The organism is Mycobacterium sp. E1386, assembly GCF_001672745.1.
In the GTDB taxonomy this organism is placed as follows: domain Bacteria; phylum Actinomycetota; class Actinomycetes; order Mycobacteriales; family Mycobacteriaceae; genus Mycobacterium.
Genome location: NZ_LZKH01000070.1, coordinates 1 through 85,696, shown reverse-complemented (window position 1 = coordinate 85,696; position 85,696 = coordinate 1). Strand labels below are relative to the sequence as shown.

Annotated in this window: 86 protein-coding genes, 3 tRNA genes and 3 pseudogenes; 69 read left to right on the top strand and 23 right to left on the bottom strand. The window is 67.9% G+C overall.

Annotation, left to right across the window (positions count from 1 at the left end):
- Positions 1–57: 57 nt before the first annotated feature.
- Positions 58–171, top strand: a pseudogene (locus A5709_RS28745) (exodeoxyribonuclease V subunit gamma); the annotation flags it as partial.
- A gap of 93 nt (positions 172–264) precedes the next feature.
- Here A5709_RS28745 and A5709_RS27265 read toward each other — a convergent pair.
- A pseudogene (locus A5709_RS27265) lies at positions 265–696 on the bottom strand (exodeoxyribonuclease V subunit gamma); the annotation flags it as partial.
- Between the two features lie 157 nt (positions 697–853).
- Here A5709_RS27265 and A5709_RS07535 point away from each other — a divergent pair.
- Positions 854–1,687, top strand: coding sequence for a lysophospholipid acyltransferase family protein (locus A5709_RS07535; RefSeq protein ID WP_067951136.1), 834 nt, complete (start codon positions 854–856; stop codon positions 1,685–1,687).
- A complete protein-coding gene (locus A5709_RS07530; protein ID WP_067951135.1) occupies positions 1,687–2,121 on the top strand; it encodes an SRPBCC family protein in 435 nt (144 codons plus the stop codon). Before A5709_RS07535 ends, A5709_RS07530 begins: the two co-directional genes overlap by 1 nt.
- 10 nt (positions 2,122–2,131) lie before the next feature.
- Here the strand turns inward: A5709_RS07530 and A5709_RS07525 are convergent, their stop codons facing one another.
- Positions 2,132–2,998 (bottom strand): cyclopropane mycolic acid synthase family methyltransferase, encoded by an 867-nt coding sequence (locus tag A5709_RS07525; protein ID WP_067951133.1) that lies wholly within the window; start codon positions 2,996–2,998, stop codon positions 2,132–2,134.
- A 177-nt stretch (positions 2,999–3,175) separates the two neighbouring features.
- Between A5709_RS07525 and A5709_RS07520 the strand changes: the two genes are divergently transcribed.
- From A5709_RS07520 to A5709_RS07510, 4 genes and pseudogenes are all read left to right on the top strand, one after another.
- Entirely contained in the window at positions 3,176–3,691 is a 516-nt protein-coding gene (locus A5709_RS07520; protein WP_067951131.1) for a nitroreductase family protein, read from the top strand.
- Positions 3,692–3,714: 23 nt separating this feature from the next.
- Positions 3,715–3,843: pseudogene (locus A5709_RS28740) on the top strand (SAM-dependent methyltransferase); the annotation flags it as partial.
- A 107-nt stretch (positions 3,844–3,950) separates the two neighbouring features.
- Entirely contained in the window at positions 3,951–4,418 is a 468-nt protein-coding gene (gene cynS, locus A5709_RS07515) for a cyanase (protein WP_067951137.1), read from the top strand.
- A gap of 1 nt (position 4,419) precedes the next feature.
- Positions 4,420–5,415: a patatin-like phospholipase family protein gene (locus tag A5709_RS07510; RefSeq protein WP_067951130.1), complete on the top strand. Its 996-nt coding sequence runs from the start codon at positions 4,420–4,422 to the stop codon at positions 5,413–5,415.
- A gap of 105 nt (positions 5,416–5,520) precedes the next feature.
- Here the strand turns inward: A5709_RS07510 and A5709_RS07505 are convergent, their stop codons facing one another.
- From A5709_RS07505 to A5709_RS07485, 5 genes are all read right to left on the bottom strand, one after another.
- Positions 5,521–6,000 (bottom strand): hypothetical protein, encoded by a 480-nt coding sequence (locus tag A5709_RS07505; protein WP_067951128.1) that lies wholly within the window; start codon positions 5,998–6,000, stop codon positions 5,521–5,523.
- Positions 5,997–8,450 carry a molybdopterin oxidoreductase family protein gene (locus A5709_RS07500; RefSeq protein WP_068007960.1) on the bottom strand — a complete coding sequence of 818 codons (2,454 nt, stop codon included), beginning with the start codon at positions 8,448–8,450 and terminating at the stop codon, positions 5,997–5,999. The genes A5709_RS07505 and A5709_RS07500 overlap by 4 nt, the downstream gene beginning before the upstream one ends.
- Before the next feature lie 60 nt (positions 8,451–8,510).
- Positions 8,511–9,206, bottom strand: coding sequence for a crotonase/enoyl-CoA hydratase family protein (locus tag A5709_RS07495; protein WP_067951125.1), 696 nt, complete (start codon positions 9,204–9,206; stop codon positions 8,511–8,513).
- Positions 9,207–9,226: 20 nt separating this feature from the next.
- Complete coding sequence (locus A5709_RS07490) at positions 9,227–10,060, bottom strand: hypothetical protein (RefSeq protein WP_068007956.1); 834 nt, start codon at positions 10,058–10,060, stop codon at positions 9,227–9,229.
- A gap of 63 nt (positions 10,061–10,123) precedes the next feature.
- Positions 10,124–10,837, bottom strand: a complete 714-nt coding sequence (locus tag A5709_RS07485) for an MBL fold metallo-hydrolase (RefSeq protein ID WP_068007952.1) — start codon at positions 10,835–10,837, stop codon at positions 10,124–10,126.
- 110 nt (positions 10,838–10,947) lie between these two features.
- On the opposite strand from A5709_RS07485, the gene A5709_RS07480 reads away from it, so the two are divergent.
- From A5709_RS07480 to rplA, 12 genes are all read left to right on the top strand, one after another.
- Positions 10,948–11,157: a type II toxin-antitoxin system VapB family antitoxin gene (locus A5709_RS07480; RefSeq protein WP_067951121.1), complete on the top strand. Its 210-nt coding sequence runs from the start codon at positions 10,948–10,950 to the stop codon at positions 11,155–11,157.
- A 76-nt stretch (positions 11,158–11,233) separates the two neighbouring features.
- Positions 11,234–11,306, top strand: a tRNA-Thr gene (locus A5709_RS07475).
- A gap of 53 nt (positions 11,307–11,359) precedes the next feature.
- Positions 11,360–11,433, top strand: a tRNA-Met gene (locus A5709_RS07470).
- A gap of 42 nt (positions 11,434–11,475) precedes the next feature.
- On the top strand, positions 11,476–11,643 hold the full coding sequence (gene rpmG, locus A5709_RS07465; protein ID WP_007167776.1) for a 50S ribosomal protein L33: 168 nt from the start codon (positions 11,476–11,478) through the stop codon (positions 11,641–11,643).
- A 49-nt stretch (positions 11,644–11,692) separates the two neighbouring features.
- Positions 11,693–12,172, top strand: a complete 480-nt coding sequence (gene hadA, locus A5709_RS07460; protein WP_068119151.1) for a (3R)-hydroxyacyl-ACP dehydratase subunit HadA — start codon at positions 11,693–11,695, stop codon at positions 12,170–12,172.
- Positions 12,159–12,587 carry a (3R)-hydroxyacyl-ACP dehydratase subunit HadB gene (hadB, locus tag A5709_RS07455; RefSeq protein WP_067951118.1) on the top strand — a complete coding sequence of 143 codons (429 nt, stop codon included), beginning with the start codon at positions 12,159–12,161 and terminating at the stop codon, positions 12,585–12,587. Before hadA ends, hadB begins: the two co-directional genes overlap by 14 nt.
- 11 nt (positions 12,588–12,598) lie before the next feature.
- Positions 12,599–13,099, top strand: coding sequence for a (3R)-hydroxyacyl-ACP dehydratase subunit HadC (hadC, locus tag A5709_RS07450; protein WP_067951116.1), 501 nt, complete (start codon positions 12,599–12,601; stop codon positions 13,097–13,099).
- Between the two features lie 144 nt (positions 13,100–13,243).
- A tRNA-Trp gene (locus tag A5709_RS07445) sits at positions 13,244–13,316 on the top strand.
- A 93-nt stretch (positions 13,317–13,409) separates the two neighbouring features.
- Positions 13,410–13,865 carry a preprotein translocase subunit SecE gene (secE, locus tag A5709_RS07440; protein ID WP_067951114.1) on the top strand — a complete coding sequence of 152 codons (456 nt, stop codon included), beginning with the start codon at positions 13,410–13,412 and terminating at the stop codon, positions 13,863–13,865.
- 27 nt (positions 13,866–13,892) lie between these two features.
- Complete coding sequence (gene nusG / locus A5709_RS07435; protein ID WP_067951112.1) at positions 13,893–14,663, top strand: transcription termination/antitermination protein NusG; 771 nt, start codon at positions 13,893–13,895, stop codon at positions 14,661–14,663.
- 44 nt (positions 14,664–14,707) lie between these two features.
- Positions 14,708–15,136: a 50S ribosomal protein L11 gene (gene rplK / locus A5709_RS07430; protein WP_067951110.1), complete on the top strand. Its 429-nt coding sequence runs from the start codon at positions 14,708–14,710 to the stop codon at positions 15,134–15,136.
- A gap of 73 nt (positions 15,137–15,209) precedes the next feature.
- Positions 15,210–15,917, top strand: a complete 708-nt coding sequence (gene rplA / locus A5709_RS07425; protein ID WP_007167783.1) for a 50S ribosomal protein L1 — start codon at positions 15,210–15,212, stop codon at positions 15,915–15,917.
- A 15-nt stretch (positions 15,918–15,932) separates the two neighbouring features.
- Here the strand turns inward: rplA and A5709_RS07420 are convergent, their stop codons facing one another.
- The 8 genes from A5709_RS07420 to A5709_RS07385 form a co-directional block, all read right to left on the bottom strand.
- Entirely contained in the window at positions 15,933–17,150 is a 1,218-nt protein-coding gene (locus A5709_RS07420; RefSeq protein ID WP_067951108.1) for an RNA polymerase sigma factor, read from the bottom strand.
- 10 nt (positions 17,151–17,160) lie between these two features.
- On the bottom strand, positions 17,161–17,859 hold the full coding sequence (locus A5709_RS07415; protein WP_068119158.1) for a YciI family protein: 699 nt from the start codon (positions 17,857–17,859) through the stop codon (positions 17,161–17,163).
- A gap of 94 nt (positions 17,860–17,953) precedes the next feature.
- A complete protein-coding gene (gene mmaA4, locus A5709_RS07410) occupies positions 17,954–18,850 on the bottom strand; it encodes a hydroxymycolate synthase MmaA4 (protein ID WP_067946579.1) in 897 nt (298 codons plus the stop codon).
- A gap of 83 nt (positions 18,851–18,933) precedes the next feature.
- Entirely contained in the window at positions 18,934–19,815 is an 882-nt protein-coding gene (locus A5709_RS07405) for a cyclopropane mycolic acid synthase family methyltransferase (RefSeq protein ID WP_068119148.1), read from the bottom strand.
- A 145-nt stretch (positions 19,816–19,960) separates the two neighbouring features.
- Entirely contained in the window at positions 19,961–20,821 is an 861-nt protein-coding gene (locus A5709_RS07400) for a cyclopropane mycolic acid synthase family methyltransferase (protein WP_067946570.1), read from the bottom strand.
- 87 nt (positions 20,822–20,908) lie between these two features.
- Positions 20,909–21,826, bottom strand: coding sequence for an alpha/beta fold hydrolase (locus tag A5709_RS07395; RefSeq protein WP_067946572.1), 918 nt, complete (start codon positions 21,824–21,826; stop codon positions 20,909–20,911).
- A complete protein-coding gene (locus A5709_RS07390) occupies positions 21,826–23,169 on the bottom strand; it encodes an AarF/ABC1/UbiB kinase family protein (RefSeq protein ID WP_067946574.1) in 1,344 nt (447 codons plus the stop codon). Before A5709_RS07390 ends, A5709_RS07395 begins: the two co-directional genes overlap by 1 nt.
- A gap of 40 nt (positions 23,170–23,209) precedes the next feature.
- Entirely contained in the window at positions 23,210–23,803 is a 594-nt protein-coding gene (locus tag A5709_RS07385) for a DinB family protein (RefSeq protein ID WP_068011661.1), read from the bottom strand.
- 38 nt (positions 23,804–23,841) lie between these two features.
- On the opposite strand from A5709_RS07385, the gene A5709_RS07380 reads away from it, so the two are divergent.
- The 5 genes from A5709_RS07380 (at position 23,842) to rplL (ending at position 30,838) form a co-directional block, all read left to right on the top strand.
- Positions 23,842–28,011: an NEW3 domain-containing protein gene (locus A5709_RS07380; protein ID WP_068119144.1), complete on the top strand. Its 4,170-nt coding sequence runs from the start codon at positions 23,842–23,844 to the stop codon at positions 28,009–28,011.
- Positions 28,008–28,619 carry a malonyl CoA-ACP transacylase gene (locus tag A5709_RS07375; RefSeq protein WP_068119141.1) on the top strand — a complete coding sequence of 204 codons (612 nt, stop codon included), beginning with the start codon at positions 28,008–28,010 and terminating at the stop codon, positions 28,617–28,619. Before A5709_RS07380 ends, A5709_RS07375 begins: the two co-directional genes overlap by 4 nt.
- Complete coding sequence (locus A5709_RS07370; RefSeq protein WP_068119137.1) at positions 28,619–29,533, top strand: ROK family protein; 915 nt, start codon at positions 28,619–28,621, stop codon at positions 29,531–29,533. Before A5709_RS07375 ends, A5709_RS07370 begins: the two co-directional genes overlap by 1 nt.
- A 276-nt stretch (positions 29,534–29,809) precedes the next feature.
- Positions 29,810–30,412, top strand: coding sequence for a 50S ribosomal protein L10 (rplJ, locus tag A5709_RS07365; RefSeq protein WP_067944858.1), 603 nt, complete (start codon positions 29,810–29,812; stop codon positions 30,410–30,412).
- 33 nt (positions 30,413–30,445) lie between these two features.
- On the top strand, positions 30,446–30,838 hold the full coding sequence (rplL, locus tag A5709_RS07360; RefSeq protein ID WP_066951972.1) for a 50S ribosomal protein L7/L12: 393 nt from the start codon (positions 30,446–30,448) through the stop codon (positions 30,836–30,838).
- A 57-nt stretch (positions 30,839–30,895) separates the two neighbouring features.
- Here the strand turns inward: rplL and A5709_RS07355 are convergent, their stop codons facing one another.
- A complete protein-coding gene (locus A5709_RS07355; RefSeq protein WP_369806129.1) occupies positions 30,896–31,588 on the bottom strand; it encodes a TetR/AcrR family transcriptional regulator in 693 nt (230 codons plus the stop codon).
- 62 nt (positions 31,589–31,650) lie between these two features.
- On the opposite strand from A5709_RS07355, the gene A5709_RS07350 reads away from it, so the two are divergent.
- From A5709_RS07350 to A5709_RS07305, 10 genes are all read left to right on the top strand, one after another.
- On the top strand, positions 31,651–33,144 hold the full coding sequence (locus A5709_RS07350) for a carotenoid oxygenase family protein (RefSeq protein ID WP_068119133.1): 1,494 nt from the start codon (positions 31,651–31,653) through the stop codon (positions 33,142–33,144).
- A 169-nt stretch (positions 33,145–33,313) separates the two neighbouring features.
- Entirely contained in the window at positions 33,314–34,324 is a 1,011-nt protein-coding gene (locus A5709_RS07345) for an ABC transporter ATP-binding protein (RefSeq protein WP_066951969.1), read from the top strand.
- Positions 34,325–34,714: 390 nt separating this feature from the next.
- Positions 34,715–38,236 (top strand): DNA-directed RNA polymerase subunit beta, encoded by a 3,522-nt coding sequence (locus A5709_RS07340; protein WP_156673363.1) that lies wholly within the window; start codon positions 34,715–34,717, stop codon positions 38,234–38,236.
- A gap of 41 nt (positions 38,237–38,277) precedes the next feature.
- Positions 38,278–42,228: a DNA-directed RNA polymerase subunit beta' gene (locus A5709_RS07335; protein WP_068119131.1), complete on the top strand. Its 3,951-nt coding sequence runs from the start codon at positions 38,278–38,280 to the stop codon at positions 42,226–42,228.
- Between the two features lie 280 nt (positions 42,229–42,508).
- Complete coding sequence (locus A5709_RS07330; RefSeq protein ID WP_068011655.1) at positions 42,509–43,264, top strand: deoxyribonuclease IV; 756 nt, start codon at positions 42,509–42,511, stop codon at positions 43,262–43,264.
- Positions 43,265–43,274: 10 nt separating this feature from the next.
- Entirely contained in the window at positions 43,275–44,105 is an 831-nt protein-coding gene (locus A5709_RS07325; RefSeq protein ID WP_068011654.1) for a PHB depolymerase family esterase, read from the top strand.
- 51 nt (positions 44,106–44,156) lie between these two features.
- On the top strand, positions 44,157–45,785 hold the full coding sequence (locus A5709_RS07320; protein WP_068011653.1) for an acyl-CoA dehydrogenase family protein: 1,629 nt from the start codon (positions 44,157–44,159) through the stop codon (positions 45,783–45,785).
- Positions 45,782–46,720 carry a crotonase/enoyl-CoA hydratase family protein gene (locus tag A5709_RS07315; RefSeq protein WP_067944852.1) on the top strand — a complete coding sequence of 313 codons (939 nt, stop codon included), beginning with the start codon at positions 45,782–45,784 and terminating at the stop codon, positions 46,718–46,720. The genes A5709_RS07320 and A5709_RS07315 overlap by 4 nt, the downstream gene beginning before the upstream one ends.
- Positions 46,721–46,723: 3 nt before the next feature.
- Positions 46,724–47,443 (top strand): PaaX family transcriptional regulator C-terminal domain-containing protein, encoded by a 720-nt coding sequence (locus tag A5709_RS07310; protein ID WP_068119128.1) that lies wholly within the window; start codon positions 46,724–46,726, stop codon positions 47,441–47,443.
- Complete coding sequence (locus A5709_RS07305) at positions 47,440–48,207, top strand: crotonase/enoyl-CoA hydratase family protein (RefSeq protein ID WP_068119123.1); 768 nt, start codon at positions 47,440–47,442, stop codon at positions 48,205–48,207. Before A5709_RS07310 ends, A5709_RS07305 begins: the two co-directional genes overlap by 4 nt.
- 8 nt (positions 48,208–48,215) lie before the next feature.
- On the opposite strand, the gene A5709_RS07300 is transcribed toward A5709_RS07305, so the two are convergent.
- The 3 genes from A5709_RS07300 to A5709_RS07290 all read right to left on the bottom strand — a co-directional run bounded on the left by A5709_RS07300 (position 48,216) and on the right by A5709_RS07290 (position 50,040).
- Entirely contained in the window at positions 48,216–48,938 is a 723-nt protein-coding gene (locus A5709_RS07300) for a DUF732 domain-containing protein (protein WP_067944849.1), read from the bottom strand.
- A 184-nt stretch (positions 48,939–49,122) separates the two neighbouring features.
- Positions 49,123–49,611: a DUF3060 domain-containing protein gene (locus A5709_RS07295; RefSeq protein ID WP_067944848.1), complete on the bottom strand. Its 489-nt coding sequence runs from the start codon at positions 49,609–49,611 to the stop codon at positions 49,123–49,125.
- A 60-nt stretch (positions 49,612–49,671) separates the two neighbouring features.
- The gene (locus A5709_RS07290) at positions 49,672–50,040 is read right to left on the bottom strand and encodes a DUF3060 domain-containing protein (protein WP_067944847.1); all 369 of its coding nucleotides are present in this window, start codon (positions 50,038–50,040) and stop codon (positions 49,672–49,674) included.
- A 137-nt stretch (positions 50,041–50,177) separates the two neighbouring features.
- On the opposite strand from A5709_RS07290, the gene A5709_RS07285 reads away from it, so the two are divergent.
- The 9 genes from A5709_RS07285 to A5709_RS07245 all read left to right on the top strand — a co-directional run bounded on the left by A5709_RS07285 (position 50,178) and on the right by A5709_RS07245 (position 59,262).
- A complete protein-coding gene (locus A5709_RS07285; protein ID WP_067944846.1) occupies positions 50,178–50,810 on the top strand; it encodes a TetR/AcrR family transcriptional regulator in 633 nt (210 codons plus the stop codon).
- 245 nt (positions 50,811–51,055) lie between these two features.
- Positions 51,056–51,430, top strand: coding sequence for a 30S ribosomal protein S12 (gene rpsL / locus A5709_RS07280; RefSeq protein WP_007167812.1), 375 nt, complete (start codon positions 51,056–51,058; stop codon positions 51,428–51,430).
- Complete coding sequence (rpsG, locus tag A5709_RS07275) at positions 51,430–51,900, top strand: 30S ribosomal protein S7 (protein WP_007167813.1); 471 nt, start codon at positions 51,430–51,432, stop codon at positions 51,898–51,900. The genes rpsL and rpsG overlap by 1 nt, the downstream gene beginning before the upstream one ends.
- Positions 51,901–51,968: 68 nt before the next feature.
- Positions 51,969–54,074 carry an elongation factor G gene (gene fusA, locus A5709_RS07270; protein WP_082953480.1) on the top strand — a complete coding sequence of 702 codons (2,106 nt, stop codon included), beginning with the start codon at positions 51,969–51,971 and terminating at the stop codon, positions 54,072–54,074.
- Between the two features lie 109 nt (positions 54,075–54,183).
- Positions 54,184–55,374, top strand: a complete 1,191-nt coding sequence (gene tuf, locus A5709_RS07265) for an elongation factor Tu (RefSeq protein WP_066951944.1) — start codon at positions 54,184–54,186, stop codon at positions 55,372–55,374.
- 134 nt (positions 55,375–55,508) lie between these two features.
- Positions 55,509–56,264, top strand: coding sequence for a PE family protein (locus A5709_RS27260; RefSeq protein WP_082953479.1), 756 nt, complete (start codon positions 55,509–55,511; stop codon positions 56,262–56,264).
- A gap of 89 nt (positions 56,265–56,353) precedes the next feature.
- A complete protein-coding gene (locus A5709_RS07255; RefSeq protein WP_068119120.1) occupies positions 56,354–57,193 on the top strand; it encodes an SHOCT domain-containing protein in 840 nt (279 codons plus the stop codon).
- Positions 57,194–57,242: 49 nt separating this feature from the next.
- Entirely contained in the window at positions 57,243–58,061 is an 819-nt protein-coding gene (locus tag A5709_RS07250) for a mycofactocin-coupled SDR family oxidoreductase (RefSeq protein WP_082953478.1), read from the top strand.
- 25 nt (positions 58,062–58,086) lie between these two features.
- On the top strand, positions 58,087–59,262 hold the full coding sequence (locus A5709_RS07245; RefSeq protein WP_067944843.1) for an NAD(P)/FAD-dependent oxidoreductase: 1,176 nt from the start codon (positions 58,087–58,089) through the stop codon (positions 59,260–59,262).
- A gap of 51 nt (positions 59,263–59,313) precedes the next feature.
- Here the strand turns inward: A5709_RS07245 and A5709_RS07240 are convergent, their stop codons facing one another.
- Both A5709_RS07240 and mftR read right to left on the bottom strand, forming a co-directional pair.
- Positions 59,314–60,357 (bottom strand): DUF2332 domain-containing protein, encoded by a 1,044-nt coding sequence (locus tag A5709_RS07240; protein ID WP_068011650.1) that lies wholly within the window; start codon positions 60,355–60,357, stop codon positions 59,314–59,316.
- Positions 60,354–60,950 carry a mycofactocin system transcriptional regulator gene (gene mftR / locus A5709_RS07235; RefSeq protein ID WP_197501063.1) on the bottom strand — a complete coding sequence of 199 codons (597 nt, stop codon included), beginning with the start codon at positions 60,948–60,950 and terminating at the stop codon, positions 60,354–60,356. Before mftR ends, A5709_RS07240 begins: the two co-directional genes overlap by 4 nt.
- A gap of 99 nt (positions 60,951–61,049) precedes the next feature.
- On the opposite strand from mftR, the gene mftA reads away from it, so the two are divergent.
- The 7 genes from mftA to mftG all read left to right on the top strand — a co-directional run bounded on the left by mftA (position 61,050) and on the right by mftG (position 67,558).
- Positions 61,050–61,139: a mycofactocin precursor MftA gene (gene mftA / locus A5709_RS27940; protein WP_040621348.1), complete on the top strand. Its 90-nt coding sequence runs from the start codon at positions 61,050–61,052 to the stop codon at positions 61,137–61,139.
- A 5-nt stretch (positions 61,140–61,144) separates the two neighbouring features.
- Positions 61,145–61,417 carry a mycofactocin biosynthesis chaperone MftB gene (gene mftB, locus A5709_RS07225; RefSeq protein WP_231588695.1) on the top strand — a complete coding sequence of 91 codons (273 nt, stop codon included), beginning with the start codon at positions 61,145–61,147 and terminating at the stop codon, positions 61,415–61,417.
- A complete protein-coding gene (gene mftC, locus A5709_RS07220) occupies positions 61,414–62,589 on the top strand; it encodes a mycofactocin radical SAM maturase (RefSeq protein WP_067944839.1) in 1,176 nt (391 codons plus the stop codon). Before mftB ends, mftC begins: the two co-directional genes overlap by 4 nt.
- A 2-nt stretch (positions 62,590–62,591) precedes the next feature.
- The gene (gene mftD / locus A5709_RS07215; protein WP_068011649.1) at positions 62,592–63,782 is read left to right on the top strand and encodes a pre-mycofactocin synthase MftD; all 1,191 of its coding nucleotides are present in this window, start codon (positions 62,592–62,594) and stop codon (positions 63,780–63,782) included.
- Between the two features lie 164 nt (positions 63,783–63,946).
- Positions 63,947–64,690, top strand: a complete 744-nt coding sequence (mftE, locus tag A5709_RS07210; protein WP_068119118.1) for a mycofactocin biosynthesis peptidyl-dipeptidase MftE — start codon at positions 63,947–63,949, stop codon at positions 64,688–64,690.
- Positions 64,687–66,099, top strand: coding sequence for a mycofactocin biosynthesis glycosyltransferase MftF (gene mftF, locus A5709_RS07205; RefSeq protein WP_068119116.1), 1,413 nt, complete (start codon positions 64,687–64,689; stop codon positions 66,097–66,099). Before mftE ends, mftF begins: the two co-directional genes overlap by 4 nt.
- Positions 66,100–66,118: 19 nt before the next feature.
- The gene (mftG, locus tag A5709_RS07200; RefSeq protein ID WP_068119112.1) at positions 66,119–67,558 is read left to right on the top strand and encodes a mycofactocin system GMC family oxidoreductase MftG; all 1,440 of its coding nucleotides are present in this window, start codon (positions 66,119–66,121) and stop codon (positions 67,556–67,558) included.
- 428 nt (positions 67,559–67,986) lie between these two features.
- Here mftG and A5709_RS07195 read toward each other — a convergent pair whose 3' ends face one another.
- Complete coding sequence (locus A5709_RS07195; RefSeq protein ID WP_369827272.1) at positions 67,987–69,486, bottom strand: MFS transporter; 1,500 nt, start codon at positions 69,484–69,486, stop codon at positions 67,987–67,989.
- Positions 69,487–69,676: 190 nt separating this feature from the next.
- Here A5709_RS07195 and A5709_RS07190 point away from each other — a divergent pair, with 190 nt between their 5' ends.
- From A5709_RS07190 to A5709_RS07120, 15 genes are all read left to right on the top strand, one after another.
- Complete coding sequence (locus A5709_RS07190) at positions 69,677–70,330, top strand: TetR/AcrR family transcriptional regulator (protein ID WP_067948212.1); 654 nt, start codon at positions 69,677–69,679, stop codon at positions 70,328–70,330.
- A 385-nt stretch (positions 70,331–70,715) separates the two neighbouring features.
- On the top strand, positions 70,716–71,021 hold the full coding sequence (gene rpsJ / locus A5709_RS07185) for a 30S ribosomal protein S10 (RefSeq protein ID WP_003873519.1): 306 nt from the start codon (positions 70,716–70,718) through the stop codon (positions 71,019–71,021).
- Positions 71,022–71,034: 13 nt separating this feature from the next.
- Entirely contained in the window at positions 71,035–71,688 is a 654-nt protein-coding gene (rplC, locus tag A5709_RS07180; protein ID WP_067211851.1) for a 50S ribosomal protein L3, read from the top strand.
- On the top strand, positions 71,688–72,353 hold the full coding sequence (rplD, locus tag A5709_RS07175) for a 50S ribosomal protein L4 (RefSeq protein ID WP_067948210.1): 666 nt from the start codon (positions 71,688–71,690) through the stop codon (positions 72,351–72,353). The genes rplC and rplD overlap by 1 nt, the downstream gene beginning before the upstream one ends.
- Positions 72,354–72,656 (top strand): 50S ribosomal protein L23, encoded by a 303-nt coding sequence (rplW, locus tag A5709_RS07170; RefSeq protein ID WP_046183668.1) that lies wholly within the window; start codon positions 72,354–72,356, stop codon positions 72,654–72,656.
- Positions 72,657–72,685: 29 nt separating this feature from the next.
- Positions 72,686–73,528 (top strand): 50S ribosomal protein L2, encoded by an 843-nt coding sequence (gene rplB, locus A5709_RS07165; protein WP_067739765.1) that lies wholly within the window; start codon positions 72,686–72,688, stop codon positions 73,526–73,528.
- 21 nt (positions 73,529–73,549) lie between these two features.
- On the top strand, positions 73,550–73,831 hold the full coding sequence (rpsS, locus tag A5709_RS07160; RefSeq protein WP_006245110.1) for a 30S ribosomal protein S19: 282 nt from the start codon (positions 73,550–73,552) through the stop codon (positions 73,829–73,831).
- Entirely contained in the window at positions 73,828–74,376 is a 549-nt protein-coding gene (rplV, locus tag A5709_RS07155; RefSeq protein WP_067947194.1) for a 50S ribosomal protein L22, read from the top strand. Before rpsS ends, rplV begins: the two co-directional genes overlap by 4 nt.
- Positions 74,376–75,215, top strand: coding sequence for a 30S ribosomal protein S3 (gene rpsC, locus A5709_RS07150; protein WP_067947196.1), 840 nt, complete (start codon positions 74,376–74,378; stop codon positions 75,213–75,215). The genes rplV and rpsC overlap by 1 nt, the downstream gene beginning before the upstream one ends.
- 3 nt (positions 75,216–75,218) lie before the next feature.
- Positions 75,219–75,635 carry a 50S ribosomal protein L16 gene (gene rplP / locus A5709_RS07145; RefSeq protein ID WP_007167840.1) on the top strand — a complete coding sequence of 139 codons (417 nt, stop codon included), beginning with the start codon at positions 75,219–75,221 and terminating at the stop codon, positions 75,633–75,635.
- Positions 75,635–75,868: a 50S ribosomal protein L29 gene (gene rpmC / locus A5709_RS07140; protein ID WP_066951916.1), complete on the top strand. Its 234-nt coding sequence runs from the start codon at positions 75,635–75,637 to the stop codon at positions 75,866–75,868. The genes rplP and rpmC overlap by 1 nt, the downstream gene beginning before the upstream one ends.
- Complete coding sequence (rpsQ, locus tag A5709_RS07135; protein WP_067947198.1) at positions 75,868–76,212, top strand: 30S ribosomal protein S17; 345 nt, start codon at positions 75,868–75,870, stop codon at positions 76,210–76,212. Before rpmC ends, rpsQ begins: the two co-directional genes overlap by 1 nt.
- A 115-nt stretch (positions 76,213–76,327) precedes the next feature.
- Positions 76,328–78,688 carry an arylsulfatase gene (locus tag A5709_RS07130; protein WP_068119107.1) on the top strand — a complete coding sequence of 787 codons (2,361 nt, stop codon included), beginning with the start codon at positions 76,328–76,330 and terminating at the stop codon, positions 78,686–78,688.
- A 4-nt stretch (positions 78,689–78,692) separates the two neighbouring features.
- The gene (locus A5709_RS28735) at positions 78,693–79,337 is read left to right on the top strand and encodes a hypothetical protein (protein ID WP_231986934.1); all 645 of its coding nucleotides are present in this window, start codon (positions 78,693–78,695) and stop codon (positions 79,335–79,337) included.
- Between the two features lie 43 nt (positions 79,338–79,380).
- Positions 79,381–80,316 carry a DUF4436 domain-containing protein gene (locus A5709_RS07120; protein WP_067947202.1) on the top strand — a complete coding sequence of 312 codons (936 nt, stop codon included), beginning with the start codon at positions 79,381–79,383 and terminating at the stop codon, positions 80,314–80,316.
- 3 nt (positions 80,317–80,319) lie between these two features.
- Here A5709_RS07120 and pstS read toward each other — a convergent pair whose 3' ends face one another.
- Positions 80,320–81,450, bottom strand: coding sequence for a phosphate ABC transporter substrate-binding protein PstS (gene pstS, locus A5709_RS07115; protein ID WP_068011389.1), 1,131 nt, complete (start codon positions 81,448–81,450; stop codon positions 80,320–80,322).
- Between the two features lie 342 nt (positions 81,451–81,792).
- On the opposite strand from pstS, the gene A5709_RS07110 reads away from it, so the two are divergent.
- The 4 genes from A5709_RS07110 to A5709_RS07095 all read left to right on the top strand — a co-directional run.
- On the top strand, positions 81,793–82,749 hold the full coding sequence (locus tag A5709_RS07110) for a DUF4436 domain-containing protein (protein WP_068011390.1): 957 nt from the start codon (positions 81,793–81,795) through the stop codon (positions 82,747–82,749).
- A gap of 20 nt (positions 82,750–82,769) precedes the next feature.
- The gene (locus tag A5709_RS07105) at positions 82,770–83,684 is read left to right on the top strand and encodes a formylglycine-generating enzyme family protein (RefSeq protein ID WP_068011388.1); all 915 of its coding nucleotides are present in this window, start codon (positions 82,770–82,772) and stop codon (positions 83,682–83,684) included.
- Positions 83,685–83,900: 216 nt separating this feature from the next.
- On the top strand, positions 83,901–84,779 hold the full coding sequence (locus A5709_RS07100) for a DUF4436 domain-containing protein (protein WP_068011387.1): 879 nt from the start codon (positions 83,901–83,903) through the stop codon (positions 84,777–84,779).
- Between the two features lie 42 nt (positions 84,780–84,821).
- Positions 84,822–85,696, top strand: an 875-nt coding sequence (locus A5709_RS07095) for a DUF222 domain-containing protein (protein WP_156767991.1), incomplete at its 3' end; no start/stop codon positions are given.

Genomic DNA, 85,696 nt, shown 5'->3' with positions numbered 1-85,696 from the left:
GGCCACTTCGCGCCGACGGAGGCGGAGGCGGAGCTGCGCCGCGGCCGCCGCTATTCGGTGGCGCGCCGGCTGGCCGGCTTGTTCGCGTCGTATGCCAGGCAACGCCCGAGCCTGCTGACCGATTGGCTGGCGGGCGATCCGGGTGACCTCGACCCGGACCTGGCCTGGCAACCGGAGCTCTGGCGCGCGCTGGTGGCCGCCGTGCCCGCCGATCCCCCGCACATCCGGCACCAGCGGACCGTCGCCGGGCTGCGCGAAGGCCGGACCGGCCAGCCGGCGCGCCACCGAATAGCGGCGGCCGCGGCGCAGCTCCGCCTCCGCCTCCGTCGGCGCGAAGTGGCCCAAATGCGTTGCCAGGGTGCGGCACCACGGCTGATCCAGCGAGCGGTCGATCACCTGCAGCAGCGGCCAGGCCATCGCGTCCGGCGACCACGGATCCTGATCCGCCGTGCCGGTGAGTTCGGCGATCAGGGAGCCGGGGCTGCGGAATACCACCCCGGCGCACACCCCGTCACCGCCTGGGCCGGCACGACCGAGCACATGCGAGAGCCGCTGGCTGAGCCAGCGCTCCACGCCGCGGGCGGGCACCAGCACGAGTTCTTCGGCGAACGGGTCGGTCTGCGGGTTTGCCAGCAGGGCGCCGAGGCCGTCGGCAAGTAGATCGGTGCGTTCGGCACGGTGGAGATGAAGCGCCATTGCGGTGCAACGATAGACCCCGACACCGACACCGGGAGGCGGGACGGCCATCGAGGTCCCATACCTGCGCGATCACGGGGCGGAGGTGACCGACCGCCCGCCGCGATAGCGACGAAAGTCCCTGCACCGGCCGGCTCCGCTGTGCCAGGCTGAGACCATGGCCGGCGTCGCGGATGCCATCGGGTGGGCGAGTAGGCAGATTGGGGACCGGGTTCCCAAGGCGGACCTCGATCAGCGCGACCCGGACTTCATCCGGGACCAGCTGCCCGCCACCTGGCTGGTGGCGTCGCTGTATTTCCGGGCCGACGTCCGCAGGCTCGACCGCATCCCCGCGCACGGCCCGGTGCTGCTGGTCGGCAACCACAGCGGTGGCAACGTCCCGCCCGACACCTTCGTCTTCACCCTGGCGTTCTGCTCGTACTTCGGCGTGGAGCGCCCGTTTTATCAGCTCGCGCACAACCTGGTCACCCTCTACCCCCCGCTGCGCTGGCTGCGCAAGTTCGGCACCGTGGCGGCCAGTCCCGAAAACGCCCGTCTCGCTTTGGAATCCGGCGCGGCCGTGCTGGTGTATCCGGGCGGCGACTACGAGGTGTTCCGCCCGTCCTGGCAGCGGCACGTCGTCGACTTCGGCGGCCGCAAAGGCTTCGTGCGGCTGGCCCGAGAGACCGGCGTGCCGATCGTTCCGGTGGCCAGCGTCGGCGGCCAGGAGACCGCGTTCTTCCTCGGCCGCGCGCAGTGGCTGGCCAAACTTTTGCTGCTCGACAAGGTGGTCCGGCTCAAGAGCGTGCCGATCTCGCTGGCGCTGCCGTGGGGCCTCAACGTCAGCGACCTGCTCGGGCATATCCCGTTGCCCGCCAAGATCGTCATCGAGGTGCAGGAGCCGATCACGGTGCACGACGACGACCAGGCGGTCTACGACGCGGTGATCGCCAGCCTGCAGGCCGGTGTCGATCGGCTGGCCTCCGAACGCCGATTGCCGGTGATCGGCTGATGCGCGTCGAACGCCGGATCGTCGTCAATGCCGACCGCGACACCGTGTGGAAGGTGCTCAGCGACCCGGATCGCTACCCCTCGTTCCTGCCGCACCTGGAGCGCTGGGAGACCCTGACCGAGGGCCCGGCCCGGGTGGGCGCCCGCTACACCGTGCTGTGGAAGATCGGCTCGATCCCGGTGGGCGGCATCGCCGAAGTGGTGGAGTTCGACGCCGCGCGAGATCTGGCCTGGATCAACATCACCGGCGTCACACAGCGGGGCCGGTTCCGGTTGCGCGACGCGGGACCGGGCCGGACCCGCGTGACATTTCGGCTCGCCTACAGCTCGGAGGGCGGGCTGCTGGGCCTGATCGCCGATCGGGTCGCGGCGTTCTGGGTCGGTCGTTCCCTCGACGAGAGCCTGAAAAACCTTCGGCGCCTTGTCGAGTCGTGACCGAACGCGCCTACTTGGCCAATGTGAACTGGTTGATGTCGATGTAGCCGTCCCGGAAAGCCTTGGCGCAGCCGGTCAGATACCTCATGTATCGCTGATACACCTCTTCGGACTGGATCGCGATCGCCTCGCTCCGGTGTGCCTCGAGCGCCGCGGCCCACAAGTCGAGCGTCCGGGCGTAGTGCAGCTGCAGCGACTGCCTGCGTACCAGGTTGAAGCCCATCTTCGAGGCGTGGAACTCCACCATCTCGATCGGCGGCAACTGACCGCCCGGGAAGATCTCGGTGGCGATGAAGTTGTTGAAGCTGGTCTGCTCTTCGGTCATCGGCAGGCCGCGTTCGAGGATCTGCTCCGGGGTGAACATGGTGATCGTGTGCAGCAGCATCACCCCGTCGTCGGGCAGCACCCGGAAGGCCTTCTGGAAGAAATCGTCGTACCGGTCGTACCCGAAGTGCTCGAACGCGCCGATGGAGACGATCCGGTCGACCGGCTCGTCGAACTGTTCCCAGCCCTGCAGCAGGACCCGCCTGCTGTGCGTGGTGGTCATCGCGTCGAACATCTTCTGCACATGGGCGGCCTGGTGCTCGGACAAGGTCAGCCCGATGACGTCCACGTCGTACTTCTCGAGCGCGCGGCGCATCGTGCCGCCCCAGCCGCAGCCGACGTCCAGCAGCGTCATACCCGGCCGCAATCCCAGCTTGCCGAGCGCCAGGTCCATCTTGCGGAGCTGCGCCTCTTCGAGCGGGATGTCTCGCATGCGGTCGAAGTAGGCGCAGCTGTAGGTCATGGTGGGGTCGAGAAACAACCGGAAGAAGTCGTCGGACAGGTCATAGTGCGCCTGGACGTCCTCGAAGTGCGGCGTCAGGTTCTCTGTCATACCAGCTACGCGCCTTTCCTGAATCCGGGGCCATTCAGCTGTACACGAGTGGGCGGCTCAGCTGGTTCACCCTGGCTTCCCGTAACTGCCGGAATCAAACTTCGGCGCGCGTATGCGGGGAATTCGGATGAGGCTACCCCCGTTTACCCGGAGTCGGCTGGAAATGAGGAGGAACAAATGGAGGCTTGGGACGCGATTCGCGCCCGGCGCAACGTCCGGCAGTACAAACCGGACGCGATTTCCGAAGACGACCTCAATCGCATCGCCGAGGCGGGGTGGCGCGCGCCGTCGGCGAAGAACCGGCAGCCGTGGGACTTCGTGATCGTCACGGACCGGGCGGACCTGCAGGAATTGTCGACCGTGTGGCAGGGCGCGGGGCACATCGCGGGCGCCGCGGCCGCGATTGCCATCGTGGTGCCCGTCCCGCCCGACGAGCGCCGGGTGGTCACCGACAACTACGACGTCGGGCAGGCCACGATGGCGATGATGATCGCGGCCACGGACCTGGGAATCGGGACCGGGCATTCGTCGGTGGGAGACCAGGAGAAGGCGCGGGCCATCCTCGGTGTCCCCGACGACCGGCTGGTGGCCTTCCTGCTGGGTCTCGGGTATCCCGCCGACCGTCCGCTCGCCCCGATCCGCACACCGAATCGGCGGCCCTTCGACGAGGTCATCCACCACGGTCGTTGGTGAGTGAGCGGTCGTAGGCTCTTCCCCGTGCACATGCCGCGCACCTAAGGGACCTGGGGTGGCGAAACGTGCGGCGCCGCAACCTCGGATGGCGCATCAGCTACGGCGGTCCGTGGTTTTCCACCCGCCTGGTCACCGCGACGAAGCCGGGGTGAGGGCCGACGGCTCCTCGAGGTATGCCTCGTCCGCGAATTTGATATCGCATGCGCTATCAAATCGGGCAGAGCCTCATGGTTCCGACATGGCGCCGCCGGGGGCGGGCATGCTTGGGGCCATGAACCGACACGAGATCACCGAGCAGATCGTCCTGGCCCGCCTGAGGCTCGGCCTCACCTGGCAGCAGCTGGCCGAGGCCATCGACCGGCCGGTGGTATGGACCACCGCGGCGCTGCTAGGTCAACACGCCATTCCCGCTGAGCTGGCAAGGATTCTCGCCGAGAAGTTGAACCTGGACGAGTCGGTGGTGCCCGTGCTGGCGGCACCGCCCATGCGGGGCGGGCTGCCGAGCGCGGTCCCCACCGACCCAACGATCTATCGCTTCTACGAGGCCCTGCAAGTTTACGGCGGTGCCATCAAAGAGCTGATCCACGAACAGTTCGGCGATGGCATCATGAGCGCGATCAACTTCAGCGTCGACCTGCAGAAGAAGTCGCACCCGTCCGGCGACCGCGTCGTGGTGACCCTCGACGGCAAATTCCTTCCATACCAATGGGTTTCGTCGGACAGCTGACATGGTGGCCGAGACGAAACCGGTAGACCTCGTTCTCTCCGGCGGGGGCGTGAAGTTCATCGGCCTGGTCGGCGCGGTCGCCGCGCTCATGGATGCGGGCTACTCGGCCTATCGGGTGTCGGGTGTTTCGGCGGGATCGGTGGTCGCGGTCATCTCGGCCGCCGCATCCAACGGCAATCAACTGACCAGTGGTCAGATCAGGGAACTCGCGTTGTCGGTGCCGTTGCGCCGTTGGCGTGACGCGGGGCCGGTGCCCTTCGTCGGGTCCGCCTGGGGGCTGGCGCGAGACACGGCCATGTACCGCGGCGATTTCGCCCACGAGTGGATCCGCAGCGAGCTGAAGAACCTGGGGGTCGTCACGTTCGGTGATCTGGCCCTCGACGACCGCGATCTTCCTCCCGAACGGCGCTACAAGGTGGCGGTCACGGTCGCCGATGTCACCGCGGCGCAGCTGGTGCGGCTGCCCTGGGACTATCGGCGGCTTTACGGGCTCGATCCCGACGAGCAGCCCGTCGCCGACGCGGTCCGCGCCTCGATGGCGATCCCGTTCTTCTACCCGCCGGTCAGGCTGACCGACACCATGGGGCTCACGTCGAACCTGGTCGACGGCGGGGTGCTGTCGAATTTCCCGGTCGACTCGCTGGACCGCACCGACGGCAAACCGCCGCGCTGGCCGACGTTCGGGATCACGGTGATGCCCAAGCTCGCCGAGGGTGTGGACCAGGTGTTCCCCGCGTTGCGCCCGCTGCGCTTCCTCAAGCAGTCCGCCCTGCTGCAAAGCCTTTTCACCACCATGCTGGTCGGCCACGACCAGGCGCAGCTGAGCCTGCCGTGGGTCAAGTGCCGCACCATCGGGGTCGCGTCCACCGACGTGAGCGTTCTCGACTTCGGTATTTCCAGGGGGCGCCTGGAGGAGCTCTGCGACCGGGGCTATGCGGCCGCGCAGGATTTCCTGTCGACCTGGGACTGGCCGGCGTATCTGGACCGGTTCCGATGAATCGTCGTGGAAGTGAAGTGACGGCGCGACGCGCACGTGTCACACTGGCGGCGAGGAGGCGAAGGGAACGCGGTGGCGGCTAGCAGCGGCCACCGCGTTCGCCATTCAGTTCATCATCACCTGCGGTGACAGTTCCTTCAGCATCGCGTTGGCCCAGCGCATCTGGCGCAGCGTCTCGGGGTGGCAGCGCGACGCCAGGCTCAGCAGTTCGGAATCCTTGGCGGCCTGCGCACCCTGGGCCAACAGCTCCCAATCCAACGACACCCCCGCCGCCAGGCGGTGAATCCGCCGCAAATCGGCGAGCAACACCAGGCCGGGCTCCGGTCGGTGCCGCAAGATGCCGCTCATCCGGGACTGCACGGCTCCGGTGATCACGCGGGTGCGGGGGTCGGCCGACAGGTGCAGACCGTAGTGCCGGCCGTGCTCGGCCAACTCGTTCAGGTGCTGCCGCGACCAGCCGGCCAGGTCTTGCGCCAGGTGATTGATGTCCTGGTCGCTGCGGTGCCGGGCGGCCACCAGGTTGAGGTTGTGGGCCAGTTTGCGTTCGGAGCGGTGCAGCTCGCGGATCGCCAATTTGAGCTTCATCGCCGGGCCCCGGTCGCCAGGACCTCGGTCACTGCGGCGGCCGACCCGCCCGCCGTGGCGGGCACCGCCCCATTGACCGGCGCGGACGCCGCGGTGGTGGGCGCGTGCGCGGCGCCGTTTGTCTCGGGCCGGCCCACCCGGCTCTTCTCGATCCGGGCGGCCGCGGTCTTGTAGATCGGCTGTTTGGAAACAGGATCCCAATCGGTCAGGGTGAGTTCGTTGCCGGCCCGCTGATGGGCCCTGCTGCCGGCGTCCCAGTAGCCGTAATGGAAGGGCACGAACAGGACGCCGTCGCGGATGCCGCAGATGCGGGCAGCGCAGGTGACGCGGCCGCGCGGCGTGCTCACCTCGACGAGGTCGCCCTCGCCGATGCTCAGCCGCCGGGCGTCGGGTTCTGAGACCTCGACCCACACCTCAGGCGCGGCGTCCTGAAGTTGTTGGGCCCTAGCGGTTTTCGTGCGGGTGTGGAAATGGTAGACGGTGCGACCGGTGATCAACACGAACGGATATTCGGAGCTGGGCCGCTCGTGCGGGGGAAGGTATTCGGCCGCCTTGATGATGGCCTTGCCGAAGGGATTCATCGAGCGGTATTCATCTCGCTGCAACGGGGCGCCCGTGATCAGGTCTTTGCCGTAGGCCTCACAGTAATCCGGTGCCGCCCAGAATTTGGCGTCGGCGTAGAGTCGTTCGGTGCCGTCGGGATGCTCTGCGTTGCAAGGCCATTGGATGCCGCTGCCGCCGCGCAGCTTCTCATAGCTCAAGCCGGTGTAGTCGCACGGCCGGCCCGCGGTGCATTTTTTCCACGCCTCGAACGCCGACTCGGGATCGGTCCACGGCGGGAACGGTTGGCCGTCGGAGTCGCGGAAGTCCATCCGGCGCGCGTAGTCAAGGAAGATGTCGAGATCCGAACGCGCGGAACCCGGTGGCTCCACGGCCTTTTCGGACAGGTGCACGGTGCGGTCCGCGTTGGTGAAGGCGCCGGTTTTCTCCCCCCACGCCGCGGCCGGCAACACCACGTCGGCCAGTGCGGCGGTTTCGGTCATGAAGATGTCCTGGACGATGAGGAACAGCCGCTCCTGGGAGAGGATGTCACGGATGCGCGGCAACTCGGGCAGCGACACCGCGGGATTGGTGGCGGTGACCCACAACATCCGCAGGGTCCCCTCTTCGGCGAAGCGGAACATCTGCATGGCATGGGTGGGCGGGGCGTAGTGCGGAATCTGCAGGGGCTCCAGGTTCCACAACTTCGCCAGTTCCTTGATGTGCGAGTCGTTGGACCAGTTGCGGAAGCCGGCCAGGTCACCGTCCGCGCCGCACTCGCGGGTGTTCTCGGCGGTCGGTTGCCCGTTCATCTGCAGCACCCCGCAGCCCGGCTTGCCCAGCATGCCGCGCACCAGGTGAATGTTGTTGACCTGCACGGCCGCCGCGGTCGCCTGATGTGATTGATAGAACCCCTGCAGCACGGTGGACAGTAACCGCTCGGCGGTGCCAAGTAGTCGCGCCGCGCGCCGGATGTCCTCGGCCGCCACCCCGCAAATTTCGGCGACCCGTTCGGGCGGAAACTCCTCGACCCGGCCGCGCAGCTCGTCGAAACCGACTGTGTGCGTGTCGATGTAGTCCCGATCGATCCAGCCGTGACCGATGATCTCGTGCAGCAGGCCGTTCATCAACGCCACGTTAGTGCCGGGCAGCGGTGCGAGGTGAACGGTGGCGTGCCGGGCAACCGGTGTGAGCCGGGGGTCGACGCACACGATCGCCGGCGGCGAATCGCCGGCCAGCCGGTCCAGCATCCTGGCCCACAACACAGTTTGCGTCTCGGCGACGTTGTGGCCGAACAGCGCGATGACGTCGGCATGGTCGACGTCTGTGTAGGAACCCGGTTGTCCGTCGCAGCCGAACGATTCCTTGAGCGCCTCGGCCGCCGTCGCGGTGCACAGGCGGGTGTTGCCGTCGACGTGGTTGGTGCCGATCGCCCCGTGCGCGATGGCCCCCTGGGTGTAGTACGCCTCGAGGAACAACTGCCCGGAGGTGTAGAAGCCGATGGAACTGGGGCCGTAGTTGTCGAGGAGTTGCCTACTGCGAGCCACGATGTGGTCCATCGCGGTGTCCCAGTCGCACGGCCGCAGCTTGCCGCCGACCCGAATCATCGGACTGGTCAACCGGTCTCGCGAGTTATTGGCCTGCCAGCCGAACAGGTCTTTGGGGTCGAGCCGGCCGTGGTTGACGCGGTCGACGGCTCGGCCCCGCACCCCCACGATCCGCCCGTCCTTGACGGCGATGTCCAGGCCGTCTCCGTTGGAATGCAACACCGCCGCCGACTGCACCCAGCGGTCCACCGACTCGGGCGTGACGCCGTCGGCCAGGTAGGTGTCGACGCGCTCGGGCCACCGTGTGCCCGGTTCGTAGGGGGTCCGCGTCCCCCAGGGTTCCGCGATCCGGTCTACTGTCACGCCGGTGGGCGTACCCGGCCGCCGGTGTCCAAAACGTCGAGGCCAGGGGGGCGGGCCGCGTTAAAGCCCGAACTCGGCCTCGATGCCGTCGATCCCGGCGCGAATGGCCTTCAACGCGTCGGCGCGGGCGCGCAGCTTCGTTGCGGCGTGGGCGTGTTGGTGCAGACCGGCGAATTCGCGCGCGGCCTCCTCGGCCCGGCTCACCACCATCTCCGGCAGCACGATCTCGTCAACGAAGCCGGCGGCCAGCGCGGTCTCACCGAAGAACGTCTTGGCGAGCCCGACGGCTTGCTGGTAAGCCGACTGCGTCAGACGCAGCTTCATGATCTCCAGCGCCGCGTACGGGATGACCATGCCGATCGCCACCTCGTTGGCCTGAATGTTGTAGGCGTGCGCGGCCACCCGGTGATCGCCGGATGAGAGCAGAAAGGCCCCCATCGCGATGGCGTGCCCGGTGCAGGCCATCACGACCGGCTTGGGATGGGACAGCAGCCGATAGGACAGCTCGAAGCCGCCCCGCAGCATGTCGATCGCCGGCTGCGCCTCGCCCGAGGTCAGGATCTTCAGGTCGAACCCGCCGCTGAACACCCGCTCGTTGCCGGTGATCACCAACGCCCCGGCGTTGTCCGCGTCGGCCCGGTCGATCGCCTCGCCCAGCGCTTGCTGCATCGTCGGACCCAAGGCGTTGACCTTGCCGTCGTCCATCTTGATGACCGCGATGGAATCCTTGAGGCTGTAGTGGACCGGGCCGCTCATCGGTTGCTGGCTCCTTGCCGTCACGCGGGCTGACTGTGGTGTTTGCCCAGGTCGTCCTCGGCCTCGCCCCAGCGCAGGCTGACATCGGTGGGCTCGTCGAGCTGGCGGGAGCGCCATCTGTCCTGCGTTTCCCGCACCGCGCCGTTGATCCGTTCGATCTCGCTGCGGAACACCTCGGGACGGGTTTCCTTGCTCGCGTAGTGGAAGTAGGTCAGCAGCCCGCGCAGCAGCTCCAGCTTCTGCTTCTCGCGTTTCGCCAGGTCGTGGGTCGTCATCAACTCGATGCGCTGGACCGGCGGCAGGGAGTCCCAGTCCAGCACCACCTGGGTTTCCAGCGGAACGCGCTCGCGCTCCCAGAACCGGCGCCCATTCGGGCGCTTCGGCCGGTCGAAGTAGCTGATGGTGCCGGTGAAGCGGGACTCGATGCCGCTGCCGATTTCGGCGCGGTCGAGCGCCGAATCCCACACCATGCGCCATTCCTGACCGGGGGCCAGCACTGGCAACTCGCGGGGGAGTCGCAGTTCGGCGACGTCGGCGTAGCCGTCGGTGGCGTTCTCGTATTCGGCCACCGTCGGCGGATTCAGGAACGAGAACGTGATGTCGTACGCCGCGGTCTGACCGAAGTTCCTGACCACCAATTCGATGACGTGCCAGTCGGCCGGGTGCGGTTCCATGAACATGGCGACCTGCGGCCGGGTCTGTTCCGCGGCGAGTCGGCGGTTGCGGGTGATCTGCCGGTTGGTGAAGATCAGGGTGACAACGGCGAGCGCGATCGCCGCCCACGCCGCCCACGCGATCCAGGTGCTGGACCCAGTGTGCGTGATTCCGTTCCAGCTGTCCTGGATCCACCCCATGGAATCCACCCTCCGCTTATATCACAGGCCGGTTGCCGTCTCGTTCGGATCGAGCGAGCCCGCTCAGCCGCCCATCAGCATTCGCCACTGCGCCAGGTCCGCGGCGCGATAGACGTAGTTGGAACGTTTGACTTCCGACAACGATGCGCTCGGCTCCGCCGAATACCAGTGCCCGGGAAAGACCGTGGGGTCGCCGGGCAGGGTCGCGAGTTGCTGCAGGCTGCGGTACATCTCGTCGGAGTCGCCGCCGGGAAAGTCGGTCCGGCCGCAGCCCTCCAGGAACAACGTGTCACCGGCCACGAGGCGGCCATCGAGCAGGAAGCACTGGCTGCCCGGCGTGTGGCCGGGAGTGTGCAGCAATTCGATCTCGATGCCGCCGATGCTGACCTTGTCGTGATTCTCGTGGGCGGTGAGGTCGCCGAGGCTGACCCCGGTGACTCGCGAAACCCATTGCGCCTCATGGGTATTGACATGCACCGGCACGGCTTTCCGTTCCAGCAGCTCGGCCAGGCCCTGCAGGGTGAAGCCCATCATCGATCCGCCCACGTGGTCGGGATGATGATGGGTCACCAGCACTCCCGACAGGTGCATGCCGTCGACCTCGAGCGTGTCGAGCAGTTCGCCGGCCGCGTAGGCGGGGTCGACCACCACGCAATCGCCCGTTTCCCGGTCGCCGATCAGGTAGGCGAAGTTGCGCATTTGGGTCGCGAACATGTCGCCGGTGGCGAAATCGCGCCCCGAGAGCAGTTGGCGAAAGTACAGCCGGTCCGTTGACACGTGACCAGACTAGGACGTGCCCGCCAAGGGTCGGCAGCGCCGCCTCGAAGTCGGCAAAACACCGTCCGTGAGCAGCGATTGGGTGTCTGGGCAGTGGGTATTGTTGGCGCATGAGGAAGAAGGTCGAGATCGAGATCGACGTCGATCTGATTGACGAGGCGATTCGCCGCTTCCAACTCGCCGATGCCCGCGAGGCCGTCAACCTGGCGTTGCGCACCCTGCTCACCGGAGCCGAGGCCGGCCAATCGGACGAAGAGTACGACGAGTTCAGCGACCTCAGCGCGTGGCAGCCGCGCCGGAGCGGCGACGGCGGGGATTAACGCCCGTGGTTTGGTCCGGCTGCGAGCCAGGCTGTACCCTCTTTTAGGCCCACGGCACTGCCGATTCGGGTGAACGGCCCCCTTAGCTCAGTCGGTAGAGCGTTTCCATGGTAAGGAAAAGGTCAACGGTTCGATTCCGTTAGGGGGCTCGGCGGACGCCGAGCAGGCGCGGCGGCCACGACCCCAAAATGGGGTGGCCAGAGGCGATGTAGCTCAGTCGGTTAGAGCGAACGACTCATAATCGTTAGGTCGCCGGTTCGAGTCCGGCCATCGCTACAACACAACAATGCACTTTGAGAGATTTGAGAGAGAACCGTCATGGCTTCCAGTACCGACGTGCGGCCGAAGATCACCTTGGCCTGCGAGGTGTGCAAGCACCGCAACTACATCACCAAGAAGAACCGCCGGAACGACCCGGACCGCATGGAGCTGAAGAAGTTCTGCCCGAACTGCGGCAAGCACCAGGCGCACCGAGAGACACGCTAGCGGCGGCCCGCGAGTGATTACTCAGACTGACTAGGTAGATTTTAGAGCCGTGCCGTTAACCGAAGATATCGTCGGTATGCACTACCGCTATCCCGATCATTACGTCGTGGAGCGGGAGAAGATCCGCGAGCACGCGGTCGCCGTGCAGAATGACGACGCCGCATTTCTGGAGGAGAAGGCGGCGGCCGAGCTCGGCTACAAAGGGCTGCTGGCCCCGCTGACCTTCATCTGCGTGTTCGGCTATAAGGCGCAGACGGCGTTCTTCAAGTACGCCAACATCGCCGTCCACGACGCCCAGATCGTCCAGGTCGACCAGGTGCTGAAGTTCAACGCGCCCATCGTGGCCGGCGACAAGCTGTATTGCGACGTCCACGTGGATTCAATGCGCGTGTCGCACGGCACCCAGATCATCGTGACCAAGAACATCATCACCAACGAAGCCGGTGATGTTGTGCAGGAGACCTACACGACCCTGGCGGGTCGTGCCGGTGAGGATGGAGAAGAGGGATTTTCTGATGCCACTGCGTGAGTTCAGCTCGGTGAAGGTGGGTGACCTGCTCCCCGAGCGGACCTACCCGCTGACCCGTCAGGATCTGGTGAACTACGCGGGCGTCTCGGGCGACCTGAACCCGATCCACTGGGACGACGAGATGGCCAAGGTCGTCGGGCTGGACACCGCGATCGCGCACGGCATGCTGACCATGGGCATCGGTGGCGGCTACGTCACCGCGTGGATCGGTGACCCCGGTGCGGTCACCGAGTACAACGTGCGGTTCACCGCGGTGGTGCCGGTGCCCAACGACGGCAAGGGCGCCGAGTTGGTCTTCAACGGCCGGGTGAAGTCGGTGGACCCCGAGACCAAGTCCGTGACCATCGCGCTGACGGCTACCACCGGCGGCAAGAAGATCTTCGGTAGGGCCATCGCGTCCGCGACCCTCGCGTAGGCGGCCTGTTAATGGCGCTGAAAACCGATATCCGCGGAATGATCTGGCGGTACCCGGACTACTTCGTCGTGGGCCGTGAACAGCTCCGCCAGTTCGCCCTGGCCGTCAAGGACCGCCACCCCGCCCACTACCGGGAGGACGCGGCCGCCGCACTCGGCCACGACGCGATCCTCGCGCCGCTGACCTTCGCGACCATCTTCGCCAAGCTGGTCCAGCTGGATTTCTTCCGGCACGTCGACATCGGCATGGAAACCCTGGTGATCGTGCAGGTCGACCAGCGATTCGTGTTCGCCCAGCCGATCAAGGCCGGCGACAAGCTGTGGGCCCGGATGGACGTGATGTCCGTGGACGAACGGTTCGGCGCCGACATCGTCGTCACCAAGAACATCTGCACCAACGAAGATGGCGAGTTGGTCTTGGAGGCCTACACCACGTTGATGAGCCAGTACGCCGACCAGTCGGAGAACCTGCGCTGGGACCCGGAGTCCGGCCAGGTCGTCAGAACGGCGTAATTAGTATCTGACTCGCGCGTCGATGTACACTCGGACCTCGGGGTTTTCCCAGCATTAGCGCGCTTTCCGTGAGTCGAGCAATCGGAAGGCGCGCGTGTCATGTAAGCCCCGGTAGGTAAGCGCAGGTTGGCCTGCCAACCGCGAAGGGGCGTAGCTCAACTGGCAGAGCAGCGGTCTCCAAAACCGCAGGTTGCAGGTTCAAGTCCTGTCGCCCCTGCTGAACGAAAAGGCGTGCCATGGTGGACACTGGAATAGTGGCCGTCCACCACGGGACGGCCCGCGGGACACTAGCAAACTGAAGGAGCATGCGGTGAGCGACGAAGGCGACGCTGCCAACGACGCCGCAAGCGACGGCGCCGACAGGGAGGACGACCGCGCAAACGGCGGCCGGACCGCTGTGGTGACGCGGCCGCAGCGCCCCACCGGCAAACGATCCCGGCAGCGAGTGGCCGACGCCGGCGAGGACGTCGACGTAGAGTCGGCGGACGAGGCCGAGGTTGCCAAGGAGGACAAGGCCACCAAGGGCGCCAAGGCCAAGAAGGCCAAGAAACCGAAGAAGCCGGGGGACCGTTCGGCCAACCCGTTCGTCTTCGTCTTCAACTACCTCAAGCAGGTGGTTGCGGAGATGCGGAAGGTTATCTGGCCCAACCGCAAGCAGATGCTCACCTACACATCGGTGGTGCTGGCGTTCCTGGCTTTCATGGTGGCGCTGGTCGGGCTCGCGGATTTCGGCCTCACCAAGCTGGTGCTGCTGGTGTTCGGCTGAGCGAGAAGATAGAGAGGACTGAAAACCGTGACTACCTTCGACGGTGACACGTCCGCGGGTGAAGCGGTCGACGTAGAAGAGCGCGCCGAGGGCGCTGAGCAGGCCCTGGAAGCGGCCCCGGAAACGGACGCTGAAACCTCAGCGGCCGAGGCCCCCGAGGAGTCGGCCGAGGAGGTCGACCCGGCGGCCGCGCTCAAGGCGGAACTGCGCAGGAAGCCAGGCGACTGGTACGTCATCCACTCCTATGCGGGATACGAGAACAAGGTCAAAGCCAATCTCGAGACCCGTGTGCAGAACCTGGACGTCGGCGACTACATCTTCCAGGTCGAGGTGCCCACCGAAGAGGTCACCGAGATCAAGAACGGTCAGCGTAAACAGGTCAATCGCAAGGTGCTGCCCGGCTACATCCTGGTGCGCATGGACCTGACCGACGACTCGTGGGCCGCGGTGCGCAACACGCCGGGAGTCACCGGGTTCGTCGGGGCGACGTCGCGCCCGTCGGCCCTGACGCTCGACGACGTGGTCAAGTTCCTGCTGCCGCGCGGCGCGACCAAGAAGGCCGCCAAGGGCGCGGCCACCACCGCCGCGGCCGCCGAGGCGGGCGGGCTGGAGCGTCCGGCCATCGAGGTCGACTACGAGGTCGGCGAATCGGTGACGGTCATGGACGGGCCGTTCGCCACGCTGCCGGCGACCATCAGCGAGGTCAACGGCGAACAGCAGAAGCTCAAGGTGCTGGTGTCGATCTTCGGCCGCGAAACGCCGGTCGAATTGACGTTCAGCCAGGTCTCCAAGATTTAGCTCGGGCGGTTGCGCCCACCCCCAGGAAGGAACACCAACATCTCATGGCCCCGAAGAAGAAAGTCGTCGGGCTGATCAAGCTGCAGATCGTGGCGGGGCAGGCCAACCCTGCGCCGCCGGTCGGACCCGCGCTCGGCCAGCATGGCGTCAACATCATGGAGTTCTGCAAGGCCTACAACGCGGCCACGGAGAGCCAGCGCGGCCAGGTCATCCCGGTGGAGATCACGGTCTACGAGGACCGCAGCTTCACCTTCGCCCTGAAGACGCCGCCCGCCGCCAAGCTGCTGCTCAAGGCAGCCGGCGTGGGCAAGGGCTCGGCCGAGCCGCACAAGACCAAGGTCGCGAAGGTCACCTGGGACCAGGTTCGTGAGATCGCCGAGACGAAGAAGACCGATCTCAACGCCAACGACATCGACGCGGCCGCCAAGATCATCGCCGGCACCGCCCGGTCGATGGGGATCACCGTCGAATAGTTTCGAAACACCGTGGGAGGGCCAGCTCCGGCCCGCTGCTTAACCACGACCCAACACCCGATTGGATGAATCAATGAGCAAGAACAGCAAGGCATACCGCGCCGCCGCCGAGAAGGTGGACCGCAACAACCTGTACAGCCCGCTCGAGGCGGCCAAGCTCGCCAAAGAGACCGCGTCGGCCAAGCAGGACGCGACGGTCGAGGTGGCGATCCGGCTCGGCGTCGACCCGCGCAAGGCGGACCAGATGGTCCGCGGCACGGTCAACCTGCCGCACGGCACCGGTAAGACCGCCCGCGTCGCGGTGTTCGCGGTGGGCGACAAGGCCGAGCAGGCGCAGGCCGCCGGCGCCGACATCGTCGGCAGCGATGACCTGATCGAGAAGATCCAGGGCGGCTTCCTGGACTTCGACGCCGCGATCGCGACCCCCGACCAGATGGCCAAGGTCGGCCGCATCGCTCGCGTGCTGGGCCCCCGCGGCCTGATGCCGAACCCCAAGACGGGCACCGTCACCCCCGACGTCGCCAAGGCCGTGGCCGACATCAAGGGCGGCAAGATCAACTTCCGCATCGACAAGCAGGCCAACCTGCATTTCGTCATCGGCAAGGCGTCCTTCGACGAGAAGGCCCTCGCCGAGAACTACGGCGCGGCGCTCGACGAGGTGTTGCGGCTCAAGCCGTCCGCCTCGAAAGGCCGCTACCTGAAGAAGATCACGGTGTCGACGACCACGGGGCCGGGCATTCCGGTGGACCCGTCCGTCACCCGCAACTTCGCGGAGGCCTGAGTCGTAGCGGGCCGGCTACCCGCCGCACTCCGCGATGCGGCGGCGCAGGAACTCCCGGCCCGGCTCGGAACCGTTGACTCGCAACGCTTCTCGGTACCAGGGGAGCGCATCGGCCGGTCTGCCCGCACGCCTGAGCAGGTCGGCTCGCACCGTCGTGACCAGATTGGAGCGGCCGAGCCGGGGGTCGTGGGCCACCTCGTCCAGGGCCGCGAGGCCGGCGTCGGGTCCGTCGCGCAAGCCGACCGCCAGGGCGCGGTTGGCGCGCACGACCGGCGAATCGGTCAGCGCCAGCAGCCGGTCGTAGGCGGCGCAGATGGTGACCCAGTCGGTCTGGTCCCAGGACGGCGCCGTCGCGTGCAGCGCGGCGATCACCGCCTGTGGCAGATAGGGGCCCGGAGAACCCTCGGCACGGCGTAATCGGTCCAGCCCCCGGGCGATTCGGCCGCGGTCCCACCGGTGCCGGTCCTGCTCCTCGAGCGGCACCAGCATCCCGGCGTCGTCCACCCGGGTGGCTCGTCGCGAATCGTGCAGCAGCATCAGGGCCGCCAGCGCGTGGGCCTCGGGCTCGTGCGGCATCAGCGCGCACAGTTCACCGGCCAGCCGGATCCCCTCGTCGCACAGTTCGTCGCGGATCGCCGACGGGCCCGCCGTCGACCAATAGCCCTCGGTGAACACCGAGTAGACACAACCGAGCACGTGTGGTGTGCGTTCGGGCAGCAGCTCGGCGGGCGGCACCCGCAGCGGGATGTTGGCGTGGCGAATCTTGTTCTTGGCACGCGTGATTCGCTGACCGATCGCGGCGTCGGTCTGCAGCAGCGCGCGGGCGATCTCGGTGACGGTCAACCCCGACACCAGCCGAAGGGTGAGCGCCAGCTGCGATTGCCGGTCCAGGGCGGGGTGTGCGCAGGTGAACATCATCCGCAGCTCGTCGTCGCGAACGGGGGACGGGTCGGTGTGATCGGTGCGCGCCCGGATATCGTCGATCACGGCCGCCAATTCCTTTCCGGGACGAACGGATTCGCGGCGCAGGCGGTCGCGCGCCCGGTTGCGGGCGACGGTCACCAGCCATCCGCCGGGATTGTCCGGCGGGCCGTCGCGGTCCCAGCTGCGAAGCGCCTCGGCGCAGGCCTCCTGGACGGCGTCCTCCGCGACGGTGAGGTCGCCGGACCACCGCGCGAGCGCGGCGACGGCGGGCCCCCATTCCCGCCGGAAGACGCCGTCCAGGTCGGACATCACTGGTGCGTTACAGTCCCGAGACTCCGGCCAGTTGCCGCACCTGCACGGTCGAGGCGGGGATCATCGAGGCCAGCTTGACGGCCTCGTCGCGGTCCGCGGCGGCGAGCAGGTATACGCCCGTGGCGATTTCGGCGCCCTCCACGTATGGCCCATCGGTGATGAGGACCTCGCCGTCGCGCACCCGCACAGTGGTGGCGGTGGACCGGTCGTGCAACGCGGCGCCGCCAAGGATGTGATCACCCGCGGCCGCATGGAGCTCGGCGTGGCGTGCCGCGACGGCCTCCCACTCCGGGGTGCCCGGCGTATGGGCCGATGCCGGGGGTTCCAGCAGCAGCGCCAACCAGTCGTTTCCCGTGAGCTTGCGGGACGGTTCGATCGCGTGGACCACCGGCCAGACTTCCACCGCTCCGAACTGGGCGACCGGGACGTCGCGCGCCAGCGCCAGCGCCTCGTCCAGGTTCTCCGCTTCGAACACGTAGTAGCCGCAGGCCACTTCGGCGGACTCGGCGAACGGGCCGTCGGTGGTGACCGGCGCGTCCGGCCCGCCGGTGATGACCGCCGCGCTGGCAGCGGGCGCGAGCGCGTCACCGGCTTTGATCGCCGGGCCGGCTTTGGCGTGGAAGCTCTCCCAGGCGGCCATGCCGGCCGCCCACTCTTCAGGCGTGCGGTCTCGCTCCTTGGCGATCAGCAGGGCGAAATATTGCATGTTCGTCACCTCCGGTAGTGAGCGAAGCCTCCTGCTCCACTCTCTACCTATCCGACGAACGACGCAGCCCTAATCCGACACAGCCAGAGCCGGACTACGCAGCCGCCCCCGGCTTCAGGTACGTCACCAGGCTGACGTCGAGCGCCTCGTCGGTGAAGTAGTGCTCGCACCCGCGCAGGTACTTGATGTAGCGGTTGTAGACCTCTTCGGACGTGACCTCGATGGCCTTCTGCTTGTTGGACTCCAGCGTGTCGCCCCAGATGTGCAGCGTTTTGATGTAGTGCGGCCGCAGTGAAAGCGGTGCAGGCACAATGAAACCCGCCTTCTCGCCATGGTCGACCATCATCTGGGTGGACGGCAGCCGGCCACCCGGGAAGATCTCGGTGATGATGAACTTGATGAACCGGGCCGTCTCGAAGGTCAGCTTCTTGCCGCGGGCGGCCAGGTCGTACGGGTGGTAGCTGACGCTGCTCTGCACGGTCATCCTGCCGTCCTCGGGCATGATGTCGAAAGTCCGCTTGAAGAAGTCGTCGTAGTTCTCGTGCCCGAAGTGCTCGAAAGCCTCGATCGACACGATGCGGTCGACGGGCTCGTTGAAGTCCTCCCAGTTCTGCAGCCGCACCTCACGCGAGCGGTTGGTGTCGATGGAGGCCAGCACCTCCTCACATCGGGCGTGCTGGTTCTTGGACAGGGTCAGGCCGATGACGTTGACGTCGAACCGCTCGACCGCGCGCTTCATGGTGGTGCCCCAGCCGCAGCCGATGTCGAGCAGGGTCATCCCCGGCTTGAGGTCCAGCTGGTCCAGGTTCAGGTCGATCTTGGCGTACTGGGCCTCTTCCAGCGTCATGTCGTCACGCTCGAAGTAGGCGCAGCTATAGGTCCGGGTGGGGTCCTGGAACAGGGCGAAGAAGTCGTCGGAGACGTCGTAGTGCGCCTGAATGTCCTCGGGCGCCGTCCGGATCTTCGTCGGGCTAGCCGGTTGATCAGCCATTTTCGTCTGGTTCTCCTGGATGAAGTTCACTGCGGATTTCCCACGGCTTTGCCTCGGGGTGTGACGTGCAACGATACCCAACTCTACTTTTCCAGCGTGAATTGGTTGCAGTCGATGTACCCCGTGCGGAAAGCCCCGGCGCAGCCGGTCAAATACTTCAGGTAGCGCTCATACACCTCTTCGGACTGGATTTCGATGGCCTCGGCGCGGCGCGCCTGCAGGGCGCCGGCCCACAGGTCGAGGGTCCTGGCGAAGTCGGTCCGCAGCGACTGGACGTTCGTCACCCGGAAGCCGATCTTCGTCGAGTGCTCCCCGATGGTCTCGATCATCGGCAGCCGGCCGCCCGGAAATATCTCGGTCAGGATGAACTTGATGAACCGCGCGACTCCCATCGTCAGGGGCAGGCCGCGCTCGATGGCCTGCCTTCCGTGCAACCCCGTGATCGAGTGCAGCAGCATCACACCGTTGCGGGGCAGGGCGGTGTAGGCGAATTTGAAGAAGTCGTCGTAGCGGTGAAAACCGAAGTGCTCCAACGCCTCCACGATGACTATGCGATCCACGGGTTCGCTGAACTCGGCCCAGTCGCACAGCAGCGCCCGCCGCGACCGGCCGCTGTCGATCCCGTCGAGCACCTGCTGGCAATAGGCGTGCTGATTCCTGGACAGGGTCAGCCCGACGACGTTGACGTCGTAGCGCTCGACGGCGCGTTTCAACATCGAACCCCAACCGCAGCCCACGTCGAGCAGGGTCATCCCCGGCTCGAGCCCGAGCTTGTCCAGCGTGAGGTCGAGCTTGGCGAGCTGTGCCTCCTGCAGGGTCATGTTCTCGCGGGGGAAGTACGCGCAGCTGTAGGTGCGGGTGGGGTCCTGGAAGAGGGCGAAGAATTCGTTCGACAGGTCGTAGTGCGCCCGTACGTCGTCGAAATTGGAGCGCGTACGAACAGCGCTGGCCGGGTTGTCAGACATCTGTCCTCCCGAGAGGACGGCCACCAGGAGGCGGCCATCTCCGGGGGCACGCTACTCGCGCGGGATCGAAAACCGCGCATTTGCGCGCGCGTGCGCCGAAGTTTTTACCGGGCGCATTCTCAGGGCCGATGCCGGCCGACGGGCGCTACTTGGTCAGCGTGTACTGGGCCACGTTGGAGATGCCCTTGCGGAAGAGCTCCGCGCAGCCGGTGAGATAGCGCATGAAGCGGTTGTAGACCTCTTCGGACTGGACGGCGATGGCGCGTTCGCGATTCGCCTCGAGATTGGCCGCCCACGTGTCCAGTGTCCGCGCGTAATGCGGCCGCAGATATTGGACCTGCTCGACCGAGAAGCCGCTGGCTTGCGCATTGTCGACGATGTCGGGTTCGCCGCACATCTGCCCGCCGGGAAAGATTTCCTTCCCGAGGAAGTGGAAGAAACGCAGATCGGTCATGGTGATCGGGATGCCGCGCTCTTTCCATTGCGACTGCGGATACGTGAAAATGCTGTGCATCATCATCCGGCTGTCGTCGGGGAGGGTCTTGTAGGCCCAGTCCCAGAATGCGGGCCAGCGTTCCTTCTTGAACGCGTCGAAGGCCTCAAAGCTGATGATCCGATCGACCTGCTCGTCGAACTCTTCCCAACCCTGCAGCCGGGCCTCGGCCCGCCGCGTCGTCGGAATGGCGGCCAACCGTTCTTTGGTGCGCGCGTAGTGGTTGCGGCTCAGCGTGATGCCGATGACGTTCACGTCGTATTTCTCAACCGCGCGGACCACGGCCCCACCCCACCCGCACCCGACGTCGAGCACCGTCATGCCCGGCTCGAGCTTCAGCTTGTCCAGCCCCAGGTCGAGCTTGGCGAGCTGCGCCTCTTCCAGCGTCATGTCGTCGTTCTCGAAGTAGGCGCAGGTGTACACCATGTTGGGGTCGAGGAACAGCGCGAAGAAGTCGTCTGAGATGTCGTAGGTTGCCTGCGACTCTTCGTAATACGGCTTCAGCTTGGCCATTGGTGGACCCACCTCCTTGGACAACCGTACAACTCGGCGATACGGACCGGGATCGCAGGGGAAGCGTTTCTCTCGAGTGATTTCGGCTCAGTTCGCTCTGGCGAAGTTGCCCGCCAGCACGCCGATCACCTGATCCCACAACTGCTGTGGCAGATCATGGCCCATCCCGTCGAATAACACCAATCGGGCGCCGTCGATGGACCTGGCCACCGCGCGACCACCGAATGGCCGCATCAGCTTGTCCGCCCGGCCGTGAATCACCACGGTCGGGGCGGCGGTCCGGCGGTTGTAGCGCCTCAGGCTGCCGCTGCCCAGCACCGCGTCGAAATGCCTTGCGACGCCCCACGGGTAATAGCTGCGTTCGTAGCTTTCGATGGCCTCGGCCCGAAGTTGTTCCTCGGAAGCCAAAAAGCGCCTGCTGCCGATGATCTTGCTGACCCGGATGGCGTTGTCGACGATCACCTCGCGCGGCGAGCTCGGCGGCGGCCCCTTGATCAGCGCCAGCAGCTGGCGCGGACCGGGCGGCGGCAGGAAGGCCGAGTTATTGCTGGAGAAGATGACCCCGAGGGTTCTCGTCCGCTCATGGAATCGCGCCGCGAAAATCTGGGCGATCATGCCGCCCATCGACGCGCCCACGATGTGCGCGTGCTCGATGCCCAGATGATCCAGCACGGCCGCGGCGTCGTCGGCCATGTCCTCGAGCTTGTATGCCGCTTCGCTCGGCAGGCCCAGCCAGGAGCGCGCCAGTCGCGCCACCAGCGGCTGCCCCGAGCTGCGGTGCCGGGTTTTGCTCGACAGGCCGACGTCCCGGTTGTCGTACCGGATGACGCGCAGCCCGTGGCTGACCAGCCGCTCGCAGAAGTCGGTTCGCCACAGCAGCAGCTGGGCGCCCAGCCCCATGATCAGCAGCACGGGCGGGTCGTCGATGTCGCCCATGTCCTCGTAATAGAGCTTCAGGTCGCCGTTGGGATCAAAGACAGTGGCGTGCCCGGTGCGGATCTGCATCAGACTTCTTCGGACTGGTGCTCGCGGCTGACCTCGACCATGAAGTTGGCGAAGTAGCCGGTCAGCTGCGGGTCGGACATCATCTGCCACTTGGGGGCGAGCAATTTCATGTACCGCTCGACGTAGAGGAACTGCTTGCCGATCAACACCAGCTCGCGCGGCAGCTTGACGTCGTAGGCGTCGGCCAGCGCCGACAGCTGCCGCCCGATGTCGGCGTAGGACAGGTCGCCCAGCGTCTGCATGGTCAGCGGGGTGGCGAATTTCTCCAGGTCCTTGGCGGCCTGGGCCTCGGGCTTCATGGTCCCGACGGCGCCCATCAGCACGACGATCTTGCCCGCCGCGGCGTGGTCCTTCTTGACCAGCAGCGCGTACACCAGCTCGCGCAGCAGCCAGCGGGTGCGCGGGTCGATGCGGCCCATGATCCCGAAGTCGAAGAACACGATGCGGCCCGCCTCGTCGACGTAGAGATTGCCGGCGTGCAGGTCGCCGTGGAACAGCCCGTGCCGAAGGCCGCCCTCGAAAAGCGAGAACAGCAGCGCCTTCACCAGTTCGACCCCGTCGAAACCGGCCTTGCGGATGGCCGCGACGTCGTCGATGCGGATGCCGTGCACGCGCTCCATCGTCAGCACCCGCTCGGAGGTGAAGTCCCAGTGCACCTGCGGCACCCGGATGTTCTTGCCCAGCGGCGAGCCGTGCAGGTGCGAGACCCACGCGTCCATCGACTGCGCCTCGAGCCGGAAGTTCAGCTCCTCGGCCAGGTTGTCGGAGAAGTCGGCGACCACGTCCTGCGCCGAGAGCCTGCGGCCCAGCTTGGCCAGTTCGACGGCCTGGGCGAAGCGTTTGAGGATCTGCAGGTCGGCGGCCACCCGGCGCCGGATGCCCGGGCGCTGGATCTTGACGACCACGTCTTCGCCGGTGTGCAGGGTCGCGTAGTGCACCTGGGCGATCGACGCCGACGCGAACGGCGTCTCCTCCCACTTGGCGAACAGCTCGGCGGGGTCGCCCCCGAGTTCCTCGACGAAGAGCTTGTGCACCTCTTCGGTGTCGGCGGGCGGCACCCGGTCGAGCAGGCCGCGGAACTCGCGGGACAGCGATTCGCCGAACGCCCCGGGGCTGGACGCGATGATCTGGCCGAATTTCACGTACGTCGGGCCGAGGTCGGCGAAGGTCTGCGGGAGCTGCTTGATCACCTTCTGCTGCCACGGGCCTTTGCCGGGCAGCTTGGTGATGACGCGCGCGGCGGTGCGGGTGACCTGCCAACCGGTGACGGCGACCCGGGCCGCTTCCACCGGCAGCGGCACCCGGTCCAGCCTGGCCACGTCTCGATGTTTGGTAGAGCTCATCTAAAGCAGTCTGCCAAATCGGCGAAGCCAGTCCCAATTTCTAGCTCGGGCTCCAGGGTTGTACCCAGCCCTGGACCGCCCAGCCCTCGAGGCCCGCGATCAACTCGTACATGGTGGCGCCGTCGATGGTTTCGCGGATGATGTCCGCGTGCCCGGCGTGCCGGGCCAACTCGTTGATCACGTGCAGGATCACCCAGCGCACCGACCAGGCCTTCTGGTCCTTGGGAAACCACGGGATGTCCTGCGGAACCGGCACCGCCGCGTCGAGGTCCGCGGTCTCCGCCAGTCGCAGCGATGCCGCGTTCTGTTCCTCGAATGCCCGCAGCAGGCCGGCCAGCGTCTCGTCGGGCCGCATTACGTGCTGATCCGCGAAGTCCTTGGTGATCTGCTCGAACGGGCGAGTGTCTTTCGGCGGCGCGTCCGGCGCCGCGGCGACGCGCGCCATCCAGCTGCGCTGCATCCCGGTGGCGTGCTTGATCAGCCCGCCGATCGACAACGCGCTGACCGAGGGGGTGGACCGCGCCTGTTCGTCGGTCAGGCCGTAGGACACCGCGAAATACGCGCTTTGGTGGTAGGCCAGGTATTCGCACAGGGCGCTGCGTTCGTCGGCTACGGGCCGGGCAAGAGCGGGCATTACCGGATATTAGGTCTCCTCCGCCGTAAGGTGCGGGGATGCAGCTGGTTTCGGCCCACTCGGCCGAGCTGTTCGTCGGGCCGCCGGACGCGCCGTTGCAGCTGGCCCGCATCACCATTGCCGCGGTGCCCGCCCCGACGCCGGTCCGCGTCGAGGGGGACGGGTTGAGCGGGGAGGCGGTGGCCGGAGTCGGCGAGCAGGTCGTCGAGGTCCCGGTCAGGGTGGACCGCCCGGTCGTCGGACAGCGGCGCGCGGCGCGGGCGCTGGCCGCGGGTGCCGTCGAGCCATTCGAGTTCGTCGTGGCCGAGCCCGGCTGGACCATGTTCATGGTCAGCCACTTCCACTACGACCCGGTCTGGTGGAACACCCAGGGTGCATACACCAGCGAGTGGACCGAGGACCCGACGGGACGTGCCCGGCAGACGAACGGATTCGCACTCGTGCACGCGCACCTCGAAATGGCCCGCCGCGAGCCCGAGTACAAGTTCGTGCTGGCCGAGGTCGACTACCTCAAGCCGTATTGGGACACCCGCCCCGAGGACCGCGCCGACCTGCGCCGGTTCATCGCGCAGGGCCGCGTCGAGGTGATGGGCGGCACCTACAACGAACCCAACACCAACCTCACCAGCCCCGAGACGACCATTCGGAACCTGGTGCACGGCATGGGCTTTCAGCGCGAGGTGCTGGGCGCCGACCCGGCGACCGCGTGGCAGCTGGACGTGTTCGGCCACGACCCGCAATTCCCCGGGATGGCCGCGGACGCCGGGCTGACATCGAGCTCGTGGGCCCGGGGCCCGCACCACCAGTGGGGGCCCGCCCTCGGCGACGGGGACATCGAGCGGATGCAGTTCAGCAGCGAATTCGAGTGGATTTCACCGTCGGGCCGCGGCCTGCTCACCCATTACATGCCGGCGCATTATTCGGCGGGCTGGTGGATGGACTCGGCGACGTCGCTCGGCGAGGCCGAGGACGCCACCGTTGCCCTGTTCGATCAGCTCAAGAAGGTCGCGCTGACGCGCAACGTCCTGCTGCCCGTCGGCACCGACTACACGCCGCCGAACAAGTGGGTGACCGCCATCCACCGCGACTGGGCCGCGCGCTACACCTGGCCGCGCTTCGTGTGCGCGCTGCCGCGGGAGTTCTTCGCGGCCGTGCGCGCCGAACTGGCCGAGCGCGGCCGCGTGCCGTCGCCGCAGACCCGGGACATGAACCCGATCTACACCGGCAAGGACGTCTCCTTCATCGACACCAAGCAGGCCAACCGGGCCGCGGAGAACGCCGTCCTGGAGGCCGAGCGGTTCGCCGTCTTCGCCGGGCTGATGTCGGGCGCCGAGTACCCGCAGGCGGCGCTGGCCAAGGCGTGGGTGCAGCTCGCGTACGGGGCGCACCACGACGGCATCACCGGCTCGGAGTCCGACCAGGTCTACCTCGACCTGCTGACCGGCTGGCGCGACGCGTGGGAGCTTGGCCGCGCGACGCGCGACGCGTCGCTGGCGCTGCTTTCCCGCGCGGTCGACGCCGACGTGGTCGTGTGGAATCCGCTGGCACAGAAGCGGACCGACGTCGTCACCGCGCGGCTCGACACGCCAGTGGCCGGCGGGGCCCGGGTGCTGGACACCGACGGTGCCGAGTTGCCCGCACACGTCGAGCACGGCGGCCGGTCGGTGACCTGGCTGGCGCGGGGAGTGCCGTCGATGGGGTGGCGGGGCTACCGGCTGGTTCCCCATGACGGCCCGAGCGGCTGGGAACCCGTGGTCGGCGCGGCGATCGCGAACGAGCACTTCCGCCTGGAGGTCGACCCGGCGCGCGGCGGGGGAGTCGTGTCCCTGGTCGCGGACGGCCGCGAGCTGATCGCCGAGGGCCTGGTGGGCAACGAGCTCGCGGTCTACGAGGAGTACGCGGCGCATCCGACGCAGGCCGAGGGCCCGTGGCACCTGTTGCCCAGGGGGCCGGTGGTGTGCTCGTCGGAGTTACCGGCGCGGGCGCGGGCCTACCACGGCCCGCTGGGGCAGCGGATCGTCGTCACCGGGCGGATCGGAGCGGTGGCGCGCTACACGCAGACCCTGACGCTGTGGCGAGGCGTGTCGCGGGTGGACTGCCGCACCACCATCGACGAATTCACCGGGGCCGACCGCCTGGTGCGGCTGCGTTGGCCGTGCCCGGTGCCGGGCGCCATGCCGGTCAGCGAGGTCGGTGACGCCGTCGTGGGGCGGGGCTTCGCGTTGCTGCATGACGGGACCGAGTCGGTGGACACCGCGCGGCACCCGTGGACGCTGGACAACCCGGCCTACGGCTGGTTCGGCCTGTCCTCGGCGGCGCGGGTCCGGGTGGGCGCGCACAGCCGAGCCGTGCGCGCGATCTCGGTGGCCGAGGTGGTGTCGCCGGACGAGGCGGTGTCGGGTCCGCTCGCGCGCGAGCTGATCGTTGCGCTGGCCCGCGCCGGGGTGACGGCGACCTGCAGCGGCGCGGGCAAGCCGCGCTACGGCCACCTCGATGTCGATTCGAACCTGCCCGACGTGCGCGTCGCGCTGGGCGGACCGGCCCGCAACGCGTTCACCAAGGCGGTGCTGGCGCAAGCCGACCCGGTGTATGCCGAAGAGCTCGAGCGCCAGCTGGCGACGACGGGCCGGGCCAGGGTCTGGGTGCCCGCCGCGACGCCGCTGGCCGCGGTGTGGGTGCCCGGCGCGGACCTGCGTGCGCCGGTCGCGCTGCCGGTCCTGGTGCTCGCGGGCCGCGACGCGGAAAGCCTGGCCGCCGAGATCGCGTCGGTCGCCGACGACCTCGACGACGCCGAAATCGTGGTAAGCCAAAAGGCGCCGGCGAGAACCGGCGAATTCGAGGACCGCACCGTCGCCCTGCTCAACCGGGGCGTGCCCAGCTTCGCCGTCGACGCCGAGGGCACCCTGCACACCGCGTTGATGCGGTCCTGCACCGGTTGGCCGTCGGGCATCTGGATCGACGAGCCGCGCCGCACCGCCCCGGACGGCTCGAACTTCCAACTGCAGCACTGGACACACGTTTTCGACTACGCCCTGGTCTGCGGGGCGGGCGACTGGCGTCGCGCCGAGATCCCCACCCGCAGCGCGCAGTTCTCCCACCCGCTGCTGGCGTGCGCGCCCGGCCGGTCGGGAGGGGCGTTGCCCGCGGCGGGATCCCTGCTGAGCGTCGAGCCCGCCGGCCGGGTGCAACTGGCCGCGCTCAAGGCGGCCGGCAACCCGCTCACGGCGGGCAGCGCCCGGCCGGTCGACCCGAGCGCGGTCGCGCTGCGATTGGTGGAGACGACAGGGGCGCCCGCGAGCGTCGTGATCGGCTCCGACATCGGCGAGGTCGGCGACTTCCGCGACGCCGACCTCCTCGAAACGCCGCGCGCCGGCGGCCGCCCGCTCGAGTTGCACGGCTATCAGGTGGCCACCGTGCTGGCTCGGTTCCACGCGCCCCCCGCACCGACGGGGGCGCCCGCGCTGGCCCCGGACGCCGAAGCCGCCCAGCCGTTGTACGCGCGCTATTGGCTGCACAACCGGGGCCCCGCCCCGCTCGGCGGGCTGCCGGCCGTCGCTCATCTGCATCCCGCGCGGGGGGCCGCCGATCCCGGTGGCGAGGTCATGCTGCGCCTCACGGCGGCCAGCGACTGCAGCGACGCCACCCTGACCGGGACAGTCACCCTGGTGTGCCCGCGGGGCTGGTCGGCCAAGCCCGACGAGCTTCCCCTGACGCTGCGCAGCGGCGAATACCGCGAGACCGACGTGGCGGTGTCGGTGCCCGCCGGCGCCGAGCCGGGGCTGTACCCGGTCCGCGCACAGCTCCGCATCGGCGGGGAAGACGTCCCGCCCGCGTGGCGGCAGGCGGTCGAGGATGTCTGCCTGATCGAGGTCGGCCCGTGCGCCGAGGCGCAGCCGGTGTATCTGATCGACGGGCCGGCGGACGTCGAGTTGGCCGCCGGCGACAGGGCGGCGCTGACCGTCAGAGTCGGCACCCACGCCGGGGCGGACCTGGCCCTCGAGGCGTACCTGATCAGCCCGTGGGGCACATGGGAATGGCTGGGTCCCGCCGCGGCGGGTGCGGTGCTGCCCGCCCACGGCACCGTCGACGTGCGCTTCGACGTGAGGCCGCCGGCCGGGCTGGATCCCGGCCAATGGTGGGCCCTGGTTCGGATAGGCTGCGCCGGCCGGCTGGTCTACACCCCGGCGGTCAAGGTGACGGTGACATGAGCGTGGTCGCGACCGTCGCCGGTATTCCGGTCCTTGTCGACGAGGTCGACGGGGCCGAAGCGCGGTTGCGCGGCGGGCGGGCCGGGGCCGCGCTGCCGGCCGGCGGCACCGCCGAGGGGCGTCAACTGCGGCGCTGGCTGACCCAGTTGATCGTGACCGGGCGGGTCGTCGCCGCCGAGGCCGACGCGCGCGGCCTGAGCGGGGCGGGTGCGCCGAGCGAGGCCGAGCTGCTGCCCGACGCGACGGCCCGGCTGGAGCTGGGCAGCGTCGCCGCGGCGGCGCTGGCCGACCCGCGTGCGCGGGCGCTGTTCGCCGACGTCACCGCATCGGTGCGCGTCACCGGCGAGGAGGTGGCCGCCTACCACGCCCGCAACCCACTCCGGTTCGCCGAACCGCGCCGCGAGCGGCACGGCTGGCGGGTCCCGTCACCGGTCGGCCCGCCGCTCGACGACGTGCGGCCGGCGATCGCCGACCACCTGCGGGGCGCCGCGCGGCGGCGCGCCTTCCGGGTCTGGCTCGACGCGCGGCGTGCCGAGCTGGTGCGGCTCGCCCCCGGCTACGAGCATCCCGGCGACCCCCGCCAACCCGACAACGTCCACCGGCACTGATGGCGACGCTCACCCTCTGCCTGGACATCGGCGGCACCAAGATTGCCGCCGGCCTCGCCGATCCCGATGGCACGCTGGTGCACACCGTCATCCGGCCCACGCCGAGCGGCGGCGGAGCGGACGAGGTCTGGGCCGCCGTCGACGCGGCCATCGCCGACGCGCTGCTCGCGGCCGGCGGTGCGGTCGCCGCCGTGGGCATCGGTTCAGCCGGCCCCATCGACCTGCACCGCGGAACCGTCAGCCCCATCAACATCAAAGGCTGGCACGGCTTTCCGCTGCGGGACAAGGTGGCCGCCGCCGTGCCGGGGGTGCCGGTACGGCTCGGCGGCGACGGCTTGTGCATGGCGCTGGGTGAGCACTGGCGCGGCGCGGGCCGCGGCGCCGACTTCCTGCTGGGCATGGTGGTGTCCACCGGTGTGGGCGGCGGACTGGTGCTCGGCGGCGTCCCCTACACCGGGCGCACCGGCAACGCCGGCCACGTCGGGCACGTGGTGGTGGAGGACGACGGGCCGCCCTGCGTGTGCGGGGGCCGCGGCTGCGTCGAGACCATCGCGTCCGGACCGTCGATGGTGCGGTGGGCGCGGGCCAACGGGTGGGTCGCGCCGCCCCCCGCGGGCGCCCGGGATCTGGCCGCGGCGGCGGCGGCCGGCGAGCCCGTCGCCGACCGGGCGTTCCGCCGGGGAGCTACCGGGCTCGCAGCGATGATCGCCTCGGTCGGCGCGGTCTGCGACCTGGACCTCGTCGTCGTCGGGGGAGGCGTCGCGAACTCCGGCCGCCTGCTCTTCGACCCCTTGCGGGCAAAGCTGGCCGAGTACGCCAGGCTGGACTTCCTGGCCGGTCTGCGGGTGGTGCCCGCCGAACTCGGCGGCGAGGCCGGACTGGTCGGCGCCGCCCGGCTGGCGGCCCTCGGCTGACCGTCCCGGTCGCCTGGAGGCCGCCGTTTTGGCTGACGAGGGCGGGTCAGGCTATCCTGATGGCCGATCCACCGAAGACCGTCGGTCACCGAGAAATCGGTTGAAGGTCCGGGAGCATCCCGGCGGCCCACGCAGGAGGACGAGGCAACAACGCCGGCATGCGCCGGCGTCTTTCACGCCCCGGCCGCTTCCTGCGCCGGGGCGTACTTCATTCTCAGGCGTTTCTCCGGTGATCACAGACGACACGTCGCATCGCTTTCACATCAGGAGGTACGCATGGCCAGGGCTGACAAAGCCACCGCCGTTGCAGACATCGCCGAGCAGTTCAGGGAGGCGACCGCGACCCTGATCACCGAGTACCGCGGTTTGACCGTGGCCAACCTGGCCGACCTGCGCCGCTCGCTGAGCGGATCGGCCACCTACTCGGTGGCCAAGAACACGCTGATCAAGCGGGCGGCGTCGGAAGCCGGTGTCGAGGGTCTCGACGAACTGTTCGCCGGACCCACCGCCATCGCGTTCGTCACCGGGGAACCGGTCGACGCGGCCAAGGCCATCAAGACCTTCGCTAAGGACAACAAGGCGCTGGTCATCAAGGGCGGCTACATGGACGGCCGCGCGCTGACCGTCGCCGAGGTCGAGCGCATCGCCGACCTGGAGTCGCGCGAGGTGCTGCTGGCCAAGCTGGCCGGCGCGATGAAGGGCAACCTCGCCAAGGCCGCCGGCCTGTTCAACGCGCCCGCCTCGCAGGTCGCCCGCCTCGCGGCCGCCCTGCAGGAAAAGAAGGCCAACGAGGCGCCCGCCGCGCCTGCGGCGGCCGCCCCAGAACCAGCTTCGGAAGCACCCACTGAGGCTCCGGAAACCCCGGCCGAAGCCGAATAACCCCAACCGGAAATCAGGAAGGACCCACACACCATGGCGAAAATGTCTACCGACGACCTGCTCGACGCCTTCAAGGAAATGACCCTGTTGGAGCTCTCCGACTTCGTCAAGAAGTTCGAGGAGACCTTCGAGGTCACCGCGGCCGCTCCGGTCGCCGTCGCCGCGGCCGGCCCGGCCGCCGGTGGCGCCCCCGCCGAGGCCGCCGAGGAGCAGTCCGAGTTCGACGTCATCCTCGAGGCCGCCGGCGACAAGAAGATCGGCGTCATCAAGGTGGTCCGCGAGATCGTCTCCGGCCTGGGCCTCAAGGAGGCCAAGGACCTGGTCGACGGCGCGCCCAAGCCGCTGCTGGAGAAGGTCGCCAAGGAGGCCGCAGAGGAGGCCAAGACCAAGCTCGAGGCCGCCGGCGCCACGGTCACCGTCAAGTAGCTCCACTCGCAAAACCCCCGGGACCGCCTCGCGGCGCTCCCGGGGGTTTTCGTGTGCTCAGCCCAGAGATTGCGCCACTCGTTCTGGTGAATCACCCAGAGCGACAAGGAGATTCGAATTCATCGACGCGAGCAACGGCAGCACCGCGTCGCCGTCGTGACCGTAGTAACCGGCCAGCTCAAGCATCACGAATCCATGGATCAACGCCCAGAACTGGGCGGCCGTCGACAGCACCGCCGCGTCGTCGTCCGGCGCGCCGGCGCTGATCCGGCCCGCCAGCATGCACCGATGCACCCCCCGCACCACATGCGCGAAGCTGGGAATGTGCTCCTCGATCTCGGCGACCGTGAGGGCCAGGACGTTGCCCGCCGGCGCGTTGATGCCGTGCGCGCTGGTGCTGCCGAACATCAGCCGGTACATGTGCTGATGCTTGATGGCGAAGCGCCGGTAGGCCGCGCCGGTCGCGAACAGGTCGGCGACCGGGTCGGCGGTCTGCGGCACGGTTAGCGCGGCGTCGAACTGGCGCAGTCCCTCGGCGGCCACCTCGGCGATCAGGCCCTGCATCCCGCCGAAGTGCGTGTACACCGCCATCGTCGACGTTCCCGCCGCGGCCGCGACCTTGCGGGTCTGCAGCGCGTCGGGCCCATGCTCGTTCAGCAGGCCGACCGCCGCGGACAGCATCTCGTCGCGGACACTGCGTTGCCCGGCGGGCGCGGTGCCCGCAGTCGCTTCTGAAGTCATCGTTGCCATCTTCCCATCCACGGCGTACGTTGCCTATAACAACGTCATATCAATGTTATAGGAGCTCAGCGATGACTTCCGCGCAAATCGCCGACACCCGGAATCCCTACCTGGAGGGCCTGCTGGCGCCGGTACGCGCCGAAGTGACCGCGACCGACCTGCCGGTCACCGGCCGCATCCCCGAGCATCTCGACGGACGCTATCTGCGCAACGGTCCCAACCCCGCCGAGGAGGTCGACCCCGCCACCTATCACTGGTTCAGCGGCGACGGGATGGTGCACGGCGTCGCGCTGCGCGACGGGAAAGCCCAGTGGTACCGCAACCGGTGGGTGCGCAGCCTGTCGGTGTGCGCCGCCCTGGGCGAGCCGACGCCGGGCCGGCTCAACCCACGGGCGGGCATGCTCTCGCTGGGCGCCAACACCAACGTCCTGGCCCACGCCGGCCGCACCCTGGCGCTGGTCGAGGGCGGGGTGGCCAACTACGAGCTGACCGACGAGCTGGACACCATCGGGACATGCGACTTCGACGGCACCCTGGCCGGCGGCTACACCGCCCACCCGCACCGCGACCCGTGCACCGGCGAATTGCACGCCATCTCTTACTCGTTCGCCCGCGGCCGGACCGTGCAGTACTCGGTGATCGATACCCGGGGTCGCGCGCGCCGCACGGTGGACATCGAGGTGTCGGGGTCGCCGATGATGCACGACTTCTCGCTGACCGACTCCTACGTCGTCGTCTACGACCTGCCGGTGACGTTCGACCCGATGCAGGTACTGCCGGTGACCATGCCCCGCTGGCTCGGCCTGCCGGCCCGGCTGGTGATGCAGTCGCTGATCGGGCGCGTGCGGGTGCCGAGCCCGCTCAACGCGATGATGAACCGGAACCCCAAGCACTCCGACCGGATGCCGTACGCCTGGGACCCCGGCTACCCGGCGCGCATCGGGGTGATGCCGCGCGAGGGCACGAACTCCGACATCCGCTGGTTCGACATCGAACCCTGCTACGTCTACCACCCACTCAACGCCTACTCCGAGATGCGGGACGGCACCGAGGTTTTGGTGCTCGACGTGGTGCGGTACGCGCGGATGTTCGACCACGACCGGCGCGGGCCCGGCGAAGCCCCGCCGACCCTCGAGCGCTGGACCATCAACCTCGCGACCGGCGCGGTGAGCACCGAATGCCGCGACGACCGGCCGCAGGAATTCCCGCGGATCAACGAGACACTGCTGGGCCGGGAACACCGCTTCGGCTACACCGTCGGTGCCTCCTTCCAGGGCGCCGCGTCCGCGCTGTACAAGCACGACTACGCCACCGGGGGCAGCGTGGTCGCGCCGCTCGACCCGGACCTTTTGCTCGGCGAGATGTCCTTTGTGCCCAACCCCGGGGGCTCCGCGACGGACCGAGCCGAGGACGACGGAATTTTGCTGGGCTACGGCTATCACCGCGAGCGCGACGAAGGCCAGTTGGTCTTGCTGGACGCCGCGACGCTCGAGCCGGTGGCCACCGTGCACCTGCCCCAGCGGGTGCCGATGGGCTTCCACGGCAATTGGGCGCCCACTGGCTAACGTGAGTTGAATAAGACGACCGCCGCCGAGCGCGGCGGGATCTCAGGTCAGCCAATTTTTGTCGGCTGTGCCGCGCAACCCTGATGCCGTGCAGCAAGCGTGCGCTACAGTGACTCATGCCACATAAAAGGGCAGGTGGCGGGCATGTGCGTCGACGGAAGGATCTCCCATGGGTGTCGCTATTGAGGTGAACGGCCTCACGAAGTCCTTCGGGTCGTCGAGGATTTGGGAAGACGTGACGCTGGAGATCCCGGCCGGGGAGGTCAGCGTGCTGCTGGGGCCGTCGGGTACCGGCAAATCGGTGTTTCTGAAGTCCCTGATCGGTCTGCTGCGGCCGGAGCGCGGCTCGGTCGTCATCGACGGCACCGACATCCTGCAGTGCTCGGCCAAGGAGCTCTACGAGATCCGCACGCTGTTCGGCGTCATGTTCCAGGACGGCGCGCTGTTCGGTTCGATGAACCTGTTCGACAACGCCGCCTTCCCGTTGCGCGAGCACACCAAGAAGAAGGAAGGCGAGATCCGTGACATCGTCATGGAGAAGCTGACCCTGGTGGGTCTGGGCGGCGACGAGAAGAAGTTCCCCGGCGAGATCTCGGGCGGTATGCGCAAGCGCGCCAGCCTGGCCCGCGCCCTGGTGATGGACCCGCAGATCATCCTTTGCGACGAGCCGGACTCGGGTCTGGACCCGGTCCGTACCGCCTACCTGAGCCAGCTGATCCTCGACATCAACGCCCAGATCGACGCCACCGTCCTGATCGTCACGCACAACATCAACATCGCCCGCACCGTTCCGGACAACATGGGCATGCTCTTCCGGCGCAAGCTGGTCATGTTCGGCCCGCGCGAGGTGCTGCTGACCAGTGACGAGCCGGTGGTGCGGCAGTTCCTCAACGGCCGCCGCATCGGACCGATCGGCATGTCCGAGGAAAAGGACGAGTCGACGATGGCCGAAGAGCAGGCCGCCCTCGAGGCCGGTCAGCACGCCGGCGGTGTCGAGGAGATCGAGGGGGTGCCCCCGCAGATCGTCGCCTCGCCGGGAATGCCGGAGCGCAAGGCCGTCGCCCGCCGCCAGGCGCGGGTGCGCGAGATTCTGCACACCCTGCCGCAGAAGGCACAGGCCGCGATCATCGACGACATGGAGGGCACCCACAAGTACCGTGCGCACGAAGTCGGCGACTAGCGGCCCGGTTCGAGTTGCGATAACTTCGCGTAACTCTCCCGGCCCGCCCTCTTGACGACGGGGCGTAAACCGGCCAGTCTGTTGGCAGCATGTATCCAGTGGAAAGTCGAGATGCCAGCCAGCGCCGATGTCCCTGGATCGCTTGTGCTGGACAGTTGAGGAATGCGCCGCCCTGCGCTATTGTTGGACGTTGCGCTGGCTACCTCCTGCCCACCTCACCCGCCACTTGACAATGTGGTCTAAGCCTGAGCCCCCTCTAGCGGCTTAGTTCTTTAGTTGTGCGCGTGAGATTCGGACAGATCGTTCGCCGGCCAAACCGACACAATTCGCGGCGAACAGACCGGTGGTTCCGGTTCTCGTGAGTCGCACGAGGTGCTGGAAGGATGCATCTTGGCTGATTCCCGCCAGAGCAAAACGGATCGCCCACAAAGTTCCTCTAATGGAAGTTCCTTAAACGGCTCCGTACCCGGAGCGCCTAACCGAGTTTCCTTCGCCAAGCTCCGCGAACCGCTCGAGGTTCCCGGCCTGCTCGACGTGCAGATCGACTCCTTCGAGTGGTTGATCGGCTCTCCCCGTTGGCGCGAGGCCGCGGCCGCCCGCGGCGACGTCAAGCCGGTCGGTGGTCTCGAGGAGGTGCTCGACGAGCTCTCGCCGATCGAGGACTTCTCCGGCTCGATGTCGCTGTCGTTCTCCGACCCCCGTTTCGACGAGGTCAAGGCGCCGGTCGACGAGTGCAAAGACAAGGACATGACGTACGCGGCCCCGCTGTTCGTCACGGCCGAGTTCATCAACAACAACACCGGCGAGATCAAGAGCCAGACGGTGTTCATGGGTGACTTCCCGATGATGACCGAGAAGGGCACCTTCATCATCAACGGGACCGAGCGCGTGGTCGTCAGCCAGCTGGTGCGCTCGCCCGGCGTGTACTTCGACGAGAGCATCGACAAGTCCACCGAGAAGCTGCTGCACAGCGTCAAGGTGATCCCCAGCCGGGGCGCGTGGCTGGAGTTCGACGTCGACAAGCGCGACACCGTCGGCGTGCGCATCGACCGCAAGCGCCGCCAGCCCGTCACCGTGCTGCTCAAGGCGCTGGGCTGGACCAACGAGCAGATCCACGAGCGGTTCGGCTTCTCCGAGATCATGATGGGCACGCTGGAGAAGGACAACACCGCCGGCACCGACGAGGCGCTGCTGGACATCTACCGCAAGCTGCGCCCGGGCGAGCCGCCGACCAAGGAGTCCGCGCAGACGCTGCTGGAGAACCTGTTCTTCAAGGAGAAGCGCTACGACCTGGCCCGCGTCGGCCGCTACAAGGTCAACAAGAAGTTGGGTCTGCACGCCGGTGAGCCGATCACGTCGTCGACCCTGACCGAGGAAGACGTCGTCGCCACCATCGAGTACCTGGTGCGCCTGCACCACGCCCGTACGGATGGCCAGCCCGCGGTCATGACCGTCCCCGGCGGCATCGAGGTGCCGGTGGAGACCGACGACATCGACCACTTCGGCAATCGCCGCCTGCGTACCGTCGGCGAGTTGATCCAGAACCAGATCCGGGTCGGCATGTCCCGGATGGAGCGGGTCGTCCGCGAGCGGATGACCACGCAGGACGTCGAGGCGATCACGCCGCAGACGCTGATCAACATCCGGCCCGTGGTCGCCGCGATCAAGGAGTTCTTCGGCACCAGCCAGCTCTCCCAGTTCATGGACCAGAACAACCCGCTGTCGGGGCTCACCCACAAGCGCCGGTTGTCGGCGCTGGGCCCCGGTGGTCTGTCCCGTGAGCGGGCCGGGCTGGAGGTCCGTGACGTACACCCGTCGCACTACGGCCGGATGTGCCCGATCGAGACTCCCGAGGGTCCCAACATCGGTCTGATCGGCTCGCTGTCGGTGTACGCGCGGGTCAACCCGTTCGGCTTCATCGAGACGCCGTACCGCAAGGTGGTCGACGGTGTGGTCACCGACGAGATCCACTACCTGACCGCCGACGAGGAGGACCGCCACGTCGTGGCGCAGGCCAACTCGCCGATCGACGACAGCGGCCGGTTCGAAGAGTCGCGCGTCCTGGTCCGCCGCAAGGCGGGCGAGGTCGAGTACGTGCCGTCGTCCGAGGTCGACTACATGGACGTCTCGCCGCGCCAGATGGTGTCGGTGGCCACGGCCATGATTCCGTTCCTCGAGCATGACGACGCCAACCGTGCCCTGATGGGCGCCAACATGCAGCGCCAGGCGGTTCCGCTGGTGCGCAGCGAGGCGCCGCTGGTGGGCACCGGCATGGAGCTGCGCGCCGCGATCGACGCCGGCGACGTCGTCGTCGCGGACAAGGCCGGGGTGATCGAGGAGGTCTCCGCCGACTACATCACCGTGATGGCCGACGACGGCACCCGGCACACCTACCGGATGCGCAAGTTCGAGCGTTCCAACCACGGCACGTGCGCCAACCAGTCGCCGATCGTGGACGCCGGAGACCGGGTCGAGGCCGGCCAGGTCATCGCCGACGGTCCGTGCACCGAGAACGGTGAGATGGCGCTGGGCAAGAACCTGCTCGTGGCGATCATGCCGTGGGAGGGTCACAACTACGAGGACGCGATCATCCTCTCCAACCGCCTGGTCGAAGAGGACGTGCTCACCTCGATTCACATCGAGGAGCACGAGATCGACGCCCGCGACACCAAGCTGGGCGCCGAGGAGATCACCCGGGACATCCCGAACGTCTCCGACGAGGTGCTGGCTGACCTCGACGAGCGCGGCATCGTCCGCATCGGCGCCGAGGTCCGCGACGGCGACATCCTGGTCGGCAAGGTCACCCCGAAGGGGGAGACGGAGCTGACCCCGGAGGAGCGGCTGCTGCGGGCGATCTTCGGTGAGAAGGCGCGCGAGGTCCGCGACACCTCGCTGAAGGTGCCGCACGGCGAGTCCGGCAAGGTCATCGGCATCCGGGTGTTCTCCCGCGAGGACGACGACGAGCTGCCCGCCGGCGTCAACGAGCTGGTGCGCGTCTACGTGGCCCAGAAGCGGAAGATCTCCGACGGCGACAAGCTCGCCGGCCGGCACGGCAACAAGGGCGTGATCGGCAAGATCCTGCCCGTCGAGGACATGCCGTTCCTGCCGGACGGCACGCCGGTCGACATCATCCTGAACACCCACGGTGTGCCGCGACGGATGAACATCGGCCAGATCCTGGAGACCCACCTCGGGTGGGTGGCCAAGTCCGGCTGGAACATCGAGGGTTCGCCCGACTGGGCCGCCAACCTGCCGAAGGAGCTGCAGAGCGCGGAGCCCAACGCCATCGTCTCGACGCCGGTGTTCGACGGCGCCCGGGAGGCGGAGCTGCAGGGACTGCTGTCCTGCACGCTGCCCAACCGGGACAACGAGGTGATGGTGAACGGCGACGGCAAGGCGGTGCTCTTCGACGGCCGCAGCGGTGAGCCGTTCCCGTACCCGGTGACGGTGGGCTTCATGTACATCATGAAGCTGCACCACCTGGTGGACGACAAGATCCACGCCCGCTCCACCGGTCCGTACTCGATGATCACCCAGCAGCCGCTGGGTGGTAAGGCGCAGTTCGGTGGCCAGCGGTTCGGTGAGATGGAGTGCTGGGCCATGCAGGCCTACGGCGCCGCGTACACGCTGCAGGAGCTGTTGACCATCAAGTCCGACGACACGGTCGGCCGGGTCAAGGTGTACGAGGCGATTGTCAAGGGCGAGAACATCCCCGAGCCGGGCATCCCGGAGTCGTTCAAGGTGCTGCTCAAGGAGCTGCAGTCGCTGTGTCTGAACGTCGAGGTGCTCTCGTCGGACGGCGCGGCGATCGAATTGCGCGAAGGCGAGGACGAGGACCTCGAGCGGGCTGCGGCCAACTTGGGAATCAACCTGTCCCGCAACGAATCCGCGTCCGTTGAGGACCTGGCTTAATCACTTTTAGTTACTAAACCCGCAAGGGGAAAGGGAGTTACGTGCTCGACGTCAACTTCTTCGATGAACTCCGTATCGGCCTGGCCACCGCGGAGGACATCAGGCAATGGTCTTACGGCGAGGTCAAGAAGCCGGAGACGATCAACTACCGCACGCTGAAGCCGGAGAAGGACGGCCTGTTCTGCGAGAAGATCTTCGGACCGACTCGCGACTGGGAGTGTTACTGCGGCAAGTACAAGCGCGTCCGCTTCAAGGGCATCATCTGCGAGCGCTGCGGCGTCGAGGTGACCCGCGCCAAGGTCCGCCGCGAGCGGATGGGCCACATCGAGCTGGCCGCGCCCGTCACGCACATCTGGTACTTCAAGGGTGTGCCGAGCCGGCTCGGTTACCTGCTCGACCTGGCCCCGAAGGATCTCGAGAAGATCATCTACTTCGCGGCGTACGTGATCACGTCGGTCGACGACGAGATGCGGCACAACGAGCTGTCCACGCTCGAGGCCGAAATGATGGTGGAGCGCAAGGCCGTTGAGGACCAGCGCGACGCCGACCTGGAGGCCCGCGCGCAGAAGCTCGAGGCCGACCTGGCCGAACTGGAGGCCGAGGGCGCCAAGGCCGACGCCCGCCGCAAGGTGCGCGACGGCGGCGAGCGGGAGATGCGCCAGCTCCGTGACCGGGCCCAGCGTGAGCTGGACCGGCTGGAGGACATCTGGAGCACCTTCACCAAGCTGGCCCCCAAGCAGCTGATCGTCGACGAGAACCTCTACCGCGAGCTCGTCGACCGCTACGGCGAATACTTCACCGGCGCCATGGGCGCGGAGTCGATCCAGAAGCTCATCGAGAACTTCGACATCGACGCCGAGGCCGAGATCCTGCGCGACGTCATCCGAAACGGCAAGGGGCAGAAGAAGCTTCGTGCGCTCAAGCGGCTGAAGGTGGTCGCGGCCTTCCAGCAGTCGGGCAACTCGCCGATGGGCATGGTGCTCGACGCGGTGCCGGTCATCCCGCCGGAACTGCGCCCGATGGTGCAGCTCGACGGTGGCCGGTTCGCCACGTCCGACCTGAATGACCTGTACCGCCGCGTGATCAACCGCAACAACCGCCTCAAGAGGCTGATCGACCTCGGTGCGCCCGAGATCATCGTCAACAACGAGAAGCGGATGTTGCAGGAGTCCGTCGACGCGCTGTTCGACAACGGCCGCCGCGGCCGGCCGGTCACCGGGCCGGGCAACCGTCCGCTGAAGTCGCTCTCCGATCTGCTCAAGGGTAAGCAGGGCCGGTTCCGCCAGAACCTGCTCGGCAAGCGTGTCGACTACTCGGGCCGTTCGGTCATCGTGGTCGGCCCGCAGCTCAAGCTGCACCAGTGCGGTCTGCCCAAGCTGATGGCGCTCGAGCTGTTCAAGCCGTTCGTGATGAAGCGGCTCGTCGACCTCAACCACGCGCAGAACATCAAGAGCGCCAAGCGAATGGTGGAGCGGCAGCGTCCCCAGGTGTGGGACGTCCTCGAAGAGGTCATCGCCGAGCACCCGGTGCTGCTGAACCGCGCACCCACCCTGCACCGGCTGGGCATCCAGGCCTTCGAGCCGATGCTGGTGGAAGGCAAGGCGATTCAGCTGCACCCGTTGGTGTGTGAGGCGTTCAACGCCGACTTCGACGGTGACCAGATGGCGGTGCACCTGCCGCTGTCCGCGGAGGCGCAGGCCGAGGCGCGCATCCTGATGCTGTCCAGTAACAACATCCTGTCGCCCGCGTCCGGGCGCCCGCTGGCCATGCCGCGTCTGGACATGGTGACCGGGCTGTACTTCCTCACCACCGAGGTCGACGGCGACAAGGGCGAATTCCGCGCGGCCGCAAAGGATCAGCCGGAGGTGGGCGTGTACTCCTCGCCGGCCGAGGCGATCATGGCCGCCGACCGCGGCGTGCTCTCGGTGCGGGCGAAGATCAAGGTGCGTCTGACGCAGCTGCGTCCGCCCGCCGAGATCGAGGCGGAGCTGTTCGGTGCCAACGGCTGGCAGCCGGGCGATGCCTGGATGGCCGAGACCACGCTGGGCCGGGTGCTGTTCAACGAGCTGCTGCCGGTGGGCTACCCGTTCGTGAACAAGCAGATGCACAAGAAGGTGCAGGCTGCCATCATCAACGATCTCGCCGAGCGCTACCCGATGATCGTGGTCGCGCAGACGGTGGACAAGCTCAAGGACGCCGGCTTCTACTGGGCGACCCGCAGCGGTGTCACGGTCTCGATGGCCGACGTGTTGGTGCCGCCGCGCAAGAAGGAGATCCTCGACCAGTACGAGGAGCGGGCCGAGAAGGTCGAAAAGCAGTTCCAGCGCGGCGCTTTGAACCACGACGAGCGCAACGAGGCACTGGTGGAGATCTGGAAGGAGGCCACCGACGAGGTCGGTCAGGCGCTCCGCGAGCACTACCCCGCCGACAACCCGATCATCACGATCGTCGACTCGGGTGCCACCGGTAACTTCACCCAGACCCGAACGCTGGCCGGCATGAAGGGCCTGGTGACCAACCCGAAGGGTGAGTTCATCCCGCGTCCGGTCAAGTCGTCGTTCCGCGAGGGCCTGACCGTGCTGGAGTACTTCATCAACACGCACGGTGCCCGAAAGGGCTTGGCGGACACCGCGTTGCGTACCGCCGACTCGGGTTACCTGACCCGTCGTCTGGTGGACGTCAGCCAGGACGTCATCGTCCGCGAACACGACTGCGAGACCGAGCGTGGCATCCTCGTCGAGCTGGCCGAGCGTCAGCCCGACGGCACCCTGATCCGCGATCCGTACATCGAAACCTCGGCGTACGCACGGACTCTGGGCGCCGACGCGGTCGACGAGGCCGGCAACGTCGTCGTCCGCCGCGGTGAGGACCTGGGTGACCCGGAGATCGATGCCCTGCTGGCGGCCGGTATCACGCAGGTCAAGGTGCGCTCGGTGCTGACGTGCACCACCGGCACCGGCGTGTGCGCGACCTGCTACGGGCGGTCGATGGCCACCGGAAAGCTGGTCGACATCGGCGAGGCCGTCGGTATCGTCGCCGCCCAGTCCATCGGTGAGCCCGGCACGCAGCTGACCATGCGCACCTTCCACCAGGGTGGTGTCGGTGAGGACATCACCGGTGGTCTGCCCCGGGTCCAGGAGCTGTTCGAGGCCCGCGTCCCGCGCGGCAAGGCCCCGATCGCGGACCTCACCGGGCGGGTGCAACTGGAAGAGGGCGAGCGTTTCTACAAGATCACCATCATTCCCGACGACGGGAGCGAGGAGGTCGTGTACGACAAGCTCTCCAAGCGGCAGCGTCTGCGTGTCTTCAAGCACGAGGACGGTTCCGAGCGGGTGCTCTCCGACGGCGACCACGTCGAGGTGGGCCAGCAGCTGATGGAAGGCTCGGCCGACCCGCACGAGGTGCTGCGCGTGCAGGGCCCCCGCGAGGTGCAGATCCACCTGGTCCGCGAGGTCCAGGAGGTCTACCGCGCCCAGGGTGTGTCGATCCACGACAAGCACATCGAGGTGATCGTCCGCCAGATGCTGCGCCGCGTCACCATCATCGACTCGGGCGCAACGGAGTTCCTGCCCGGTTCGCTGATCGACCGTGCGGAGTTCGAGGCGGAGAACCGCCGGGTGGTGGCCGAGGGCGGCGAGCCCGCCGCCGGCCGTCCGGTGCTGATGGGCATCACGAAGGCGTCGCTGGCCACCGATTCGTGGCTGTCGGCGGCGTCGTTCCAGGAGACCACGCGAGTCCTGACCGATGCGGCGATCAATTGCCGCAGCGACAAGCTCAACGGTCTGAAGGAGAACGTGATCATCGGAAAGCTGATCCCGGCCGGTACCGGTATCAACCGGTACCGCAACATCCAGGTGCAGCCGACCGAGGAGGCCCGGGCCGCCGCGTACACGATCCCGTCCTACGAGGATCAGTACTACAGCCCGGACTTCGGCCAGGCCACCGGTGCCGCGGTGCCGCTGGACGACTACGGCTACTCCGACTACCGCTAGTTCGACGACGATGCGGCGAGGTAACTCGCCGCTGAGGAGTCGGACAATCGAATCGAGTCCACACCGAAAAGCCCCGGGTTCGCCCGGGGCTTTTTCGTTGGCCCGAACGTCACCCTGGTGTGGCGCCCGCCCAACGCGGCCGCATCATTCGCCACATCGGTACCGCTCAAGGACCACCACTCGATCCCCGAATTTGATATCGCGGGCGCTATCGAATTTGGGGCTCGCCTATTGGTTCCGCGCACCTCCTCGCGTCCGGCTTCCCAACTACACTGGCCGCGTGCTCATCGGTTCACATGTCCACAACGACGACCCCCTGGCCGCCGCCCAGGCGGATGGCGCCGACGCGGTGCAGTTCTTCCTGGGCAACCCGCAGAGCTGGAAGAAGCCCAAGCCGCGCGACGACGCCGAGGCGCTGAAGGCGTCCACCATCCCGCTGTATGTCCACGCGCCGTACCTGATCAACGTGGCTTCGGCCAACAACCGCATCCGCATCCCCTCGCGCAAGATCCTGCAGGACACCTGCGACGCGGCGTCGGAGATCAACGCGACGGCGGTGATCGTGCACGGCGGCCACGCCGACGACGACGACATGGAGGCCGGCTTCGAGCGCTGGGTCAAGGCGCTGGACTACCTCGAAACCGAGGTGCAGGTGTACCTGGAGAACACCGCCGGCGGTGACCACGCGATGGCGCGCCACTTCGACACCATCGGCAGGCTCTGGGATCGCATCGGCGACAAGGGAATCGGCTTCTGCCTGGACACCTGCCACGCGTGGGCCGCGGGTGAGGAGCTGATCGACGCGGTGGACCGGATCAAGGCCCTGACCGGACGCATCGACCTGGTGCACTGCAACGACTCGCGCGACGCCGCCGGCTCGGGCGCCGACCGGCACGCCAACTTCGGCACCGGCCAGATCGATCCCGAGCTGCTCGCCGCGGTCGTCAAGGCCGCCGACGCGCCGGTCATCTGCGAGACCGCCGACGAGGGCCGCAAGGACGACATCGCGTTCCTGCGGGAAAAGACCGGCGGCTGAGACCCGGCCCGTGCTTGGTCGGCTCGTAACCCTCCTCCGGGTCGTCCTGCTGGTCGTGAGCTGTTCGCCGGCGCCGCCCTCCGGCTTCGTCACCGGGACCAGCCTGCACCACCTCGAAGTGGGCGGACACGATCGCAGCTACCGGCTCTACGAACCGGCGGGCAAACCCGCTTCGCCGCCGCTCGTCGTCGTGCTGCATGGCTATTCCGGGAGCGCGAGACAGGTCGAAAGGGATTACGGTTGGGACGAATTGGCCGATTCGGCCAAGTTCGTCGTCGCGTACCCGGATGGACTCGAGCGGGCCTGGAACGTCGACGGGGAAGGCTGCTGCGGCCGGCCGGGGCGGGAGGGTGTCGACGACGTCGCCTTCGTCAGCGCGGCCGTCGCCGACATCGCCAAGCACCTCGGCACCGACCCCGCCCGCGTCTATGTCGCCGGCATGAGTAACGGCGCCATCATGGCCTACACGCTGGCTTGCACCACCGACCTCTTCGCCGCGATCGGACCGGTGGCGGGCACCCAGCTCAACCGCTGCCCCAACCCGCGTCCGGTCTCGATCGTGCACATCCACGGCACGGCGGATCGGCTGGTGCCCTACGGCGGCGGGCAGGGCTTCAGCGTGATCAACGGTCCCTCGGTACCCGAGGTGAATGCGTTCTGGCGCAACGTCGATCAGTGCGCGGCCCCGGCGACCACGACGAATGGCCCCCTCAACACGTCGACGGCGGGATGTGCGGGCAGCCGCGGCGTCACGCTGATCACGATCGAGGCGGGGGGTCACGAGTGGCCCCCGTTCGCCGCACGGACGCTCTGGGAATTCTTCGCCGCGCACCCACGGTAACGCCCTATTACACCTCTTGTGCGGCTGTCGGAAAAATGTAACATGAGTGGCATGTCGGATACGCATGTCGTCACCAACCAGGTCCCCCCGCTGGAGAATTACAACCCCGCGACGTCCGCGGTGCTCGTCGAGGCCCTGATCCGCGAGGGCGGGGAATGGGGACTGGAAGAGGTGAACGAGGTGGGCGCGATCGCGGGTGGCCCCGAAGCGCAGCGCTGGGGCGAGCTCGCCGACCGCAACCGGCCCATCCTGCACACCCACGACAAGTACGGCCATCGGGTCGACGAGGTCGAGTACGACCCGGCCTACCACGAGTTGATGCGCACGGCGATCGCCACCGGCATCCACGCCGCGCCGTGGGCCGACGACCGCCCGGGCGCGCACGTGGTGCGGGCGGCGAAGATGTCGGTCTGGAACGTCGAGCCCGGCCACACCTGCCCGATCTCGATGACCTACGCCGTGGTCCCCGCGCTGCGCTACAACCCCGAGCTCGCCGCCGTTTACGAGCCCCTGCTGACCAGCCGCGAATACGATCCCGAACTCAAGCTGGCCACCACCAAGCGCGGGATCACCGCCGGCATGTCGATGACCGAGAAGCAGGGCGGATCCGACGTGCGCGCCGGCACCACGCAGGCGACCCCGAACGCAGATGGCAGCTACAGCCTGACGGGCCACAAGTGGTTCACCTCGGCGCCGATGTGCGACATCTTCCTGGTGCTCGCGCAGGCCCCGGGCGGGCTGTCGTGCTTCCTGTTGCCGCGGGTGCTGCCCGACGGCACCCGCAACCGAATGTTCCTGCAGCGCCTCAAGGACAAGCTCGGCAACCACGCCAACGCCTCCAGCGAGGTCGAGTACGACGGTGCGACCGCGTGGCTGGTGGGCGAGGAGGGCCGCGGCGTCCCCACCATCATCGAGATGGTCAACCTGACCCGCCTGGACTGCACCCTGGGCAGCGCCACCAGCATGCGCACCGGCCTCACCCGCGCCATCCACCACGCCCAGCACCGAAAGGCGTTCGGCGCCTACCTGATCGACCAGCCGCTGATGCGCAACGTGCTGGCCGACCTCGCCGTGGAGGCCGAGGCCGCGACCATCGTCGCGATGCGGATGGCCGGCGCCACCGACAAGGCGTTGCGCGGCGACGACCAGGAGGCGCTGCTGCGGCGCATCGGCCTGGCGGCCAGCAAGTACTGGGTGTGCAAGCGCGCCACCCCGCACGCCGCCGAGGCGCTGGAATGCCTGGGCGGCAACGGATATGTCGAGGACTCGGGCATGCCGCGGTTGTTCCGCGAGGCGCCGCTGATGGGCATCTGGGAGGGCTCGGGCAACGTCAGCGCGCTGGACACGTTGCGCGCCATGGCCACCCGGCCCGAGTGCGTCGAGGTGCTGTTCGCCGAGCTGGCCGAAAGCGCCGGCGCGGACCCGCGACTCGGCGGTCACGTCGAGCGGCTGCGCCACGACCTGACCGACCTGGACACCATCGCGCACCGCGCCCGCAAGGTGGCCGAGGACATCTGTCTGGCGCTGCAGGGTTCGCTGCTGGTCCGCCACGGCCACCCCGCCGTCGCGGAGGCCTTCCTGACCACCCGGCTCGACCGCCAGTGGGGCGGGGCCTACGGCACCATGCCCGCCGGCCTCGATATGGCCCCGATCCTCGAGCGTGCTCTAGTAAAGGGATGACGCACGCGATCAGGCCGGTCGACTTCGACAACCTGAAGACCATGACCTACGAGGTCACCGACCGGGTTGCCCGGATCACCTTCAACCGCCCGGAGAAGGGCAACGCGATCGTCGCGGACACCCCGCTGGAGCTCTCGGCGCTGGTCGAGCGCGCCGACCTCGACGCAGGCGTGCACGTCATCCTGGTGTCGGGCCGCGGCGAGGGGTTCTGCGCCGGGTTCGACCTGAGCGCCTATGCCGACCGCACCGGCTCGGCCGGCGGGACCGGCGCCTACGAGGGCACCGTGCTGAGCGGAAAGACGCAGGCGGTCAACCACTTACCCGACCAGCCGTGGGACCCGATGATCGACTACCAGATGATGAGTCGATTCGTGCGCGGCTTCTCCAGCCTGATGCACGCCGACAAGCCGACGGTGGTCAAGATCCACGGTTACTGCGTGGCCGGGGGCACCGACATCGCGCTGCATGCCGACCAGGTGATCGCCGCCGCCGACGCCAAGATCGGCTACCCGCCCACGCGGGTGTGGGGCGTCCCGGCGGCCGGGCTGTGGGCGCACCGGCTCGGCGACCAGCGCGCCAAGCGCCTGCTGTTCACCGGTGATTGCATCACCGGCGCGCAGGCGGCCGAGTGGGGGCTGGCGGTCGAGGCCCCGGACCCGGCGGACCTCGACGAGCGCACCGAACGGCTCGTGCAGCGGATCGCCGCGGTGCCCGTCAACCAGCTGATGATGGTCAAGCTCGCGCTGAATTCGGCTCTGCTGCAACAGGGTGTGGCCACCAGCAGGATGGTCAGCACCGTGTTCGACGGCGTTGCCCGGCACACCCCGGAAGGTCACGCCTTCGTCGCCGACGCCGTGGAGCACGGATTCCGGGACGCGGTGCGGCATCGCGACGAACCCTTCGGTGACTACGGCCGCCGCGCGTCACAGGTGTAAACCGTGCCCACCATGACGGCCCGGTCGGTGGTGCTCAGCGTGCTGCTGGGGGCCCACCCGGCCTGCGCCAGCGCGAGCGAATTGGTCAGGCTCACCGCCGATTTCGGCATCAAAGAGACGGCCCTGCGAGTGGCGCTGACCCGCATGGTCGGCGCCGGTGACCTGATCCGCTCCGCCGACGGCTACCGGCTCTCGGATCGCCTACTTGCCCGCCAGCGGCGGCAGGACGACGCCATCAACCCGCGGGTCCGGCCGTGGCGCGGGGAGTGGATCACGCTGATCGTGACCAGCGTGGGCGGCGACGCGCGGACCCGGGCCGCCCTTCGAAACGCCTTGCACGGCAAGCGATTCGGCGAACTGCGCGAGGGCGTCTGGATGCGACCCGACAACCTGGGCATCGACCTCGATCCCGAGATCGATGCCCGCGTGCGCGTCCTGCGGGCCCGCGATGACGATCCCGCCCGGCTGGCCGCCCAGCTGTGGGACCTGCCGGCCTGGGCCCGCGCCGGCCACCGGCTGCTCGACGAGATGGCCACCGCACCAGACATTCCCGGCCGTTTCGTGGTCGCGGCGGCGACGGTGCGGCACCTGCTCACCGACCCGGTGCTGCCCGACGAACTGCTGCCGGACGACTGGCCCGGGGCCCGGCTGCGCGCGGCCTACCACGACTTCGCCACCGAGTTGCTCGAGCGGCGGGAACCACTATTTACGGAGGCACAATGAGCGATCCGGTGCGTATCGAGCGCAACGGCCCGGTGACGACGGTGATCCTGAACCGCCCGGCGGCGCGCAACGCGGTCAACGGCCCCACCGCCGCGGCGCTGTACGCGGCGTTCGACGAATTCGACCGCGACGACACCGCGTCGGTTGCCGTGTTATGGGGCGACGGCGGAACCTTCTGTGCCGGAGCGGATCTGAAGGCCTTCGACACCCCCGACGCCAACGCCGTGCACCGCACCGGTCCCGGCCCCATGGGCCCGTCGCGCATGGTGCTGTCCAAACCGGTGATCGCCGCGGTCAGCGGCTACGCCGTCGCGGGCGGGCTGGAGCTGGCCATCTGGTGCGACCTGCGGGTGGCCGAGGAGGACGCCGTGTTCGGGGTGTTCTGCCGGCGCTGGGGGGTGCCGCTGATCGACGGCGGCACCGTGCGGCTGCCGCGGCTGATCGGGCAGAGCCGCGCGCTGGACATGATCCTGACTGGCCGCGGGGTCAAAGCCGACGAGGCGCTCGCGATGGGGTTGGCCAACCGCGTCGTGCCCAAGGGCCAGGCACGGCAGGCGGCCGAGGAGCTGGCCGCCCAACTGGCCGCGCTGCCCCAACAGTGCCTGCGATCCGACCGGCTTTCCGCGCTGCATCAGTGGGGACTTCCGGAATCCGAGGCGATCGACTTCGAGTTCGCCAGCATCTCCCGCGTCGCCGCCGAGGCGAACGAGGGGGCCGGGCGGTTCGCCGCCGGCGCCGGCCGGCACGGGGCCCCCGCAGGCTAGCCGGTCCCTTACGGTGCGAGCCGCACCCTGCCGGGTGGCGTGGGCGGGGCGGGCGGCTCCGGGCCGGCGCCGCTGCCGCCGGGGGATCCGCCCGGCGCCGGTGCAGCGGGCGCCTGCTGTTGCGGTCCCGGTTGCGGCTCCTGCGCCGGGGGTGGCGGCGGTTGTTGCCGTGGAGACGGCGTCGCGACCGGCGCGGGTGGCGTCAGGATCTGTGCTGTCGGCGGCGGGGGCGGCGGAAGCTGCGGCGGGTCCGGCTGGCCGGTTTCCCCCGCGGGGATCACGTGCAAGGCCGATCGCGGCTCCCGAAGATTCGGTTCGTCAGCGCCCGGCAGGGGATTCGCCATGGATTGCAGGGCAGCGATCTTCGGTTGGTTGTTGGGGCAGTAGGCCTCGACTGCGGCGGAGATGAACCGGGCAATGGTGCGCGCGACGCGGTCGGGTGGGTATTGGCCGCCGGCCCCGTTGGCATTGAACGCCCTCTCCCGCATGTCGTCGACGACGCCGTCCGCCGACATGCCGCCATCGAGTTGGCGGCAAATTCTGTGGGCGGTGGCGATGAGGCTCGGCACGTTCTCGAGGGCGGGGATTTGCTTTTGGTTGAGCAGCGCCAAGAACTGGTCATCGGGGTTGGGGTCTGCCGCCGCCGCGCCGTGCGGCAGCATCACGACGCCGGTCAGTACCACAATGGCCGCAACCAGTGCGCGGGCGTGATTGCTGGTACCGGTGAACATGGCTGGCTTCCGTTCTGCTGGCAAAAATCATATGCCCATGGTCTGCCCGCGGCACCTCGACGGCGCGGTATGCGGGTCGTACACCGGGGTGCCAGAGAAGCAGCGGCGCCATGCGCCCCGGCCGCACCGCACCGGGAGATGAAAGCCTTTGTAGCGCAACGGCAAGGCGCGCTACGTTCGCCGGCTAGCCGCCCTTGGTGATGGTGTTGCCGGAACCCAGGTTGTCGACCTTGGGCGCACCGTCTTTGTAGGTGATGGTGTTGTTGAGCCCTACCACGCTGATGCGGGTGTCGACCTTGTCCAGGGTGATCTTGTTGTCCGTGCCGCCGACGGTTACTGTCGCGCAGCTGCCCGTGACCGTCAGGGTGTTGTTCGAACCGCCCACGTTCAGCGACTTGCCGCTGGCGCAGTCAAGCGTCGCGGTGGTGCCCATCGAGCCGTAGTTGAGCGTATTGCCGATTTCGACCGACGCGGTGGTGCTCTCCCCGCTCGACCCCGTGGTCGGGGCCGCCCCGGCGCTCGTCGTGGTCGTGCTGCTCTTCGTTGTCGTGGTCGTGGCACCGCCGGGCGGGTTGGCCGTCGAACTGCACCCTGCAACCAGCATGGCTGCGACGGCCGGCGCCACGGCGAGCGCGGTCAGCCCCGAGGGGCGGTCAAAGATGTGGGCGGACATTGTTTCTCGATCCCCTCGATTCGGATGCTCTTCGGTTTGGGTGGCGATGTGGTGCCGGGTTCAGCCGGGCACCTGCTGGAGCCGGTTGGTCATGCCCAACTCGCGGCCGCGGTCCCAGATGAACGGCGTGCCGTTGTGGTAGAACACCGTCTGGTCGTAGCCGTAGACGGTGATGTCGTGCGAGACCGAATCGGCGACGACGGTGTTGGACGAGCCCATCACCGTGACCGCGTAGCAGTTGCCCAGCGCGGTGACGTTGTTGAAGGAGCCGTTGACGAACAGCGTGGCGTCGTTGCAGTCGAGCGTCTGCTGGATGCCCTGCCCGATGACGTGGGTGTCGCCGTTCTTCGCGTGAGCCGGGGGAGCGGATGCCGCGGCGGCGGTGATGACACAGGTTGCCAGCGACCCGGCGACGGTTGTCCAGTTCACTGCGGGCCCCCTTTTTGACCGGTGGATCTGCTCGATGAGATTACGTCCATCCGGCCATGGCTGAAACGGTTTCGCGGTCGGCGTCAACTAGAGTCATTAGTTAAGCACCACGATCATCGCAAGCGAAGGGCCTCGCCATGGCAGCTCACCCGGAAACGCCGTCGGCGGCCGGGCGCCCGCGGGCGGGAAGAACCGGCTCGCGCCCGGCGAAGCTGAGCCGCGAGGGCATCATCGACGGCGCGCTCACCTTCCTGGACCGGGAAGGCTGGGACGCCCTCACCATCAACGCGCTGGCGATGCAGCTGGGCACCAAGGGGCCGTCGCTGTACAACCACGTCGACAGCCTGGAGGACCTGCGCCGCGCGGTGCGGATCCGCGTCATCGACGACATCATCACGATGCTGAACAGGGTCGGCGAGGGCCGCGCCCGCGACGACGCGGTGCTGGTCATGGCGGGCGCGTACCGCAGCTACGCCCATCACCACCCCGGCCGGTACTCGGCCTTCACCCGGATGCCGCTGGGCGGCGACGACCCCGAGTACACGGCGGCGACCCGGGGTGCCGCGGCGCCGGTGATCTCGGTGCTGTCCTCCTACGGTCTCGACGGCGACGAGGCGTTCCACGCGGCCCTGGAGTTCTGGTCCGCGCTACACGGCTTCGTGCTGCTGGAAATGACCGGTGTCATGGACGACATCGACACCGACGCGCTGTTCTCGGACATGGTGCTGCGGCTGGCGGCGGGCATGGAGCGGCGCGTCGCGCACGGTTAACCGCCGCTTTGACCTGCGAGACCGGCGGCGGGTATTGTGGAGGCTCGTGCCTGGCGGCTTGCGGCGCCTAACCGTAAGGAAGTGGATGCCGGGCGAATTCGCATGTCCACGATGCATCGGATCTTTCTCCGGTGCGCAGCGCGTGCGACACACCCGGCCGCGGGGTAGTGCGGCCGGACATAACTGCAGTACGAAGACTTGAGAACCGCCGACAAACGCATAACACGAACACAGAAAGCCGGTAGATGCCAACGATTCAGCAGCTGGTCCGCAAGGGTCGCCGCGACAAGATCGCCAAGGTCAAGACCGCGGCCCTGAAGGGCAGCCCGCAGCGCCGTGGCGTATGCACTCGCGTGTACACGACCACCCCGAAGAAGCCGAACTCGGCCCTTCGGAAGGTCGCGCGCGTGAAGCTGACGAGCCAGGTCGAGGTCACCGCCTACATCCCGGGTGAGGGCCACAACCTGCAGGAGCACTCGATGGTGCTGGTGCGTGGTGGCCGAGTCAAGGACCTGCCAGGCGTGCGGTACAAGATCATCCGCGGTTCGCTCGACACCCAGGGGGTCAAGAACCGCAAGCAGGCCCGCAGCCGTTACGGCGCGAAGAAGGAGAAGAGCTGATGCCGCGCAAGGGGCCCGCGCCGAAGCGTCCGTTGGTCAACGACCCTGTCTACGGGTCGCAGCTGGTCACCCAGCTGGTGAACAAAGTTCTCCTGCAGGGGAAGAAATCGCTGGCCGAACGCATTGTTTATGGTGCGCTCGAGAACGCCCGCGACAAGACGGGCACCGATCCGGTGATCACGCTCAAGCGCGCTCTCGACAACGTCAAGCCCGCGCTGGAGGTGCGCAGCCGCCGCGTCGGCGGTGCGACCTACCAGGTGCCGGTCGAGGTCCGTCCGGACCGGTCCACCACGCTGGCGCTGCGCTGGCTGGTCAGCTTCTCACGGCAGCGCCGGGAGAAGACGATGGTCGAGCGGCTGGCGAACGAGATCCTGGACGCCAGCAACGGCCTGGGGGCCTCCGTCAAGAGGCGCGAGGACACCCACAAGATGGCCGAGGCAAACCGCGCCTTCGCGCACTATCGCTGGTGATCACGCCGGCATAGTCGCCGGCGCGCACACGACAGCAACCAAGCAATCGAAAGAGTGGGAAGACTTCTGTGGCACAGAAGGACGTGCTGACCGACCTGACCAAGGTCCGCAACATCGGCATCATGGCGCACATCGACGCCGGCAAGACGACGACGACCGAGCGCATCCTCTACTACACCGGTATCAGCTACAAGATCGGTGAGGTCCACGATGGCGCCGCCACCATGGACTGGATGGAGCAGGAGCAGGAGCGGGGAATCACCATCACCTCCGCGGCCACCACCTGCTTCTGGAACGACAACCAGATCAACATCATCGACACCCCCGGGCACGTCGACTTCACCGTCGAGGTGGAGCGCAGCCTGCGCGTGCTCGACGGTGCCGTCGCCGTCTTCGACGGCAAGGAGGGCGTCGAGCCGCAGTCCGAGCAGGTGTGGCGCCAGGCCGACAAGTACGACGTCCCGCGGATCTGCTTCGTCAACAAGATGGACAAGATCGGCGCCGACTTCTACTTCTCGGTGCGCACGATGGAAGAGCGCCTGGGCGCCAACGTCATCCCGATCCAGCTGCCGGTCGGCTCCGAAGGCGACTTCGAGGGCGTCGTCGACCTGGTCGAGATGAAGGCCAAGGTGTGGAGCGCCGAGGCCAAGCTCGGCGAGAAGTACGACGTCGTCGACATCCCCGCCGACCTGCAGGAGAAGGCCGACGAGTACCGCACCAAGCTGCTGGAGGCCGTCGCCGAGACCGACGAGGCGCTGCTGGAGAAGTACCTGGGCGGCGAGGAGCTCACCGTCGAGGAGATCAAGGGCGCCATCCGCAAGCTGACCATCAGCTCGGAGGCCTACCCGGTGCTGTGCGGCAGCGCGTTCAAGAACAAGGGCGTGCAGCCCATGCTGGACGCGGTCATCGACTACCTGCCCTCGCCGCTGGACGTGCCGCCGGCCGTCGGCCACGCCCCGGGCAAGGAGGACGTCGAGGTCATCCGCAAGCCGTCGACCGACGAGCCGTTCTCCGCGCTGGCCTTCAAGGTCGCGACGCACCCGTTCTTCGGCAAGCTCACCTACGTCCGGGTGTACTCGGGCAAGGTCGACTCCGGCAGCCAGGTCATCAACTCCACGAAGGGCAAGAAGGAGCGGCTGGGCAAGCTGTTCCAGATGCACTCCAACAAGGAGAACCCGGTGGAGACCGCCTCGGCGGGTCACATCTACGCGGTGATCGGCCTGAAGGACACCACCACCGGCGACACCCTGAGCGACCCGAACGACCAGGTCGTGCTGGAGTCGATGACCTTCCCCGACCCGGTCATCGAGGTGGCCATCGAGCCCAAGACGAAGAGCGACCAGGAGAAGCTGTCGCTGTCGATCCAGAAGCTCGCCGAGGAGGACCCGACGTTCAAGGTGCACCTGGACCAGGAGACCGGCCAGACCGTGATCGGCGGGATGGGCGAGCTGCACCTGGACATCCTGGTGGACCGCATGCGCCGGGAGTTCAAGGTCGAGGCCAACGTCGGTAAGCCGCAGGTGGCTTACAAGGAGACCATCAAGCGGGCCGCGAACAACGTCGAGTTCACCCACAAGAAGCAGACGGGTGGCTCCGGCCAGTTCGCGAAGGTGATCATCAACCTCGAGCCGTTCGCGGGCGAGGACGGTGCGACCTACGAGTTCGAGAACAAGGTCACCGGTGGGCGCATCCCCCGGGAGTACATCCCGTCGGTGGACGCCGGTGCGCAGGACGCCATGCAATACGGTGTGCTGGCCGGCTACCCGCTGGTGAATCTGAAGGTCACGCTGCTCGATGGCGCCTTCCACGAGGTGGACTCGTCGGAGATGGCGTTCAAGATCGCCGGTTCGCAGGTGCTGAAGAAGGCTGCGCAGCAAGCCCAGCCGGTGATCCTGGAACCGATCATGGCCGTCGAGGTCACCACGCCCGAGGACTACATGGGCGACGTGATCGGCGACTTGAACTCCCGCCGTGGCCAGATCCAGGCCATGGAGGAGCGGAGCGGTGCACGCGTCGTCAAGGCGCACGTGCCGCTGTCGGAGATGTTCGGCTACGTCGGCGACCTGAGGTCCAAGACCCAAGGCCGGGCGAACTACTCCATGGTGTTCGACTCGTACGCCGAAGTGCCGGCGAACGTGTCGAAGGAGATCATCGCGAAGGCGACGGGTCAGTAAACCTGCACGCGGAGTAATCTTGCCGGGTCATTGCAAAGCCTTGGGCGCGGCACAACTGAAAACACCAACACTGCTTTAACGAGCACCAACAGTCCAGGAGGACAACGAAGTGGCGAAGGCGAAGTTCGAGCGGACGAAGCCGCACGTCAACATTGGGACCATCGGTCACGTTGACCACGGCAAGACGACGCTGACCGCGGCTATCACCAAGGTTCTGCACGACAAGTACCCGGACCTGAACGAGTCCCGCGCGTTCGACCAGATCGACAACGCTCCCGAGGAGCGTCAGCGCGGTATCACGATCAACATCTCCCACGTGGAGTACCAGACCGACAAGCGGCACTATGCCCACGTCGACGCCCCGGGTCACGCCGACTACATCAAGAACATGATCACCGGTGCGGCCCAGATGGACGGCGCGATCCTGGTGGTTGCCGCCACTGACGGCCCGATGCCGCAGACCCGTGAGCACGTGCTGCTCGCGCGTCAGGTCGGGGTGCCCTACATCCTGGTCGCCCTCAACAAGGCCGACATGGTCGACGACGAGGAGCTGCTGGAGCTCGTCGAAATGGAGGTCCGCGAGCTGCTGGCCGCCCAGGAGTTCGACGAGGACGCCCCGGTGGTTCGGGTCTCGGCGCTGAAGGCGCTCGAGGGCGACGCCAAGTGGGTCGAGTCGGTCGAGCAGCTGATGGAGGCCGTCGACGAGTCGATCCCGGACCCGGTCCGTGAGACCGAGAAGCCGTTCCTGATGCCGGTGGAGGACGTGTTCACCATCACCGGTCGTGGCACCGTGGTCACCGGTCGTGTCGAGCGCGGCGTGATCAACGTGAACGAGGAAGTCGAGATCGTCGGTATCAAGCCGACCAGCACCAAGACCACCGTCACCGGTGTGGAGATGTTCCGCAAGCTGCTTGACCAGGGACAGGCCGGCGACAACGTCGGGCTGCTGCTGCGTGGTATCAAGCGCGAGGACGTCGAGCGCGGTCAGGTCGTCGTGAAGCCCGGCACCACCACGCCGCACACCGAGTTCGAGGGCAGCGTCTACATCCTGTCCAAGGACGAGGGCGGCCGGCACACGCCGTTCTTCAACAACTACCGTCCGCAGTTCTACTTCCGCACCACCGACGTGACCGGCGTGGTGACGCTGCCGGAGGGCACCGAAATGGTGATGCCCGGCGACAACACCAACATCTCGGTCAAGCTGATCCAGCCCGTCGCCATGGACGACGGTCTGCGGTTCGCGATCCGCGAGGGTGGCCGCACCGTCGGCGCCGGCCGGGTCGTCAAGATCATCAAGTAGGTCCAGTTCGCCGTAGAGCCCGGGCTGCCGATTTCGGCGGTCCGGGCTTTACGCGTTTTACCGGGCCGGCTGTTGACGATTCCGCTACGATTCCGGGACAAGGGAGTCGGGGGAGAAAGGGCCGGGAGGTTCGGATGTCCTTCGTATTCGCGACGCCCGAGTACGTCGCCGCCGCGGCGTCGGATCTAGCCAGGATCGGCTGGACGATCACTTCGGCGAACTCGATGGCGCTGGGACCGACGTCGAGCGTGCTGGCACCGGGTGCCGACGAGGTGTCGGCCGGGATCGCGTCGCTGTTCGACGCGCATTCCCAGGTCTACCAGGCGCTCAGCGCTCAAGCCGCGGCGTTTCACAACCAGTTCGTGCAGCTGATGAACGGCGGCGCGGCGCAGTACCTCGCCACCGAGGCCGCCAACACCACGCCCCTGCAGTCGGCGGCGGCCCCCGCGTCGGTCGCGGCGCAGCTGCCCGCGGCGTCGGCCGCGGGTGGTTCGGCGCCGGGCGTACCGGCCGCACCCCTGATGTCGGCGGTCGCGCCGGCCTCGGCGATCGCCGGCGCGCAGGCACCGGTCAGTCAAACGGCAGCCGCGGTTACCACCGGGCCTGCGGCGGTGGCGGCCCCGGCCACCACATCGGCGACGCCGGTGCGGATGGTGACTCCCGCCTACGGCCCGGCCACCGCACAGCCCGCGGCTAGTGCGCCGGCGCCGGTCAATCCGCTCGCCTCGACCCCGGCGCAGGTGGAGACGCCGCAGGCGGCCGCGGCCCCGGCGATGCCGGTATCGACCGGCACGCCGGTGAAGATGGTGTCGGCTCATTCGCCCACCGCTCCGACGTCGGCGGAGTCTTCGGCGCGCCCGGCGCCGACGCTCATACCCAAGGTGGACTGACGCCCGTCCGGTTTGCGTGTATGGCGCGCGCCGCGACAGCGCGAGAGCTAACCTGACACCCAAAATCCCAGCAAGGGTAAGGAGAACTCGTGTTGGCGCGCTACCTGAAGGCACAGTTGGTGGTTTTGCTGTGCGGCGGCCTGGTCGGCCCGATTTTCTTGATCGTCTACTTCACCCTCGGGCTCGGCAGCCTGCTGCAATGGATGTTCTACGTCGGACTGCTCATCACCGTGGCCGACGTGCTGATCGCGCTCGCGTTGGCCAACTACGGGGCGAAGTCCTCGGCCAAGAATGCGGAGCTGGAACAGAACGGGGTGCTGGCGCTCGCTCAGATCACCGGTGTCACCGAGACGGGGACGTGGATCAACAACCAGCAGGTGGTCAAGGTGCACCTGCACATCTCCGGGCCAGGGGTCCTGCCGTTCGACAGCGAGGACCGGGTGATCGCGAGCGTGACCCGGCTCGGCAACCTCAGCGCCCGCAAAGTGGTGGTGCTGGTCAACCCCACCACCAACGAATACCGAATCGACTGGGAGCGAAGCGCGTTGGTCAACGGCCTGGTGCCGGCGCAATTCACCGTGGCCGAGGACAACAGGACCTACGACCTGAGCGGGCAGGCCGGCCCGTTGATGGAGATCCTGCAGATCCTCAAGGCCAACAACGTTCCGCTCAACCGGATGGTCGACATCCGGTCGAATCCGGCGCTGCGCCAGCAGGTTCAGGCGGTGGTGCGCCGCGCCGCCGAACAACAGGCGCCCGCCGCGCAGGCCGCCCAACCTGCCGCCGCCGCGGGGCCGGCACCGGTGGTGACGCCCCCGCAACCGTCGATCGCTCAGCGGCTCCAGGAGCTCGAGACGTTACGCGCCAGCGGCGCGCTGACCGACGAGGAGTACAACAGCCGGCGGGCCCAGATCATCTCCGAAATCTGATCGGCGGGCGACTTAGAACAGGTTTCAGTTCCGCTGCTAGCCTGACTCCGTGACTGGATCACTGCAGGGGCGGGTGGCTTTCATTACCGGCGCCGCCCGCGCCCAGGGCCGTTCGCACGCGGTGCGGCTGGCCCGGGAGGGCGCCGACATCATCGCGCTCGACATCTGCGCCCCGGCGTCGAAGAGCCTGACCTACCCGCCCGCGACGCCGGAGGACCTCGCCGAGACCGTCCGCCTGGTGGAAGCCGAGGGCCGCAAGGTGTTGGCCCGCGAAGCCGACATCCGGGACGACGCCGCACTGCGCCAACTGGTGGCCGACGGCGTCGAACAATTCGGGCGGCTCGACATCGTGGTGGCCAACGCGGGAGTCCTGAGTTGGGGCCGGCTTTGGGAGCTGACCGACGAGCAGTGGGACACGGTGATCGGGGTCAACCTGACCGGCACCTGGCGCACGCTGCGCGCCACCGTGCCCGCCATGATCGAAGCCGGCAACGGGGGTTCGATCGTGGTGGTCAGCTCGTCGGCGGGGCTGAAAGCCACTCCGGGCAACGGGCATTATTCGGCCAGCAAGCACGGACTCACCGCGCTGACCAACACCCTCGCGATCGAGCTCGGCGAATACAACATCCGGGTCAACTCCATCCACCCCTACTCGGTCGACACCCCGATGATCGAGCCGGAGGCGATGATGGAGATATTCGCCCGCCATCCCAGCTTCGTGCACAGCTTCCCCCCGATGCCGTTGCAGCCCAACGGCTTCATGGCACCCGACGAGGTGGCCGATGTCGTGGCGTGGCTAGCCGGCGACGGGGCGGGCACGGTGACCGGCACGCAGGTCCCCGTGGACAAGGGCGCCTTGAAGTATTGACCGGCGATCGTGGTATGAACTCCACGTGACCGCTAGCAAAGGAATAGTGATCGTCGGTGGCGGTCTGGCCGCCGCCCGGACCGCCGAGCAGCTCCGCCGATCCGAGTATGCCGGCCGCGTCACGATCGTCAGCGACGAGGTGCACGTGCCCTACGATCGCCCGCCGCTGTCAAAAGAGGTGCTGCGCAAAGAGGTCGACGACGTGGCCCTCAAACCGCGCGAGTGGTACGACGAGAACGACATCACCCTGCGGCTGGGTGCGGCCGCCACCAGCCTGGACACCGCGGCGCAGACGGTGACGCTGGCCGACGGGTCCGTGATCGGCTACGACGAACTCGTCATCGCGACCGGCCTGGTGCCGCGGCGCATCCCGACGCTGCCGGATCTCGAGGGCATCAGGGTGCTGCGCACGTTCGACGAGAGCATGGCGCTGCGTGAGCACGCGTCCGCGTGCCAGCGCGCCGTCATCGTCGGCGCCGGCTTCATCGGCTGTGAGGTGGCGGCCAGCCTACGGAGCCTCGGGGTGGACGTCGTGTTGGTTGAGCCGCAGCCGACGCCCCTGGCATCCGTGCTCGGCGAGCGGATCGGCGAGCTGGTCGCGCGCCTGCACCGCGCGGAGGGGGTCGACGTGCGCCTCGGTGTCGGGGTGGCCGAAGTGCGCGGCGACGAGCGGGTGGACACGGTGGTGCTGACCGACGGTACCGAGCTCGCCGCGGACCTGGTGGTCATCGGCATCGGATCCCGCCCCGCCACGGGCTGGCTCGAGGGCAGCGGCATCGCGGTCGACAACGGCGTGCTCTGCGACGAGGCCGGACGGACCAGCGCACCGAACGTGTGGGCGCTCGGTGACGTCGCCTCCTGGCGCGACGCGACGGGACATCAAGCGCGCGTGGAACATTGGAGCAACGTCGCCGACCAGACCCGCGTGGTGGTGCCCGCGATGCTGGGACGGGACGTGTCGTCGGCGGTGGTCGTCCCGTACTTCTGGAGCGACCAGTACGACGTCAAGATCCAGTGCCTCGGAGAGCCCGAGGCCACCGACTCCGTCCACCTCGTCGAAGACGACGGCCGCAAGTTCCTGGCGTATTACGAGCGCGACGGCGTGCTGGTCGGGGTGGTGGGCGGCGGGATGCCCGGCAAGGTCATGAAGGTGCGCGCCAAGATCGCCGCCGGTGCGCCCATCTCGGACGTGCTGGGCTGACTTTGGCGGGTAAAGGCGTTGGGCTACAGCCGTTCTCGCCCGTCCGGCGGCTCACAGCCAGCGCACCGGCGGGCCATGCGGATGGCATTCGCCGAGAATCTCGAGGTCGCCGCCCGGCCAGCGGCGCGCCCGCACCAAGAACCGGATCGGTGAGTCGGGCCGGTCACGCGCCGGCTCCAGGGTGAGGTGGACGAACGGCGACCGTTCATCCGCCTGCTCGCCCAGCGCGCGAACGCGCGCGCGGACGGTCTCCCGCTCCTCGTCGGACAGGTATTGCCAGGTGATGGAATGCCACAGCACCGTCAGCGCGCCCGCGGCCAGCGTCAGGCCGGCGACCGCGTCGGCGGCCGTCTGGCGCTCCAGCCCGGCCGGCACCCGCCTGGCGACCTCGATGGCGCCGCGCAGCCGCTCGAGCCGGGCGCTCTGATCGGGCCACACGTAGCTCAACACGGTGAGCTCCCCGTCGGCCCCGGTGACGTCGATGGGTGCGATGTCATAGCCGCGCCGCTCGACGATCCGCACCCGGCCGTGCGGCAGCGCGCCGCGCCACGCGTCCTCGATAATCACCGGCGAATCACCCGGTCCCCACTGGCCGCCGGCGAAGCGGTAACCGTAATGATCCCCGCGCAGGTTCAGCCCCGCGCTTGATCCGATCTCGAAAAGCCTTATCGGCAGGTCGAATTCACGGTTGACGCCTAACAGGCCACCGATCAGCGCGGCGGACCGCCCGACCTCGTTGGTCTGGGGCGGTTGCCGCAACGCCGCCCGCAGCGCCTCGGAGTGGGTGATCGCGACGTCCTTGATCTCCGGCCACGCCGAGTCGGCGTCCCAGCTGCCCCCGGTGCTGGGGTACCAACGGCGCAGGTGCGCCGCCCGGCCGTCGAGCACCAATCGGTGCAGGCCGCCGAGCAGTCGCAGCGGCACCGCAAGGCGCGACGGGGCGTCCTCGTGCCCGGACAAGATGGCGGCGAAGACGCCGTCGGCGGCGACGTCGCTGGCCACCAGCTCGAAAAGCTCCCCATACATCGGTGAGCCCGAGCCGGCACAGAACCGCCCCTGCGCGTGCAGGGTGTGCAGCAGGTGGTCGCCGGTCACCGATCCAGCCTGTCCAGTCCGGCGCCGACAACGTCAAACGCGTTGCCCAGCGCGGTCGGGAGTGGAACGGACTCGTCACCCAGCCAGTGCTCGTAGGCCGACAGCGCCACCGCGAGCATGGTCCAGGCGGCGGTTTGGGGCACCAGGTCGGTCGTCTTGCGGTCCGACCGGCGGGCCACGAAATCGGCGATCACCTCCCGCCAGCCCGCGTACATCGTCATCGAATAGGCCTGCAGTTCGGCCGTCTGCAGGATCACTCGCATGCGCTGGCGGTGCCGTGCGGTCTCGGACTCGTCAAAGGTGTTGAACGCCAACAGCGCATCGCGCAGGGCCTGGCCCAGCGGCACCCGCGGATCGACGTTGTCGAGCAAGTCGCGCAGGTGCGCGAGGTGGGTGTCGAAGTCGCCCCAGGGGATGGCGTTCTTGGACGCGTAGTAGCGAAACAGCGTCCGCCGCGAGATGCCCGCGGCCTGCGCGACGTCGTCGACACTGACCTCGGCGAAGCCGCGGGCGCTGAACAGTTCGATGGCCACGTCGGTGATCTGGTGCGGAGTCGTCGAGCGGCGACGGCCCACCCGTGGCTGCGGCACCATGACACCCCGCCCTTCCATTTCGGCACTCGATGCCATATTCTGACGAAGCTTGTGACTCGATCCCCATCGTTGTCAAGAACCGACGAAAGGCAATGACCCGTGGACCACGAAACCGAGACCGAAACCCAGCTCGTCGCCGAGACCCTGGTCGAAGAGGTGTCCATCGACGGCATGTGCGGGGTCTACTGACCCGCGTGTTCGACCCCGACCGCGGCTGGCGGTTGCACCCACAGGTGGCGGTCCGCCCCGAACCGTTCGGGGCGCTGCTCTACCACTTCGGCACCCGCAAGCTGTCCTTTCTCAAGAACCGCACCATTCTGACGGTGGTGCGGTCGCTGGCCGACCATCCCGATGTGCACTCCGCCTGCCGAGCGGCGGGTGTGGACGACTCGGGTGAGGCGCCGTACTTGCACGCGCTGGGCGTGTTGGCCGATTCGAAGATGTTGGTACCTCAGGAGGTTCCATGACCGCCGGACTGGCCAGAGTGCCGCGGCTCATCGAGCAGTTCGAGAGCGGGCTGGATGCACCCATCTGCCTGACGTGGGAGTTGACGTACGCCTGCAACTTGGCGTGCGTGCACTGCCTCTCGTCCTCGGGTAAACGGGACCCGCGGGAGCTGTCCACCCGGCAATGCATGGACATCATCGACGAGCTCGAACGCATGCAGGTGTTCTACGTCAACATCGGCGGCGGGGAGCCCACCGTGCGCCCGGACTTCTGGGAGCTGGTCGACTACGCCACCGCGCACCACGTCGGGGTGAAGTTCTCCACCAACGGGGTCCGCATCACCGAAGAGGTCGCCGCCCGGCTGGCGGCCAGCGACTACGTGGATGTCCAGATCTCGCTCGACGGGGCCACCGCGGAGGTCAACGACGCGGTCCGGGGCCCGGGATCCTTCGACATGGCCGTGCGCGCGCTGGAGAACCTCGCGGACGCCGGCTTCGCCGACGCGAAGATCTCCGTCGTGGTCACTCGGCACAACGTCGACCAGCTCGACGAATTCGCCGCGCTGGCAAGCCGTTACGGCGCCACCCTGCGGATCACCCGGCTGCGTCCCTCGGGCCGGGGCGCGGACGTCTGGGAGGACCTGCACCCCACCGCCGAGCAGCAGGTGCAGCTGTATGACTGGCTGGTGGCCAAGGGGGAGCGGGTGCTCACCGGCGACTCCTTCTTCCATCTGTCGCCGCTGGGCTCCTCGGGCGCGCTGGCCGGCCTGAACATGTGCGGCGCCGGCCGGGTGGTGTGCCTGATCGACCCGGTGGGCGACGTGTATGCGTGCCCGTTCGCCATCCACGACCGCTTCCTGGCCGGAAACGTGTTGACCGACGGGGGATTCGACAACGTCTGGAAGAACGCACCGCTGTTCCGTGAGCTCCGCGAACCGCAGTCCGCGGGCGCCTGCGGCAGCTGCGATCACTACGACGCCTGCCGGGGCGGCTGCATGGCGGCCAAGTTCTTCACCGGCCTGCCGATGGACGGGCCGGATCCCGAATGCGTCCAGGGCCACAGCGCGTCGGCGCTGGCCCGCCGGCGCGAGACGCCGCGCCCCCGCGCCGACCATTCCCGGAAGTCCGGCGGCCCCGTACTCCTGAAACTGTCCCGGCCACCCGCGCGGCTGTGCAACGAAAGCCCCGTGTGATCATGGCCGGCCAATGGTTCGAAACCGTCGCCATCGCGCAGCAGCGCGCGAAGCGGCGGCTGCCGAAATCCGTTTACTCGGCGCTGCTTGCGGGCAGCGAAAAGGGCGTCACCGTCTCCGATAACGTCGCGGCGTTCGGTGAACTCGGATTCGCCCCGCACGTGGTGGGTGCGCAGGAAAAGCGCGACCTATCGACTACCGTGATGGGACAAGATATTTCGATGCCGGTGCTGATTTCGCCAACCGGTGTCCAGGCGGTCGATCCGGACGGTGAGGTCGCGGTCGCGCGGGCCGCGGCGGCGCGGGGGACGGCGATGGGCCTGTCCTCCTTCGCCAGCAAACCGATCGAGGAGGTCATCGGCGCCAACCCCAAGATCTTCTTCCAGGTGTACTGGCTGGGCGGGCGTGACGCGATCGCCGAGCGGGTGGAACGGGCGCGCCAGGCCGGGGCGGTCGGTTTGATCGTCACCACCGACTGGTCGTTCTCGCACGGGCGCGACTGGGGTAGCCCCCAGATCCCCGAAGCGATGAACCTGCGGACCGTCCTGCGGCAGTCTCCGGAAGCGGTCTTCAAGCCCCGCTGGCTGTGGAAATACGGCAAGACGCTGCGCCCGCCGGACTTGCGGGTGCCCAACCAGGGGCGCCGCGGTGAGCCCGGCCCGCCCTTCTTTGCCGCCTACGGCGAGTGGATGGGTACGCCGCCCCCGACGTGGGAGGACATCGCTTGGCTGCGCGAGCTGTGGGGCGGCCCCTTCATGCTCAAGGGCGTGATGCGTGTCGATGACGCGAAAAGGGCTGTGGATGCCGGGGTTTCGGCAATTTCGGTGTCGAACCACGGAGGTAACAACCTCGACGGCACGCCGGCCTCCATCCGCGCCCTGCCGGCGGTGGCCGCCGCGGTCGGCGATCAGGTCGAGGTGCTGCTCGACGGGGGCATCCGCCGCGGCAGCGACGTCGTGAAGGCCGTGGCGCTCGGGGCGCGCGCGGTGATGATCGGCCGCGCCTACCTGTGGGGCCTCGCCGCCGCCGGCCAGGCGGGCGTGGAGAACGTGCTCGACATCCTGCGTGGGGGGATCGACTCGGCGCTGATGGGTCTGGGCCACGCCAGCGTCCACGACCTCGGCCCGGACGACATCCTGGTGCCGCCCGGCTTCACCCGGGCGCTGGGTGTCCCGTCCGCCGGGCACGCCTGATCAGCTAATCACCGATATCCCGGGCAAATTTGTCCAGAATGCTCGCCGGCCTTGAAACGGTGGTACACGCGGGGTATCCGTGACGAACGAGCACAAATATCGAACCCCTGATGAACCAGTCAGAAAAAAATAGTTTTCAACAGACAACAATTGGTGCACGCCAGGTGAATTCGTCCTACCATCACCGAGTGCCCGTACTCGGCGAATTGGCGATGGCGACGTCAAGCCAGCTATCGGGTAGCTCGCCGTCGATATTGATCCCGCTTGGGTCGACCGAACAGCACGGTCCGCACCTGCCATTGGACACCGACACCCGGATCGCCACCGCGGTCGCCCGCGGGGCCCGGGCCGGTCTCGAAGCGCGCCTCGGGCCCGAGTGGTTGCTGGCGCCGGCCATCGCCTACGGGGCCAGCGGCGAGCACCAGAGTTTCGCCGGAACGATATCCATCGGCACCGAAGCCCTGACGACCCTGCTGGTGGAGTACGGCCGGTCGGCCGCCAGCTGGGCCAACCGCCTGGTCTTCATCAACGGCCATGGCGGCAACGTCGCGGCGCTGACCGCGGCGGTGGCCCGGCTGCGGGCCGAGGGCCGCGACGCCGGCTGGTGCCCATGCCTGGCCGACGGCGGCGATGCTCACGCCGGGCACACCGAAACCTCGCTGTTGCTGCACATCTCGCCGGGTGACGTGCTGACCGACCGGTGGCTCACCGGCAACCGGGCGCCGCTGCCGGAATTACTCCCCTCCATGCGGCGCGGGGGAGTCGCGGCGGTCAGCCCCGTGGGCGTGCTGGGGGACCCGACCACCGCGACCGCTGCCGAGGGCAAGCGCATCCTCGCCGAGATGGTCGACGGTGCTGTCCGGCGAGTGACCCGGTGGTCGCCCGGGCGCGACAGGATGCTTACATGACGGCGGCCCGGCTACCGGATGGCTTCGCCGTCCAGGTCGATCGTCGGGTGCGGGTGCTCGGCGATGGCTCGGCGCTGCTCGGTGGCTCGCCGACCCGGCTGCTGAAGCTGGCGCCGGCCGCACAGGACATGCTGTGCGACGGCCGGCTGAAGGTCCGTGACGACGTCAGCGCCCAGTTGGCCCGCACCTTGCTGGACGCCACGGTGGCACATCCGCGGCCGGCGGGCGGGCCGTCGCATCACGACGTCACCGTGGTAATTCCGGTGCGGGACAACCTTTCCGGTGTGCGGCGCTTGGTGAGCTCGCTGCGCGGCCTGCGGGTCATCGTGGTGGACGACGGTTCCTTCCCGCCGATCGAGCCCGACGACTTCGTCGGCGCGCACTGCGACGTCGAAGTGCTGCGGCACACACGCTCCAGGGGACCGGCCGCCGCCCGCAACACCGGGCTGGCCGCCTGCAGGACCGACTACGTCGCGTTTCTGGATTCCGACGTCGCGCCGCGGCGCGGCTGGCTGGAGGCGCTGCTCGGGCACTTCTGCGATCCCACCGTCGCCCTGACCGCGCCGCGCATCGTCGGGTTGTCGCAGAGCGAAAATGTGGTGGCCCGCTACGAGGCGGTGCATTCGTCGCTCGACCTCGGCGAGCGCGAAGCGCCGGTGCTGCCCCACAGCCAGGTGTCCTACGTGCCCAGCGCGGCGATCATCTGTCGGTGCTCCGCCCTGCGCAGTGTCGGCGGGTTCGACGAGACCCTGCAATCCGGTGAGGACGTCGACCTGTGTTGGCGGCTCATCGAGGCCGGCGCCCGGCTGCGCTACGAACCCATCGCGGTGGTCGCCCACGACCACCGCACCGAACTGCGGGATTGGCTCGCGCGCAAGGCGTTCTATGGCGGATCGGCCGCCCCGCTGTCGGTTCGCCATCCGGACAAGACGGCCCCGGTGGTGATCTCCGGCTGGGCGCTGATGACCTGGATCCTGGTGGCGTTCGGGACCAGCCTGTCCCAGCTGGCATCCGTCGTCGTCGCCGTCCTGACCGGTCGCCGGATCGCCAGGGCGATGCGGGGCGCCGAGACGTCGATCGCGGACGTGGCGGTGATCGCGACCCGCGGCCTGTGGTCGGCGGCGCTGCAGCTGGCGTCGGCCCTGTGCCGGCACTATTGGCCGGTCGCGCTGCTTGCCGCCACGGTGTCGCGACATTTCCGACGCGTCGTGCTGGTCGCGGCGATCATGGACGGCGTGGTGGACTGGCTGCGACGCCGCGACGCCATCGGCGACGATGCCGAACCGATCGGCCTGCTGACCTATCTGTTGCTCAAGCGGGTCGACGACCTGGCGTACGGCCTCGGGTTGTGGTGGGGCGTGGTGCGGGAGCGCAACCTGCGGGCGCTGAAACCCCAGATTCGCAGCTAGCCGCGACCTTGACCCGCCCTTGAGTAAGGCCGCCTCGCACAGCGACGTGCTGATCGTCGGTGCCGGTAGTGCTGGATCGGTTGTCGCCGAACGCCTTTCTGCCGAGCCGGGTTGCGCGGTGACCGTCCTCGAGGCGGGCCCTGCCCTCGATGATCCGGGATTGCTCGCTCAAACCGCGAACGGATTGCAGCTGCCGATCGGGGTCGGCAGCCCGCTGGTGCGCCGCTATCAGACCAGCCTGACCGATCGGCCCGTGCGCGCGCACGCGCTCGTGCGCGGGGCGACGGTCGGCGGTTCCGGCGCGATCAATGGCGGCTACTTCTGCCGCGGGTTGCCGCGCGACTTCGACCGGCTATCGCTGCCCGGCTGGGCCTGGTCCGACGTCCTCGAGAGCTTCCGCGCCATCGAGACCGACCTGGACTTCAGTGGGCCGGCCCACGGCGACAGCGGTCCGATCCGGGTCCGTCGTACCCACGAAATGACGGGAACCACCGAACGTTTCATCACCGCCGCGCAGCGCGCCGGTTTCGGCTGGATCGAAGATCTCAATGACGTTGGGCCGGAACGGGTTTCGGGGACGGGTGCCGTCCCGCTGAACATCGTCGACGGTGTGCGTACCGGATCCGGCGCGGGCTTCCTGTTGCCGGCACTGGGCCGGCCGAACCTGACCTTGCACTCCCGGACGCGCGTCGCGCGGTTGCGCTTCACCGGCACCGCCGCCACGGGTGTCGACGCCTTCGGCCCGCACGGCCGCATGACGCTGACCGCAGACCGGATCGTGTTGTGCGCCGGGGCCATCCAAACGGCGCAGCTGCTGATGCTCTCCGGCATCGGAGCCGAGGAGGGGCTGCGGGCCGTCGGCGTACCGGCGGTAAACCCGCTGCCGGTGGGCACGTCGTTCAGCGACCACCCCGAATGGGTGCTGCCCACCGACTGGACGGTGGCTCCCGGCCGGCCGGTGCTGGAAGTCGTGCTGAGCACCGCCGATGGTCTCGAGATCAGGCCCTACACAGGCGGGTTCGTCGCGATGACCGGGGACGGCGCCGCCGGTCATGCCGACTGGCCGCACATCGGGGTGGCGCTCATGCAGCCACGCGCACGCGGGCGCATCACGCTCGCGTCGGCCGATCCCGAGGCGGCGCCCCTCATCGAGCACCGTTACGACAGCGAGCCCGAGGACGTCGCGGCGCTACGCCAAGGCGCCGAATTGGCCCGCGAATTAGCGCGTACCGCAACACATGTCGGCGAGCCCGTATGGTCCACGTCGCAACACCTCTGCGGCACGGCGCCGATGGGCGCCGATACCGACCCACGGGCGGTCGTAGACCATCGCTGCCGGGTGCACGGCATCGACAACTTGTGGGTGATCGACGGCTCGGTCCTGCCCGCGATCACCAGCCGGGGGCCGCACGCCACCATCGTCATGATCGGTCATCGGGCCGCCGAATTCGTTCGGTGATGCGTGCGTGGGGGCGGGCCTCAACGGTGAGGCATGAGGCCCGCCCCGCGAGCGGCGAATGTTCATGCGGTCCACGTAGATGGCCACGGCAAGTGGCGGTGCGCGCGCAATTGATACGTCGCGCGACAATGCGTCGCAATATTCGTGGACTGCACGGTCGCCGTTCCATTGTTCGATTGCCCGTGCTTGTCTTTTGTCCCTTACCTCCCTTCGCCGTTGCGTGAAACTCGTCGGCAGGCCGGAGGCGAACGCTGCCGCGCCGGGCATACCGGCTCGACCACGCTGGTAACACCCATCAACACCACATCCACCTCGCCTCGCAGAGATGATCTGTAACTGTCGATATATATTTGGTGATACCAGAACCGGCAGACGTTTTCAAGCATTGAACCCGCTGTTGGACAACAGCATTGGACGAAAGGGCCGGTTCAGCGACGGCGGCTGGACAGCATCCCGCGCACCGGCCGAAGCTGCCGGCCGTCGCGGCCGGGCGCCCAAACCGCGATCAGCAGCGCGGCGGCGGCGACGATCACGGCCATCGTGATCGTCGATGCGTGCAAGGCCGCCAGGAACGCGGCCTTGCTGATGTCCGCCAGCTGGCGGCCCTGGGGTCCCATCCGGCCCGCCACCTCGACGGCTTTGGCCAGCGAATCGGTGGCCGGCCCCCGGACCGGCTCGGGAAAGCCCGCCAACTTCGGGGCGAGCTCGTGCGAATAGCGGCCGGCCAGAATCGAACCGGCCACCGCGATTCCCAACGCGCCGCCCATTTCCCGGGACGTGTCGTTCACCGCGGAGGCGACACCCTGCTTCTCGTCGGGCACCGCCCCCATGATCGCCGACGTCGTCGGCGCCGTGCAGATTCCGATGCCGGTTGCCAATATCAGTGTGGGCCAGGCGAATTCCAGATATGAAGAGTGCAGGTTCAACCGGTACATGCACGCGAACCCGACCGCCATCAGCAGGGTGCCGATGAACAGCACGAGCCGCAGGCCCAGCTTGGGCACGTACCAGAACGATAGCGCCGAGAAAATGCCGAGCGGCACCATGAACGGGCCGAAGGAGATCGCCGTCGTCAGGGCCGAGTAGCCCATGATCTGTTGCACGTATTGCATGCCGATGTAGAAGAAACCGAACGTGGCGCCGAACAGGATGACGATCGCGGCGACACCGGTGGCGAAATTCGGGTCGGCGAACAACCGGACGTCGAGCAGCGGTTGCCTGTCGCGCCGGGCGAGGCGCAGCTCGACGGCACCGAACCCCGCCGCGAGCACCGCCCCCGCGACGAGCCCGCCCCAGACCAGGGGGTTGCTCCATCCGTGGGTCGGCGCCTCCAGGATCGCCGCCACGGCGATCGCCACCGCGGCACCGACCAGGATCGCGCCCAGCCCATCGATCCGGGGGGCGCCGCTGTCGCGCGACGAGGCGACGGTGCACGCCAGCGCGAAGATCACCAGACCGGCGACGCCCAGCGACCAGAAGATCGCGTGCCAGTCCCAAAAGCGAAGCAGCACGCCGGAACCGATCATGCCCAGCACGCCGCCGGATCCGGCGGTGCCCGCCCAGATCCCGACCGCCTTGGTGCGCTCGGCTTTTGGATAGGCCACGCTCAGCAGCGACAACGTCGCCGGCATCACGAAGGCGGCGCCGATTCCGGCCACCGCACGGCCGGCGATGATCTGCGCCGGGCTGTGCAGCATCGCCGGGGCCATCGAGCCGACCGAGAAGACCACCAAGCCGATCAGCAGGGCGCCGCGCCTGCCGTAGCGGTCGCCGATCGCGCCCGCGGGCAACAGCAGGCACGCCAGGGCGACGGTGTACCCATCGACGATCCAGTTCAGCTGCGACTGGGTGGCCGAGGTGGCCACCGCGAGGTCTCCCAGCGCGGTGTTCAGCGCCGTCATCGACGCGACAACGAGGGCGACTCCCATGCAGGCGACCGCCAGCGTCCAGTTTCGAGCTCGGGGACTATTGCCGATGCTGACTGCATCAGTACGCTGGTCAGGCCGGACCAGGGTTTCGACCATGCTGCGCCTCCTCACGGTGGCGTTGGGAAGTTTCGAGACCGATAGTCTTGTAGGTAGACCGATAGTCTCGTTCCCAAACAGGGAGGTGGGTCACATCACTGGCAGCACCAGCGACCCCCGCCCGGCGCGCTCGCGGGCGCGTTTACTCGAGGCCGCCGCCACGCTGCTGAGTTCCGGTGGTCCCAGCGCGGTGACCGTCGACGCGGTCACCCGCACGGCCAATGTGGCCAGAGCCACGTTGTATCGCCACTTCCCCAGCGGAAACGATTTGCTGGCAGCGGCTTTCAACAGCCTCATCCCGCCCTCGCCCACGCCGCCGGCCGAGGGTTCGCTGCGCGACCGCCTGGTGGCGGTGGTGCTGGCGCAGGCCGAGTCGGTGGCGCAGGCGCCGGCGCTGATGACGGCCATGTCGTGGTTGTCCATGGGTCGGGACCTGGACGAGATGCCGGAACCCCGCGACTGCGCCGTAAACAGCACGGCCATCACGACGCTGCGTGAACGCATCGCCCAGCAGTACGCCGCGCCGTTCGACGCCATCTTCGACAGCCCGGAGGCCGCCGAGCTCGGCGAGGTGGACCGCTCCCGGGCCATCGCACTGCTCATCGGCCCGCTGGTGCTGGGGCGCCTTTCCACCCTTCCCGACTTCGATTACCGCGAGTGCGCGCTCGCGGCGGTCGACGGTTTCCTCTATGTACAGCGCGCACACAGCCGGGCCGGCGCGGCGAGCGTCGAATCGGCGGGTGCCTGAGGCCGGCGACGGCCGCTGACCAGCGGGTTGACCGCCGGGCGGGGCCGCGCCCGTGGCGTCCGGCCGGGATTTGGCCAAACCCATGATCTAGGGCATACTGTTCAGGTTGCCTTGGGCCGGGTTTGCGCCTGGTCGGGCATACGACCAGCGCCCAAACGGGCGCGTCCGGTCCCATCCTTGGAGCGCGACAAATTTTGCCGCGGTCCAGGCTGCGTGAGGGTGACACACCCGACCGCGGGGGCCGGTGGACCACGACAGGTAAACAGCGGCGCAGTATCCGGCGCGACGCTCGATCGGCCCAGGGTTGGCCCGGGCTCGATCAGCGCGCTGGGAGCACCAGGTCCGGACACGGATTTTTGTAAGTTGGAGTGAGGGTAGGAGAAGCGTGGCGGGACAAAAGATCCGCATCAGGCTCAAGGCCTACGACCATGAGGCCATCGACGCATCGGCGCGCAAAATCGTCGAGACCGTCGTCCGCACGGGTGCCAGTGTCGTAGGTCCGGTGCCGCTGCCGACTGAGAAGAACGTGTATTGCGTCATCCGCTCTCCGCATAAGTACAAGGACTCGCGGGAGCACTTCGAGATGCGCACTCACAAGCGGTTGATCGACATCCTCGACCCGACGCCGAAGACCGTCGACGCGCTGATGCGCATCGACCTTCCGGCCAGTGTCGACGTCAACATCCAGTAGGAGATCCAGACTCATGGCAAGAAAAGGCATTCTGGGTACCAAGCTGGGCATGACGCAGGTGTTCGACGAGAACAACCGGGTCGTCCCGGTGACGGTGGTCAAAGCGGGGCCCAATGTGGTCACCCGCATCCGCACACCCGAGCGCGACGGCTACAGCGCCGTCCAGCTGGCCTACGGCGAGATCAGCCCTCGCAAGGTGAACAAGCCGGTCACCGGTCAGTACAGTGCCGCGGGCGTGAACCCGCGCCGGCACCTGGCCGAATTGCGGCTGGACGACGAGGCCGCGACCAGCGAATACGAAGTCGGCCAGGAGCTGACGGCGGAGATCTTCGCCGACGGCGCCTATGTCGACGTGACCGGTACCTCCAAGGGCAAGGGCTTCGCCGGCACCATGAAGCGCCACGGCTTTCGCGGCCAGGGCGCCAGCCACGGTGCGCAGGCGGTGCACCGCCGTCCCGGTTCCATCGGCGGCTGCGCCACCCCCGCGCGCGTCTTCAAGGGCACCCGGATGGCCGGCCGGATGGGTAACGACCGGGTGACCGTGCAGAACCTGGTGGTGCACAAGGTTGATGCCGAGAACGGCGTGCTGCTGATCAAGGGTGCGGTCCCCGGCCGTACCGGTGGGCTCGTGGTGGTCCGCAGCGCGATCAAACGAGGTGAGAAGTAATGGCTCTCAAGATCGACGTCAAGACGCCCGACGGCAAGGTCGACGGCTCCGTCGAGCTGCCGGCCGAGTTGTTCGACGCCCCGGCCAACATCGCGCTGATGCACCAGGTGGTCACCGCGCAGCGGGCGGCGGCGCGCCAGGGCACGCACTCGACCAAGACCCGCGGCGAAGTCAGCGGCGGTGGACGTAAGCCGTACCGGCAGAAGGGAACCGGTCGTGCCCGTCAGGGTTCGACGCGGGCCCCGCAGTTCACCGGCGGTGGCGTCGTGCACGGTCCCAAGCCGCGCGACTACGCCCAGCGCACCCCCAAGAAGATGATCGTCGCCGCGTTGCGCGGCGCGTTGTCGGACCGGGCGCGCAACGGCCGCATTCATGCGGTCACCGAGTTGGTGTCGGGCCAGACGCCGTCGACCAAGAACGCCAGGGCGTTCCTGGGCACGCTGACCGACCGCAAGAAGGTGCTGATCGTGATCGGCCGCAGCGACGAGGCCGGCGCCAAGAGCGTGCGCAACCTGCCCGGTGTGCACATCCTGACGCCCGACCAGCTCAACACCTATGACGTGCTGCGCTCCGACGACGTGGTGTTCAGCGTTGAGGCGCTCAACGCCTACATCAGTGCCCAGGCGGGCGCCGGCACCGCTAGCACCGAGGAGGTAACGGCGTAGATGGCGACCATCACCGACCCCCGCGACATCATCCTGGCCCCGGTCATCTCGGAAAAGTCCTACGGCCTCCTGGATGAGAACGTGTACACCTTTGTGGTGCACCCCGATTCGAACAAGACGCAGATCAAGATCGCCATCGAGAAGATCTTCTCCGTCAAGGTCGCATCGGTGAACACCGCGAACCGGCAGGGTAAGCGCAAGCGCACCAGGACCGGATACGGCAAGCGCAAGGGCACCAAGCGCGCCATCGTCACGCTGGCGCCCGGTAGCAAGCCCATCGACCTGTTCGGGGCCCCGGCCTAGCCGCGCGCGAGAGAAAGACCTGATTAGACATGGCAATTCGTAAGTACAAGCCGACGAGCCCCGGCCGCCGCGGCTCCAGCGTGTCCGACTTCGCCGAGGTCACCCGGTCGGAGCCGGAGAAGTCGTTGGTGCGCCCGTTGCACGGCCACGGTGGCCGTAACGCACACGGCCGCATCACCACCCGCCACAAGGGTGGCGGCCACAAGCGCGCCTACCGGGTGATCGACTTCCGTCGCAACGACAAGGACGGCGTCAACGCCAAGGTCGCGCACATCGAGTACGACCCGAACCGGACCGCCAACATCGCGCTGCTGCACTTCCTGGACGGCGAGAAGCGTTACATCATCGCGCCGCAAGGCCTTTCGCAGGGCGACGTGGTGGAGTCGGGCGCGAACGCCGACATCAAGCCCGGCAACAACCTGCCGCTGCGCAACATCCCCGCCGGTACCGTGATCCACGCCGTGGAACTGCGGCCCGGCGGTGGCGCCAAGCTGGCGCGGTCCGCCGGCTCGAGCATCCAGCTGCTCGGTAAAGAGGGCACCTACGCGTCGCTGCGTATGCCCAGCGGTGAGATCCGCCGCGTCGACGTGCGCTGCCGCGCCACGGTCGGCGAGGTCGGCAACGCCGAACAGGCAAACATCAACTGGGGCAAGGCCGGCCGGATGCGGTGGAAGGGCAAGCGCCCTTCGGTCCGTGGTGTGGTCATGAACCCGGTGGACCACCCGCACGGTGGTGGCGAGGGTAAGACCTCCGGTGGTCGCCACCCGGTGAGCCCGTGGGGCAAGCCGGAGGGCCGCACCCGCCACCCGAACAAGGCCAGCAACAAACTCATCGTCCGGCGCCGGCGCACCGGCAAGAAGCACGGTCGCTAGGAACTCGAGGAGTAGCCAACCATGCCACGCAGCCTGAAGAAGGGCCCGTTCGTCGACGACCACCTCCTCAAGAAGGTGGACGTCCAGAACGAGAAGAACACCAAGCAGGTCATCAAGACCTGGTCTCGGCGTTCGACGATCATTCCGGACTTCATCGGTCACACCTTCGCCGTCCACGACGGACGCAAGCACGTCCCGGTGTTCGTCACCGAGTCGATGGTCGGTCACAAGCTTGGTGAATTCGCGCCGACGCGAACCTTCAAGGGACACATCAAGGACGACCGGAAGGCCAAACGGCGATGACCACAACTGAATTCCCGTCGGCGGTCGCCAAGGCGCGGTTCGTGCGGGTCTCACCGACGAAGGCCCGCCGGGTGATCGACCTGGTGCGTGGCCGCTCGGTGGCCGACGCGCTCGACATTCTGCGCTGGGCGCCCCAGGCGGCCAGCGAGCCGGTGGCGAAGGTGATCGCGAGCGCCGCGGCGAACGCGCAGAACAACAACGGCCTGGACCCGGCCACCCTGGTGGTCGCCACGGTGTACGCCGACGAGGGTCCGACCGCCAAGCGGATTCGCCCGCGCGCCCAGGGGCGCGCGTTCCGGATCCGCAAGCGCACCAGCCACATCACGGTCGTGGTGGAGAGCCGGCCGGCAAAGGACCAGCGTTCGGCGAAGTCGACGAGGGCCCGCCGCGCCGAGGCCAGCAAGGCCGCCGCGAAGGCGCCCGCGAAGAAGGCCGCCACCAAGGCGCCCGCCAAGAAGGCGCCCGCCAAGAAGGCCGCGGCGAAGTCCGCTCCGGCGAAGAAAACTACGTCTGAGACTTCTGAGGCGAAGGGAGGCTCAGACTAGTGGGCCAGAAGATCAATCCGCACGGCTTCCGGCTGGGTATCACCACGGACTGGAAGTCCCGCTGGTACGCCGACAAGCAGTACGCGGACTACGTCAAGGAAGACGTCGCCATCCGCAAGCTGCTGTCCACCGGGCTGGAACGCGCCGGCATCGCCGACGTGGAGATCGAGCGCACCCGCGACCGGGTGCGCGTCGACATCCACACCGCGCGCCCCGGCATCGTCATCGGCCGCCGCGGCACCGAGGCCGACCGCATCCGCGCGGACCTGGAGAAGCTGACCGGCAAGCAGGTTCAGCTCAACATCCTCGAGGTCCGCAACCCCGAGTCCCAGGCGCAGTTGGTGGCGCAGGGCGTCGCCGAGCAGCTGAGCAACCGGGTGGCGTTCCGCCGCGCGATGCGTAAGGCCATCCAGTCGGCGATGCGTCAGCCCAACGTCAAGGGCATCCGGGTGCAGTGCTCGGGTCGTCTGGGCGGTGCGGAGATGAGCCGTTCGGAGTTCTACCGCGAGGGCCGGGTGCCACTGCACACGCTGCGCGCCGACATCGACTACGGCCTGTACGAGGCCAAGACCACCTTCGGCCGGATCGGTGTGAAGGTGTGGATCTACAAGGGCGACATCGTCGGTGGGAAACGCGAACTCGCCGTCGCCGCCCCGGCGGGCGCCGACCGTCCCCGTCGCGAGCGTCCCTCGGGCACGCGTCCCCGCCGCAGCGGTGCGTCGGGTACCACGGCGACCAGCACCGAGGCCGGCCGGGCCGCCGCGGGCGCCGAAGAAAGCACCGCGGCCGCAGCGGCCGAGCCCGCGCCCGCCGCAGAACCGCAGAGCACGGAGAGCTGAATCATGTTGATTCCCCGCAGGGTTAAACACCGCAAGCAGCACCACCCCCGCCAGCGCGGCATCGCCAGCGGCGGCACGGCGGTGAACTTCGGTGACTACGGCATCCAGGCCCTCGAGCACGCCTACGTCACCAACCGGCAGATCGAGTCCGCGCGTATCGCGATCAACCGCCACATCAAGCGTGGCGGCAAGGTGTGGATCAACGTCTTCCCGGACCGCCCGCTGACCAAGAAACCCGCCGAGACCCGGATGGGTTCGGGTAAGGGCTCGCCGGAATGGTGGGTGGTCAACGTCAAGCCGGGCCGCGTGCTGTTCGAGCTGAGCTACCCCAACGAGCAGGTGGCCCGGGCGGCCCTTACCCGTGCAATCCACAAGCTGCCGATCAAGGCACGCATCGTGACCCGAGAGGATCAGTTCTGATGGCAGTGGGAATTTCGCCTGGCGAACTGCGTGAGCTCACCGACGAGGAGCTGACCGAGCGCCTGCGCGAATCCAAGGAGGAGCTGTTCAACCTGCGTTTCCAGATGGCGACGGGGCAGCTGTCCAACAACCGCCGGCTGCGCGCGGTGCGGCAGGAGATCGCGCGCGTGTACACCGTGCTGCGCGAACGAGAACTGGGCCTGGCTTCCGGGCCCGACGGTAAGGAATCGTGATGGCAGAAGCGAAGAAGGCGGCCCCGAAGGCGGCCGCAACGGACACGCCCTCGAAAGAGAAGGGCCCCAAGCACACTCCGGCCAACCCGAAGGTCCGTGGCCGGCGCAAGGTCCGCATCGGTTACGTGGTGAGCGACAAGATGCAGAAGACCATCGTGGTCGAGCTGGAGGACCGCGTGCGGCACCCGCTGTACGGCAAGATCATCCGCACCACCAAGAAGGTGAAGGCGCACGACGAGAACAGCACCGCAGGCATCGGCGACCGCGTCTCGCTGATGGAGACGCGTCCGACGTCGGCGACCAAACGGTGGCGGCTCGTCGAAATTCTCGAGAAGGCCAAGTAGCCGCGAAGCGGCATCGAAACGCCCGGGTCCTGGTGGTCCCGGGCGTTTTGCTTTGCGGGGGGCGGTGGTCGGCGAAAAGCGATCGGAAATTTCGCGGCCGCGTTACTCTCGGCGCATGTCGACTGACTCGCCGGCCTTCCAAGGCAAGATCGAGCTGGATATCCGGGACTCCGAGCCGGACTGGGGCCCCTACGCCGCGCCGACCGCGCCGGAGAACTCGCCGAACATCCTGTACCTGGTGTGGGACGACACCGGCATCGCGACCTGGGACTGTTTCGGCGGTCTGGTCGAGATGCCCGCCATGACCCGCATCGCCGAGCGTGGTGTCCGGCTGTCGCAATTTCACACCACCGCGCTGTGCTCGCCGACCCGGGCCTCTCTGCTGACCGGCCGCAACGCCACCACGGTCGGCATGGCCACCATCGAGGAATTCACCGACGCGTTCCCGAATGCCAACGGCCGGATCCCGTTCGACACCGCGCTGCTCTCCGAAGTGCTCACCGAGCGCGGCTACAACACGTACTGCATCGGCAAGTGGCACCTGACGCCGCTCGAAGAGTCCAATCTGGCGTCCACCAAACGACATTGGCCGACCTCGCGCGGCTTCGAGCGGTTCTACGGTTTCCTGGGCGGCGAGACCGACCAGTGGTATCCCGACCTGGTGTACGACAACCATCCGGTCAACCCGCCGGGCACGCCCGAAGACGGCTATCACCTGTCGAAGGACATCGCCGACAAGACCATCGAATTCATCCGCGACGCCAAGGTGATCGCGCCGGACAAGCCGTGGTTCAGCTACGTGTGCCCGGGCGCCGGGCACGCGCCGCACCACGTCTTCTCCGAATGGGCGGACCGCTACGCCGGCCGCTTCGACATGGGCTACGAGGCCTACCGCGAGATCGTGCTGGAAAACCAGAAGTCGATGGGCATCGTGCCGCCCGACACCGAACTCTCTCCGGTCAACCCGTACTCCGACGTCAAGGGGCCGCAGGGCGAGCCCTGGCCGCTGCAGGACACGGTGCGACCCTGGGACTCGCTGAACGCCGATGAGAAGAAGCTGTTCTCCCGGATGGCCGAGGTGTTCGCCGGCTTCCTCAGCTACACCGACGCCCAAATCGGCCGGATCCTGGACTATTTGGAGGAATCCGGTCAACTGGACAACACCCTCATCGTGGTGATCTCCGACAACGGCGCCAGCGGGGAGGGCGGCCCGAACGGATCGGTCAACGAGGGCAAGTTCTTCAACGGCTACATCGACACGGTCGAAGAGAGCATGAAGTTGTTCGACCACCTCGGCGGCCCGGAGACCTACAACCATTACCCGATCGGCTGGGCGATGGCGTTCAACACCCCGTACAAGCTTTACAAGCGGTACGCGTCGCACGAGGGCGGCATCGCCGACACGGCGATCATCTCGTGGCCCAATGGTGTTGCCGCACACGGGGAGATCCGCGACAACTACGTCAACGTCTGCGACATCACGCCCACGGTCTACGACCTGCTGGGCATGACGCCCCCCGAAACTGTCCGGGGCATCGCCCAGAAGCCCCTGGATGGCGTGAGTTTTAAAGCGGCCCTTGCTGATTCGAACGCCGACACCGGGAAGCAGACCCAGTTCTACTCGATGCTCGGCACTCGCGGGATATGGCATCAGGGGTGGTTCGCCAACACCGTGCACGCGGCCACGCCGGCCGGCTGGTCGCACTTCGACGCCGACCGCTGGGAGCTGTTCCACATCGAGGCCGACCGCAGTCAGTGTCACGACCTGGCCGCCGAGCAGCCGGACAAGCTAGAAGAACTCAAGGCGCTGTGGTTCTCCGAAGCCGCCAAATACAACGGGTTGCCGCTCTCGGACCTGAACATCCTGGAGACGATGACGCGGGTCCGCCCCTACCTCGTCGGTGACCGATCCAGCTATGTCTACTACCCCGACTGCGCGGACGTGAGCATCGGCGCCGGCGCCGAAATCCGCGGCAGGTCGTTCGCGGTGGTGGCCGAGGTGAGCGTCGACACCACCGGCGCGGAAGGGGTGCTGTTCAAGCAGGGCGGCGCCCACGGCGGGCACGTGCTGTTCATCCAGGACGGGCGCCTGCATTACGTCTACAACTTCCTGGGTGAACGCCAGCAGGCGGTCTCCTCATCGGGCGCGGTGCCGCTCGGCAGGCATCTGCTCGGCGTGAATTATGCGCGGACCGGAACCGTGCCGGACAGCCACACGCCGCTCGGCGACGTCACGTTGTTCATCGACGACGAAGTCGTCGGCACGCTCGCGGACGTGCAGACGCATCCGGGAACGTTCGGGATCGCGGGTGCCGGGATCACCGTCGGCCGCAACGGCGGCTCCGGAGTGTGCAGCCGCTACAAAGCGCCGTTCTCGTTCACCGGTGGCACCATCTCCCGAGTTACCGTCGACCTGTCCGGACGGCCCTATATGGACGTGGAAGCCGAAATTGCGCTTGCCTTTTCGCGCGACTGAAGCCTTGGCGCTGTGCCTGTTGGCGCTCGCTGCGGCGGGATGTGAGAAGACCACGGGCGGAACGGCCATCGGTGGCACCGCCTCGTCGACGTCGGCCACCACGCGGGCTCCCGACCCGGCCGAGCCGGTACCCGGCATCGAAACCACGCTGCCCGACCACATTCCGCCCAATGCCTTGGTGTGCTTTCCGCCGCCCGCCAGCGGCTCCATGACCAAGGCCTCCGTGGCCGACCCGGCGGCGCCCGTGCTCACAGTCCCGCTGCCGGACGGCTGGAATGCGACGCCGGGCACGGGCGACGTGGCGTTGACGTCGACCGGTCCCGACGGCATGTCGGTGCGGGTGACCATCGCCCGCACCGACCTCGACCCCGGGGGCGCGTTCCTGCGTTACGCCACCGACTTGCGAACGGCGAACCCGGGGGCCAAGGTCACCGTCACGGCGGCCCAATTCTGCGGCTACAGCAGCCAGCTACTCAGCGGTACCAGCGGAGGGACCGGAGCAAACGAGTTCGCCGACCGCATCACGCACATCTGGACCAACACTCAGGCGTACCTGGTCGCCGTCCATCTGGAGGGGCCCGGCAAAGCGCCGGGTTTCGAAGCGGCTAAATCGACGCTAATGCAGCAATTCGCCGTCACTATCCCCTGAAATATGCAGTTGTCCCTGTTAGCATCTGCCCCGTGATGCCTCAATGACCGCCGGGAATCCGGCGCCTCCCGCGCCGCCGGCGCCCGCCAACCACCGGGGCCGGCAAATCGCCATCGCTTTTGGAATCGTCGCCTCCCTCATCGTCATCTACGCCCTCTCACTGATTGCCGTGCATCTGCTGGCAAAGTCGGCGCCAGCGCTTCCCTCGGTGGATTTGAGCAAGGTGGAGGCTGAAGACAGCGTCGTTCAGGTACGCCTGGAGAAGCTGGACACCGTCGCGAACCGCCTGACGGTGAACGTGACGGTCTACCCCAAGGATTCTTTGTGGGACAAGAACTTCGGGGTACTGACCACCGACGCCGCGGTGCGCCTCTATCCCGACAACGACCTCGGCGACCTGCAATACCCGGTAGGTAAAGCACCGGCCCAGGTCAGCACGACCATCGTGGCGCACGGCGACCCCGCCAACTGGCCGTTCGATACGTACAAGACCGAGGTGATCGCCGCCGACGTGTTCACCGGTACCGGCGCCAGCCGCGAGAAGGCACCCGCCCGCGTCGAGGCGACCGGAAAGTTGGACGGTTGGGACGCCACCGTCACCCGCGTCCACGACCCCGAGGACGCCAACCCCGATGTGCAGGACGACCTGATCATCACTCTGCAACGGTCCAAGGGTGCGCTGATCTTCGACGTCGGCATCTGCCTGGTCCTCATCGCCCTTCCGGTGCTGGCGTTGTGGGTGGCCATCCCGATGGCGTTGGGCCGGACCACCTTCCTGCCGCCGTTGGGAACCTGGTTCGCGGCACTGCTGTTCGCCGTCGTCCCGCTGCGCAACTTCCTGCCCGGCTCCCCACCGCCGGGTTCCTGGATCGACCAAGCCGTCGTGCTGTGGGTGTTGATAGGGCTGGTTACGGCGATGTCGCTGTTCATCGTCGCCTGGTGGCGATCCCGCGAGAAAAAGCCGCCGAAGAAGGCCTGACACCTACTCGGGATTCGGTGAATCCGCCGAACTGATCGCGTCGACTGCGCTCGAGACCCTGGCCTGGAAGTTGGGCGACAGCGGGATGTAGCCGCTCTTCGCCAGCTCCACCTGGCCGGGTCCGATCGCCGCCTGCAGGAACGCCTTGACGGCCTTGGCGACGTCGAGCGCCGGGTACTTGGAGCAGACGATCTCGTAGGTGGCCAGGACGATCGGATAGACGTCGGGCTGGGCGGGGTTGTAGAACGACGAGATGTCGAGCACCAGGTCGTTGCCGCTGCCGATGATCTTGGCGCCGGTGATGGTCTTGCCGACGGTGTCGGTGCCGATCCGCACCGGTCGCAACGACCTGCGGCTCGCCGGGGTTTTGATCTCGGCGGCGTAAAGCCCTTGCTGCAGAGCGAAAGACAGCTCGTTGTAACTGATCGCGCCCTCGGTCGATTTCACCAGTGCCGCGGTGCCGTTGTTGCCCGCGGCGCCGGTGCCTATGCCTCCGTTGAACGCCTTGCCCGTGCCCTTGGTCCAGGCCCCGCCGGACGCGGCCTGCAGGTAGGACTGGAAGTTGTCGGTGGTCCCGGACGCGTCGCTGCGGTAGATGACCCGAATCTCTTCGGAAGGCATCGATGCGTTGAGCGCGGTGAGCGCCGGGTCGTCCCAGCGCGTGATGGTGCCGTCGAAGATCTTGGCTATCGTCGACGCGTCGAGCACCAGCGAGTCGACCGAGCCGAGGTTGTAGGTAATGGCCAGCGGGCCGAACACCACCGGCAGGTTCCACGCGTCGGCGCCGCCGCAGCGTTGTTTGGCCGCGGCGTATTGGTCCCCCGAAAGCGGCGTGTCCGATGCGCCGAAATCCGTTCTGCCGGCCAGGAAGTCGCTGATTCCGGCGCCCGATCCGTTCGCGGTGTAGTTCAGGGTCTGCCCGGCGCACACCTTCCCGTAGGCGGCGACGAACTTCGTCATCGCGTTGGCTTGTGCGGTCGAGCCGCTGGCCGTCAGCGCCTGCTTGCCGCCGCACTCCACCTTGGCGCCGGCGGCATACGCCAGCGTCGGATGGGAGTCGGTGCTGCATGCTGAGACCGCCACCGCCGCCGCGGCGAACAGGCTGATGGCGGCCGCCGGTGCGGTGCGCTTCACGTTGTTGCTCCTGGAGACTCGGGCCCGGCGGCGACGGCGAGCACTGGGGCGACTCGCCCCGTTTCGACACACGTCGAGACTTACCGCGATCCCGCCCGCCAAGCAAACAAACATCAGGTGAACTGGCCACCCCGGGCCCGTGCCTGAACACGGACGCCGCCGGTGCCGGCGAAGCACTCCGAAGTGGATTCGCTGGCGTGCTGGTCTAGCGCCGGGATGAGCGAATAAACCGCCTGATCTAGTCGATAAATACGATTTGTCGCCGGACAGTGCGAAGTTCGCTACGATCTCTCTCGTGTCGTCTCAGGGCGGCGCATCGATCAGTCTCTACCAAGGAGAATGATGGCCAGTCACGCGTCTCCGCCCCAGCAACAGCCCGCCGCGCCAGCAACCCCGCCTCCCGCCGCCACGGCGACGGCGCCATCCCCGGCGCCGCCGCGCAAGCCCAGGCGGCGCCTCGTCATCGGTCTCGGTGCCCTGCTGGCCTTCGTCGTGGTCTATGGGTTGTCCCTGTTCGGCTTCCACCTGCTGGCCAGTTCCGGGGCCCCACTCAAGCCACCGGACTTGAACGCAACCGGTGACACCGTCGTGTTGGTCCGCCTCGAGAAGCTGGACACCATCGCCAATCGACTGACGGTGAAAGTGCTTGTGATTCCTGAAGACTCGATGTTCGACAAACGCCTCGACGTGTTGAAGACCGACACCGCGGTCCGCATGGATCCGCCCAACGACCTGGGCGACCTGCAATACCCGGCGGGAAAGTCGCCGGCGCAGGTTGCCACCACGATCGAGGCGCACGGAGACCCCAACAACTGGCCGTTCGATTCATACCGCACCGATACGCTCTCGGCCGACGTCCTCGTCGGCCAAGGCGACGCCCGCCAATACATTCCCGCCCGGGTCGAGGTCGCCGGCGCGTTGGACGGCTGGGACGTGAGCGTCCAGCGCGTCGGCGAAGCCAGCCAGGAATCGGACCGGCCGGACAACGTGGTGATCACGCTGCACCGGGCCAAGGGACCGCTGATCTTCGACCTCGGCATCTGCCTGGTCCTCTTCGCCCTGCCGACCTTGGCGTTCGCGGTGGCCATCCAGATTGCCCTGGGCAGGCGCAAATTCGTGCCGCCGTTCGTGACATGGTTCGCGGCGATGCTGTTCGCCGTCATACCGATCCGTAACTTCCTGCCCGGTTCGCCACCACCCGGGGCGTGGATCGATCAGGCGCTGGTGATCTGGGTGCTGCTCGCGCTTGTCGGGGCGATGGCGTTGTACATGTTCACGTGGTACCGGCAGTCCGACTGAGGTGCTCGTACCCTGAACTGGTGCTCACCGAGCTCGTCGACCTTCCGGGCGGATCGTTCCGCATGGGGTGCACCAGCTTCTATCCCGAAGAAGCGCCGATCCACACTGTCACCGTGCCGGCTTTCGCGGTGGAGCGACACCCGGTGACCAATGCGCAGTTCGCCGAATTCGTCTCCGCCACAGGCTATGTGACGGTTGCCGAGCGGCCCATCGACCCGGCGCTGTACCCGGGGGCCGACCCGGCCGATCTGCGTCCGGGCGCCATGGTCTTTCGCCCCACTCCCGGCCCGGTCGACCTGCGCGACTGGCGGCAATGGTGGCATTGGGTACCGGGTGCCAGCTGGAGCCATCCGTTCGGGCCGGACAGCGACCTCGCCGATCGGGCCGACCACCCGGTGGTGCAGGTGGCCTACCCCGACGCCGCCGCGTACGCGCGGTGGGCCGGCCGGCGGCTGCCGACCGAGGCCGAGTGGGAGTATGCGGCCCGTGCCGGGAGTACGGGCACCTACGCGTGGGGCGACGAACCGAACCCCGACGGTCGGCTGATGGCCAACACCTGGCAGGGCCGCTTCCCATACCGCAATGACGGCGCCCTGGGCTGGGTCGGTACATCGCCGGTGGGGACGTTTCCCCCCAACGGATTCGGCCTGCTCGACATGATCGGCAACGTCTGGGAGTGGACCGCGACACGGTTCTCCGCGCACCACCGGCTCGACGAGCCGCCGAAAGCGTGTTGTGCCCCTGCGGGGCCGGCGGATCCCGCCGTCAACCAGACGCTCAAGGGCGGTTCGCACCTGTGCGCGCCGGAATATTGCCACCGCTATCGTCCGGCCGCGCGGTCACCGCAGTCGCAGGACACCGCGACCACCCACATCGGATTCCGCTGCGTCGCGCAGCAAACGTCGGCCGCTACCGGCGCCGCCGCCCACAGCTGAAACGACGAGCGGGTTACCGCCGGATGGACGGCGAGTGACGGGGCCCCCATCGGCGCGCACGGTGTGCGCGACTTCGCTAGCATCTGACCACGTGTGGCCCTCGACGAGCCCTGAATCATCGGTGGCCTACCAATGACCGCCGAGGCTCCCGCGGCACCGGCACCGCCGCCCCCATCGGACGCGCCGACACCGTCCGCACCCCCGCCCCGCAAACACATGGCGAAGCGGCCGCGCATCGTGATCGGCGTGGCCGTCCTGGCGGTGGTCGTCACCGCCTACATGCTGTCTTTGTTCGGCGTTCACTGGCTGGAGAGGTCCGAGGGACCGCTGCCTCCGCTGGATTTGAGCCAGGGCGGGGGCGACGCGACAATCGTGCAGCTGCAGGTCGAGGAATTGAAGCCGGTCGCCAAGCGCCTCGCAGTGAATGTTCTTGTGTATCCAGGGATTTCGGCATACGACAACCGATTCGACGTGTTGGGCACCGACGTCGCCGTGCGCCTGTACCCCACGAGTGACCTCGGCGACCTGCACTACCCGAAGGGCAAGGCGCCGGCGCAACTGAGCACCACGGTCGTAGCGCACGGCGATCCGGGCAACTGGCCGTTCGACTCCTACCGGACCGAGCCGATCTCCGCCGACGCGTTCGTCGGGTCGGGCGACGCCCTGAAAAAGGTGCCCGCCCGGGTCGAGGTGACCGGGGAGTTGGACGGGTGGGACATCACCGTGAACCGCGTCCACGACCCCGGTGCGCTCCCGACGCAGCGCGGCACCGACAACGGGAACGTGGTCATCACCCTGAAGAGGGCCAAGGGCCCGCTGATCTTCGACCTGGGCATCTGCCTGGTCCTCATCAGCCTGCCCACCCTGGCGCTGCTGGTCGCCATTCCGATGGCGTTGGGCAGAAGGAAGTTCCTGCCGCCGTTCGCCACCTGGTATGCCGCGAACCTGTTCGCCATCGTCCCGCTGCGCAACATCCTTCCCGGCGCGCCACCGCCGGGTTCGTGGATCGACCAGGCCATCGTCCAATGGGTGCTGATCGCGCTCGTCACGGCGATGAGCTTGTACATCTTCGCCTGGGTCCGGCATGGCGACTAGTTCGCAGGGAAGTTGTCGGACCCCCCTGCGATAATCGAATGTATGTTCGAATCCAGGGTTTCGTCGCCGGAGGTGCTTGCCGAGTTCGACGAGCACTTCGAGCGGCGGTATCCGTCGAAGACGCCGGAGTCGGCGGCGATGCTTGCCGAGGCCGGCGGGTGTGTGCGGGCGGAGAACCGGGCGGTGGCCGGGCAGTTGGCGGCGATCGGGGAGTTGTTCGCCTATCGGTTGTCGCGGTGTGCTGAGACTGAGGAGTGGGCGGTGGACACTGAGGCGGCGGTGGCCGCGGAGGTGGCCGCGGAGTTGCGGATCGGTCAGGGGTTGGCGGCCAGTCGGGTGCGGTATGCGCGGGCGTTGCGCGAGCGGTTGCCGCGGGTGGCGGCGGTGTTCGCCGCCGGGGACATCGATTTTCGGATGGTGCAGACGCTGGTGTTTCGCACCGATCTGATCACCGATCGCGAGGTGGTGGCGGCCGTGGATGGGCAGTTGGCCGCGCAGGTGGCCCGGTGGCCATCGCTGACCCCGGCCCGGTTGGCCGCTCAGGTTGACCGAATCGTCGCGAAGGCTGATGCGGATGCGGTGCGCCGGCGCCGGGACCGCGCGGCGGGCCGCGAGGTGTGGATCGGGGATATGGGCGATGGGTTGGCGCGCATCGAGGGGGTCCTGTTCAGCTCGGATGCCGGGGCACTCGAGAAGCGACTGGATGCGGTGGCGGCCACGGTGTGTGCGCATGATCCGCGTAGCCGTGAGCAGCGCCGTGCCGATGCGTTGGGGGTGCTGGCCGCGGGGGCGGATCGGCTGGGCTGTCGGTGTGGGCGCCCCGACTGCGCGGCGGGCGCGCGCCCGGCGGCCGGTGCGGTGGTGATTCACGTGATCGCCGAACAAGCCGCCCTCGACGGCACCGGCGCGGCGCCGGG

Bases quoted from the DNA above. Each gene is read 5' to 3' on its own strand.
- A5709_RS07535 (WP_067951136.1), top strand. From the start codon at position 854: ATGGCCGGCGTCGCGGATGCCATCGGGTGGGCGAGTAGGCAGATTGGG.
- A5709_RS07530 (WP_067951135.1), top strand. From the start codon at position 1,687: ATGCGCGTCGAACGCCGGATCGTCGTCAATGCCGACCGCGACACCGTG.
- A5709_RS07525 (WP_067951133.1), bottom strand. From the start codon at position 2,998: ATGACAGAGAACCTGACGCCGCACTTCGAGGACGTCCAGGCGCACTAT.
- A5709_RS07520 (WP_067951131.1), top strand. From the start codon at position 3,176: ATGGAGGCTTGGGACGCGATTCGCGCCCGGCGCAACGTCCGGCAGTAC.
- cynS (WP_067951137.1), top strand. From the start codon at position 3,951: ATGCTTGGGGCCATGAACCGACACGAGATCACCGAGCAGATCGTCCTG.
- A5709_RS07510 (WP_067951130.1), top strand. From the start codon at position 4,420: ATGGTGGCCGAGACGAAACCGGTAGACCTCGTTCTCTCCGGCGGGGGC.
- A5709_RS07505 (WP_067951128.1), bottom strand. From the start codon at position 6,000: ATGAAGCTCAAATTGGCGATCCGCGAGCTGCACCGCTCCGAACGCAAA.
- A5709_RS07495 (WP_067951125.1), bottom strand. From the start codon at position 9,206: ATGAGCGGCCCGGTCCACTACAGCCTCAAGGATTCCATCGCGGTCATC.
- A5709_RS07490 (WP_068007956.1), bottom strand. From the start codon at position 10,060: ATGGGGTGGATCCAGGACAGCTGGAACGGAATCACGCACACTGGGTCC.
- A5709_RS07480 (WP_067951121.1), top strand. From the start codon at position 10,948: ATGAGGAAGAAGGTCGAGATCGAGATCGACGTCGATCTGATTGACGAG.
- rpmG (WP_007167776.1), top strand. From the start codon at position 11,476: ATGGCTTCCAGTACCGACGTGCGGCCGAAGATCACCTTGGCCTGCGAG.
- hadB (WP_067951118.1), top strand. From the start codon at position 12,159: ATGCCACTGCGTGAGTTCAGCTCGGTGAAGGTGGGTGACCTGCTCCCC.
- hadC (WP_067951116.1), top strand. From the start codon at position 12,599: ATGGCGCTGAAAACCGATATCCGCGGAATGATCTGGCGGTACCCGGAC.
- rplK (WP_067951110.1), top strand. From the start codon at position 14,708: ATGGCCCCGAAGAAGAAAGTCGTCGGGCTGATCAAGCTGCAGATCGTG.
- rplA (WP_007167783.1), top strand. From the start codon at position 15,210: ATGAGCAAGAACAGCAAGGCATACCGCGCCGCCGCCGAGAAGGTGGAC.
- A5709_RS07420 (WP_067951108.1), bottom strand. From the start codon at position 17,150: ATGTCCGACCTGGACGGCGTCTTCCGGCGGGAATGGGGGCCCGCCGTC.
- A5709_RS07415 (WP_068119158.1), bottom strand. From the start codon at position 17,859: ATGCAATATTTCGCCCTGCTGATCGCCAAGGAGCGAGACCGCACGCCT.
- mmaA4 (WP_067946579.1), bottom strand. From the start codon at position 18,850: ATGGCTGATCAACCGGCTAGCCCGACGAAGATCCGGACGGCGCCCGAG.
- A5709_RS07405 (WP_068119148.1), bottom strand. From the start codon at position 19,815: ATGTCTGACAACCCGGCCAGCGCTGTTCGTACGCGCTCCAATTTCGAC.
- A5709_RS07400 (WP_067946570.1), bottom strand. From the start codon at position 20,821: ATGGCCAAGCTGAAGCCGTATTACGAAGAGTCGCAGGCAACCTACGAC.
- A5709_RS07395 (WP_067946572.1), bottom strand. From the start codon at position 21,826: ATGCAGATCCGCACCGGGCACGCCACTGTCTTTGATCCCAACGGCGAC.
- A5709_RS07390 (WP_067946574.1), bottom strand. From the start codon at position 23,169: ATGAGCTCTACCAAACATCGAGACGTGGCCAGGCTGGACCGGGTGCCG.
- A5709_RS07385 (WP_068011661.1), bottom strand. From the start codon at position 23,803: ATGCCCGCTCTTGCCCGGCCCGTAGCCGACGAACGCAGCGCCCTGTGC.
- A5709_RS07380 (WP_068119144.1), top strand. From the start codon at position 23,842: ATGCAGCTGGTTTCGGCCCACTCGGCCGAGCTGTTCGTCGGGCCGCCG.
- A5709_RS07375 (WP_068119141.1), top strand. From the start codon at position 28,008: ATGAGCGTGGTCGCGACCGTCGCCGGTATTCCGGTCCTTGTCGACGAG.
- A5709_RS07370 (WP_068119137.1), top strand. From the start codon at position 28,619: ATGGCGACGCTCACCCTCTGCCTGGACATCGGCGGCACCAAGATTGCC.
- rplJ (WP_067944858.1), top strand. From the start codon at position 29,810: ATGGCCAGGGCTGACAAAGCCACCGCCGTTGCAGACATCGCCGAGCAG.
- rplL (WP_066951972.1), top strand. From the start codon at position 30,446: ATGGCGAAAATGTCTACCGACGACCTGCTCGACGCCTTCAAGGAAATG.
- A5709_RS07355 (WP_369806129.1), bottom strand. From the start codon at position 31,588: ATGGCAACGATGACTTCAGAAGCGACTGCGGGCACCGCGCCCGCCGGG.
- A5709_RS07350 (WP_068119133.1), top strand. From the start codon at position 31,651: ATGACTTCCGCGCAAATCGCCGACACCCGGAATCCCTACCTGGAGGGC.
- A5709_RS07345 (WP_066951969.1), top strand. From the start codon at position 33,314: ATGGGTGTCGCTATTGAGGTGAACGGCCTCACGAAGTCCTTCGGGTCG.
- A5709_RS07320 (WP_068011653.1), top strand. From the start codon at position 44,157: ATGTCGGATACGCATGTCGTCACCAACCAGGTCCCCCCGCTGGAGAAT.
- A5709_RS07315 (WP_067944852.1), top strand. From the start codon at position 45,782: ATGACGCACGCGATCAGGCCGGTCGACTTCGACAACCTGAAGACCATG.
- A5709_RS07305 (WP_068119123.1), top strand. From the start codon at position 47,440: ATGAGCGATCCGGTGCGTATCGAGCGCAACGGCCCGGTGACGACGGTG.
- A5709_RS07300 (WP_067944849.1), bottom strand. From the start codon at position 48,938: ATGTTCACCGGTACCAGCAATCACGCCCGCGCACTGGTTGCGGCCATT.
- A5709_RS07295 (WP_067944848.1), bottom strand. From the start codon at position 49,611: ATGTCCGCCCACATCTTTGACCGCCCCTCGGGGCTGACCGCGCTCGCC.
- A5709_RS07285 (WP_067944846.1), top strand. From the start codon at position 50,178: ATGGCAGCTCACCCGGAAACGCCGTCGGCGGCCGGGCGCCCGCGGGCG.
- rpsL (WP_007167812.1), top strand. From the start codon at position 51,056: ATGCCAACGATTCAGCAGCTGGTCCGCAAGGGTCGCCGCGACAAGATC.
- rpsG (WP_007167813.1), top strand. From the start codon at position 51,430: ATGCCGCGCAAGGGGCCCGCGCCGAAGCGTCCGTTGGTCAACGACCCT.
- A5709_RS27260 (WP_082953479.1), top strand. From the start codon at position 55,509: ATGTCCTTCGTATTCGCGACGCCCGAGTACGTCGCCGCCGCGGCGTCG.
- mftR (WP_197501063.1), bottom strand. From the start codon at position 60,950: ATGGTGCCGCAGCCACGGGTGGGCCGTCGCCGCTCGACGACTCCGCAC.
- mftC (WP_067944839.1), top strand. From the start codon at position 61,414: ATGACCGCCGGACTGGCCAGAGTGCCGCGGCTCATCGAGCAGTTCGAG.
- mftD (WP_068011649.1), top strand. From the start codon at position 62,592: ATGGCCGGCCAATGGTTCGAAACCGTCGCCATCGCGCAGCAGCGCGCG.
- mftF (WP_068119116.1), top strand. From the start codon at position 64,687: ATGACGGCGGCCCGGCTACCGGATGGCTTCGCCGTCCAGGTCGATCGT.
- A5709_RS07195 (WP_369827272.1), bottom strand. From the start codon at position 69,486: ATGGGAGTCGCCCTCGTTGTCGCGTCGATGACGGCGCTGAACACCGCG.
- rplC (WP_067211851.1), top strand. From the start codon at position 71,035: ATGGCAAGAAAAGGCATTCTGGGTACCAAGCTGGGCATGACGCAGGTG.
- rplD (WP_067948210.1), top strand. From the start codon at position 71,688: ATGGCTCTCAAGATCGACGTCAAGACGCCCGACGGCAAGGTCGACGGC.
- rplW (WP_046183668.1), top strand. From the start codon at position 72,354: ATGGCGACCATCACCGACCCCCGCGACATCATCCTGGCCCCGGTCATC.
- rplB (WP_067739765.1), top strand. From the start codon at position 72,686: ATGGCAATTCGTAAGTACAAGCCGACGAGCCCCGGCCGCCGCGGCTCC.
- rpsS (WP_006245110.1), top strand. From the start codon at position 73,550: ATGCCACGCAGCCTGAAGAAGGGCCCGTTCGTCGACGACCACCTCCTC.
- rplV (WP_067947194.1), top strand. From the start codon at position 73,828: ATGACCACAACTGAATTCCCGTCGGCGGTCGCCAAGGCGCGGTTCGTG.
- rplP (WP_007167840.1), top strand. From the start codon at position 75,219: ATGTTGATTCCCCGCAGGGTTAAACACCGCAAGCAGCACCACCCCCGC.
- rpmC (WP_066951916.1), top strand. From the start codon at position 75,635: ATGGCAGTGGGAATTTCGCCTGGCGAACTGCGTGAGCTCACCGACGAG.
- rpsQ (WP_067947198.1), top strand. From the start codon at position 75,868: ATGGCAGAAGCGAAGAAGGCGGCCCCGAAGGCGGCCGCAACGGACACG.
- A5709_RS07130 (WP_068119107.1), top strand. From the start codon at position 76,328: ATGTCGACTGACTCGCCGGCCTTCCAAGGCAAGATCGAGCTGGATATC.
- A5709_RS07120 (WP_067947202.1), top strand. From the start codon at position 79,381: ATGACCGCCGGGAATCCGGCGCCTCCCGCGCCGCCGGCGCCCGCCAAC.
- A5709_RS07110 (WP_068011390.1), top strand. From the start codon at position 81,793: ATGGCCAGTCACGCGTCTCCGCCCCAGCAACAGCCCGCCGCGCCAGCA.
- A5709_RS07100 (WP_068011387.1), top strand. From the start codon at position 83,901: ATGGCGAAGCGGCCGCGCATCGTGATCGGCGTGGCCGTCCTGGCGGTG.